This window comes from Streptomyces sp. NPDC046335 (genome assembly GCF_055587985.1).
On record NZ_JBVJFF010000002.1, the window covers coordinates 501,951 to 615,076 of the forward strand.

Annotated in this window: 96 protein-coding genes, 4 tRNA genes and 2 pseudogenes (2 of these 102 cut by a window edge); 46 read left to right on the forward strand and 56 right to left on the reverse strand. The window is 71.3% G+C overall.

Annotated features, from left to right (window positions below; genetic code table 11):
• Window positions 1–26, forward strand: the final stretch of a protein-coding gene (locus ACZ6JY_RS06080; protein WP_469192685.1) for an HAD family hydrolase. Its footprint begins 610 nt before the window's first position; the window shows 26 of its 636 coding nt (coding positions 611–636); the start codon falls outside the window, past its left edge; it ends in the stop codon at window positions 24–26.
• Between the two features lie 97 nt (window positions 27–123).
• On the opposite strand, the gene ACZ6JY_RS06085 is transcribed toward ACZ6JY_RS06080, so the two are convergent.
• From ACZ6JY_RS06085 to ACZ6JY_RS06100, 4 genes are all read right to left on the reverse strand, one after another.
• The gene (locus ACZ6JY_RS06085; protein ID WP_469192687.1) at window positions 124–606 is read right to left on the reverse strand and encodes an NUDIX domain-containing protein; all 483 of its coding nucleotides are present in this window, start codon (window positions 604–606) and stop codon (window positions 124–126) included.
• 59 nt (window positions 607–665) lie between these two features.
• Entirely contained in the window at window positions 666–1,571 is a 906-nt protein-coding gene (locus ACZ6JY_RS06090; RefSeq protein WP_469192689.1) for a LysR family transcriptional regulator, read from the reverse strand.
• Between the two features lie 271 nt (window positions 1,572–1,842).
• Window positions 1,843–2,982 carry a cystathionine gamma-lyase gene (locus ACZ6JY_RS06095; protein WP_469192691.1) on the reverse strand — a complete coding sequence of 380 codons (1,140 nt, stop codon included), beginning with the start codon at window positions 2,980–2,982 and terminating at the stop codon, window positions 1,843–1,845.
• 176 nt (window positions 2,983–3,158) lie between these two features.
• Complete coding sequence (locus ACZ6JY_RS06100; protein ID WP_447038592.1) at window positions 3,159–3,539, reverse strand: phage holin family protein; 381 nt, start codon at window positions 3,537–3,539, stop codon at window positions 3,159–3,161.
• A gap of 109 nt (window positions 3,540–3,648) precedes the next feature.
• Between ACZ6JY_RS06100 and ACZ6JY_RS06105 the strand changes: the two genes are divergently transcribed.
• From ACZ6JY_RS06105 to ACZ6JY_RS06120, 4 genes are all read left to right on the forward strand, one after another.
• The gene (locus ACZ6JY_RS06105) at window positions 3,649–3,966 is read left to right on the forward strand and encodes a cupin domain-containing protein (RefSeq protein WP_469192693.1); all 318 of its coding nucleotides are present in this window, start codon (window positions 3,649–3,651) and stop codon (window positions 3,964–3,966) included.
• Between the two features lie 211 nt (window positions 3,967–4,177).
• Complete coding sequence (locus ACZ6JY_RS06110; RefSeq protein ID WP_469192695.1) at window positions 4,178–4,405, forward strand: DUF5326 family protein; 228 nt, start codon at window positions 4,178–4,180, stop codon at window positions 4,403–4,405.
• Between the two features lie 398 nt (window positions 4,406–4,803).
• Entirely contained in the window at window positions 4,804–5,529 is a 726-nt protein-coding gene (locus ACZ6JY_RS06115) for an IclR family transcriptional regulator (protein WP_469193023.1), read from the forward strand.
• A gap of 104 nt (window positions 5,530–5,633) precedes the next feature.
• Window positions 5,634–6,071, forward strand: a complete 438-nt coding sequence (locus tag ACZ6JY_RS06120; RefSeq protein WP_469192697.1) for an SsgA family sporulation/cell division regulator — start codon at window positions 5,634–5,636, stop codon at window positions 6,069–6,071.
• A 244-nt stretch (window positions 6,072–6,315) separates the two neighbouring features.
• Here ACZ6JY_RS06120 and ACZ6JY_RS06125 read toward each other — a convergent pair whose 3' ends face one another.
• Window positions 6,316–7,707, reverse strand: a complete 1,392-nt coding sequence (locus ACZ6JY_RS06125; protein WP_469192699.1) for a YibE/F family protein — start codon at window positions 7,705–7,707, stop codon at window positions 6,316–6,318.
• 219 nt (window positions 7,708–7,926) lie between these two features.
• Between ACZ6JY_RS06125 and thiC the strand changes: the two genes are divergently transcribed.
• Window positions 7,927–9,744, forward strand: a complete 1,818-nt coding sequence (gene thiC, locus ACZ6JY_RS06130; RefSeq protein ID WP_469192701.1) for a phosphomethylpyrimidine synthase ThiC — start codon at window positions 7,927–7,929, stop codon at window positions 9,742–9,744.
• 132 nt (window positions 9,745–9,876) lie between these two features.
• Here thiC and ACZ6JY_RS06135 read toward each other — a convergent pair whose 3' ends face one another.
• The 3 genes from ACZ6JY_RS06135 to ACZ6JY_RS06145 all read right to left on the reverse strand — a co-directional run bounded on the left by ACZ6JY_RS06135 (window position 9,877) and on the right by ACZ6JY_RS06145 (window position 13,367).
• A complete protein-coding gene (locus ACZ6JY_RS06135) occupies window positions 9,877–10,764 on the reverse strand; it encodes a hypothetical protein (protein ID WP_469192703.1) in 888 nt (295 codons plus the stop codon).
• Between the two features lie 180 nt (window positions 10,765–10,944).
• Window positions 10,945–12,000, reverse strand: a complete 1,056-nt coding sequence (locus ACZ6JY_RS06140) for a metallophosphoesterase (protein ID WP_469192704.1) — start codon at window positions 11,998–12,000, stop codon at window positions 10,945–10,947.
• Window positions 12,001–12,245: 245 nt separating this feature from the next.
• Window positions 12,246–13,367 carry a LacI family DNA-binding transcriptional regulator gene (locus tag ACZ6JY_RS06145; RefSeq protein WP_469192706.1) on the reverse strand — a complete coding sequence of 374 codons (1,122 nt, stop codon included), beginning with the start codon at window positions 13,365–13,367 and terminating at the stop codon, window positions 12,246–12,248.
• 475 nt (window positions 13,368–13,842) lie between these two features.
• Here ACZ6JY_RS06145 and hisC point away from each other — a divergent pair, with 475 nt between their 5' ends.
• From hisC to ACZ6JY_RS06170, 5 genes are all read left to right on the forward strand, one after another.
• Window positions 13,843–14,925 carry a histidinol-phosphate transaminase gene (hisC, locus tag ACZ6JY_RS06150; RefSeq protein ID WP_469192708.1) on the forward strand — a complete coding sequence of 361 codons (1,083 nt, stop codon included), beginning with the start codon at window positions 13,843–13,845 and terminating at the stop codon, window positions 14,923–14,925.
• 303 nt (window positions 14,926–15,228) lie between these two features.
• Complete coding sequence (locus ACZ6JY_RS06155; RefSeq protein WP_469192710.1) at window positions 15,229–16,773, forward strand: cytochrome ubiquinol oxidase subunit I; 1,545 nt, start codon at window positions 15,229–15,231, stop codon at window positions 16,771–16,773.
• Between the two features lie 19 nt (window positions 16,774–16,792).
• Window positions 16,793–17,797 carry a cytochrome d ubiquinol oxidase subunit II gene (gene cydB / locus ACZ6JY_RS06160; RefSeq protein ID WP_469192712.1) on the forward strand — a complete coding sequence of 335 codons (1,005 nt, stop codon included), beginning with the start codon at window positions 16,793–16,795 and terminating at the stop codon, window positions 17,795–17,797.
• 69 nt (window positions 17,798–17,866) lie between these two features.
• On the forward strand, window positions 17,867–21,466 hold the full coding sequence (gene cydD / locus ACZ6JY_RS06165) for a thiol reductant ABC exporter subunit CydD (protein WP_469192714.1): 3,600 nt from the start codon (window positions 17,867–17,869) through the stop codon (window positions 21,464–21,466).
• A 68-nt stretch (window positions 21,467–21,534) separates the two neighbouring features.
• Window positions 21,535–23,271 carry a GAF domain-containing sensor histidine kinase gene (locus ACZ6JY_RS06170; protein WP_469192716.1) on the forward strand — a complete coding sequence of 579 codons (1,737 nt, stop codon included), beginning with the start codon at window positions 21,535–21,537 and terminating at the stop codon, window positions 23,269–23,271.
• 18 nt (window positions 23,272–23,289) lie between these two features.
• Here the strand turns inward: ACZ6JY_RS06170 and ACZ6JY_RS06175 are convergent, their stop codons facing one another.
• The 6 genes from ACZ6JY_RS06175 to ACZ6JY_RS06200 all read right to left on the reverse strand — a co-directional run bounded on the left by ACZ6JY_RS06175 (window position 23,290) and on the right by ACZ6JY_RS06200 (window position 29,561).
• Window positions 23,290–24,234, reverse strand: a complete 945-nt coding sequence (locus ACZ6JY_RS06175; RefSeq protein ID WP_469192718.1) for a Cof-type HAD-IIB family hydrolase — start codon at window positions 24,232–24,234, stop codon at window positions 23,290–23,292.
• Between the two features lie 61 nt (window positions 24,235–24,295).
• Complete coding sequence (locus ACZ6JY_RS06180) at window positions 24,296–25,219, reverse strand: LLM class flavin-dependent oxidoreductase (protein ID WP_469192720.1); 924 nt, start codon at window positions 25,217–25,219, stop codon at window positions 24,296–24,298.
• Between the two features lie 35 nt (window positions 25,220–25,254).
• The gene (locus ACZ6JY_RS06185; RefSeq protein ID WP_469192722.1) at window positions 25,255–25,713 is read right to left on the reverse strand and encodes a hypothetical protein; all 459 of its coding nucleotides are present in this window, start codon (window positions 25,711–25,713) and stop codon (window positions 25,255–25,257) included.
• A 199-nt stretch (window positions 25,714–25,912) separates the two neighbouring features.
• On the reverse strand, window positions 25,913–26,929 hold the full coding sequence (locus ACZ6JY_RS06190) for a MerR family transcriptional regulator (RefSeq protein WP_469192724.1): 1,017 nt from the start codon (window positions 26,927–26,929) through the stop codon (window positions 25,913–25,915).
• Complete coding sequence (locus ACZ6JY_RS06195) at window positions 26,926–28,713, reverse strand: SDR family oxidoreductase (protein ID WP_469192726.1); 1,788 nt, start codon at window positions 28,711–28,713, stop codon at window positions 26,926–26,928. The genes ACZ6JY_RS06190 and ACZ6JY_RS06195 overlap by 4 nt, the downstream gene beginning before the upstream one ends.
• Window positions 28,710–29,561 carry a M24 family metallopeptidase gene (locus tag ACZ6JY_RS06200; RefSeq protein WP_469192728.1) on the reverse strand — a complete coding sequence of 284 codons (852 nt, stop codon included), beginning with the start codon at window positions 29,559–29,561 and terminating at the stop codon, window positions 28,710–28,712. The genes ACZ6JY_RS06195 and ACZ6JY_RS06200 overlap by 4 nt, the downstream gene beginning before the upstream one ends.
• A gap of 290 nt (window positions 29,562–29,851) precedes the next feature.
• On the opposite strand from ACZ6JY_RS06200, the gene ACZ6JY_RS06205 reads away from it, so the two are divergent.
• From ACZ6JY_RS06205 to ACZ6JY_RS06220, 4 genes are read left to right on the forward strand one after another with little or no spacing between them, the layout of a single operon-like run.
• Entirely contained in the window at window positions 29,852–30,865 is a 1,014-nt protein-coding gene (locus ACZ6JY_RS06205; RefSeq protein WP_469193025.1) for an ABC transporter ATP-binding protein, read from the forward strand.
• Entirely contained in the window at window positions 30,855–31,736 is an 882-nt protein-coding gene (locus ACZ6JY_RS06210; protein WP_469192730.1) for an ABC transporter permease, read from the forward strand. Before ACZ6JY_RS06205 ends, ACZ6JY_RS06210 begins: the two co-directional genes overlap by 11 nt.
• Entirely contained in the window at window positions 31,736–32,647 is a 912-nt protein-coding gene (locus ACZ6JY_RS06215; RefSeq protein WP_469192732.1) for an ABC transporter ATP-binding protein, read from the forward strand. Before ACZ6JY_RS06210 ends, ACZ6JY_RS06215 begins: the two co-directional genes overlap by 1 nt.
• Window positions 32,648–32,658: 11 nt before the next feature.
• The gene (locus tag ACZ6JY_RS06220; protein WP_469192734.1) at window positions 32,659–33,378 is read left to right on the forward strand and encodes an ABC transporter permease subunit; all 720 of its coding nucleotides are present in this window, start codon (window positions 32,659–32,661) and stop codon (window positions 33,376–33,378) included.
• Window positions 33,379–33,413: 35 nt separating this feature from the next.
• Here ACZ6JY_RS06220 and ACZ6JY_RS06225 read toward each other — a convergent pair whose 3' ends face one another.
• The 9 genes from ACZ6JY_RS06225 to ACZ6JY_RS06265 form a co-directional block, all read right to left on the reverse strand.
• A complete protein-coding gene (locus ACZ6JY_RS06225; RefSeq protein WP_469192736.1) occupies window positions 33,414–34,241 on the reverse strand; it encodes an HAD family hydrolase in 828 nt (275 codons plus the stop codon).
• Window positions 34,238–35,515: a serine--tRNA ligase gene (serS, locus tag ACZ6JY_RS06230; RefSeq protein ID WP_469192738.1), complete on the reverse strand. Its 1,278-nt coding sequence runs from the start codon at window positions 35,513–35,515 to the stop codon at window positions 34,238–34,240. Before serS ends, ACZ6JY_RS06225 begins: the two co-directional genes overlap by 4 nt.
• 657 nt (window positions 35,516–36,172) lie before the next feature.
• Window positions 36,173–37,108, reverse strand: a complete 936-nt coding sequence (pheA, locus tag ACZ6JY_RS06235) for a prephenate dehydratase (protein ID WP_469192740.1) — start codon at window positions 37,106–37,108, stop codon at window positions 36,173–36,175.
• 118 nt (window positions 37,109–37,226) lie between these two features.
• Window positions 37,227–38,636 carry an iron uptake transporter deferrochelatase/peroxidase subunit gene (gene efeB, locus ACZ6JY_RS06240; RefSeq protein ID WP_469192742.1) on the reverse strand — a complete coding sequence of 470 codons (1,410 nt, stop codon included), beginning with the start codon at window positions 38,634–38,636 and terminating at the stop codon, window positions 37,227–37,229.
• Window positions 38,637–38,647: 11 nt separating this feature from the next.
• Entirely contained in the window at window positions 38,648–40,672 is a 2,025-nt protein-coding gene (locus tag ACZ6JY_RS06245; RefSeq protein WP_469192744.1) for a copper resistance CopC/CopD family protein, read from the reverse strand.
• Window positions 40,673–40,687: 15 nt separating this feature from the next.
• On the reverse strand, window positions 40,688–41,263 hold the full coding sequence (locus tag ACZ6JY_RS06250) for a copper chaperone PCu(A)C (protein WP_469192746.1): 576 nt from the start codon (window positions 41,261–41,263) through the stop codon (window positions 40,688–40,690).
• Window positions 41,260–41,970 (reverse strand): SCO family protein, encoded by a 711-nt coding sequence (locus ACZ6JY_RS06255; RefSeq protein ID WP_469192748.1) that lies wholly within the window; start codon window positions 41,968–41,970, stop codon window positions 41,260–41,262. The genes ACZ6JY_RS06250 and ACZ6JY_RS06255 overlap by 4 nt, the downstream gene beginning before the upstream one ends.
• Window positions 41,971–42,063: 93 nt before the next feature.
• Window positions 42,064–42,792, reverse strand: coding sequence for a YcnI family copper-binding membrane protein (locus tag ACZ6JY_RS06260; RefSeq protein ID WP_469192750.1), 729 nt, complete (start codon window positions 42,790–42,792; stop codon window positions 42,064–42,066).
• A gap of 220 nt (window positions 42,793–43,012) precedes the next feature.
• Complete coding sequence (locus tag ACZ6JY_RS06265) at window positions 43,013–43,924, reverse strand: hypothetical protein (RefSeq protein WP_469192752.1); 912 nt, start codon at window positions 43,922–43,924, stop codon at window positions 43,013–43,015.
• A 193-nt stretch (window positions 43,925–44,117) separates the two neighbouring features.
• On the opposite strand from ACZ6JY_RS06265, the gene ACZ6JY_RS06270 reads away from it, so the two are divergent.
• Window positions 44,118–44,582, forward strand: coding sequence for an ATP-binding protein (locus ACZ6JY_RS06270; protein ID WP_469192754.1), 465 nt, complete (start codon window positions 44,118–44,120; stop codon window positions 44,580–44,582).
• An 87-nt stretch (window positions 44,583–44,669) separates the two neighbouring features.
• On the opposite strand, the gene pdxR is transcribed toward ACZ6JY_RS06270, so the two are convergent.
• Window positions 44,670–46,115: a MocR-like pyridoxine biosynthesis transcription factor PdxR gene (gene pdxR / locus ACZ6JY_RS06275; protein ID WP_469192756.1), complete on the reverse strand. Its 1,446-nt coding sequence runs from the start codon at window positions 46,113–46,115 to the stop codon at window positions 44,670–44,672.
• Window positions 46,116–46,162: 47 nt separating this feature from the next.
• Between pdxR and ACZ6JY_RS06280 the strand changes: the two genes are divergently transcribed.
• Window positions 46,163–46,684, forward strand: coding sequence for a carboxymuconolactone decarboxylase family protein (locus ACZ6JY_RS06280; RefSeq protein WP_469192758.1), 522 nt, complete (start codon window positions 46,163–46,165; stop codon window positions 46,682–46,684).
• A 127-nt stretch (window positions 46,685–46,811) separates the two neighbouring features.
• Here ACZ6JY_RS06280 and ACZ6JY_RS06285 read toward each other — a convergent pair whose 3' ends face one another.
• Window positions 46,812–48,281 carry an aminopeptidase P family protein gene (locus ACZ6JY_RS06285; protein ID WP_469192760.1) on the reverse strand — a complete coding sequence of 490 codons (1,470 nt, stop codon included), beginning with the start codon at window positions 48,279–48,281 and terminating at the stop codon, window positions 46,812–46,814.
• 227 nt (window positions 48,282–48,508) lie between these two features.
• Window positions 48,509–50,035, reverse strand: a complete 1,527-nt coding sequence (locus tag ACZ6JY_RS06290; RefSeq protein WP_469192762.1) for a PP2C family protein-serine/threonine phosphatase — start codon at window positions 50,033–50,035, stop codon at window positions 48,509–48,511.
• Window positions 50,036–50,501: 466 nt separating this feature from the next.
• Between ACZ6JY_RS06290 and ACZ6JY_RS06295 the strand changes: the two genes are divergently transcribed.
• Together ACZ6JY_RS06295 and ACZ6JY_RS06300 are read left to right on the forward strand one after the other, a co-directional pair.
• Window positions 50,502–51,179 (forward strand): bifunctional DNA primase/polymerase, encoded by a 678-nt coding sequence (locus tag ACZ6JY_RS06295; protein ID WP_469192764.1) that lies wholly within the window; start codon window positions 50,502–50,504, stop codon window positions 51,177–51,179.
• Between the two features lie 55 nt (window positions 51,180–51,234).
• Entirely contained in the window at window positions 51,235–51,759 is a 525-nt protein-coding gene (locus ACZ6JY_RS06300) for a hypothetical protein (RefSeq protein WP_469192766.1), read from the forward strand.
• Window positions 51,760–51,952: 193 nt separating this feature from the next.
• Here ACZ6JY_RS06300 and ACZ6JY_RS06305 read toward each other — a convergent pair whose 3' ends face one another.
• The 3 genes and pseudogenes from ACZ6JY_RS06305 to ACZ6JY_RS06315 form a co-directional block, all read right to left on the reverse strand.
• The gene (locus ACZ6JY_RS06305) at window positions 51,953–52,921 is read right to left on the reverse strand and encodes a DUF5926 family protein (protein WP_469192768.1); all 969 of its coding nucleotides are present in this window, start codon (window positions 52,919–52,921) and stop codon (window positions 51,953–51,955) included.
• A gap of 69 nt (window positions 52,922–52,990) precedes the next feature.
• Window positions 52,991–53,609 (reverse strand): annotated as a pseudogene (locus tag ACZ6JY_RS06310) (ATP-binding protein).
• A 53-nt stretch (window positions 53,610–53,662) separates the two neighbouring features.
• Entirely contained in the window at window positions 53,663–54,520 is an 858-nt protein-coding gene (locus ACZ6JY_RS06315) for a glycerophosphodiester phosphodiesterase (protein WP_469192770.1), read from the reverse strand.
• 202 nt (window positions 54,521–54,722) lie between these two features.
• Between ACZ6JY_RS06315 and ACZ6JY_RS06320 the strand changes: the two genes are divergently transcribed.
• Window positions 54,723–56,225 (forward strand): S1C family serine protease, encoded by a 1,503-nt coding sequence (locus tag ACZ6JY_RS06320; RefSeq protein WP_469192771.1) that lies wholly within the window; start codon window positions 54,723–54,725, stop codon window positions 56,223–56,225.
• 66 nt (window positions 56,226–56,291) lie between these two features.
• Here ACZ6JY_RS06320 and ACZ6JY_RS06325 read toward each other — a convergent pair whose 3' ends face one another.
• Both ACZ6JY_RS06325 and ACZ6JY_RS06330 read right to left on the reverse strand, forming a co-directional pair.
• A complete protein-coding gene (locus ACZ6JY_RS06325) occupies window positions 56,292–57,689 on the reverse strand; it encodes an FAD-binding oxidoreductase (protein ID WP_469192773.1) in 1,398 nt (465 codons plus the stop codon).
• A 210-nt stretch (window positions 57,690–57,899) separates the two neighbouring features.
• Entirely contained in the window at window positions 57,900–58,265 is a 366-nt protein-coding gene (locus tag ACZ6JY_RS06330; RefSeq protein WP_469192775.1) for a cupin domain-containing protein, read from the reverse strand.
• A gap of 270 nt (window positions 58,266–58,535) precedes the next feature.
• Here ACZ6JY_RS06330 and ACZ6JY_RS06335 point away from each other — a divergent pair.
• Window positions 58,536–58,622: transfer RNA gene (locus tag ACZ6JY_RS06335), tRNA-Ser, on the forward strand.
• Between the two features lie 991 nt (window positions 58,623–59,613).
• Window positions 59,614–60,495 (forward strand): hypothetical protein, encoded by an 882-nt coding sequence (locus tag ACZ6JY_RS06340; protein ID WP_469192777.1) that lies wholly within the window; start codon window positions 59,614–59,616, stop codon window positions 60,493–60,495.
• A 102-nt stretch (window positions 60,496–60,597) separates the two neighbouring features.
• On the opposite strand, the gene ACZ6JY_RS06345 is transcribed toward ACZ6JY_RS06340, so the two are convergent.
• On the reverse strand, window positions 60,598–60,885 hold the full coding sequence (locus tag ACZ6JY_RS06345; RefSeq protein ID WP_469192779.1) for a WGxxGxxG family protein: 288 nt from the start codon (window positions 60,883–60,885) through the stop codon (window positions 60,598–60,600).
• A gap of 283 nt (window positions 60,886–61,168) precedes the next feature.
• A complete protein-coding gene (locus ACZ6JY_RS06350) occupies window positions 61,169–62,062 on the reverse strand; it encodes a bifunctional DNA primase/polymerase (RefSeq protein WP_469192781.1) in 894 nt (297 codons plus the stop codon).
• Window positions 62,063–62,648: 586 nt separating this feature from the next.
• Here ACZ6JY_RS06350 and ACZ6JY_RS06355 point away from each other — a divergent pair.
• The 9 genes from ACZ6JY_RS06355 to ACZ6JY_RS06395 all read left to right on the forward strand — a co-directional run bounded on the left by ACZ6JY_RS06355 (window position 62,649) and on the right by ACZ6JY_RS06395 (window position 71,952).
• Window positions 62,649–62,960 carry a hypothetical protein gene (locus ACZ6JY_RS06355; protein ID WP_469192782.1) on the forward strand — a complete coding sequence of 104 codons (312 nt, stop codon included), beginning with the start codon at window positions 62,649–62,651 and terminating at the stop codon, window positions 62,958–62,960.
• A gap of 219 nt (window positions 62,961–63,179) precedes the next feature.
• Window positions 63,180–64,421, forward strand: coding sequence for an acyl-CoA dehydrogenase family protein (locus ACZ6JY_RS06360; RefSeq protein ID WP_469192784.1), 1,242 nt, complete (start codon window positions 63,180–63,182; stop codon window positions 64,419–64,421).
• A gap of 53 nt (window positions 64,422–64,474) precedes the next feature.
• The gene (locus tag ACZ6JY_RS06365) at window positions 64,475–65,542 is read left to right on the forward strand and encodes a bifunctional MaoC family dehydratase N-terminal/OB-fold nucleic acid binding domain-containing protein (RefSeq protein WP_469192786.1); all 1,068 of its coding nucleotides are present in this window, start codon (window positions 64,475–64,477) and stop codon (window positions 65,540–65,542) included.
• A gap of 1 nt (window position 65,543) precedes the next feature.
• Window positions 65,544–66,650: an acyl-CoA dehydrogenase family protein gene (locus ACZ6JY_RS06370; protein WP_469192788.1), complete on the forward strand. Its 1,107-nt coding sequence runs from the start codon at window positions 65,544–65,546 to the stop codon at window positions 66,648–66,650.
• Between the two features lie 59 nt (window positions 66,651–66,709).
• Window positions 66,710–67,117 carry a MaoC/PaaZ C-terminal domain-containing protein gene (locus ACZ6JY_RS06375; RefSeq protein ID WP_469192790.1) on the forward strand — a complete coding sequence of 136 codons (408 nt, stop codon included), beginning with the start codon at window positions 66,710–66,712 and terminating at the stop codon, window positions 67,115–67,117.
• A complete protein-coding gene (locus ACZ6JY_RS06380; protein WP_469192793.1) occupies window positions 67,114–68,280 on the forward strand; it encodes a lipid-transfer protein in 1,167 nt (388 codons plus the stop codon). Before ACZ6JY_RS06375 ends, ACZ6JY_RS06380 begins: the two co-directional genes overlap by 4 nt.
• Before the next feature lie 67 nt (window positions 68,281–68,347).
• Window positions 68,348–69,397 carry a DUF1906 domain-containing protein gene (locus ACZ6JY_RS06385; protein ID WP_469192795.1) on the forward strand — a complete coding sequence of 350 codons (1,050 nt, stop codon included), beginning with the start codon at window positions 68,348–68,350 and terminating at the stop codon, window positions 69,395–69,397.
• A 183-nt stretch (window positions 69,398–69,580) separates the two neighbouring features.
• Complete coding sequence (locus tag ACZ6JY_RS06390) at window positions 69,581–70,162, forward strand: SigE family RNA polymerase sigma factor (protein ID WP_469192796.1); 582 nt, start codon at window positions 69,581–69,583, stop codon at window positions 70,160–70,162.
• A gap of 119 nt (window positions 70,163–70,281) precedes the next feature.
• The gene (locus ACZ6JY_RS06395) at window positions 70,282–71,952 is read left to right on the forward strand and encodes a long-chain fatty acid--CoA ligase (protein ID WP_469192798.1); all 1,671 of its coding nucleotides are present in this window, start codon (window positions 70,282–70,284) and stop codon (window positions 71,950–71,952) included.
• Here the strand turns inward: ACZ6JY_RS06395 and ACZ6JY_RS06400 are convergent.
• Window positions 71,939–73,285: an MFS transporter gene (locus tag ACZ6JY_RS06400; protein WP_469192800.1), complete on the reverse strand. Its 1,347-nt coding sequence runs from the start codon at window positions 73,283–73,285 to the stop codon at window positions 71,939–71,941. The two genes, ACZ6JY_RS06395 and ACZ6JY_RS06400, sit on opposite strands and share 14 nt — an antisense overlap.
• A gap of 159 nt (window positions 73,286–73,444) precedes the next feature.
• Here ACZ6JY_RS06400 and ACZ6JY_RS06405 point away from each other — a divergent pair, with 159 nt between their 5' ends.
• Entirely contained in the window at window positions 73,445–74,020 is a 576-nt protein-coding gene (locus tag ACZ6JY_RS06405) for a TetR/AcrR family transcriptional regulator (RefSeq protein WP_469192801.1), read from the forward strand.
• Window positions 74,021–74,132: 112 nt separating this feature from the next.
• Here the strand turns inward: ACZ6JY_RS06405 and ACZ6JY_RS06410 are convergent, their stop codons facing one another.
• Together ACZ6JY_RS06410 and ACZ6JY_RS06415 are read right to left on the reverse strand one after the other, a co-directional pair.
• A complete protein-coding gene (locus ACZ6JY_RS06410; protein ID WP_469192803.1) occupies window positions 74,133–79,109 on the reverse strand; it encodes a PAS domain-containing protein in 4,977 nt (1,658 codons plus the stop codon).
• A 230-nt stretch (window positions 79,110–79,339) separates the two neighbouring features.
• Complete coding sequence (locus ACZ6JY_RS06415; protein WP_469192805.1) at window positions 79,340–79,765, reverse strand: SSI family serine proteinase inhibitor; 426 nt, start codon at window positions 79,763–79,765, stop codon at window positions 79,340–79,342.
• 250 nt (window positions 79,766–80,015) lie between these two features.
• On the opposite strand from ACZ6JY_RS06415, the gene ACZ6JY_RS06420 reads away from it, so the two are divergent.
• Together ACZ6JY_RS06420 and ACZ6JY_RS06425 are read left to right on the forward strand one after the other, a co-directional pair.
• Window positions 80,016–80,106 (forward strand) — tRNA-Ser (locus ACZ6JY_RS06420).
• A gap of 260 nt (window positions 80,107–80,366) precedes the next feature.
• A tRNA-Arg gene (locus tag ACZ6JY_RS06425) sits at window positions 80,367–80,439 on the forward strand.
• 58 nt (window positions 80,440–80,497) lie between these two features.
• On the opposite strand, the pseudogene ACZ6JY_RS06430 reads toward ACZ6JY_RS06425, so the two are convergent.
• A pseudogene (locus ACZ6JY_RS06430) lies at window positions 80,498–80,662 on the reverse strand (NUDIX hydrolase); the annotation flags it as partial.
• Between the two features lie 156 nt (window positions 80,663–80,818).
• Here ACZ6JY_RS06430 and ACZ6JY_RS06435 point away from each other — a divergent pair.
• From ACZ6JY_RS06435 to ACZ6JY_RS06465, 7 genes are all read left to right on the forward strand, one after another.
• On the forward strand, window positions 80,819–81,661 hold the full coding sequence (locus tag ACZ6JY_RS06435; protein ID WP_469192807.1) for a DUF2797 domain-containing protein: 843 nt from the start codon (window positions 80,819–80,821) through the stop codon (window positions 81,659–81,661).
• A 748-nt stretch (window positions 81,662–82,409) separates the two neighbouring features.
• Window positions 82,410–83,165, forward strand: a complete 756-nt coding sequence (locus ACZ6JY_RS06440) for a response regulator transcription factor (protein WP_469192809.1) — start codon at window positions 82,410–82,412, stop codon at window positions 83,163–83,165.
• Window positions 83,166–83,200: 35 nt separating this feature from the next.
• Window positions 83,201–84,835, forward strand: coding sequence for a sensor histidine kinase (locus ACZ6JY_RS06445; RefSeq protein ID WP_469193027.1), 1,635 nt, complete (start codon window positions 83,201–83,203; stop codon window positions 84,833–84,835).
• 152 nt (window positions 84,836–84,987) lie between these two features.
• A complete protein-coding gene (locus ACZ6JY_RS06450) occupies window positions 84,988–86,442 on the forward strand; it encodes a bifunctional glycosyltransferase family 2/GtrA family protein (RefSeq protein ID WP_469192811.1) in 1,455 nt (484 codons plus the stop codon).
• On the forward strand, window positions 86,439–88,547 hold the full coding sequence (locus tag ACZ6JY_RS06455; protein ID WP_469192813.1) for an ArnT family glycosyltransferase: 2,109 nt from the start codon (window positions 86,439–86,441) through the stop codon (window positions 88,545–88,547). The genes ACZ6JY_RS06450 and ACZ6JY_RS06455 overlap by 4 nt, the downstream gene beginning before the upstream one ends.
• Before the next feature lie 740 nt (window positions 88,548–89,287).
• Window positions 89,288–90,790 carry an MFS transporter gene (locus ACZ6JY_RS06460; protein WP_469192815.1) on the forward strand — a complete coding sequence of 501 codons (1,503 nt, stop codon included), beginning with the start codon at window positions 89,288–89,290 and terminating at the stop codon, window positions 90,788–90,790.
• Window positions 90,791–90,832: 42 nt separating this feature from the next.
• Window positions 90,833–91,606, forward strand: coding sequence for a TetR/AcrR family transcriptional regulator (locus ACZ6JY_RS06465; RefSeq protein ID WP_469192817.1), 774 nt, complete (start codon window positions 90,833–90,835; stop codon window positions 91,604–91,606).
• Window positions 91,607–91,647: 41 nt separating this feature from the next.
• On the opposite strand, the gene ACZ6JY_RS06470 is transcribed toward ACZ6JY_RS06465, so the two are convergent.
• The 3 genes from ACZ6JY_RS06470 to ACZ6JY_RS06480 all read right to left on the reverse strand — a co-directional run bounded on the left by ACZ6JY_RS06470 (window position 91,648) and on the right by ACZ6JY_RS06480 (window position 95,770).
• On the reverse strand, window positions 91,648–92,466 hold the full coding sequence (locus ACZ6JY_RS06470; protein WP_469192819.1) for a YceI family protein: 819 nt from the start codon (window positions 92,464–92,466) through the stop codon (window positions 91,648–91,650).
• Between the two features lie 243 nt (window positions 92,467–92,709).
• The gene (locus ACZ6JY_RS06475) at window positions 92,710–95,163 is read right to left on the reverse strand and encodes an MFS transporter (RefSeq protein ID WP_469193029.1); all 2,454 of its coding nucleotides are present in this window, start codon (window positions 95,161–95,163) and stop codon (window positions 92,710–92,712) included.
• 97 nt (window positions 95,164–95,260) lie between these two features.
• The gene (locus ACZ6JY_RS06480) at window positions 95,261–95,770 is read right to left on the reverse strand and encodes a MarR family winged helix-turn-helix transcriptional regulator (RefSeq protein WP_469192821.1); all 510 of its coding nucleotides are present in this window, start codon (window positions 95,768–95,770) and stop codon (window positions 95,261–95,263) included.
• Window positions 95,771–95,942: 172 nt separating this feature from the next.
• Here ACZ6JY_RS06480 and ACZ6JY_RS06485 point away from each other — a divergent pair, with 172 nt between their 5' ends.
• A complete protein-coding gene (locus ACZ6JY_RS06485) occupies window positions 95,943–96,143 on the forward strand; it encodes a hypothetical protein (protein WP_469192823.1) in 201 nt (66 codons plus the stop codon).
• 718 nt (window positions 96,144–96,861) lie between these two features.
• Here the strand turns inward: ACZ6JY_RS06485 and ACZ6JY_RS06490 are convergent.
• The 9 genes from ACZ6JY_RS06490 to ACZ6JY_RS06530 all read right to left on the reverse strand — a co-directional run bounded on the left by ACZ6JY_RS06490 (window position 96,862) and on the right by ACZ6JY_RS06530 (window position 102,243).
• Window positions 96,862–97,581, reverse strand: a complete 720-nt coding sequence (locus ACZ6JY_RS06490; protein WP_469192825.1) for a hypothetical protein — start codon at window positions 97,579–97,581, stop codon at window positions 96,862–96,864.
• A gap of 72 nt (window positions 97,582–97,653) precedes the next feature.
• A complete protein-coding gene (locus ACZ6JY_RS06495) occupies window positions 97,654–98,517 on the reverse strand; it encodes an RNA polymerase sigma factor SigF (RefSeq protein WP_469192827.1) in 864 nt (287 codons plus the stop codon).
• A gap of 244 nt (window positions 98,518–98,761) precedes the next feature.
• Window positions 98,762–99,634, reverse strand: a complete 873-nt coding sequence (locus ACZ6JY_RS06500; protein ID WP_469192829.1) for an RNA polymerase sigma factor SigF — start codon at window positions 99,632–99,634, stop codon at window positions 98,762–98,764.
• Window positions 99,635–99,904: 270 nt separating this feature from the next.
• Window positions 99,905–100,198, reverse strand: a complete 294-nt coding sequence (locus ACZ6JY_RS06505; protein WP_190082869.1) for a Dabb family protein — start codon at window positions 100,196–100,198, stop codon at window positions 99,905–99,907.
• A gap of 47 nt (window positions 100,199–100,245) precedes the next feature.
• The gene (locus ACZ6JY_RS06510; RefSeq protein ID WP_469192831.1) at window positions 100,246–100,425 is read right to left on the reverse strand and encodes a hypothetical protein; all 180 of its coding nucleotides are present in this window, start codon (window positions 100,423–100,425) and stop codon (window positions 100,246–100,248) included.
• A 199-nt stretch (window positions 100,426–100,624) separates the two neighbouring features.
• Window positions 100,625–100,709, reverse strand: a tRNA-Ser gene (locus ACZ6JY_RS06515).
• 95 nt (window positions 100,710–100,804) lie between these two features.
• Window positions 100,805–101,248: a tRNA adenosine(34) deaminase TadA gene (gene tadA / locus ACZ6JY_RS06520; RefSeq protein WP_469193031.1), complete on the reverse strand. Its 444-nt coding sequence runs from the start codon at window positions 101,246–101,248 to the stop codon at window positions 100,805–100,807.
• 72 nt (window positions 101,249–101,320) lie between these two features.
• Window positions 101,321–101,869: a tRNA adenosine deaminase-associated protein gene (locus ACZ6JY_RS06525; protein WP_469192833.1), complete on the reverse strand. Its 549-nt coding sequence runs from the start codon at window positions 101,867–101,869 to the stop codon at window positions 101,321–101,323.
• 203 nt (window positions 101,870–102,072) lie between these two features.
• Window positions 102,073–102,243, reverse strand: coding sequence for a hypothetical protein (locus tag ACZ6JY_RS06530; RefSeq protein WP_469192835.1), 171 nt, complete (start codon window positions 102,241–102,243; stop codon window positions 102,073–102,075).
• A 99-nt stretch (window positions 102,244–102,342) separates the two neighbouring features.
• On the opposite strand from ACZ6JY_RS06530, the gene upp reads away from it, so the two are divergent.
• Window positions 102,343–102,978, forward strand: coding sequence for a uracil phosphoribosyltransferase (upp, locus tag ACZ6JY_RS06535; protein ID WP_469192837.1), 636 nt, complete (start codon window positions 102,343–102,345; stop codon window positions 102,976–102,978).
• Window positions 102,979–103,003: 25 nt separating this feature from the next.
• Here the strand turns inward: upp and ACZ6JY_RS06540 are convergent, their stop codons facing one another.
• Window positions 103,004–103,654 carry a LytR C-terminal domain-containing protein gene (locus ACZ6JY_RS06540; RefSeq protein ID WP_469192839.1) on the reverse strand — a complete coding sequence of 217 codons (651 nt, stop codon included), beginning with the start codon at window positions 103,652–103,654 and terminating at the stop codon, window positions 103,004–103,006.
• A 440-nt stretch (window positions 103,655–104,094) separates the two neighbouring features.
• Complete coding sequence (locus tag ACZ6JY_RS06545) at window positions 104,095–104,391, reverse strand: type II toxin-antitoxin system VapB family antitoxin (RefSeq protein ID WP_003955420.1); 297 nt, start codon at window positions 104,389–104,391, stop codon at window positions 104,095–104,097.
• 381 nt (window positions 104,392–104,772) lie between these two features.
• On the opposite strand from ACZ6JY_RS06545, the gene ACZ6JY_RS06550 reads away from it, so the two are divergent.
• Window positions 104,773–105,330 (forward strand): GNAT family N-acetyltransferase, encoded by a 558-nt coding sequence (locus ACZ6JY_RS06550; RefSeq protein ID WP_469192841.1) that lies wholly within the window; start codon window positions 104,773–104,775, stop codon window positions 105,328–105,330.
• On the opposite strand, the gene ACZ6JY_RS06555 is transcribed toward ACZ6JY_RS06550, so the two are convergent.
• Window positions 105,306–106,331: a LysR family transcriptional regulator gene (locus tag ACZ6JY_RS06555; RefSeq protein WP_469192843.1), complete on the reverse strand. Its 1,026-nt coding sequence runs from the start codon at window positions 106,329–106,331 to the stop codon at window positions 105,306–105,308. The two genes, ACZ6JY_RS06550 and ACZ6JY_RS06555, sit on opposite strands and share 25 nt — an antisense overlap.
• Window positions 106,332–106,459: 128 nt before the next feature.
• On the opposite strand from ACZ6JY_RS06555, the gene ACZ6JY_RS06560 reads away from it, so the two are divergent.
• A complete protein-coding gene (locus tag ACZ6JY_RS06560; RefSeq protein WP_469192845.1) occupies window positions 106,460–107,452 on the forward strand; it encodes a DMT family transporter in 993 nt (330 codons plus the stop codon).
• Window positions 107,453–107,615: 163 nt separating this feature from the next.
• Here ACZ6JY_RS06560 and ACZ6JY_RS06565 read toward each other — a convergent pair whose 3' ends face one another.
• From ACZ6JY_RS06565 to ACZ6JY_RS06580, 4 genes are all read right to left on the reverse strand, one after another.
• Window positions 107,616–108,356: a sensor domain-containing protein gene (locus tag ACZ6JY_RS06565; protein WP_469192847.1), complete on the reverse strand. Its 741-nt coding sequence runs from the start codon at window positions 108,354–108,356 to the stop codon at window positions 107,616–107,618.
• A gap of 163 nt (window positions 108,357–108,519) precedes the next feature.
• Window positions 108,520–109,977 (reverse strand): FG-GAP-like repeat-containing protein, encoded by a 1,458-nt coding sequence (locus ACZ6JY_RS06570; RefSeq protein ID WP_469192849.1) that lies wholly within the window; start codon window positions 109,975–109,977, stop codon window positions 108,520–108,522.
• Between the two features lie 308 nt (window positions 109,978–110,285).
• Window positions 110,286–110,987 carry a GAF and ANTAR domain-containing protein gene (locus ACZ6JY_RS06575; protein WP_469192852.1) on the reverse strand — a complete coding sequence of 234 codons (702 nt, stop codon included), beginning with the start codon at window positions 110,985–110,987 and terminating at the stop codon, window positions 110,286–110,288.
• 622 nt (window positions 110,988–111,609) lie between these two features.
• Window positions 111,610–112,392: a CGNR zinc finger domain-containing protein gene (locus ACZ6JY_RS06580; protein WP_469192853.1), complete on the reverse strand. Its 783-nt coding sequence runs from the start codon at window positions 112,390–112,392 to the stop codon at window positions 111,610–111,612.
• 137 nt (window positions 112,393–112,529) lie between these two features.
• On the opposite strand from ACZ6JY_RS06580, the gene ACZ6JY_RS06585 reads away from it, so the two are divergent.
• Window positions 112,530–113,126 carry the 5' portion of an alpha/beta fold hydrolase gene (locus ACZ6JY_RS06585; protein WP_469192855.1) on the forward strand. It continues 264 nt past the right edge of the window, so only the first 597 of its 861 coding nucleotides appear in the window; it begins with the start codon at window positions 112,530–112,532; the stop codon falls past the right edge of the window.

Here is a 113,126-nt window from a genome sequence, read left to right on the forward strand (position 1 = left end):
CATTGGTGAGGAGCGGCGGTATCTGAGAGGAGCGGCGGTATCTGAAGCGCCCGCGGGTGGAGGCGCCCCCACGCGAGTGGCGGACGATTGGCCCTATCGGCCAGAACGCCAGGCGGGCGAGAATCAGCCCAGGTCAGGGGCTTGTATCGCCCGTACGCCCTCGATGTTGCCGTCCAGGTAGTGCCGCAGGGACAGCGGTACGAGATGGACCGAGGCGATGCCGACCCGGGTGAAGGGCACGCGCACGATCTCGTACTCGCCGCACGGCTCCTCGATCTCCGGGCCGTGCCGCCGGCTGAGATCCATGGACTCCAGTCGGCAGACGAAGAAGTGCTGCACCTTCACGCCCGTGGACCCGCTGTCCTCACCGATGTGTTCCACGGTGTCGACGAAGCAGGGGACGACGTCCGTCACCTTGGCCCCGAGTTCCTCGTCCAGCTCTCGGTGCAGGGCGTCGACGACGGTGGTGTCCTCCGGCTCCACGCCACCGCCGGGGGTGAGCCAGTAGGGATCGACGCCGGGTTTGGTCCGCTTGATCAGGATCAGGTCGTCTCCGTCCAGCAGGACGGCACGTGCGGTGCGCTTGACCACAGGTCGGTCGGTCATGGGGGGAATGTGGCCCGGACTGTTCCACGTGAAACATCGCGGACCGGCTGAGGCGACCATCAAGCCCAGTCGGCCGCGGCCCGCAGCAGCCACTCATGCGCCCGCGCGATGTGCGGCATGGCCAGCGTGCCCGTCCGTACCGCCAGGAAGTACGTGCGCAGAGGCGGCACCGCGGGGTCGAGCAGGGCCACGACGTCCCCGCGTTCGAGGGCCTCGGCGCACAGATAGCGGGGCAGGACGGCCAGCCCGGCGCCGGAGGCCGCGCAGGCGAGGACCGCGCGCAGGTCCGGCACGATGACGGCGCCGGAGGCCGCGGGGCGGGCGCCGAAGACGGCGGCCCAGTAGCGCGAGACGAATGGCAGCGACTCGTGCACCTCGACCACCGGCAGGTTCTCCAGCGGCGGCGCCCCCGTGCGGCGCAGCTTGCCGGGACCGATGCGGGCGGCCCAGCGCTCCCCCGCGACCAGGACGTGCTCCTCGTCGCAGAGCGGCGTCGCGGTGAGCAGCCCGCCGCGCGGCTGTACCGTGCTGATGGCCAGCTCATGGTGCCCCGCGGCCAGCCCCTCCAGAGTCTCTTCGGCGGTGCCGAACGACGCACGCAGGGCGTACCCGTGGCCGTCCTGGCCGATCAGCGCGGTGAGCGCGGGCAGAGCGCGCTCCGCGGTGAACTCCGGCGGCCCCGCGAGATGGAGCGTGCGCACCGAGGAGTCCTCGTCGAGCCCTGTCTCGGCTATCTCCACGAGGGCGTCCAGATGCGGGGCGGCCTTGTGGGCGAGCTCGTCCCCGATGGTCGTGGGGGTCACCCCGCGAGCCTGGCGCAGGAAGAGAGGGCGGCCCAGCTGTCGCTCAAGCGTCCTTATCTGCGAGGTGACCGCGGGCTGCGAAAGGCCGAGGAGGGCTGCCGCGCGGGTGAAGGAACCGGCCCGGTGCACCGTCACGAAGGTGCGCAGCAGGGCCAGATCCATGACGATGTCCCCTCCCTCCGTGCCCTCTGGGCGCGCCCAACTATAAATATGTCGATAGGTCTCTGTCGCTACGGTGATTGGACACTGACACAGAGTCAACTAGCCTTGTCGACGCGGTTCTTCGCGCGTGGAACCGGAGCGGTCCGAGCCACGAGGGGGGAGGCTCGGACCGTTCAATGTGCGCATCCGACGAGCATCCGGCGCACAGTCGAATGCGGTCGAAGCGCAGCCGGTGCCCTGCCGGAGCGCGGGGCATGGTCCCTGGCGGCGCTCAGTCAGCCGTCTCGTCCAGCGCGCGCAGCACATCGGCCACCAGGTCGGCGGGGTCCTCCGCGCCCGCTGAGAAGCGGATGAAGCCCTCCGGGACATCGTCACCGCCCCACCGCCGACGCCGCTCCGCCGTGGAACGCACGCCTCCGAAGCTCGTCGCGTCGTCCACCAGACGCAGCGCGTCGAGAAAACGCTCGGCACGCGCGCGTGTGGGCAACGTGAACGAGACCACGCACCCGAAGCGACGCATCTGCCGGGAGGCGATCTTGTACGAGGGGTCCTCGGGCAGGCCGGGATAGCGCAGCCCGGAGACCTCGGTCCGCTCGCGCAGAGCCTCGGCGAGAGCCAGGGCGTTCGCGTTCTGCCGGTCGGCGCGGAGCTGGAGCGTGGCCAGTGAACGGTGTGCGAGCCAGGCCTCCATCGGCCCGGGGATGGCCCCGACGATCTTGCGCCAGCGCCGCACGGAAGCGGTGAGCTCCGCGTCACGGCAGGAGACGTACCCCAGCAGGAGGTCGCCGTGGCCGGTGAGCATCTTCGTGCCGCTCGCCACCGCGAAGTCGGCACCCAGTTCGAGCGGACGCTGGCCGAGCGGCGTGGCCAGGGTGTTGTCGACGGCCACGAGGGCGCCACGCGCGTGTGCCGCATCGGCGAGCCTGCGCACGTCACACACGTCGAGGCCGGGATTGGACGGCGTCTCGATCCAGAGCAGCTTCGCGCCCTCCAGGACGTCGAGCTGGGCGTCACCGCCGGTCGGCGCGGTCCGCACCTCGATCCCGTACGCCGTGAGCTGCTCACGGACCAGGGGCAGCACTTGATAGCCGTCGTCCGGCAGGACCACCACGTCGCCGGTGCGCAGCTGCGAGAACAGCACCGCCGAGATGGCTGCCATGCCGGAGGCGAAGGTGAGCGTCTCGACGTCCGTACCGGCGTCCGGCGCCTCGAGCTCGCCGATGGCGCGCTCCAGATGCGTCCAGGTGGGGTTCTCGTCGCGTGCGTAGGCGTACCCGCCCGTGGGGTCGCCGGGCAGGTGGAAGTGGGCCGCGAACACCGGCCCTGGCAGCGTCGGCTCGTGCTTGACCGGTTCGGGCAGCCCGGCCCGCACCGCCCGAGTGCCGTCACCCATGCCTGCCGAATCCGTCATGTCGCCCGCCTCTCACCGCTTGCCGTACAGCGTGGGGCAGGCCCTCGCCCGCCGCCCTCTCCATTCTCGGGCACCCGCCGGTCCCGCGGTTCATGGGGTGCGCGCGCCGAAGCGGCTCGCGGGGGCGGCGGGCAGGGCGCCCAAGGGAGACGGTCCTCCCGGCGGGATGGAGGTCTTCAGTCGTTGTCGTCGGGGAGTACGACATTCATGGCCCAGGACACGATGGAGATGATCAGGCCGCCCAGGACGGCGGTCCAGAAGCCCTCCACGTGGAAACTGACGTCGAGTTTGTCGGCGATCCACGAGGTGAGCAGCAGCATCAGGGCGTTGACCACGAGGGTGATCAGGCCGAGGGTCAGGATGAACAACGGGAAGGTGAGGACCTTCACCACCGGCTTGACCAGGAAGTTCACCAGGCCGAAGAGCAGGGCCACGACAACCAGCGTGCCGATCTTCTTGCCCGTGCTGTCACCGGTCAGGGTGATCTTGTCCAGCAGCCACACGGCGACGGCCAGGGCCGCGGCGTTGGCGATCGTCTTGACTACGAAATTCTTCATGTGTCTGATCGTGGCAGACGTGGATCACGAGAGGCAGGTTCGCGGTCGGCGGAGAGTGTCTGCGGCAGAGTGTCTGTGGGCAAACATCAGCGAGGGGCGTAAGACGGCGATGAAGGCATTCCGACTGGACGAGCTGGAGGCGGAGCGCGCGGCGAACGACGGCGCGTATCTGCAGTTTCTGCGGGAGCGGAACATGTCGGTCGGTCTCTACGCGCTCGATGCGGGGGACTCCGATCCGCAGCAGCCGCACGGACAGGACGAGGTGTACATGGTCGTCAGCGGCCGTGCCTCGATCACGGTGGGCATGGAGACCACGCCGGTGGCGCGCGGCAGCGTCGTCTACGTCCCGGCCGGGGTGGCCCACAAGTTCCACCACATCAGCGAGGACCTGCGCGTTCTGGTCGTCTTCTCGCCGCCCGAGAGCTGACGGACTCACGGGCTCACGGGCTCACGGGCTCACGGGCTCGCGGACTGAGTCAGGGCTTCGGCCTCGGGGTTCCCTAGGGGTCGGATCAGGGGCAGACAAGGGCTCCGAGGCCCCCACGGAGCCCTTCGGCGCCATAGCATCGAATGCAAGAAGCCGGGGACCTGCGGAGATTCAGGAACCAGCGCCGATGCGATGAGCGCAGAGAGAGGTAATGACGATGGCAGCGAAAGAGGTCTTTGCGGGACTGCCGTGGTGGGTGAAGTGGGTGGCTGTGCCCGTCATCGCGCTGGTCGTGTTCGGCAGCGTGATAGCGAGCGTCGTCGGCTTCGTGATCAGCTTGCTCTTCAAGGCGCTGCTCTTCGTCGCCCTGGTCGGCGGACTCATCTACGTCGTACGGAAGTTCATATCCGGCTCCTCCTCGTCCCGCTCCGACTGGTGACCGTGCCGCTCTCCGACCGATGACCATGGCCTCATGGCCTCATGGCCTCATGGCCGGTACCGATGACCGGTGGCTGCCTGCCCGCTCGACGCCGGGCTCACCGCTTCCGCCGACCCGCGACTTCCCGCCGGAGATTCCCTCGGCCGGGGGATTTTCCGCAATGAGCGGCCGTAGAGCGTTGGTCAAGGGCTAGAGTCCGAATCCGCCGCTGGGCCGACCCTCGCGTAAGGGCGCACTGCTCCCTCCCGCGGGTCTCCGGGCGCGGGCGGCCCCCCTCGCGTCTTCGGGAGTGAACCTTGGTCGCGGCCGATGCCGGTACCTCACCGGGTGGAGCCACTCCACCGGGCGGAGCCACGCCACCGGACCACGCCACGACCGCGCCGACCCTCATCGGCTCCGTGCAGCGGGCGATGCGGTTGCTGGAAGCCGCAGCCTCACACCCGGACGGGGCCCCGGCCAAGCAGTTGGCCCGGGAGGCGGGGCTCGCACTGCCCACGGCCTATCACCTGTTGCGCACGCTGACCTACGAAGGCTATCTGCGCCGAAGGAAGGGGCTGCTCGTGCTCGGCGAGGCCGCCGAGCGGCTCGCAGCCGGCGGGGCGCGGCAGAAACGGCGCGGAACGATCGACGAGATCCTGGCGCACTGGCACGAAGTCATCGGGGCGCCCGTGTACTTCGCCGTCTACCGCGAGGGCGAGATCGAGCTCGTGAGCGTCGCGGACAGCCCGGGCAACCCGGCCGTCGAGGAATGGGCGGACTTCCGCGAGACAGGCCACGCCCATGCGATCGGCCAGTGCCTGCTGAGTCAACTGGACACCGAGGCAAGGAGGGACCACCTGGACCGCTATCCCGTGCAGTCGATCACGCGCTACTCGGTGCGGGACGACCACACGTTCCTGCGGAGGCTCGACGCGCTGGACCGGATGCGTCCGGTCGTGGAGCGTCAGGAGTACGCACTCGGCACCGTCTGCGCCGCGATTCCGATCACTGTGGGTGACACAGCGGCGGCGATGGCCATTTCCGTCCCTTCCCATCAGGCCGACCGGCTGCTACCGGCGGCACGGGCTCTTCAGCTCGAGATCGGAAAGCTACTAGGGACACTCGCCTTCTCTATCAGCATCTGAAAACTCACTCCTTGTGACATGGCATGCACTTTGAGCAAGATGCCCAGGGTGTCAGGGAGTCGGTTCCTGGCCGCTTCGAGGGCTATGGGACGGGGTAGGGCGCGATGGACGACTCGGTACAGGCAGAGGTCATGATGAGCTTCCTCGTTTCCGAGGAACTGTCGTTCCGCATTCCGGTGGAGCTGAGGTACGAGAGCGATGATCCGTACGCCGTGCGGTTGACGTTCCATCTGCCGGGGGACGCGCCGGTGACCTGGGCCTTCGGGCGAGAGTTGCTGGTCGACGGCGTGGGTCGGCCGTGCGGGGTGGGGGACGTGCGCATCGAGCCCACCGACCCCAATGTGCTCGACGAGGCGCTGATCAAGCTTCAGGTGGGGCCGGAGCAGGCGCTGTTCCGTGTGGGTATCCCGCCGCTCCTGGCGTTCCTCGACCGGACGGACCGGCTGGTGCCGCTCGGGCAGGAGCGGGCGCTCGCCGACTTCGACGCACACCTCGACGAGACGCTCGACCGCATCCTCGCCGAGGAGCAGAACGCGGGTTGATCTTGGTCCTGAGGGGGACAGAGGCAATGGCAGATTGCTGCATTTCGCGGCGGCACCGGAAGCCTCCGGGGAGTGCGGCACCGGAAGCTTCCGGTGAGGGGCGGAGCGACAAGTCGCCCTCCCCGTCCCCCCCGCTGCCTCTCTCCGGCCCCCGGCTGCCTCTCTCCGCCCCTCGCCCAGCCTCGCCCCGTTCTCTCCCCGCCTGGTCCTGCCTCTCGCCGTCTCTCCTCGTCCTGCCGGTGTCTCACGCCTTCCGGCGGCGTCCCTTCCCTCCACGGGAGGAGCGGGGGGCCGGAGCACCCGTCGCCGCGGGGGCCGGGCCGGACGTGCGGTCGGCGGAGACGACCAGGGCGGCCAGCGCGGTCGTCACGGGGACCGAGGCGACCAGGCCGATCGAGCCGATCAGGGTGCGCACGATCTCCTCGGCGACCAGCTCGCTGTTGGCGACCGTGCCCACGCTGGACTGGGCGATGGAGAACAGCAGCAGCAGGGGGAGCGCGGCGCCCGCGTAGGCGAGGACGAGGGTGTTGACGACCGAGGCGATGTGGTCGCGGCCGATGCGGATGCCCGCGCGGTAGAGGCCGCGCCAGCCCATCGTCGGGTTGGCCTGATGCAGTTCCCAGACCGCCGAGGTCTGGGTGACCGTCACGTCGTCCAGGACGCCGAGGGAGCCGATGATGACGCCCGCGAGCAGCAGGCCACTCATGTCGATGGACGGATACAGGCCATGGATGAGGCCTGTGTTGTCGTCCGTGTTGCCGGTCAGCGCGGCCCAGCCGATGAAGAGCGAGCCGAGCAGACCGATCAGGAGGAGGGAGATGAGCGTGCCGAGTACGGCGACGGAGGTACGGGCCGTGAGCCCATGGCAGAGATAGAGCGCGATCAGCATGATGGCGCTCGCCCCGATCACCGCCACGACCAGCGGGTTCGAGCCTTGCAGGATGGCGGGCAGGATGAAGAAGGTGAGTACGAGGAAGCTGATGGCGAGCGCCACCAGAGCCATGACGCCGCGCAGCCGCCCCACCACGACGACGGCCAGCGCGAAGATACCGGCGAGCAGTGCCATCGGAATTCTGCGGTTCACGTCGGCGACCGAGTACTGCAGGCCTTCCGGGGCCTTGGGCTCGTAGGCGACCACCACCTCTTGACCCTGCTTCAGTTGCCGGGGCGAGTCCGGCTGGATGACCTCGGTGAACGTGCGGCCCTTGTCCTTGCCGCTGCTCACCTCGATCGTCGCCTTCTTGCAGGTGCCGGACGCCCGTGACTGGGCGGACTGGCCCTCGGCCGTGGAGGTGTCGCCGTTCGGCGGGGTCTGCGAGGGGTTGAGATCCTTGCAGGGGAGCTCCTGCACCTCTGTGACTGATGCCGACTGCGTCTGCCGGTCGAAGCCCACGCCGGTGCGCTCGTGCGAGGGCGTGCCTCCCGGCCAGTACACCAGGAGCCCCACGACGACCGCGACGGCGAACGGGATCAGCACCCCGGCGATGACCTTGCGCAGATGCTTGGAGACGGGCGCGGCCGGACCGTGGCTGTGCGAGTGCCCATGGCTGTGCCCAGGGCCGTGGTCGCCCGGGGGCGGACCCGAGGCGGGAGGCTGTGAGGGCGGCGGCGGGGGCGGCGGCTGTGTGGTGGTCACGGCCCGATCATCGCAAGAACGGAGGGGGCCCTCTGTTCAGCGCGCCCGATATGACGCTAGCGTGGTGTCACCTTTGCAATCGCGGGAGCTCGGAGCACCGGGCTGAGAGGGCGCTGACCTCCGTACGAAGCGGCACGAAACGTGCACGAGCCGTACGGGATTCGCTGCGTCGACCGCCGAACCTGTTACCGGGTAATGCCGGCGTAGGGAGTAGGTCTCATGACCACATCGGACGCACGCACGCCTGCCTCGACGCAGAACCAGAGCGACGAGGCCGGGAAGTCCATCGGCTGGCACAAGGCGTATGTCGAGGGTTCACGCCCCGACCTGCGCGTGCCGGTCCGCCAGGTGCACCTGACCAACGGCAAGGCCGTCACCCTGTACGACACATCGGGGCCGTACACCGACGAGTCCATCGACACCGACGTCCGCAGGGGCCTCGCGCCTCTCCGCGAGAACTGGATCATCGCCCGCGGAGACACCGAGGAGTACACCGGACGCCCGCCCCGTCCCGAGGACGACGGCATCAAACACACCTCGCCGCGCGGCGGGCTCAAGAACCTCGACGCGGTCTTCCCCGGCCGTCCCCGCCAGCCGCGCCGCGGCCGGCAGGGCCAGGCGGTGACACAGCTCGCGTACGCCCGGCGCGGTGAGATCACGCCGGAGATGGAGTTCATCGGGATCCGCGAGAACCTCGACCCCGAGGTCGTGCGCGCCGAGGTCGCCGCGGGCCGCGCGGTGATCCCCGCCAACGTCAACCACCCGGAGATCGAGCCGATGATCATCGGCAAGAAGTTCCTGGTGAAGGTCAACGCCAACATCGGCAACTCCGCGGTCACCTCCTCCATCGAGGAGGAGGTGGACAAGATGACCTGGGCGACCAAGTGGGGCGCCGACACGGTCATGGACCTGTCCACCGGGCGCAACATCCACACCACACGCGAGTGGGTCCTGCGCAACTCCCCCGTGCCGATCGGCACCGTCCCCCTCTACCAGGCGCTGGAGAAGGTCGACGGCCAGGCCGAGGCGCTGACCTGGGAGATCTACAAGGACACGGTCATCGAGCAGGCCGAGCAGGGCGTGGACTACATGACGGTGCACGCGGGCGTGCGCCTTCCGTACGTACCGCTGACCGCCAACCGCAAGACCGGCATCGTCTCGCGCGGCGGCTCGATCATGGCCGCCTGGTGCCTCGCGCACCACAAGGAGAGCTTCCTCTACGAGCACTTCGAGGAGCTCTGCGAGATCCTCGCCTCGTACGACGTGACGTACTCGCTCGGCGACGGTCTGCGGCCCGGGTCGATCGCGGACGCCAACGACGAGGCGCAGTTCGCGGAGTTGCGGACCCTCGGGGAACTCAACACGATTGCCAAGCGTCACAACGTACAGACGATGATCGAGGGCCCCGGTCACGTCCCGATGCACAAGATCAAGGAGAACATCGACCTCCAGCAGGAGATCTGCGAGGAGGCGCCGTTCTACACCCTCGGCCCGCTGACCACCGACATCGCACCCGCCTACGACCACATCACCTCCGGCATCGGCGCCGCGATGATCGGCTGGTGGGGCACGGCCATGCTCTGCTACGTCACGCCCAAGGAGCACCTGGGCCTGCCCAACCGCGACGACGTGAAGACCGGCGTCATCACGTACAAGATCGCGGCGCACGCGGCGGACCTCGCCAAGGGGCACCCGGGCGCGCAGGACTGGGACGACGCGCTCTCGGACGCGCGCTTCGAGTTCCGCTGGGAGGACCAGTTCAACCTGGCGCTCGACCCGGTCACGGCGCGGGAGTTCCACGACGAGACGCTGCCCGCCGAGCCCGCGAAGACGGCGCACTTCTGCTCGATGTGCGGGCCGAAGTTCTGCTCCATGAAGATCTCGCAGGACATCCGGCGCCGGCATGGCGGTGCCGATGCCGGCGCCGGTGGCGGCGCTGGTGAGCCCGGCCAGGACGAGATCCAGGCGGGCATGGACCAGAAGTCCAAGGAGTTCGCCGCGGCGGGCAACCGGGTCTATCTGCCGATCGCCGACTGAGCACACCGGCGTAACCGGTGGGGCCGGTGCTCCCCATGGCAGCTTCGTACGCCTCGTGGCCTCGCCGCCCCCTCGTCGGCGGCGGGACCACGAAGCGGTGCTGTGGCCGAAGCGGTGCTGTGCGTCGGGCCGCTACTCCGGCTTGTGGTCGGGCCCGCCGAAGTCGGGGCTCGAGAAGTCGGGACTCGAGTAGCTCGGACGTGAACCGGCGGTCGAGCCGCCGTCCGGGCTGCTGAACCCCGGCCTGTGGTAGCCGAGTTGCGGCATGCGGTTGCTGCCCGCCCCGGGCCCCTGTGACGGCGCCCGGGGCGCGGGAGCCGCGCCCGGTTCCGCGAGGGCGTCCCGGAGGAACGGGACGAAGCCCCGCTCCAGGAGCGCCCGCCCCCAGACCTCCCTGGCCTGGGAGACCTCCAGATGCTGTTCGCCGTGGAGGTTCGCCTGGAGTGAGGTGGAGCCGTTGCGCAGGGCGGTCAGGAGCAGGCCTCCCGCGGCGACCAGGATGCCCCCCGCGGTGAGCGCGCCGAACAGCCAGCCCGCGGTGAGCAGGGTGTCCGCGAAGGCGGGCTCGGGTTCGAGCATCTTCAGGATGTAGCCGACGAGCAGGAAGATCGCGGCGGCCGCACCCGCGAGGACGGGCGCGAGAACCGCGACGACGGCGACCGCCCCGGCTCCTACCGCCGCCGGTTCGGCGATCTCGCCCATCGTGGTGGCGAGCCCGACGCCGCCGGAGCCCGACTCCGCGGCGCTGTGTCCACTCCCTTCGCGTATCGATGTGGAAGAGGGTCGAGGTTCGCGCAACTCCTCGCGAACCTTCACGTAGTGCGCGTACTCGGCTGCGGCCGCGGCAGTGATCAGGGCCGTCGCGTTCAGGGCCATGGTGCGCAGTTGTTCGGTGTTGAGCCGCTGGCCCACTGCGGCGAGTTCCGGACGGTCCGGTGCGGTGCGCAGCGCCTCGTCGAGGATCCGCTCGTACTCGGGGCGGTCCTCATTGAGCAGGTGTGGAGCGCTGTTCATGTGCATCCCCCGATGCTCCGTAGGGCTGAGACTCGCATGGCTACGAGCCGTTGGGCAGAAACGGAGGGGAGCCTGCTACGGATAAGCCGATGGTAGAGCCGTGACGGCGCGCGGTGACAGGGGGTTTCCGGAAATTGCCCCCCTGTCCACCGAGATCCTGTAGAGGGGGGCGCGCTCGCGGAACGCCTAGGCCGCCAGCGGCAGTTGGCGGACCAGCAGCTTTCCTGCCATGGTCACTCCACCGTCCATGGCGATGGCCAGGCCGTCGGCGTACACGTGCGGACCCTCGATGACGGGCCCGGCGCCGTCGGAATCGTCCTCGGAGCCGACGTCCCCCAGGAGGTACGGGATGGGGCTGTGGCCATGGACGACGCGTGTGCCGCCGTACATGTCGAGCAGTTCGCGCACGGCGGAGGGGCCCGACTCGTCGCGGAAGGCGAAGCGCTTGGTGAACTTCCGGAAAAGGTCCCAGCACTCGTCGGCGTCGTTGCGCGTCAGGGTCTCGCGGACCGTGTCGTTCACGGCCTCGATCGAGTCGCCGTAGTCCAAGTAGGCGGTCGTGTCGGAGTGCATGAGGAGATGTCCGTCCGCCTCCTCCATGGCGTCCAGGCGGGCCATCCACTGCAGATGGTGGTCCTCCAGGCGTTCCATGTCCGTCTTCTGGCCCCCGTTGAGCAGCCACGCGGCCTGGAAGGTGGCGGTGCCCGCGCCGGAGTTGACCGGGGTGTCGCCGAAGCGCTTGGCGCCGAGCAGGAGCAGTTCGTGGTTGCCGAGGAGGGCCTTGCAGTAGCCGCCGGCGGCTGCGGCCTCCGCGGAGAGGCGCATCACGAGGTCGATGACGCCGATGCCGTCGGGCCCCCGGTCGGTGAAGTCGCCGAGGAACCACAGGCGCGCGTTGCCCGCGGACCAGTTCCCCTCGGCGTCGACGAGGCCCTGCTCCTGGAGCGCGGCCATCAGCTCGCCGAGATACCCGTGCACGTCACCCACCACGAACAGGGGGCCGTGCTCCTCGCTCGCCCTCGGCTGCGGGGGCTCCGGCATGACCTGCACCTGCACGGTGTCCCCGCGGTTGATGACGGGCAGGTCGCGCTGCGTCGGCGTGTACCCGTCGACCTCCGGCTCGCCGGGTGCTCCGGGGCCCGCCTCGGCGGGTCCGGTCATCTCATGGACGTACGCCGGTACGCGGAAGTCGCGCAGCGTCGCCGTCCGCACATCGGGTCCCTGACCGGCCCCCTGAGTCATCGACCCCTCCACCACCATTGCGCCGCATCTGCACCGAGATCGGACTGCCTGGTCGCAGCGGCCCGCGGTGTCGTCCGCCCATCATAGGAATGCGGCTCCCGCTGTGTGGTGCACCAGGGGTGGTGAATCGGTCCTTGACCCGGGTTCACCGCTGTTTTCTCCCGAATTGGGCAGGGGTTTCCGTGTTGATGGCGGGCCGTTCATCTGCCCCTGCCCCGTAAAAATCTTCGGACAAGTCCTCGCGGTCAGCCCGAGCCCGACGAGCGCGGCGGGCTGACCGTCGTGCGCGGCGGGCGTCGCTCGGACGAGGTGCGCACGATCAACTCGGTCGGTATTACCTGCTCGACCGGGCCGCCCGAGTCCAAGCCCTCGATGGCGTCGATGAGGAGCTGTACGACGGCCGTCCCGATGCGCCGGGGCTTGAGCGAGAGCGTGGTGATCGGCGGCTCGGTGGTGGCGTACACCGTGGACTCGCTGCAGCAGACGAGCAGCAGGTCGTCGGGGACCCGCAGGCCGTACCGCCGGGCGGCGGCGAGGAGGTCGGTGCCGTTGGGATCGAAGAGGCCGTAGACGGCGTCGGGGCGGTCGGGTCTGGCGAGCAGCCGGTCTGCGGCGACCGCGCCCGCGCACGGGTCGTGGGCGGGGTAGGACTCGTAGACCGGGTCCTGGCCGATGCGTTCGCACCAGTTCAGATAGGCGGTCGTGGACAGATGTGTGTACGTATCCGTGGTGGTGCCCGTGAGCAGGCCGATCCGGCGGGCGCCGGCGGCCGCGAGGTGGTCGAGGATCTCCAGGACCGCCGCCTCGTGGTCGTTGTCGACCCAGGCGGTGACCGGCAGGGAGCCGGCCGGGCGGCCGTCGGAGACGACCGGGAGGCCCTGGCGGACCAGCTCGCTGACCACCGGATCGTGGTCGGAGGGGTCGACGACGACCGTGCCGTCGAGCGCGACGTTCGACCACACGTCCACGGGGCTGCGGCGGGAGGTGGCGGGGAGGATGACCAGGGCGTAGCCCCGGGCGAGGGCGGCGGAGGTGGCGGCTCTGGCCATCTCCGCGAAGTAGGCGAACTCGGTGAAGGTGAAAGGTTCATCCCCGTACGTGGTCACGGTCAGGCCGATGAGGCCCGACTTGCCGGTACGGAGGGTGCGGGCGGCGGCGGAGGGGCGGTAGCCCAGCCGTTCGGCGACCTCGCGGACGTGGCGTCGGGTGGCGTCCGGCAGACGGCCCTTGCCGTTGAGGGCATCGGAGACAGTCGTGATGGAGACGCCGGCGGCGGCGGCGACATCTCTGATGCCCGCGCGGCTCTGCCGGTTCCCCCGGCGGGCGGTCTCCGCTCGGCTCACCTGGTATTTACCTGCTGCTGTCATGGCGAGCTGATAGTAGGGCTCATAGGCATGGATAGCGCGGGTGCATATGCAGTCGTTGACAGGCACGTTTCTGCAAGGCTTTTGCCGCGCAATGGCCTTGGAAGGCAAGGCAGTTGGTCCGTTCCAGTGTGGCTGTCGCTGATCGTCTAGCTGGCCCTGATCGATGCGCCATGTCTCGGAGAGGTCTCAACTCACCTTCACGGGGGACGCGCGCCACGGAGCGAGCCACCGGCGCACGGGGGAGCACGGGCGCTCCCCTGCCGGGCGCACGGCGCAGAGCGGGCACACGGCCGCTTCTCTCGTATCGGCCGCCGCCGGGCAGCCGACGCCCGCACGAGCCGCGGGGCGGCCCCCGCAAGGCAGTCCGCACGGCCTCCCGTGAAGCGGATCCCGGTAGGCCATTCGCAGTGGCGTCGAATCCTCATAAGGTGAGCAGTATTCGAACTGTGTTGGCACTGGTACGAGGAGGACTGCGGTGAGCGAGACGAGCCCGAGGCTGCGCGCCGAGCTGGAGGGTGTTCCCACCTACAAGCCCGGCAAGCCCGCCGCCGCGGCGGACGGCCCGGCGGCCTACAAGCTGTCCTCCAACGAGAACCCCTACCCCCCGCTCCCCGGCGTCATGGAGAGCACGCTCGCCGCCGCCGCGTCCTTCAACCGCTACCCCGACATGGCCTGCACGGTCCTGATGAGCGAGCTGGCCGACCGGTTCGGGGTGCCCGCGTCGCACATCGCGACCGGCACCGGCTCCGTCGGCGTCGCCCAGCAACTCTTGCAGGCCACCGCGGGCCCGGGGGACGAGGTCATCTACGCCTGGCGGTCCTTCGAGGCGTACCCGATCATCACGCAGGTCAGCGGGGCGAAGTCGGTACGGGTGCCGCTGACGGAGGGCGAGGTGCACGACCTGGACGCGATGGCCGCCGCCATCACCGACCGCACCCGCCTCATCTTCGTCTGCAACCCCAACAACCCCACCGGCACCGTGGTCCGCAGGGCCGAGCTGGAGCGCTTCCTCGACCGGGTGCCGAGCGACGTCCTGGTGGTGCTCGACGAGGCGTACCGCGAGTTCATCCGCGACCCCGAGGTGCCGGACGGCATCGAGATCTACCGCGAGCGCCCCAACGTCTGCGTACTGCGTACGTTCTCCAAGGCGTACGGCCTCGCGGGGCTGCGCGTCGGCTTCGCGGTGGCCCATGAGCCGGTGGCCGCCGCGCTGCGCAAGACGGCGGTGCCGTTCGGCGTGAGCCAGCTCGCGCAGGACGCGGCCGTGGCGTCGCTGCGGGCCGAGGACGAGCTGATGGGCCGCGTCGGCGCGCTGGTCACCGAGCGGACGCGGGTGGTCGAGGCGCTGCGCGGCCAGGGCTGGACGGTTCCCGAGACGCAGGCGAACTTCGTCTGGCTGCGCCTGGGGGACCGTACGGCCGACTTCGCCGCCGCCTGTGAGAAGGCGGGCGTGGTGGTGCGGCCGTTCGCCGGCGAGGGGATGCGGGCCACGATCGGCGAGACCGAGGCCAACGACATCTTCCTGCGGGCGGCCGAGGGCTTCCGCAAGGAGCTCTAGCCCCGTTGACGTAGACCTGCCGCCGCCGCAGGTAAAGGCGTGAAGGCCCCGGCCACTCGTTCGCGAGATCCGGGGCTTTTCCGTGCCCCGCCCCCTGCCATGTGACCGAGGCCATGTGACGAGGCCAGGGACGTGGCCATGTGACGAGCGAGACAGGGACCCCCCTATGGGTGCGTGAATCCAGTACGACATAATGCTTGTGAATGTGAACGCGTTCACAAGCGCGCCCGGTTCTTCCGGAGATCGGTGGGACAAGCGGGTGCAAACTGCCGCTTCGACCACGGCGAGTAAGGAGATGACGCAGTGGACCTGGCTCTGGCGCCGGAAACATTGGCGCGATGGCAGTTCGGCATCACCACCGTCTACCACTTTCTGTTCGTCCCTCTGACGATCTCCCTCGCCGCCCTCACGGCGATCCTGGAGACCGCGTGGGTGCGCACGGGCAAGGAGCACTACCTCAGGGCGACCAAGTTCTGGGGAAAGCTGTTCCTGATCAACATCGCGATGGGCGTCGTCACCGGCATCGTCCAGGAGTTCCAGTTCGGCATGAACTGGTCCGACTACTCGCGCTTCGTCGGTGACGTCTTCGGGGCGCCGCTGGCCTTCGAGGCGCTGATCGCCTTCTTCTTCGAGTCGACCTTCATCGGCCTGTGGATCTTCGGCTGGGACAAGCTCCCCAAGAAGCTGCACTGCGCCACGATCTGGATCGTCTCCATCGGCACGATCCTGTCGGCGTACTTCATCATCGCCGCCAACGCCTTCATGCAGCACCCGGTCGGCTACCGGATCGTGGAGCGGGACGGCACCAAGCGCGCGGAGCTCACGGACTTCGCGAAGGTGCTCTTCCAGGAGACGGCGCTGGTCAACTTCTTCCACGTCATCTCGGCGGCCATCCTGGTCGGCGGCGCCTTCATGACCGGCATCGCCATCTTCCACCTGCGCAAGAAGCGGCACATCCGCACCATGCGCACGTCGCTGCGGCTCGGCCTGGTCGCGGCCTTCGCCGGCACGCTGCTCACCGTGGTCAGCGCCGACACCCTCGGCAAGGTCATGTACGAGCAGCAGCCGATGAAGATGTCGGCGGCCGAGGCGCTGTGGGAGTCGGAGAAGCCGGCGCCCTTCTCGCTCTTCGCGTACGGAGACGTCTCCAAGGGGCACAACGACGTCGCCATCGAGGTCCCCGGCGTCCTGTCCTTCCTCGCCAAGAACAACTTCAACGCCGAGATCCCCGGCATCAACGACCTCAACAAGGAGGCGCAGGAGAAGTTCGGGCCCGGCGACTACCGGCCCAACATCCCCACCGCCTACTGGTCCTACCGCTGGATGATCGGCTTCGGCGGGGTCTCGATGGCCCTGTGCACCGCGGGCCTCTGGCTGACGCGGAAGAGGTTCTGGCTGGCGCCCGAGCACCGCACCGGGGCGGACGAGGTGCCCAAGCTGATGCTCACCAAGAACACCGAGCTGGCCCCCAGGTTCGGCAAGTGGTGGTGGCGGCTCTCGCAGTGGACGCTGATCTTCCCCCTCATCGGCACGGCCTGGGGCTGGATCTTCACCGAGACGGGCCGCCAGCCCTGGGTGGTCTACGGCGTGCTGCGCACCAGGGACGCGGTGTCGCCCGGCGTCTCCCAGGGCGAGGTGCTCACCTCGCTGATCGGGTTCACGCTCATCTACGCCGTACTCGCCGTGATCGAGGTGAAGCTGCTGCTCAAGTACGTCAGGCAGGGGCCGCCCGAACTGACGGAGGCGGATCTGAACCCGCCCACAAAGATCACTGGACCCGGCTCCGGCAAGGGCCCGGACGCGGATTCCGACGCCGACGCCGACCGGCCCATGGCCTTCTCGTACTGAAGGAAGGAGCGACCAGGCCATGCAACTTCACGACATATGGTTCGTACTGATCGCCGTCCTGTGGATCGGCTACTTCTTCCTGGAGGGGTTCGACTTCGGGATCGGGGTCCTGACCAAGCTGCTCGCCAGGGACCGGGTGGAGAAGCGGGTCCTCATCAACACCATCGGCCCCGTCTGGGACGGCAACGAGGTGTGGCTGCTCACGGCGGCCGGCGCGACCTTCGCCGCCTTCCCCGAGTGGTACGCGACGCTCTTCTCCGGCTTCTACCTGCCGCTGCTGCTCATCCTGATCTGCCTGATCGTGCGCGGCGTGGCCTTCGAGTACCGCGCGAAGAGGCCCGAGGAGCGCTGGCAGACCAACTGGGAGCACGCGATCTTCTGGACCTCGCTGATCCCCGCAGTCATGTGGGGCATCGCTTTCGGGAACATCGTGCGCGGCGTGAAGATCGACGCCCACAAGGAGTACGTGGGTTCCTTCTTCGACCTGCTCAACCCGTACGCGATCCTGGGCGGCCTCGTCACGCTGACGCTGTTCACCTTCCACGGCGCGGTGTTCGCCTCGCTCAAGACCGTCGGCGACATCCGGGTGCGGGCCCGCAGGATGGCGCTGGGCCTCGGCCTTGTCACGGGGGTGCTCGCGGTCGGGTTCCTGCTCTGGACCCAGGCCGACAAGGGTGACGGCAAGAGCCTGATCGCGATGGTCGTGGCGGTCCTCGCGCTGCTCGGGGCCATCGGGGCCATCGCGGCCGGGCGCGAGGGCTGGTCGTTCGCACTCTCGGGCGTCACGATCGCGGCGGCCTTCGCGATGCTCTTCCTGACCCTCTTCCCCAACGTCATGCCGTCGTCGCTGAACGCGGAGTGGAGCCTCACGGTCACCAACGCCTCGTCGAGCCCGTACACGCTGCGGATCATGACCTGGTGCGCGCTCATCGCGACCCCCGTCGTGCTGCTCTACCAAGGCTGGACTTACTGGGTGTTCAGTAAGCGGATCGGGACGCAGCACATCGCTGATGCCGCGCACTGAGCCGCTTCACCGCGGAGATTCATCAGAAGGTCCCTGGCCCCTGGTCTTCCTGCCGGCCCCCCGGAGGGTGTGTTTCACGTGAAACCAATCGACCCGCGTCTGCTGCGGTACGCCCGTGCCACGCGCGTCTTCCTCGTCGCCGTCGTGGTTCTGGGCCTGGTCGGGGCGGGGCTGGTCATCGGCCAGGCGATGCTCATCGCCGAGATCGTGGTGGGCGCCTTCCAGAAGAGCTTGTCCGTCGCCGACCTGGGCACGCCGCTGCTGCTGCTCGCCCTGGTCGCGGCGGGCCGCGCTCTGGTCTCCTGGCTGACCGAGCTCGCGGCGCACCGGGCGAGTGCGGCGGTCAAGTCGGAACTGCGGGGGCGTCTCCTCGAAAGGGCGGCCGCGCTGGGTCCCGGCTGGCTGAGCGGTCAGCGCACCGGCTCGCTGGTCTCGCTCGCGACGCGGGGCGTGGACGCCCTGGACGACTACTTCTCGCGCTATCTGCCGCAGCTCGGGCTTGCGGTGGTGGTTCCGGTGGCGGTGCTCGCCCGCATCGTGACCGAGGACTGGGTGTCGGCGGCGATCATCGTCGTGACGCTCCCGCTGATCCCGGTCTTCATGATCCTCATCGGCTGGGCGACCCAGAACCGGATGGACCGTCAGTGGCGGCTGCTCTCGCGGCTCTCCGGTCACTTCCTGGACGTCGTCGCGGGCCTGCCCACCCTGAAGGTGTTCGGCCGCGCCAAGACCCAGGCCGAGTCGATCAGGAAGATAACCGGCGAGTACCGGCAGGCGACGATGCGGACCCTGCGCATCGCCTTCCTCTCCTCCTTCGCCCTGGAGCTCCTCGCCACGATCTCGGTCGCGCTGGTCGCGGTGACCATCGGTATGCGGCTCGTCCACGGCGAGATGGATTTGTACGTGGGTCTGGTCATCCTCGTCCTGGCGCCCGAGGCCTATCTGCCGCTGCGCCAGGTCGGGGCGCAGTACCACGCGGCGGCGGAGGGCCTGGCAGCCGCCGAGGAGATCTTCGAGGTGCTGGAGACGCCCGTTCCGGCCGCGGGGAGCGGGCCGGCTCCCTCGGGCGCGCTGAGCGTGGAGGACGTGACGGTGCGGTACCCGGGCCGGGGCGCCGACGCGGTCTCCGGGGTGTCCTTCACGGTGGGGGACGGAGAGACGGTGGCCCTCGTCGGGCCGAGCGGGGCGGGCAAGTCGACCCTCCTGAACGTGGTGCTCGGGTTCGTGGGAACCACCGAGGGGCGGGTCCGTGTCGGGGGCGTCGACCTGGCGGAGGTCTCGCCGGAGCTCTGGCGTGAGCGGATCGCGTGGGTGCCGCAGCGGCCGCACCTCTTCGCCGGGTCCATCGCGGAGAACGTACGGCTCGCGAAGCCCTCGGCGACGCCGGAACAGCTGCGGGACGCCCTGCGGGCCGCCGGTGCCCTGTCCTTCGTGGACGCGCTGCCCCTCGGGGCGGAGACGGTCCTCGGGGAGGACGGGGGCGGGCTCTCGGCGGGGCAGCGGCAACGGCTCGCGCTGGCGCGGGCGTTCCTCGCGGACCGCCCCGTGGTGCTCCTCGATGAGCCCACGGCGGCGCTCGACGGCGGGACCGAGGCGGAGGTCGTGGAGGCGGTTCGACGGCTGGTCGTGGGGCGGACGGTGCTGCTGGTCGTGCATCGGCCGGCGCTGCTGGCTGTCGCGGACCGGGTGGTGCGGTTGCCCGCGGCGGAAGTGCGGGCGGCGGGCGTGAGTGGGGCATCCGGACGGGGCGAGGGCACCGGCGGTGACGTGGTGGCGGATGACCGGGTCGCCCCCGCTCAGGACAGGGGTGAGGGCGAGGGCTTGGGCCTGGGCTTGGCCTCGGGGCAGGGGCAGGGCCAGGGGCAGGGGCAGGGCCAGGGCTCCGGCTCGGGCTCGGGCTCGGGCTCGGTGGAGTCTCGCGGGGTGCTCGCCCGGGTGAGGGTGGCCGCTCACGAGCGGCGGGCGCAGCTCGGGCTCGCGCTGCTGCTCGGGAGTCTCGCGCTCGGCAGTGCCGTGGGGCTCATGGCGACCTCGGGGTGGCTGATCTCGCGTGCCTCGGAGCAGCCGCCGGTGATGTACCTGATGATCGCCGTGACGGCGACCCGTGCCTTCGGCATCGGCCGTGCCGTCTTCCGCTACGCCGAGCGGCTCGTCTCGCACGACGCCGTGCTCCGCATGCTCGCCGACACCCGGGTCGCGGTCTACCGGCGCCTCGAACGGCTGGCCCCCGCCGGCCTGCGTACGGCCCGCCGAGGTGACCTCCTCTCCCGCCTGGTCGCCGACGTCGACGCCTTGCAGGACTACTGGCTGCGCTGGCTCCTGCCCGTGTCCGCCGCCGCGCTCGTGGGTACGGGGGCCGTCGGGTTCACCGCCTGGCTGCTGCCCGAGGCCGGTGCCGTGCTCGCCGCCGGGCTGCTCGTCGCGGGTGTCGGGGTGCCGCTGCTGAGCGGTGCCGTGGCCCGGCGCGCCGAGCGGAGGCTGGCGCCCGCACGCGGGGCGCTCGCCACGCGCGTGGCGGATCTGCTCACCGGAACCGCCGAGCTGACCGTCGCCGGTGCGCTGAATCGGCGTACGGCCAAGGCCAGGGAGGCCGACGCCGAGCTGACGCGTATCGCCTCCCGGCAGGCCGGGGCCACCGCGCTCGGCAACGGGCTCGGCGCGCTCGCCACCGGGCTCACGGTGGCCGCGGCCGCGCTCGTCGGTGTCCAGGCGGTGCAGGACGGGCGGCTCGGCGGTATCGCCCTGGCCGTCGTCGTGCTCACCCCGCTCGCCGCCTTCGAGGCGGTCATCGGCCTGCCCCTCGCCGTGCAGTACCGGCAGCGGGTCAGGAGGAGCGCGGAGCGCGTGTACGAGGTCCTCGACGCCGCCGAGCCGGTTCCGGAGCCCGCCGTCCCCGCCGAGGCGCCGGCGTCGCCCTTCCCGCTCCGGGTCGAGGCGCTGCACGCCCGCCACGCGGGGCAGGACGCCGACGCCTCCGCGCTCGCGGGCGTGAGCCTGACCCTGGAACGGGGCAGGCGGATCGCCGTCGTGGGCCCTTCGGGCTCGGGCAAGACGACGCTCGCGCAGGTGCTTCTGCGGTTCCTCGGCGCGTACGAGGGGACGTACTCGCTGGGCGGTACGGACGCGGCGACGCTGGACGGCGACACCGTGCGCCGCATGGTCGGGCTCTGCGCCCAGGACGCGCACATCTTCGACAGCTCGGTCCGCGAGAACCTGCTGCTCGCCAAGAAGGACGCCACGGACGCTGAGCTGTGGGCCGCTCTCGCGCGGGCGCGGCTCGACGGCTGGGCCGACTCGCTGCCCCGGGGGCTCGACACGCTGGTCGGCGAGCACGGCGCCCGGCTCTCCGGGGGCCAGCGGCAGCGGCTCGCGCTGGCCCGTGCGCTGCTCGCGGACTTCCCCGTACTCGTTCTCGACGAGCCGGCCGAGCACCTCGACCTGCCGACCGCGGACGCCCTCACCGCCGACCTGCTGGCCGCGACGGAGGGACGTACGACGCTGCTCATCACGCACCGGCTCGCCGGGCTCGACGCGGTGGACGAGGTGATCGTCCTCGACGGGGGCCGGGTGGCACAGCGCGGCACGTACGCGGAACTGGCGGCGGTGGAGGGCCCGCTGCGGCGGATGCTGGACGTGGAACTGGCGGCGGATCTGCTGGCGGTGGGGTGAAGCGTGTGCTGGGGTGGTTGGGCGGCTTCGACTTTCCCCTGTAAATAGGACTTACTAGGCTCAAAGGCATGTCCGTACCTTCGGCCTCCGCCGGTTCACCGCCCCCCGGCGGCACATCCCGCCCGGGACAGGCGGAGGCGCGGGCGGCGCGCGGCCTCCAGGGGCTCTCGCCCGAGCTGACCTCGCGGGTGCCGCAGCTCCTCGAAGCCATGCGGTCGGTCGGCACCGGGCTGGAGCTGCACGTCACCCTGGACCGCATCTGCGAGACCGCCGCCGAGCTCGCGGACGCCCGCTACGCGGCGATCGGCGTGGTCGCCGAGGACGGCCAAGGGCTCTCCGACTTCGTCCACCACGGCATCGGCGAGGAGACCGCCGAACGCATCGGACGCCTGCCCGACGGTCACAAGGGCCTGCTCGGCGCGCTGATCCACCAGCCGAGGACCCTGCGTCTCTCCGACCTCTCCGCCGACCCCCGCTCCTGCGGTTTCCCGGCCCATCACCCGCCGATGCGGACCTTCCTCGGGGTCCCCATCCACGTACAGGGGGAGATCTACGGCAATCTCTACCTGACGGAGAAGCGGAACGGGGCCGAGTTCAACGACGACGACGTGCACATCGTGCGCGTCCTCGCCGCGGAGGCGGGCATCGCCATCGGGAACGCCCGTCTGTACGAGGCCGCCAAGCAGCGCGAACGCTGGATCGACGGCTCGGTCGCGGTGACCACGGCCCTGCTCTCCGGCAGCGACGTGGAGGAGGCGCTCGCCGTCGTGGCCGAACAGGCCAGGCACCTCGCCGACTCGGACGCCGGGATCGTGCTGCTGCCCGACAGGGAGGGCGGAATGGAGGTCGTCGCGGTCTCCTCGGAGGAGCCCACGGGGGCGCTCGGCATGATCGTCCCCCCGGAGAGCCGCATCGTCGCCCAGCTCCTCGACGGAGAGCCCGTGTTCATCGACGACGCGGCGGGCGACCCGCGCGTCATGACGGAACTGGCCCGCCGCTACGGCCCCGTCATGCTCCTTCCGCTGCAGAGCGACGGCCGTGTCCTCGGCACCCTCGTCACGCCACGCGCGCGTGGGGAACGCCCTTTCAGCGAGGCCGAGCGGACGCTCGGCACACAGTTCGCCTCACAGGCCGCGCTCGCGCTGATAATGGCCGACGCCCAGCGCGACCGGGAGCGCCTCGCGGTCTACGAGGACCGCGACCGGATCGCCAGGGACCTGCACGATCTCGTCATCCAGCGGCTCTTCGCCACCGGCATGATGCTGGAGAGCGCCCAGCGCAGGTCGGTCGTGCCGGAGGTGCAGGTCGGCGTCGGCAAGGCCGTCGACGAACTGGACGTGACCATTCAGGAGATCCGGACGGCGATCTTCGCGCTGCATCAGGGCCCGGCCGAGGCGCCGTCGGGGCTGCGCACCCGTGTGCTGCGGGAGATCAACATGGCCGCCGTCCCGCTCGGCTTCAAGCCCTCGCACCACTTCGAGGGGCCCGTCGACACCATGGTCGGCGAACTGACCGGCAAGAACCTCATCGCGGCCCTGCGCGAGGCCCTCTCCAACGCGTTCCGCCATGCGCGGGCCGCCCGTATCGACGTCGTCGTCGACGCGACGGTGATCCTGCCGGACGGGCGGCAGGGCGTACGTCTGACCGTCGCGGACGACGGCGTGGGCATCGCCGAGGGCGGCCGGCGCAGCGGCCTGCGGAACCTCAAACGGCGGGCCGAGTCCCTGGGCGGCGACAGCTGGTACGGCCCGGGCACCGGCGAGGACGGCGGCGGCACGACGGTGGTCTGGCAGGCTCCGTACTAGGGCCTCACCAGGGCCTCACTAAGTCCTCGGCTCTGCACGCTCGGCCAGGATCTGTTCGATGACCACGGCCACGCCGTCGTCGTTGTTGGCGACCGTGCGGCCGGAGGCGGCGGCGATGACGTCCGGGTGGGCGTTGCCCATCGCGTACGACGTACCCGCCCAGGTCAGCATCTCTATGTCGTTGGGCATGTCCCCGAACGCGACGACCTCGGCGGGCGAGATGCCGTGCTCGGCGCAGTACAGCGCCAGCGTGCTGGCCTTGGAGACACCGGGGCCACTGATCTCCAGGAGCGCGCTGGGGCTGGAACGGGTCACCGTGGCCCGGTCCCCGACGGCCGCCCTCGCCACCACCAGGAAGTCGTCGGGCGCGAGCTCCGGGTGGTAGGCGAGGATCTTGAGTACGGGCTGCTCGGCCACCGCGGGGTCCGCGGGGGCCTCCGCGAGGAGCTTCTCGGCGGGCGCGACGCTCTCGCCGGGTTCCATGTGCAGCGGCGGATACGTTTCCTCGTGGTGCAGTCCCCCGGTCCGCTCCACCGCGAAGGACGTACCCGGCGACGCGGCACGCACCCTGCGGACGACGTCGAGTGCGCATGCCCGCTCCAGCTCGCGGATCTTGACGAAGCTGTGGGTGCCGGGGCCGCCGTGCAGATCGACCACCGCCGCGCCGTTTCCGCAGATGGCGAGGCCGTGACCGTGGACGTGGGCGCTGACGACGTCCATCCAGCGGGCCGGGCGGCCGGTCACGAAGAAGACCTCGATCCCGGCGGCCTCGGCCGCGGCGAGCGCGGCGACCGTACGGTCGGAGACCGTCTTGTCGTCACGCAGAAGCGTGCCGTCCAGATCCGTGGCGATCAGCCGCGGGCTCGGACGCGGGCTCGGACACGGCTCGGTCCTGCCGGTTCCGTCCGTCGTGGCCGGGGCGTTCGGGGCGGGGGTCTCGGGCCCTGGGGTAGCTGGGGTCACGCCATCGATTGTCCCGCACAAACGTGCACGGGCGTGCGCTGGGGCGCACATCTGAGTGCCGTCAGGACTTGATCGTGCCCGTGTTCAACTGCCCCGGCGCCTCCAGGGCGATCCGCTCGAAGACCTTTTCGTCCGCCGCGAAGTAGGTGTCCGGCAGCGGCCAGTGCAGAACGATTTCGTTGAAGCCCAGGTCAGCGTGGTGACCGGCGAAGTCGACGAAGGCGTCGAAGGAGTCCAGGGGCCGGTCGGGCGTGAACCCGGTCAGCAGGATCTTGTCGACTTCGGCGACATCCCGGCCGATCTCGTCACAGGCCGCAGCGAGCTTCTCGGCCTGCCCGCGGATGGCTTGAAGTGACTGCTCCGGGGTGCCGGACTCGAAGAGCTTCGGGTCGCCGGTGGTGACCCACGCCTGTCCGTGGCGCGCGGCGAGCCGCAGCCCGCGCGGCCCGGTCGCGGCCACCGCGAAGGGCAGCCGTGGGCGCTGCACACAGCCGGGGATGCTCCGCACCTCGGTGGCGGAGTAGTGCTTCCCCTCGTACGAGACGACGTCCTCGGTCAGGAGCCGGTCGAGAAGGGGAAGGAACTCGCCGAAGTGGTCGGCCCGCTCACGGGGCGTCCAGGGCTCCTCGTCGCTCGCCCGCAGCGCCGTGGCGTCGAAGCCGTTGCCGCCCGCGCCGATGCCGAGGGTGATCCGGCCGTTCGACACGTCGTCGAGGGTGATCAGCTCCTTGGCGAGCGTCACCGGGTGCCGGAAGTTGGGCGAGGTGACGAGGGTGCCGAGGCGGAGCCGCTCGGTGGCGGCCGCGGCGGCGGTCAGCGTGGGTACCGCCCCGAACCAGGGCCCGTCACGGAAGGTCCGCCAGGAGAGGTGGTCATAGGTGTACGCGGTGTGGAACCCGAGCTCCTCCGCGCGCTGCCAGCGCTCCCTGCCGCCCTCGTGCCAGCGGCGGACGGGGAGGATCACGGTGCTCAGACGCAGGTTCATGTGCCCGAGCGTATGTCCGTCCGCCGGCCGTACGCTCAGCGGACCCGGGAGCTGAGCCAGGGCGTGAGCAGCACCATCGGGATGTACTCCTTGTGCGTCTTGTCGCCGGGCAGCGGCACGACCAGGCGGTAGCCGGGCGGGAAGCGCCTGGCCCGGACGTGGGCGAGGCCGCCGAAGACCGAGCGCACGAAGGCGGGCACCTGGTCGCGCGGGATGTCGTGGCACTCGACGTCCTCGACGGTGATCAGGGTGTCGGCGTCACCGTCGTCCTCGGGGTAGAGCCGCACCGAGACCCGGGGCGAGCCGCCGAACTCCGCGAACGCCTCGTGCGGCAGCGATCCGTCCGGGTCCGTCGTCACGCCGAGACCCGCGGCGGAGCGGCGCGTCGTCCGGTCGGCGCCGATGTCGTGCGTGACCTCGATCTCGCGGTTGTACTCGCGGGCGATCTCGCGCAGGGCGTTGACGGCCGCCTCGGTGCTGTGCAGGTGCTCCATGGTGACGATCATGCCTGGTCGGAGCGGGCGGTACGGCGTGCCTCGGGTGCTCGGCGGGGCCCGGGGCGGCGGTTTCCCGCACGCTTGATCTCCGTCCACCGACTTTTCATCCATGAATTTTTGCTCCAAGGTTTGATCCACAACCAAGTCCGGTTATCCACAGGTTATTTGGCGTTCCTGTGGATAACCGCCGTAACAATTACGGCTTTTGGGTAACTTGTCCTTCCTGGCCCTGTGTTGCCGCCATGGAGTCCAAGCGCCGCGCCTGAACCTCCCGTTCAGCGGCCGCACCGATGAACTCCGCCGCCCGTTCAACGCCAACCAATGCCTCGACGGCCCGCATTGTCGTAGCCGGCAAGCTGACGGAAACTGTCCCGCTTGGCCGCTGAACGGGCTGCCCGGGGTCCAGGTGCTGTCGGAGATGCCGGGTGGCGAACAGGCGCATGGCCCGGGCCAGTTCCGCGTCGACCGACTGCTGTGCGAGCGGCCGGAGGCGGCGAACGAGATCGGCGGCTTCGGTCGCGTCCGCCTCGGTCGGCGGACGGCTGCCGAGGTAGCGCGCGAAGACGTGCTCCGTCGTGAACTCCAGGAAACGGGAGGCTATGTGCTCGACCTGTCCCCGCAACTCCCGCAAATGGGCGGAAATCGCCGACAGTGGGACCCCGGAGGCATGCAACTCGACGGCCACCGCCAGCTCTTGCGGGCTCGGCACCAGGAACTCGTCCTCGCGCCCCGCCACCGGCTCCAGCACGCCCAGCGCGACCGCGTCCGCGACCGCCTCCTCGTCCGGTACGCCACCGAAGGCGGCGTACAGGTCGGCACGGGATATCCGGTCGGCCTTCTCGTCCGTCCAGGGCCCGTCGACCTCCACGGCCAGGCCGAGCACCCCGCCGAGGCCCCGACCCGTGTCCCAGGCCTCTAGAAGCTCCTTGATGGAGGCCAGGGTGTACCCGCGGTCCAGCAAACCGGCGATCTGCCGCAGCCGCGCCAGGTGGGCATCGCCGTACACGTTGGACCGGCCGCGGCGCTCCGGACGGGGGAGCAGGCCGCGGTCCTGGTAGGCACGGATCGTGCGGACCGTCGCCCCGCTGTGGTGGGCCAGGTCCTCTATGCGGTACTCGACCCGGTGCTGCACGGGTTCCGTGGAGTCCGTGGAGTCCGTGGAGTCCGTGGGTTCGGTGGATTCCGTGGGTTCCGGATGCTTCTCGGTGCTCATAGCGGCGGCTCCAGCCGGGCGATCACTCGCAGGGCCCTGGGGGCGAAGCGGGACAGGAGCCGGGCGCCCCGGGCCTCAGGGGTGACCGGCACCACCGCCTGGTTCTTGGCGACGGCGTGCAGGACCGCGTCGGCGACCTTCTCCGGCGGGTAGTTGCGCAGGCCGTAGAGCCGGGAGCTCCGCTTCTGGCGGCGCTTCTCCTCCTCGGCGTCGACACCGGTGAAGCGCGCGGTCGACGTGATGTTGGTGTTGACGATGCCGGGGCAGATCGCCGAGACCCCGATGTCCTGGCCCGCCAGCTCCGCGCGCAGGCACTCGCTGAGCATGAGGACCGCGGCCTTGGAGGTGCTGTAGGCGGGCAGCACCCTGGAGGGCTGGAACGCGGCCGCCGACGCGGTATTGACGATGTGGCCGCCCTGTCCGCGCTCCGCCATCTGCCTGCCGAAGAGCCGGCAGCCGTGGATGACGCCCCAGAGGTTGACGTCGAGGACCTTCTTCCAGTCCTCGGTGCTGGTGTCGAGGAAGGAGCCGGAGAGGCCGATGCCCGCGTTGTTCACCAGGACGTCGACGACGCCGTACTCCCCGGCGACCTTCTCGGCGAGCTTCTCCATGGCCTGCTCGTCGGAGACGTCGACCGTCTCGCCCCAGGCCTCGGGGGCGCCGACCAGCCGCGCCAGCTCCGCCGTACGGGCCGCGCTCTCCGCGTCCCGGTCGACGGCCACCACACGCGCCCCGGCCTCGGCGAACGCGAAGGCAGTGGCCCGCCCGATGCCGCTGCCCGCGCCCGTGACCAGGACGAGCCGGCCGCTGAACCGGTCGGCGTACTTCCCCGTGGCCATGCGGTCCCGCGAGGCCCCGCCGCCTTCCTGGGCCGTCACGAACTCGGAGATCCACGCCGACAGTTGGTCCGGGCGGGTGCGGGGGGCCCAGTGTTTGGCCGACAGAGTGCGGCGGATCAGTTGCGGGGCCCAGAGGCCCAGATCGTCGTAGAGCCGCTCGGAGAGGAACACGTCCCCCGAGGGCGTGATGAGCTGCACGGGCGCGTGGGCATAGGCATCGGCGCGCGGTCTGCGCAGCCTCGCGCGGACGTTGTCGCGGTAGAGCCAGGCTCCGTGCGCGGCGTCCTGGGGCAGCGACGGCGTCGGATAGTCGCCCGCCGGGACCTTCTCCACGCGCTCCAGGATCTTCGGCCACCGCTTGCCGAGGGGGCCGCGCCAGGCCAGCTCCGGCAGGACCGGCGTGTGCAGCATGTACACATACCAGGACTTGGCGCCCTGGCCGAGCAGTTGGCCCACCCTGCGCGGAGTCGGCCGGGACACGCGCTTCTTGATCCAGTGCCCGAAGTGGTCGAGCGAGGGGCCCGATATCGACGTGAAGGAGGCGATGCGGCCCTCCGTGCGCCGCACCGTGACGAACTCCCACGACTGCACCGAACCCCAGTCGTGCCCGACGACATGCACCGGCCCGTCCGGGCTGACCGCGTCGATCACCGCCATGAAGTCGTCGGTCAGCTTCTCCAGGGTGAAGCCGCCGCGCAGCGGCTTCGGCGCGGTCGACCTGCCGTGTCCGCGCACGTCGTACAGCACCACGTGGAAGTCGCCGCCGTCCGCGAGGCGCCCGGCGACCTCGGTCCAGACCTCCTTGGAGTCCGGATAACCATGGACGAGCACGACCGTGGGCCGCTCCGGGTCGCCCAGCTCCGCGACGCACAACTCCACGCCGCCCGTCCGCACCCGGCGCTCGCGCGCGCCCTTCAGTCCCTCGGTGCCTGCTCCGGTCGTCATGCGGCGGCCCTCTCCTCAGCCCAGCGCCGCACATGCGGCAGGTCGTCGTCCAGCCAGAACGCGCTCTCCTCGGGATCCTTCGAGTCGGTGACGACCAGGATCTCCTCGAACTTCGCGCCCGTACCCCGGAATCCGAGGTGCGGTTCGACCGCCCAGAGCCCCTGATGGGGCGGGTGGTCGGAGAATGTGTAGGGGGACCACAGCGGTGACCAGCCGTCCCGGTGGCCATGGATCACGTCGCTCGCGAGCCCCTTCAGCGACTGCGTGCCGAACCCGAAGAGGTGCGGCGACAGACGGCGCTCCTTGACCCGGCCCACCTTGTGCGCGATGACCCCGAAGGGATACGCGCGATGACGGTTGGCATAGCCCTGGCGGACCATGAGACGGTCCACGTCCTCGTAGATCTCGCGCAACGGGCGGCGCTCGCGCACCTCGCGCAGGATCAGCTCACGATGCGCCTCCAGGTCGGCGAGGAGCTTGTCGTGCACTGGGTTGAGCCCCAGGCAGCCGGAGTATCCGACGTCGGCCGTGAAGCCCTTGTGCACCGGGGCCATGTCGAGGATGAAGGGCATCCCCGGCTCCAGCGCGCGGTTCGTGGGGAAGAACTGAAGCGGTATCCGGAAGTTCGCAAACGCGGTGCGGTCCCCGAACCAGGCGAAGGGCAAATGGAACCAGTCCCGCACACCCCGCTCCCGCAGCCACACGCGCTGCATCCGAGCGGCCTCGCGCTCCGTCACCCCCGGTCGGAGCTGCGCCGCGACCGCCTCCGCGCATTCATACGCGAGGGCCTGCACGTCCTTGAACCCCCGCAGCTCGGCGGAGAGTCCGGTTGCGCCTCCTGCGGTCATGACACCGTCCGTCCCGTGTCGGGCCCCCGCGCACAGGACCCGTATGAGTCCATCGTCGTACGCGGTCGGCCCGTCGCCGTACGTGCTCGTAACTTGACACTGATGAATGTGACAATGCACGGCGGCTACGTCAAGAGTTCCGCCGAAGCCTCCGGGACAGGTCCGGAAGTTCCCCCAGGGGACGACTTCCGGACGACCCTTACGGGCCCCTAATACTCCAGAGTGAGGGCAGCACAAGACCGTGGTCTGACGACCTGTGTGGCCCGCGCCACTACCTTCGAATCGTGACTGTGATCGCGACCGAAAGCCTGAGCAAGCGGTTCCCGAGGGTGACCGCGCTTGACCGGCTCTCCATGGATATCGGGCCCGGTGTGACCGGACTCGTCGGGGCCAATGGAGCCGGCAAGTCCACACTGATCAAGATCCTGCTGGGTCTGTCCCCCGCCACGGAGGGCCGCGCCGCCGTGCTCGGCCTCGACGTCGCCACCAGCGGCGGCCAGATCCGCGAGCGCGTCGGGTACATGCCCGAGCACGACTGTCTGCCGCCCGACGTCTCGGCCACCGAGTTCGTCGTCCACATGGCGCGCATGTCCGGACTCCCGCCCACCGCGGCCCGCGAGCGCACCGCGGACACCCTGCGGCACGTCGGGCTCTATGAAGAGAGGTATCGCCCCATAGGCGGCTATTCGACGGGCATGAAACAGCGCGTCAAGCTCGCCCAAGCACTCGTGCACGACCCCCAGCTGGTCTTCCTCGACGAGCCGACCAACGGCCTCGACCCGGCCGGGCGCGACGAGATGCTCGATCTGATCCGCCGCGTCCACACCGACTTCGGCATCTCGGTCCTCGTCACCTCGCACCTCCTGGGCGAGCTGGAGCGCACCTGTGACCACGTCGTCGTCGTCGACGGCGGCAAGCTGCTGCGGTCCAGCTCCACCACCGACTTCACCCAGACCACCACGACGCTGGCCGTCGAGGTCACCGACTCCGACGAACGCCCCGACGGCACGACAGCGCTGCGCGAAGCCTTGCGCGGGCGCGGCATGGAGACCGAGACCGGCGGCGAACTGCCCGGCGCCGGCCATACGATCCTCCTCACCGCCGACGGCGAGGAGACGTACGACCTCGTGCGTGACCTCGTCGCCGACCTCGGCCTCGGCCTGGTCCGGATGGAACAGCGCAGGCACCACATCGCGGAGGTCTTCAAGGACCAGGACGCCGCACGGCCGGAGCCCGTCTCCGAGCCCGTGGGGGCCACGACCGCGGCCGCACAGCAGACAGGAGGCGGGCGCGATGAGCGTTGAGTCCACCCAGATCCACAACATCGGCTACCGCGACTACGACGGACCGCGGCTCGGCCGTGCGTATGCCCGCCGCTCGCTCTTCTCGCAGAGCCTGCGCGGCGCGTACGGACTCGGGCGCTCAGCCAAGTCCAAGGTTCTGCCCATGATCCTCTTCGCGGTGATGTGCCTGCCGGCCGCGATCATGGTGGCCGTCGCCGTGGCGACCAAGGCCAAGGACCTCCCCGTCGACTACACGCGCTACGCGATCGTGTTGCAGGCCGTCATCAGCCTCTTCCTCGCCGCCCAGGCACCGCAGACGGTCTCCCGCGACCTGCGCTTCAAGACAGTGCCGCTGTACTTCTCAAGGCCCATCGAGCGCGGTGACTACGTCCTCGCGAAGTTCGCCGCCATGACCTCCGCCCTCTTCGTCCTCACCGCCGCGCCGCTGCTCGTGCTCTACATAGGGGCGCTGCTGGCCAAGCTCGACTTCCTGGACCAGACGGAGGGCTTCGGCCAGGGCCTGGTCTCCGTGGCGCTGCTCTCGCTCCTCTTCTCCGGCATAGCCCTTGTCATCTCGGCGGTCACACCCCGCCGCGGCTTCGGCATCGCGGCCGTCATCGCCGTCCTGACGATCACCTATGGAGCGGTCTCCACGGTCCAGGCCATCGCCTACGAGCAGGGCAGCACGGACGCCATCGCCTGGCTCGGGCTGTTCTCGCCCATCACGCTCATCGACGGCGTGCAGACGGCGTTCCTCGGCGCGACCTCCGCCTTCCCCGGCGGGGACGGACCATCGTCCGGTGTCGGCGTCGTCTATGTACTCGTCGTGCTCGGCCTCATCGCCGGCTGCTACGGCGCGCTGATGCGCCGCTACCGAAAGGTCGGCCTCTAATGACCACCATCAGCATCGACCACACGTCCCGCTGGTTCGGCAACGTGGTGGCGGTCAACGACATCACCATGAACGTCGGTCCGGGAGTCACGGGGCTCCTCGGCCCGAACGGCGCGGGCAAGTCGACCCTCATCAATATGATGGGCGGCTTTCTCGCCCCCTCCACGGGCAGCGTCACGCTCGACGCCAGGCCGATCTGGCGCAACGAAGAGATATACAAGGACATCGGCATCGTCCCCGAGCGCGAGGCGATGTACGACTTCCTCACCGGCCGCGAGTTCGTCGTCGCCAACGCCGAGCTGCACGGCCTGGACGAGCGGGCCGCCAAGAAGGCGCTCGCGACCGTCGACATGGAGTACGCGCAGGACCGGAAGATCTCCACGTACAGCAAGGGCATGCGCCAGCGCGTGAAGATGGCCTCCGCCTTGGTCCACGACCCCTCCGTGCTGCTGCTCGACGAGCCGTTCAACGGCATGGACCCCCGTCAGCGCATGCAGCTCATGGAGCTCCTGCGGACCATGGGCGACCGGGGCCGCACCGTCCTGTTCTCCTCGCACATCCTGGAAGAGGTCGAGCAACTGGCCTCGCACATCGAGGTGATCGTCGCCGGACGGCACGCGGCGAGCGGTGACTTCCGCAGGATCCGCCGCCTGATGACCGACCGGCCCCACCGCTATCTGATCCGCTCCAGCGACGACCGGGCCCTGGCCGCCGCGCTGATCTCCGACCCGTCGACGGCCGGGATCGAAGTCGATCTCAAGGAGGGCGCGTTGCGCATCCAGGCGGTCGACTTCGGCCGGTTCACCACGCTGCTGCCTCGCGTCGCCCGCGAGCACGGCATCCGGCTCCTCACGGTCTCGCCATCGGACGAGTCCCTTGAGTCGGTCTTCTCCTACCTCGTCGCGGCCTGAAAGGGAGCCTCATGTACGACCCCACTGTCGCCCGGCTCACCTACCGGGCCCTGCTCGGCCGCCGCCGGGCACTGATCCTCCTGGCCCTGCCCGTCCTGCTGGTCGTCATCGCCGGCGCGGTGCGCGGCTTCAGCGGCGCCGACGACCAAGTGGCCGTCGACGTCCTGGGCGGCTTCGCGCTCGCCACCATGGTGCCGATCATCGGCGTCATCGCGGGCACCGGCGCCATCGGCCCCGAGATCGACGACGGCTCCGTCGTCTATCTGCTCTCCAAGCCGGTCAAGCGGCCCACGATCATCTTCACCAAGCTGATCGTCGCCGTCGCCGTGACCATGGCCTTCTCCGCGATACCCACCTTCATCGCGGGCATGATCCTCAACGGCAACGGCCAGCAGATCGCCGTGGCCTACACGATCGCGGCGCTGGTCGCCTCGATCACGTACGCCGCGATCTTCCTGCTCCTCGGCACGGTCACCCGGCACGCGGTGGTCTTCGGGCTCGTCTACGCCCTGGTCTGGGAGACCTTGTTCGGGTCGCTGGTGGCCGGTGCGCGCACGCTCAGCGTGCAGCAGTGGTCCCTCGCGGTCGCCGAGAAGGTCGGCAAGGGCGACCTGATCACGTCCGACGTGGGCCTGCCGGCGGCGACGGCTCTCCTGGTGATCGTCACGGTCGCGGCCACCTGGTACGCGGGCCAGAAGCTCAGGGCACTGACACTGGCCGGGGAGGAGTAGGAGACGGGGCCGGGGCCGGACGGGGCCGTCGGCCCCTATCGGCCGAGCAGCCGTTCGAGGACGACCGCGATGCCGTCCGCCTCGTTGGACGTCGTCAGCTCGTCGGCCACTGCCTTGAGTTCTTCGTGGGAGTTGGCCATGGCCACGCCGTGGGCCGCCCAGGCGAACATCGGGATGTCGTTCGGCATGTCGCCGAAGGCGATCGTGTCCACGGCCTTCGCGCCCAGGCGGCGGGCCGCGAGGGAGAGGCCGGTGGCCTTGGTGAGGCCGAGCGGGAGCAGTTCGACGATGCCCTCGCCGGCCATCGTCACGCCGACCAGATCCCCGGCCACCTGGTGCGCCACGGCCGCGAGGGCGTCGTCACCGAGGCCGGGGTGCTGGATGTACACCTTGTTCAGCGGGGCCGACCACAGGTCGGACGGGTCCGTCAGGGAGATGACGGGGAGGGGGCCCTCCTGGACCGCGTATCCCGGACCGGCCAGGACCTCGCCGTCGATGCCGTCGCGGCTCGCGGCGAGGGCCAGCGGGCCGATCTCCGCCTCGATCTTCGCCAGCGCCAGGCCCGCGAGCTGCCGGTCGAGCGTGACCGAGGTGAGCAGCCGGTGCTCACCCGCGTGGTAGACCTGCGCGCCCTGCCCGCACACCGCTATGCCGTCGTAACCGAGGTCGTCGAGGATGTGCCGCGTCCACGGGACCGCACGGCCGGTGACGACGATGTGCGCCGCGCCCGCCGCGGTGGCCGCGGTGAGGGCGTCGCGAGTGCGGTCCGACACCGTGTCGTCGGACCGCAGCAGCGTCCCGTCGAGGTCGGTGGCGACCAGCTTGTACGGGAAGGACGGCGTGACCGGAGCTGGCTGGCTCACTTGGCGACGGGCTCCAGGATCTCTCGGCCCCCGAGGTACGGACGCAGGACCTCGGGCACCACCACGGAGCCGTCGGCCTGCTGGTGGTTCTCCAGGAGCGCCACGATCGTGCGCGGGACGGCGCAGAGCGTGCCGTTCAGCGTCGAGAGCGGCTGGACCTTCTTGCCGTCGCGGTACCGGATGGAGAGGCGGCGGGCCTGGAAGCCGTCGCAGTTCGACGCGGAGGTCAGCTCGCGGTACTTGCCCTGGGTGGGGATCCACGCCTCGCAGTCGAACTTGCGCGAGGCCGAGGCGCCGAGGTCACCCGTCGCCACGTCGATCACCTGGAAGGGCAGGCCGAGACCGGTCAGCCACTGCTTCTCCCACTCCAGGAGGCGCTTGTGCTCGTTCTCGGCGTCGGCCGGGTCGACGTACGAGAACATCTCGACCTTGTCGAACTGGTGCACGCGGAAGATGCCGCGGGTGTCCTTGCCGTACGTACCCGCCTCACGGCGGAAGCAGGGCGAGAAGCCCGCGTACCGCAGGGGCAGCTTGTCGGCGTCGATGATCTCGTCCATGTGGTAACCGGCGAGCGCGACCTCGGAGGTGCCGACCAGGTAGTAGTCGTCCTTCTCCAGGTGGTAGACGTTCTCGGCGGCCTGGCCGAGGAAGCCCGTGCCCTCCATGGCGCGCGGGCGGACCAGGGCGGGCGTCAGCATCGGGATGAACCCGGCCTCCGTCGCCTGCGCGATCGCCGCGTTCACCAGGGCCAGTTCGAGCAGCGCGCCGATACCCGTCAGGTAGTAGAAGCGCGAGCCGGAGACCTTCGCGCCGCGCTCGACGTCGATGGCGCCCAGCGCCTCGCCGAGCTCCAGGTGGTCCTTGGGCCGGAAGCCCTCGGCCGCGAAGTCACGCGGGGTGCCGATCGTGTCGAGGACGACGAAGTCCTCCTCGCCGCCGACCGGGACGTCCGTGTGGACGATGTTGCCGAGCTGTCCGAGGAGGCGCTTGGTCTCCTCGTCGGCCTCGTCCTGCGCGGCGTCGGCGGCCTTGACGGCGGCGGAGAGCTCGCCCGCCTTCTTCAGGAGCTCCTGCTTCTCCTCCGGCGACGCCTTGGGGATCAGCTTGCCGAGCGCCTTCTGCTCGGAGCGCAGCTCGTCGAAGCGGACGCCGGACGACCTGCGCCGCTCATCGGCGGAGAGCAGGGCGTCGACGAGCGCGACGTCCTCTCCACGGGCGCGCTGGGAGGCGCGAACACGGTCGGGGTCCTCACGGAGCAGGCGAAGGTCAATCACCCCTCAAGGCTACCGTTGTGCGGTTCGGGCCCACGACTCCATATTCCCGTCCGTGCGTTATAGCCGTTTTGTCGGTTGTCGACACCAGCGCCGGTAGCGGGTTCGCCGCTTTTCCGGATGGGCGGGAGCGGCCGAAAAAGCTCTTCGTCGCGTGCCCTCGTACGTTCGTCGGCGCATGGTCAATAAAAGGGGCGCCCTCCCTGAAATGGGGCAGAACGCTTACGTCGCCTTGACCTGACGGCCGTGTGGGAAGCGGGACTTGGGGGCTCCGCCCACCCCGGTTGTCCACAGGAATGGGCGCCTCAGGAAAGTTATCCACAGGGTGTGCGAAAGATCTGTGGATGCCGGAAGAGGGCATTCCGAAAGCCGCAAGTGCGACGAAGGAATCCCTTCCCAAACCACCCTCTCAACCACTTTCGAGTGGAAAAGGTTCGCTCCAAAGAGTTGATCAATGGAAAAGGGTGGACGAGGGGTGACGTGCGGGACGGTGGTGGGACTTGGGTCCTGTGGACCGATTTGTCGACCATGTCACACCTCGCTGTCGACTTGTCCCCAGGTCGAGATGCGAGCCTGTGGATAACTTCTGTGGACAACGTAAATCTGCAGGTAGGAATGGCGTCCGGGGCGGTATCCGGGGCGCCCGTCGGCCGCTGGTGGCTAGAAACGGCCGTCCTGGCAGCGCGCCAACCAGTCGGACGCCGCCGCGAACTCCACGTCCGACGTCCCGGGCCGCAGTTCACGTACGTCCGCCGACGTCATCCCGGCCCGCGGGTACGAGCCGAGGAAGCGCACCTGGGGGCAGATGCGCTTGAGGCCCATCAGCGCCTCGCCGACGCGGCGGTCGGTGATGTGTCCCTCGGCGTCCACCGAGAAGCAGTAGTTGCCGATGCCCTGGCCGGTCGGGCGGGACTCGATGCGCATCAGGTTGACGCCCCGTACGGCGAACTCCTGGAGCAGTTCGAGCAGGGCGCCGGGGTGGTCGTCGCCCAGCCAGATGACGACCGAGGTCTTGTCGGCGCCGGTCGGAGCGGCCGGACGGGCGGGGCGGCCGGTCAGGACGAAGCGGGTGGCGGCGTTCGCCGCGTCGTGGATCTCGCTGACCAGCGGTTCGAGGCCGTACGTCGCCGCGGCGAACTCCCCGGCGAAGGCGGCGTCGAAGCGGCCCTCCTGGACGAGACGCGCACCGTCCGCGTTCGAGGCCGCCGACTCCCACAGGGCGTCCGGCAGATGGGCCGCGAGCCAGTTGCGCACCTGCGGCTGGGCCACCGGGTGGCCGGTCACCGTCTTGATGTCCTTGAGTACGGTGCCGGGGCGTACGAGGAGCGCGAAGGTGATCGGCAGGACCACCTCGCGGTAGATCATCAACGGCTCGCCCTTGGCGAGTTCGTCGACGGTGGTCGTGACGCCGCCCTCGACCGAGTTCTCGATCGGCACGAGCGCCGCCGCCGCCTCGCCGTTGCGGACCGCGTCCAGCGCGGCGGGCACGGACACCATCGGGACGAGCTCCCGGGTGGCCGCTTCGGGCAGCGTGCGGAGAGCGGCCTCGGTGAAGGTGCCTTCGGGGCCGAGATAGGTGTAGCGCGTCGCCGACATACCGTCACCCTAATGCGCCGTACGTGGCACGGCTCACGCGTCTCACGCACCGACCCCCGCCCCGGCGTGACCACGCCGCACACCCGTACCGAACCGGGTTCGCCCCGGAAGGCAGGGGTCACGCCTCCAGCAGCCGTTGCCCCACGTACTCGCCCTTGGCCGCCCCGCCCGGCACCGCGTAGAGGCCGCTCGCCTCGTGGCGGATGAACTCCGAGAGGGCGTCGCCCCGGTCGAGCTTGCGCTGCACCGGGACGAAGCCGCGCATGGGGTCCGCCTGCCAGCAGACGAAGAGCAGGCCCGCGTCCGGTTCGCCGTGGGAGTCGAAGCCGTCGTGGTACGAGAACGGGCGGCGCAGCATGGCGGCGCCCCCGTTCTGATCCGGCCGGGTGATGCGGGCGTGCGCGTTGACGGGGATGACGACCTTGCCGTCGGGCCCCGTCTTCTCCAGCTTCGGCTCGGTCGTCTCCGTGCCGCCGGTCAGCGGCGCCCCGTCCGACTTGCGCCGCCCGATCACCGCTTCCTGCGCCTTCAGGCCGAGCTTCTCCCAGTCGTCGAGCAGCATCCGGATACGGCGTACGACGACGTAGGAGCCGCCCGCCATCCAGGCGGGGTCACCGTCGGCGGGCACGAAGATCCGCTCGTCGAAGTCCTTCTCCGAGGGCTTCGGATTGTTCGTGCCGTCGATCTGGCCCATGAGGTTGCGGGTCGTCATCGGGTGCGCGGTGGCCCCCGGCGAGCGGTTGAAGCCGTTCATCTGCCAGCGCACGCGCGCCGCACCGGAGGCCTCCCGCTGGAGCGCCCGCAGGGCGTGGAACGCCACCAGCGGGTCGTTCGCGCCGACCTGCACCCACAGGTCGCCGTTGCCGCGTGCCTTGTCCAGGTGGTCCGAGGAGAAGTCCGGGAGCGGTTCCAGGGCGGCCGGGCGCTGCTTCTCGAGCCCCGTACGGGCGAAGAAGGAGGCACCGAAGCCGAAGGTGACGGAGAGCGAGGACGGGCCCGCGTCCCGCGCCACCGCCGTGTCGTCGTCGACCGGTTCGCCGGCCATCAGCCGCTCGGCCGCGTTCGACCAGCGGCGCAGCAGCGCCGCCGCCTCCTTGCGGCCCGCGCCCGCCTTCAGGTCGAAGGCGACGAGGTGGCCGCGGGACTGCATGGGCGTGGTGATGCCGGGCTGATGTTTCCCGTGAAACATCACCTGCTCCGCGCCGATCGAGACCAGCTCCGTCCCCGATCCGGCCGAGCCGGACGAGGAGGACGGTCCTGACGGGGAGCCCGCCGCGTATCCGGCGATGCCGCCGCCGGTCGCGCCGATGGCGAGGCCGGTGGCGCCCATCGCGAGGCCGGTCGCGCCGGCCGTGCCGAGCAGTCGGCGCCTGGAGAGCGGGCGGGGACCTGCGGCGCCGTCAGCGGCCGCGGCCCCGCCAGTGCCGCCGGCACTCCCTGCCCCGCCAGTCCCTGTGGCTCCGCCAGTACCCGTGGCCCGGCCAGTACGCGTAGCCCCGCTGGTTCCCGTGGACCCGTTGTCCGCCATGGTGTTTCCGTTCAGCCGATCTGCGCGTTCTTGTCGACCGTGACCTGGTCGATGTCGGAGGTCCGTACCGTCACCTTGATCTCCCAGTCGCCCGCCATCGGGATCTGTACCCCGCTCGCGGTCCAGTGTCCGGTGGCGATGCGGTCAGGGGCCACGGGCAGCGGGCCCACGTCCTTCTCCTTGAGGGTCAGGGAGACCTTCACCTCGGGGATGTCGAAGGCGCTGCCGTTGGGCCGCTTCACATACACGTGGAGGTCGTTGCTGCCGGTGCGGCCCGGGTCGAGGTCGAGCTGCACCGTGCCCTTGCCGTCCTTGGCGCCCGTGTCGAAGGGCATCTTGACGACGAGCGGGCCCGAGCGCTGGGCCGCGGCGGCAGACGTGGCCTGGGCGGCCTCCTCCTCGGTGCGGCCGGGCTCGGTGGTCGTCAGGATCGTCGTGACGGCCAGCAGGACGACGGCGACGCCCGCCTCGGTGAGCACCGAGCGGCGCAGGCCGGAGCGGTGCGGATCGGCGTCGCGCACGCGCTTCTCGCGGGCGGTGGCCATGGCCGCCCGCTGGCGCGCGAGCTGGGCGGAGCGCTCGGCGGAGCCGTCCGCGCTCGCGGCACCCGCGGGGACCGTGACCGGCTGCTTCCGCCTCTGCTTCTGCTTCTGCTGCTCGGGGAGCTCCGCGGACTCCTCGCCGGGAGTTCCCTCTCCCGCCGCTTCCTCGCCCGTCGTCTCCTCGGCCGCCTTGGCACTCTTCCGCTCCGCGCGCCGCTCCACGACCGTGGCCGTCGGCGCGACGCCGCCCGTTCCGGCGACGATGCGCCCCGTCCAGCGCCGCGAGATCGCCGCGACGCCCACCAGGACGACGACCAGGCCGATCTTGACGAGGAGGAGCTGCCCGTACCGCGTGTCGGTCAGCGCCGACCACGAACCGACCTGCCGCCACGACTGGTAGAGCCCGGTCGCGGCCAGCACGACGACGCTCGTGAACGCCACGCGCGAGAATCGCCGCACGGCCGTCGCCTCCACCGAAGAGGTGCGGTACAGCGCCACGACCAGGGCCGCGAGCCCGCCGAGCCAGGCGGCGACGGCCAGCAGGTGCAGTACGTCGACGGGCATCGCGATGCCCGCCTGGATGCCGGTCGAGGCGTGCTCGGCCATGGCCCAGGTCGCCGCGATCCCGATGGCGACGACCGTGCCGCCGATGGCGAGCCCGAAGGTGAGGTCCTTCTTCTCCCTGGGGTCCTCGCGCTTCTCGTACGCCCCGAAGAGCACCGCGATGAACAGCGCGGCGGCGGCGAGCAGCAGCAGCCGGGAGACCAGGGCCGCGCCGGTCTTGGTGTTCAGGACGTCGCCGAGCTTGCCCATGTCGAAGACGTCGGCGAGCTTTCCGGAGCCGGTGTAGGGGGCGCGCAGCAGGAGCAGCGCCAGCGTGGAGGCGGTGAGGGTGACCCAGCCGTACGTCACGAGCCGCTGCACGGGCCGTACGCCCGCGCCGCGCGGCCAGCAGCCGAGCACGAAGGCGGCGCCGCCGACGACCAGGATGAACCCGGCGTAGGAGAAGTAGCGCGCGATGTCGTAGAGCACGCCGACGAGGCCGCCGCCCGCCTCCTGGTCGGGCAGGGCCGCCTTGGTGTCCGAGGGCGCGCCGATGGAGAACGTGAAGGCGCCGGCGACGGGGTGGCTGTCGGCGGACACCACTTGGTAGGCGACGGTGAAGGTGCCGTCGGGCAGGCCCGGGCGCAGCTTCACGCCGTAGGTGTTGGCGCCCAGGTCGGTGGTCTTCCCCGTGTCGACGCGCTTGCCGGCCGGGTCGAGCACCCGCACCGAGCCGTCCGACATGGCGACCTTCTCCGAGAAGGTGAGCTTCACCTGGGCGGGAGCCTTGTCGACCACCGCTCCCTGCTTCGGGTCGCTGCCGGTCAGCGCGGCGTGCGCGGAGGCCGGCGCGGCACCGGCGAGGAAGGCACCGGTCGCGGCGATGAGCACGAGTACGAGCCGCCACAGGGCGGCGGTGCTCCTGGAGCGGGGAGCGATGGTCTCTGTCAACAGTCCGTCCGTCCGTCAGTGCGACGCGTGCGTCACGTGCGACGTGTGTGACATGTGGGTGTTCCCGGTGCCGTCGGTGCCGTCAGTGCCGTCGGGGCTGTACGTGGCCTCCTTGACCGGCACCTCGATCGTGATCGGGTCCGACGTCCGGAAGTGCAGCGTCATGGCCACCTTCTCGCCCTGCTTCGGCTTGCGCTTCAGCTTCTCGAGCATCAGGTGGTTGGCGCCGCTCGTGAACTTCAGCTCGCCGCCCGCCGGTACGCCGAAGGACTTCTCCTCCTCCATGACGCCGCCCTTGGTGCTGTGCAGCGTGACGGAGCCCGCGATGTCGCTGGTGGCGGAGGTGAGACTGTCGGCGGCGCCGCCCTTGTTGGTGACCGTGAGGAACCCGGCCGCCATGTCGGCCGCGGTCGGCTCGGGGATGTAGGCCCCGGAGACCTTGAGCTCGGGCTTCTTCGCGGTCTCGGCGGTACCCGAGCCGGAGTCCCCGCACCCCGCGAGGGCGAGCGTGCCGGCCAGCGCCAGGGCCCCGCCCACGAGCGCGCGGCGTCGTCCGGTCGTACGGAGTCGGCCGGTGGTGCGGTGGGTCACGGGGTCTCTCCCTTGAGGAGCTTGGGGAGGTCCTTGGTGTAGTCGGCGGCGGTGGCTTCCTCGCCGTAGAGGACGTAGCCGCCGTCGGTCTTCGGCGAGAAGGCGATGACCTGCGTGCCGTGCATCGAGACGACCTTGCCGTTCTTGTCCTTCTTGGACGGCTCGATGCTGATGCCGAGCTGGCGTGCGCCGGCCTGGATGGTGGCGAAGTCGCCGGTCAGGCCGGTGAAGTCGGCGTCCACGCCCTTCAGCCACTTGCCGAGCTCGGCGGAGGTGTCCCGCTCGGGGTCGGTCGTGACGAAGACGACCTTGAGCTTGTCCTGGTCGGCCTTGGGCAGGGCCTTCTTGGCGACCGCGATGTTGTTCATCGTCAGCGGGCAGACGTCGGGGCAGTGCGTGTAGCCGAAGTAGACCAGCGTGGGCTTGCCCTTGGTCTCCTCGCGCAGGTCGTACTTGGCGCCGTGCGTGTCCTTCAGGACGAGGTTCGGCTTCTCGAACTCCTTGTCCAGGACGGTCGCCACCTTGCCCGAGTCGGCCTCGGTGGAGACGTCGGCCACCGGCTTCTTGCCGCCGTCGTCGTCACCGCCGCCGCAGGCGGTCAGGGTGAACGCGGCCACGGCGAGCAGGGCGGTGGCCGTGAGCTTCTTGCCCGCGGCGATGGAACCGACAGTGCTCTTCGAACTGTTCTTCGAACTCTTGGTGCGCATACGAAAATGTCCCAGATGTGAGGGGGCCGGGGTGCACCGGGGGCGGTGTGGCGCCGTCGCGGCGCACCCCGAGGGATGGCTCAGGCCGGCGGCTCAGCCGGTGACGCGGCGGCGGCCCGCGAGCACGCCGAACGCGACGCCCGCGACGCCGACGGCGATGCCGACGATGCCGAGGACACGGGCGGTGGTGTCGCTGCTGTCCGAGGAGTCCGCGGCGCTCTCGGTCTTGGCGTCCTTGGCGTCAGCCTTGGTGTCGTCGGCCGCGCCACCGCCGTGGTCGTCGGAGGCGGCGGTCAGCGCGAGGGTGGGCGCGGGGTGCTCCGGCTCCTCCTGGCCCTTCTGCTGCGGCTCGATCCAGCGCACGACTTCCTTGTTGTCGTACGTCTGGACGGCCTTGAAGACCAGCTCGTCGGCGTCCTCGGGGAGCTGGCCCATGGAGACCGGGAACTTCTGGAAGGTGCCGGGCTTGATGCCGCCCTTGTCGTCGGCGGTCCAGGTGACCTTGGTGATGGCCTCGTCGATCTTCTCGCCGTGGATCTCCAGCGGCTTGTCGAGCTTGGACTTGGTGGTCTTCACGCTCCAGCCGGGGACGGGCTCCGTCATCACGGAGGCGAGCGGGTGGTCGGCGGGGAACGTGACCTCGAGCTTGTTGGTCGAGGCGTCGTCCATCTCGTTCGGCACCTTGAAGTTGACGGTGGCGTAGCCGCCCTTGGCGGCCGCGCCCTCCGGCGAGACGCTCACGTGTGCGAACGCGGGGGCGGAGAGGACGAGAACGGCGGAGGCGGCGACGGTGCCGGCGGCGGCGATGCGGGACATCTTCATGAGGAACACTCCACTTTCGAGAGCGGTGACGGGTACGCGCTCAGCCGTACGTGGCGAGCGGTATCCAGCACTCAGGACTCAGTACTCAGCAGTCAGGACTCAGCAGTCAGGACTCAGTACGAGGGGGTACGAGGGGGAAGCGCGCGGCCGGTTGATGTGCACGCGCGCGTGCGTGCCGCCGGTGGCGACCCCTCCGTACCGATGGGTGGAGTGCGTCGCGTCAGGCGGCGAGTTCGACGTCGGAGGCGCCGGCCGGAGGTCCGCGCCTGATCAACGTGTCCTTGAGCGCGACCGTGCACGGCTTCGGCGGTGCCAGTAGGGCGGTCCGCGGAACCGGCGGCCCGGCCGTCTCGGGCGCTCCGGGCAGACCGGCCCGCAGGGCGCGTACGAGGGTCAGGGCCGAGCGCAGGGAACGTACGAGCGCCCCTTCCGCGACCTCGTGGGCCCCGTGCGCGAGCCGGACGAGCCGGAGCAGCGCGAGGTCGCCGCGCCGCAGCAGCCAGCCGGCGGCGAGGGCCGCGAGGAGGTGGGCGACGAGCATGGGCAGGGACGGCAGGAGCGCCTCGGTGCCCATGGAGCCCATAGAGCCCATCGAGCCCGTCGGGCCCATCTGGCCCGTCTGCATGGAGTCGAGCGCGCTGTCCGCGGCCGAGGCGGCGGACCCGCCGTGCTGATGCATGGCGGAGTGTTCCGCTCCGCCACTGCCGCCGCCGCTGCCGCCCGTGCCGAGCCCCGCCGTGTTGAGGATGCGGTGGGCCTGCGCCGGAGTGATCGTGGCCGCGCCCGCGCCGCAGACCAGGCGCGCGGCCCGCTCCACCAGGGTGGCGTCACCGGCACCCTGGACGGCGGCCGTGCCGTGCTGGCCGAGCCCGAACAGGGCGTGCAGCCCGAGCTGTCCCACCGCGAGCAGCGCGGCGATGCCGGGCAGCGAACGCGCCCGCCCTGCGAGCGGCAGCGCCACCGCGAGTACGGCGGCGAAACCCGCGGCGAGCGTCCACAGCGGGACGGCGACGCAGGAGGCGAGCACATGGCCCCCGGCGGACAGCACGACACAGACCGCGGCGAACATCGCGGCCCTGAGCAGCCGGAGATCAACTCCGTCACGCGGCTGGCGCTGGTGGGGGGCAGTCATGGCGGGGTCATCATCGCACTGGGCCCTTCCTCCGCACACGGCAGGTCCGGAAGGTCCTGTTCCGTCCAGCTACAGGAACGGGGGCGGGCCGCGCGTCCGCCGTATGGGCGGCATCACGTGTGCGCGGTGCTTATTCGTGGTCACTCGCGGCAATACGTATCGGTATGTCGAGCCGCAGCCAGGAGGCTGGAGCATGAGCATCTGGTGGTCTCTCCATTTGCGGCGCGAGGCTGCGAGCGTTCCGCTCGCCCGCCGCCTGTTGATCGGCACGATGGAGACCGCGGGCGTGGACCCCGACGTCTCCTTCGACCTGTCGCTCGCCCTCACCGAGGCGTGTGCCAATGCCGTGGAGCACGGGGGCGCCGCCGCGTCCGGGGGCAGGGCCGGCGCGTACCGCGTCACGGCCTATCTGGACGGCGAGAAGTGCCGCATCGAGGTGGCCGACTCGGGCCCCGGTTTCCCGAAGGCGCCACGCGGCCGTACGGCGGCGCGGCAGACGGCCGCGGCCGCGCACACCGACGAGCACGGCCGGGGCCTGTACCTGATCAGGGAGCTCGCCGACCACGTCCACTGCGGAAACAGACCCGGCAGAGGAGCGGTGATCAGCTTCGACAAGATCCTCAAGTGGCGCGAGGACGCGCCTCTCGCGACGGCCTGACCCGACTGTGTAAGACCTCCAAGGGCCTCACTCCGCCTCACTCAGCGTCATTCCGCCCCACTCCGCCCCACTCCGCCTCACTCCGCCTCACTCCGCCCCCGGCGGCAACGCCCGCGCCAGCGCATCGACCGCCGCCCCGTACGCGTGTTCGGCAGGCGTCGAGTACCCCACCACCAGGCCGTCGGCCACCGGCATCGTGGCCCCCGGATGGCGGAACTCCGCGAGGCCGTCGAGCGCGACCCCCTGCCAGGCCGCCGCCTTCACCGCGGAGGCCTCGGTCCCCGGCGGCAGCCGCAGCACCGCGTGCAGGCCCGCGGCGATACCGGTGGCGGTGATGTGCGGGGCCCGCTCGGCGAGAGCGGCGATGAGCTGGTCGCGGCGGCGGCGGTAGCGCTGCCGCATCCGGCGGATGTGCCGGTCGTACTGCCCGGAGGCGATGAACTCGGCGAGCGTGAGCTGGTCGAGGACGCTCGCCCACGCCTCCCGCTCCCCCTTGGCGGCGAGCACGCCATCGACGAGCCGCTCCGGAAGCACCATCCAGCCGAGGCGCACCGCGGGCGACAGGCTCTTGCTGACCGAGCCGAGGTAGACGACCCGTTCGGGATCGAGGCCCTGCACGGCGCCGACGGGCTCGCGGTCGTAGCGGAACTCCCCGTCGTAGTCGTCCTCCAGGAGCAGTCCGCCGCCGGCGCGGGCCCAGTCGACGACCGCGGCACGCCTCGCCGGATGCAGCGGGCCGCCGGTGGGGAACTGGTGTGCGGGGGTGAGCAGCACTCCGCGGACCCGTCCGCCGCGCCCCGGCAACTCCTCGGTACGGGCACCCTGTTCGTCGAGGTCCAGCGGAACGGTCCGTACGCCCGCGCTCTCCAGGATCTCCCGGTGGAACCCGAGCCCGTACGACTCCACGGCGAAGGGGCCGCGCAGCACCGCGCCGCCCGCGCCGTGCGAGCCCGCGAAGAGCAGCCGCAGCCCGTGCGCGAAGCCGGAGCAGACGACGATGCGCCCGGGGTCGGCGCGCACGCCGCGAGCCCTTGCCAGATAGTCGGCGAGCGCCCGCCGCAGCTCGATCCGGCCGCGGGGGTCGCCTGGCCCGAAGGCCTCGTTGGGGGCGGCGGCGAGGGCCCGCCGGGTGGCCGTGAGCCAGGCGGGGCGCGGGAAGGACGCGGGGTCCGGCCTGCCCTGGCGCAGATCGTGCACGGGGGCCGCGGGCCTGGCCGGGGCGGGCTTCGGCACCCGGGTGCGCTCGGGCGGCGCCGCCCGTTCGGCCACGCGGGTCCCGGAGCCCTGGCGCGCGGTCAGCCAGCCCTCGGCGACCAGTTCGGCATAGGCGTCGGCGACCGTGTTCCTGGCGAGGCCGAGATCGGCGGCGAGCGAGCGGTAGGGCGGCAACCGGGTGCCGGGAGCCAGCCTGCCCTCGCGCACGGCGTCCCGCAGCGCCCGGATCAGCACGGCCCGGCGGCTGCCCGCTCCGGACAGCTCCAGGTGCAGGTCACTGCCGATGCGCTCCGCCAGATTGACCCATGATTCCCGCATGGGAATGCACCTTATCCGAGGTCTTTTCGGCCCCTAGATTCATGGTCATGACGAACAACGCGACCGCCCCGCAGCCCCAGACCGCCCCGCAGACCCAGACTCGGACCGTGGCCGCTCCTCGGCTCGACTTCGCCAAGGCCGCCCCCAAGGCGTTCAAGGCCCTCATAGGCTTCGACGCCGCCGCCAGGGACGGCCTCGATCCGGCCCTGGTCGAGCTGGTCCAGATCCGCGCCTCGCTCCTCAACGGCTGTGCCTACTGCCTCCACATGCACACCTCCGACGCCCGCAAGGCCGGCGAGGACGAGGCGCGGCTGCACATGATCGGCGTATGGCGCGAGGCGCGGAACTTCTTCACGGAGAAGGAGCAGGCGGCACTCGCGCTGACCGAGGCGGTCACGCTGGTCGCCCGGGGCGGGGTCCCCGACGACGTCTACGCGCGGGCCGCCCAGCACTTCGACGAGGCGGAGCTGGCCCGCCTGCTCGCCCTGATCTTCGCCATCAACACCTGGAACCGCATCGCCCTGAGCACCGCCAAGACCGCGGGCGACGACGAGCGCACCGCCCACTGAGGTCCGCGAGGTCCGCGAGGTCCGCGAGGTCCGCGAGGTCCACTGAGGTCCGCGAGGGCCGCACGTACGACGACGGCCGGACCCCGCGGAAACCGCGGGGTCCGGCCGTCACTGCCCGGGGGACCGCTCAGCCCTTGAGCTCCGCCATCCAGGACTCGACCTCGTCCGAGCGGCGCGGCAGCGCCTCCGAGAGGTTCCGGTTGCCGTCCTCCGTCACGAGGATGTCGTCCTCGATCCGGACGCCGATGCCGCGGTACTCCTCCGGCACGGTCAGGTCGTCGGCCTGGAAGTACAGGCCAGGCTCGACGGTCAGGCACATGCCCGGCTCCAGCGTGCCGTCGACGTAGGACTCCTGGCGCGCGGCGGCGCAGTCGTGGACGTCCATGCCGAGCATGTGGCCGGTGCCGTGCAGGGTCCAGCGGCGCTGGAGGCCCAGCTCCAGGACGCGCTCGACCGGGCCCTCGACGAGGCCCCACTCCACCAGCTTCTCGGCGAGCACGCGCTGCGACGCGTCGTGGAAGTCGCGGAACTTGCCGCCCGGCTTCACCGCCGCGATGCCGGCCTCCTGGGCCTCGTACACGGCGTCGTAGATCTTCTTCTGGAGCTCGCTGAAGCGGCCGTTGATCGGCAGCGTGCGCGTGACGTCCGCGGTGTAGTACGAGTGCGTCTCCACGCCGGCGTCGAGCAGGAGCAGCTCGCCGGAGCGGACGGCGCCGTCGTTGCGCACCCAGTGCAGGGTGGTGGCGTGCGGGCCGGCGGCGCAGATCGAGCCGTAGCCGATGTCGTTGCCCTCGACGCGGGCGCGCAGGAAGAACGTTCCTTCGATGTAGCGCTCGCTCGTCGCCTCGGCCTTGTCGAGGACCTTGACGACGTCCTCGAAGCCGCGCGCGGTGGAGTCGACGGCCTTCTGCAGCTCGCCGATCTCGAAGTCGTCCTTGACGAGGCGGGCCTCGGAGAGGAAGACCCGCAGCTCCTCGTCGCGCTCGGCGGTGACCTTGTCGGTCAGCGCGGCCTCGATGCCGGCGTCGTAGCCGCGTACGACACGGACGGGTCCTGTGGCCTCGCGCAGCGCGTCGGCCAGCTTCCGGACGTCGGAGGCGGGGATGCCGTACAGCTTCTCGGCCTCGGTGAGGGAGTGGCGGCGGCCGACCCAGAGCTCGCCCTGGCCGTTCAGCCAGAACTCGCCGTTCTCGCGGTCGGAGCGCGGCAGCAGGTAGATCGTCGCGTCGTGGCCGCCGGCGGTGGGCTCCAGGACCAGGACGCCGTCCTCGGTCTGGTTGCCGGTGAGGTAGGCGTACTCGACGGAGGCGCGGAAGGCGTACTCGGTGTCGTTCGAGCGGGTCTTGAGGTTGCCCGCGGGGATGACGAGACGCTCGCCCGGGAAGCGCGCGGAGAGCGCGGCACGGCGGGCAGCGGTGTTGTCGGCCTGGGCGATCGGCCGCAGGTCGTGCAGCTCGGTGTCGGCCCAGCCGGACTTCATGTTCTCGGCGAGCTCGTCGGAGACCCCCGGGTACAAGCCGTTCTTGCGCTGCTTGATCGGCTCTTCCTCGGTCTCCTCCGGGGTCTCCGGGATCTCCGCGTTGAGAGCGTCCGACACGATCTGCCTCCTATGTACGACACTGGGCCACCCTCCATCGTACGGCTGTACGGAAGGGGGCCCAGGGCCGTAAGGCCTCTTACCGCGCGTGCCCGGCGCCTCTACCGCGCGTGCCCGGCGCCTCTACCGCGCGTGCCCGGTGCCTCGCGCGAGAACGTGGTCCCACGCGTGCGTGCCCGGCGCCAGGCGCGAAACGTGGTCCACGCGCGCGTGCGCCACGAGCGGCCTCACTCGAAGCGGGCCGCGAGGAGCACCACGTCCTCCTCGCTGTCCTCGGCCCCGGGCCCTTCGGGCAGCACGGAGCGCAGGATGTGGTCGGCGATCGCCCCGGGGTCGTCGCGGATGCCCTTGGGCACGCACGCCGCCGCCGCGTGCAGCCGCGCGAAGGCCCGGTCCACCGCCTCTCCGGTGCGGTGCAGAAGGCCGTCGGTGTAGAGCAGCACCGTTTCTCCCGGCTCCGGCGAGAACTCCACGCTCGGCGCCTCCCAGCAGGCGAGCATGCCGAGCGGGGCGGAGAGGGTGGTCTCGACGAACTCCGTGCGCCGCTCCCCGATGATCAGCGGCGGGCTGTGCCCGGCACCGGCGAGCACGATCTTGCGCAGGGCCGGCTCGCAGTACGCGAAGAGCGCCGTGGCCGACCGCGCGGGCTCGGTCAGCCGCAGCAGCAGCTCCAGATCGGAGAGTACGGCGACGGGGTCCTCGCCCTCCATCACGGCGTACGCCCGCAGGGAGGCCCGCAGCCGCCCCATCGCGGCGACGGCGCTGGGCCCCGCCCCGGTGACCGACCCCACCGAGAGGCCGAGCGCGGCCTCGGGCAGCGGCAGCGCGTCGTGCCAGTCACCGCCGCCGCGCGGCCCGGTGCGGTGCCGCACGGCGAGCCGCACTCCGGCGATCCGGGGCAGCCGCGAGGGCATCAGCTCCTCGCGCAGGGTCGCGTTGGCCGCGCGGGCGCGGTGCAGTTCGACCAGGCGGGCCAGGTGGTCGGAGGCGTAGCGCGCGTAGAGCTTGGTGAGGTGGCGGCGGCGCTCGGCCGGTTCGGCGGGCTCGTCGTACAGCCAGACGGTGGCGCCGAGCAGCCCCCCGGCCTCGGTGGCGAGCGGCAGTGCGTAGCTCGCCGCACAGCCGAGGCGGGCGGCGACCTCGTGGTGCCGGGGGTCGAGGCCTTCCTCGGCGAGGAGGTCGGGCCTGACGAGCTCGGTCCCGCGGGCGGGCACGCCGGCCTTCGGGTCGTCCAGGAGGCGCCCGTGGCTCGTCGCGGCGCGCGGCACCGTCTCGATGTGCCCGAGGTCCGCGCGCGTGAGGCCGAGGCCGGTCGTGGAGTCGGGGCCGAGCCCGTCGGCGGGCTCCAGGGCGAGGAGGCCGCGCCGGGCGCCGACCAGGGCGGCGCCGGCGCGCAGCAGCTCGCGCACGGCGTCGTCCAGGGTGTCCGTACGGGACAGCCGCTCGGTGAGTTCGTGCAGCGTGGTGAGGTCGGAGACCCAGCCCGCGAGGCGGTCCTGGAGCACCGCGGCGGGGGCGCCGGGGGTGGGGGAGCCGGTCGGTGCGGACGCGGTCTGCGCGGGCGGCGCGACAGTGTGGGCGGGTGACGGAACTGTGGAGTCGATTCCGGCCACTTTCGGAAGATGCGGGGCGTTCATGGCTGACGGCTTTCCGGCCGGTGCGTATTGCTCAATAGCATCGCAAACCCCCATGTCGTTATGCGCCGCTAGCAATGTCTCCAGATGTACACGCACTGATGAGGAGATGTCCAGCATTGTCCTGCTGGGATTCCTGGTGTCCGTGGGAATTCTGGGGCCAAGAATTGATCTTGAAAACTTGGCCGAAAACAGCGCTGGGTAGGGCATATTACGATCGACTGAGGGCGTTCGGTAGAGCGTTGCATCGGTCGGGCTGGGTACGTACTCAGTGATGGCAAGGGGCAGTTGGAGACCTTCCGGAACCTCGCGGAGGACCCGGACGTCATAACTGACGACGACCGTGCCCCATCCTCCCGTGGGGGAGGCGGCCAGCAATATCGCGTGACGGCAAAACGCCAGGCGCCGCCACCCCACGCCACGTCAACGCTCGGTTCAGAGTGGTCCCCCATGCCGCAGGCTGGGGTCAGATGTGCCAGCTCGTGCGCTCAGCTCGTGTGTTCAGCGAAGTGATCCACCCATGGTGCGATGTGGCCCGCAGTCCTTCCGGCTCACACCGGCGTGCAACGGAAAGGAACGAGCGCTCATGCGCGAGATCCTCGGTAGGCGACGCAGGCTTCTGTCCTGGCGAATCGGAAGAAGGTCCGGCCGCGGTGCCGGACAGCTCGGCGCGGCCCTGACCTTCGCCACCGCCTGGCGGTGGCCCGTCCTGCCCGGAGTCGGCCTCGACCGGCGCGGCGGCGGCCGGTGCGCCTGCCCCGACCCCGAATGCGTGGTGCCGGGCGCACACCCCCTCGACCCCGGCCTCCTCGCCGCGAGCACCGATGAACGCATGGTGCGCTGGTGGTGGACGAACCGCCCCGCCGCGCCCGTCGTGCTCGCCACCGGAGGCCGCGCCCCGTGCGCCGTCAGCCTCCCTGTGGACGCCGGTGAGCGCGCCCTCGCCGCGCTCGACGAGGCGGGCATCAGGCTCGGCCCGGTGGTCGCCACCGAGAGCCGCGTCTTCCTCCTGGTCGCTCCCTACTCCCTGGCCCAGCTGGGCGAGCTGCTCCACGCACAGGACTATGTGCCGGGCTCCCTCCGCTTCCACGGCGAGGGCGGCTATCTGGCCCTGCCCCCCTCCGGGACGGGACAGGGCACGGTCCACTGGGAGCGTGCCCCGCTGCCCGGCTCGGCCGCCCCCTGGGTGCCCGACGTCGAGGCCGTCGTGGACGCCGTCGTCGACGCCCTCACTCGTACGGGTGTGAGCGCGCCCGAGATGTAGGGGAAATGGGCGCGCGGCGGTCGGGACGCGCGTCAACTGTCGTTATGTTCGGGCCATGCAACCCCGCCTCATCGTGCTCCTGGGCGCCGTGGCCGCCGCGGCTCTCCTGCCCCTCACCGGCGCCGCGGCGGGCCCGGTCGGCGACGGTGACGCGAAGTCGCCCCTCCCCTCCCCCGCCGAGGCTCCCGCCGGATCTCCGGCCGGTGCCCCCGTCGGAGCGCCCGCCGAAGATCCCGTCAGGGTCTCCCGGTGCGGCCCCGAACTCTCCTCCCCCGACGGCGTCGAGGCCCAGACCTGCGTCCTCACCGAGGGCGCGGAGACCTGGGCGCGCACCTACTACCGCAACGTCACCGGCGAGGAGCTGACTGCCGTACTCACGGCGATGGGCCCCCGCGCGCGCACCGTACAGATGCACTGCGCGGTCGGTGCGGGGGACGAGCCGGGCGTGTGCGAGACGCCGCGGGAGCGCTCGGCGGGCGAGCCGGCCGCCTACTCGGCGGTGGCGGAGTTCGCCGCGGGGGAGTCGGGAGCGCTGATGTTGCGCTCGGGCAGCAACTCCGCCGCACCTCAGGGCAGTTGAGCCCCGAACCGGTCCCGGGCATACAAAGGCCCGGTTGCTGGCGACGGGGGATGCACCAGCAACCGGGCTACCTGAACGGTAACAAGAGATCGGCTCCTGGCAAATTCGATCTCAGTTATCCGGACAGGGATTTACGTGTGGGTACGGGGAGTTGTGACAGGAGTCACGCATTCCGTACGAAATGACCCTGAGGTCAGCTCAGAGTGACCTGGCGGTTGGTGAGGCCGCCGCGCGCCCTGCGCTCGTCCGCGGTCAGCGGGGCGTCCGAGTCAAGCGCCGCCGCCAGCCGCTCGGCGAACTCCGCCGCGGGCTTCTCCACGTCGTCGGCGCCGACGCCGCTCGGCAGGTCCCACACCGGCACGGTCAGACCGTGCGCGCGGAAGGAACCGACCAGGCGGGTGCCCTCGCCGAGGCTCGACGTACCGGCCGCGTGCAGCCGGGCCAGCGCGTCAAGGAGCTTCTCCTCGGCGTGCGGCATGACCCAGCGCAGATGGTTCTTCTCGGGCGTCTCGCACCAGTACGCGGCGTCCACGCCGGTGAGCCGCACGGTCGGGATGGCGGCGGCGTTCGCCCGCTCCAGGGAGGCGGAGACCTCCGCCGTCGCGTTCTCCGCGTCCGGCACCCAGAACTCGAAGCCCGCGTGCACAGTCGGCTCGAACGGACCCCCGGGAGCGAGCAGGTCCTGAAGGCGCGGCCCCTCCGCGGGCGCCCTGCGGCCCTGCACCGGCGTACCCGGCTCGGCCTCGAGGGCGCGCGCGAGGGTGTCGGCCAGGTCGCGGCTGATGTCACCGGAGGAGGTGTCGTTCTGGAGGCCGAGGAGGACCGAGCCGTCCTCGCGGCGCAGCGCGGGCCACGCCATCGGCAGGACGGTGGCGAGGGCGACTGAGGGGACGCCGTCGGGCAGACCGTCCTTGAGGGTCAGCTCGACGGTGGCCGCGGGCACCAGCTCGCGCAGCGCGACCCAGTCGCACTCGCCGGGCAGGCCCTCGAAGGGGCGCTGCACCAGCTCCGTCACCGCGTGGGACGCCGCACGGCCGTGACAGGCCTTGTAGCGGCGGCCCGAGCCGCAGGGGCAGGGCTCGCGGGCGCCGACCACGGGGATCTCGTCCCCATTCAGCTGCGGCTGCTGCTTGCCCTTGGTCTGGGGGCGCTTCTTGGCCATCTGGGTGTCTCCCGGCTGCGGCTCTCGTGCTCTTTCGCGTACGGGCGCGAGCCTAGCCGCTGGGGCCCCTCAGTCCATGTCGTCGTAGGGGTCCGCGAAGGCGAGCTCCGAGAGCGCGGCCGCCGACGGGGCGGCGATGCGCGTCGCGAAGTCCTCGTGGCGGTGCCCCGAGTGGACGACGGCCCAGACCGTGACCTCGCCGTGCACGTCGTCGCGCACGCCCCAGGCGTCGGCGAGCGCCGTGATGATGTTGAGCCCGCGGCCGCCGTGCGCCGTGACCGAGGGTGTGGCCGGAACCGGGCGGGTCGGGCCGCCGCCGTCCGTCACCTCGACCGTGAGCCGGCCCGTCTTGTCGACGTGCCAGGCCGCCCGCACGTCACCGTCCCCGACCATTCCGCGGCCCAGCGGCCTGCCGTGCCGGCAGGCATTGCTGAGCAATTCCGACAGGATCAGTACGGCATCGTCGATGACCGACTCGGACACTCCGCCGACACGCAACTGATCACGCATCCGGTGCCTTGCTTCCCCCACGCCCGCAGGGCCATGGGGTACGGCCATGCTCGACGACGTGGGCACCTCCCGTGCCACCACCAACGCCACCCCCGAGACCTCCTTTGCCCCCACGCCACGGTGTGGATGCCCCAATGGCCTGGACCGGAAACCGGCCAGTACGTGTGCGGTGACGCACTCGTGACGATCGAATACGGACCGAACGCGCCGGTGCACTCCCTGTGAGGGGAATTACCGCAGTCCGAGACGATCGAGCTGGGTGAGTACCTGCTTGGGGCGATTGGTGATGATCGCGTCCACGCCGAGCTCGGCGCAGAGCTCGACGTCCTCGGGTTCGTTCACGGTCCATACGTGCACCTGGTGACCTGCCCGTTTCAGCTTCGCCACGTACCCGGGGTGGCTCCGCACGATCCGCAGGGAGGGGCCCGCGGCCCGTACGCCCTCGGGGAGGCGTCCGTCGCGGTGGCGGGGCGAGACGAACTGCATCAGGTAGACCGTCGGCAGCGTCGGGGCGGCGGCGCGCACGCGGAGCAGCGAACGCGCCGAGAAGCTCATGACCCGTACCGGCGACTGCTCGTCGGAGGACGGCGTGTCGAGGCCGAAGCGCTTGAGGAGCAGCAGGAGGCGCTCCTCCACCTGGCCCGCCCAGCGCGTGGGGTGCTTGGTCTCGATGGCGAGGCGCACCCGGCGGCCCGAGGCGTTGCTCTCGGTCACGAGTTCGAGGAGGCGCTCAAGGGTCAGGACGGAGGTGTCCTCCGTGCGGCGGCCCTCCAGGGCGGAGCCCTCCCAGTCGGGGCCCTCGCCCTCCACGGCCTCGTCGTGGTTCCGCTTCCAGGAGCCGAAGTCGAGGGCGGCGAGGTCGGCCAGCTCCAGGGCCGAGACGGCTCCTCTGCCGTTCGAGGTGCGGTTGACGCGGCGGTCGTGGACGCAGACGAGGTGGCCGTCCGCGGTGAGCCGCACATCGCATTCGAGGGCGTCCGCCCCGTCCTCGACCGCTTTCCTGTACGCGGCCAGCGTGTGCTCGGGGGCCTCCTCGGAGGCTCCGCGGTGGGCGACGACCTGGATCTGGTGCTGTCGTGCGAGGGTCACCGCGTCATGGTGCCATCACGGGGTACTTGAAGGCTCGCCGGAGGGTGGCGTCGCGGAGCGCCGGACACACAGGCTCGGCTTATGGTGCCCTGACGGCCCATGGGAAAAGCTGTCTGCAGACAGCTGCACAGTTGGCACAGCCAGGCCGTGAACGAACGCCGAGCCAGGACAGCTACGACAGCATGGACCGAGGAGTAGAGCTGTGAACACCGAGAACGAGGGCAACGCTGTACCTCAGGCCCCGTCCGCACCTCCTGTGCCGGTGGACGCTCCCGCTGTTTCCGCCGACTCCGCGGACGCGGCTTCCGGTGCGGGTGCTGGCGGTGCCGGTATGGCCGGTGGTGCTGGTGTGACTGGTGGTGCTGGTGTGGCCGGTGGTCCGGGAGCCGCCGGTGGTGCCGGTATGGCCGGCGGTCCGGGAGCCGCCGGGGGGCAGGCCGGTACCGGCGGTGCGGGGGGTGCCGGGGGCGAGGCGTGGCCGCCTCCGCAGCCGCCGGCCGTGCCTCCGTACGCCGGTGGTGGAGGTTCCGGTTCCGGCTGGGGCTCCTCGTACCACCCGCAGGAGCCGAAGCCGGGCAGGCGGCGCGGTGGTCTGGTCGCCGGGGTGCTGGCGGCCGCACTGGTCGCGGGCGGCGTCGGCGGTGGCGTCGGCTACTGGGCCGCGGAGCGCAACGACAACGACACCGGCTCGACGACGGTCGCCGCCGCGGACACCCCGGCCGACCTGAAGCGCGACCCCGGATCGGTCGCCAAGATCGCGAACGACGCGCTGCCGAGCGTCGTCACCATAGAGGCGCAGAGCGGCAGCGGCGAGGGCGGCACGGGCACCGGCTTCGTCTACGACAAGCAGGGCCACATCCTCACCAACAACCACGTGGTGGCGTCGGCCGCCGAGGGCGGCAAGCTCCAGGCGACGTTCTCGAACGGCAAGAAGTACGCCGCCGAGGTCATCGGCCGCGCCGAGGGCTACGACGTGGCGGTCATCAAGCTCAAGAACCGCCCCGACAATCTGAAGCCGCTGCCGCTCGGCAACTCCGACCGCGTGGCCGTCGGCGACTCGACGATCGCGATCGGCGCCCCCTTCGGCCTCTCCAACACCGTCACGACGGGCATCATCAGCGCCAAGAACCGCCCGGTCACCTCCAGCGACGGCGGGCAGAGCGGCAAGAGCTCCTACATGAGCGCCCTGCAGACCGACGCCTCGATCAACCCCGGCAACTCCGGCGGCCCGCTCCTGGACGGCCGCGGCGCGGTCATCGGCATCAACTCCGCGATCAAGCCCGCCGAGAGCGGCGGCGGCCTCGGCGGCACCGGCCAGTCGGGCTCCATCGGCCTCGGCTTCGCGATCCCGGTCAACCAGGCGAAGAACGTCGCGCAGCAGCTCATCAAGACCGGCCAGCCCGTCTACCCCGTGATCGGCGCCTCGGTCTCCCTCCAGCAGGAGGGCGCGAGCGGCGCGACCATCTCCCAGGAGGGCGCGAGCGGCTCCGAGGCGGTCACCCCGAACGGCCCGGCGGACAAGGCGGGCCTCAAGCCCGGCGACGTCATCACGAAGCTGGACGGCACGGTCATCGACAGCGGCCCGACCCTGATCGGCCAGATCTGGACCCACAAGCCGGGCGACACGGTCAAGATCACGTACGAGCGCGACGGCAAGGAGCACACGGTCGACGTCACCCTGGGCCAGCGCAAGGGCGACAGCTGAACCGCCCCCCGACCGCGCGCCCGCGCCGCCCCGGCCCATCGGCCGGGGCGGCGCGCGTCGCGGGGATCATGCGGCGGACGGCGGGATGTTCTGGTTGGCGCTGAAGAAGTTGTCCGGGTCGTAGGCGTGTTTGACCGAGGCCAGCCGGTCGTAGTTGCCGCGGTAGGTGGACCGGACCCGTTCGGGGCTCTCCGCTTCCCCGAGGAAGTTGACGTACGAACCGCCCATGGAGAGCGGGTGCAGGTCGGTCCAGTAGTCGACGCACCACTGCCGGATCAGATCGGCGTTCGCCGGATCGGGATCGATGCCGCCGATGACGCCGGACCACACCGCATCCCGGTAGGCCCACGCCGTTTCGTCGGGGCCGACCCGGTGGGCCGCCCCGTCCACCGGGTACAGGTGCATGGTCGACAAGCCGGTGGGGAGGCCCTGCCCGTACCTCTCGTGCACCGCGATGGCGTCGTCGGAAATGCTGTCGAAGAAGTCGCCGCGCCAGTACCACTGGAGCCCTTTGGGGATCAGCTCGTCGAACATGGTCTGCAAGGCGGGGTAGGGCATGGGTGTCGTGAAGTGGAAGGCCGGCGGCGCCGGGTCGTTGACCACGGACAGCACCTCCTCCAAGCGGTCGGCCTCCAGGTCGCCCGTGTAACACCAGATCACGGCGCACATCTTCTGCCCGTGGATCGGCTCAGGGAAGGGCGGGCCGGGCGGTACGACCAGGACCGCGAAGAAGCCGGTGAGATCCTCCGGAGCGGCGGGCAGGAACTGCCGGTACCACCGCAACACGTCTCTCGTGCGGTCGACCGGCCATACGGTCACCGCGACCCCGACCGTGTCCACCGGATGCAGCCGGTAGGTGAACGACGTGACCACGCCGAAGTTGCCGCCGCCGCCCCGCAGCGCCCAGAAGAGATCCGGGTGTTCCTCCTCAGAGGCGATGACGAGGCTGCCGTCGGCCAGGACGACGTCCGCCGCGATCAGGCTGTCGATCGTCAGCCCGTACTTGCGGGTCAGGTGGCCGTGCCCGCCGCCCAGCGTGAGACCGCCCACCCCGGTGGTCGACATGATTCCGGCCGGCACGCCGAGACCGAAGGCGTGTGTCTCCTGGTCCAGTTCGCCGAGCTGACTGCCTCCGCCCACCTGCGCGGTCCCGGCCTCGGGGTCGACGCGTACCCAGTGCATCGGGGACAGGTCGAGGGTGAGCCCGTCGTCGATCAGGCACAGCCCCGGCCCGCTGTGACCGCCACCGCGAACCGCGAGGGGGACACCTGCCTCCTGGGCGAAGGCGAGGGTCGCCCGTACGTCCGCCGCGCCCATGCACTGGGCGACGGCGGCCGGACGACGGTCGATCATGGCGTTGTAGATGCTGCGGGTCTGGTCGTAGTCGGCATCCCGCGGCGTGACCACGCGTCCCCGCAGGGCCGCGCGCAGGCTGTCGAGAGCAGTTGCGTCTATGCCGCTCATGGTCCAACACCTCTTGGAAAGTCTGGGGAGCCCGCTGGTCGGCCCACTGCTCAGCCCGATGGTCACGGGCGGACGAAGGTGCCATGCCAGTCACCCCATGTGCGGGTGCGCCACCCCATGTGTGCCACTCCATGTGCGCCACCTCATGTGCGCCACCTTCATGTGCGCCACCTCATGTGCGCCACCTTCATGTGCGCCACACCATGTGCGTCATCCCATGTGGGACTTGACGTGGTCGATGACCTCGTCGAACTCCTTGGACGGCGAGAAGTCCACGTACTCGCAGTCCTCGACCGCTTCCGGTGCGTGGCCGGGCGCCCAGTAGAAGGCCTGTCCGGCCTCGTAGATCTCGTCGCCGGTCTTCGTCCGCATCTTCAGCCGGCCCTTGAGCACGTAACCCCAGTGAGGGCACTGGCACAGGTCATCGGGCTGCCCCACAAGGGCGGGCGCCAGGTTCGTGCCTTGGGGAAGCCGCACGAACGCGGCGGTCATGTCTCCCCCGACCTCCTGTGTGCGCAGCTCGACACCATCGCCTTCGATCGCCACGGGAGCGTCGCTCCGCCTCGTCGCTGTCATGGCTCCTCCGCGATCGACGTTCGTCGAGGAATGCGGAGCGGATAGCCGAATCCGCCACGTTCCCAGTGTGACGCCGGTCACTGAGGCGCGCGACCGGAGAGGTCCGGGTGGAGCGCCTTTCCAGCGCCGGTGTGGGCTGCGCGGGGCACTGATCGGAGCGGTGCGCCGGGGAGTTGAACGGAGCCAGTGGGCCCCGTGTGGACCACGAACCCCGCGAGACCCCCTGGACCGGTACGCTGTACCCGCTCCGTCCCTGGTGGGCGGTGCATAGGTGGGTTGCCCGAGCGGCCTAAGGGAACGGTCTTGAAAACCGTCGTGGCAGCGATGTCACCGTGGGTTCAAATCCCACACCCACCGCAGTAGGTCAGCGTATGGGCTGGTCAGGAGGGTGTCTCTCGTTGAGAGGCACCCTTTTCTTGCGACATCATGCACCCGTTCGCGCCTCTGCCGGGAGTCAGTGGACGATCTTGAGGGGCGCCGGTAAGCAGCCGAACGTAGCGACCCCGTGCTTCAACCTTCGTAGTTCGGGTTCAACAGGTCCGCCCAACCTGCGCACGGTGGGATTCTCTGATTGCACATCGTGACTAGCAGGCGCCAGGGGCACACATGCGGAGATCTCAGGTGGCGGCGGTCGGCGCTGCACTCGTCTTGACGACGATCACGGGTCTGGGCATCACTTCATGCAACTTCTCGGGGGAGCCGCCTGGCGGAGCCTCAACAGGCGTCGCCTCAGTGCAGGGGACCGATGCACCCGGAGGAGCAACTCCTGGGCAAGGCGGTCAAAGCGGCAGTGCTGGCGGTCGGCACGAACCAGGCGAGCCGGGCGCAAGTAGAGGCGAAGCGGGTAGCCAGTCAGGCGGGCAGGAGGGCGACCGCTCCGGTGGGCAGGAAGATGACGGTGACGATACGTCTCTCGGGCCAACTGCTGACCAGCACGACAATGGTGGGAATGGTGATCGCGGCATCCCGCCCCTGGACCCGGAGCCAAGGGACCCCGGCTCCTTCGACACCACCGACCCTGGTCTCGTGGGAGATCCGCCGTCGACTCAGCCTCCCGACCCTTGCTGGATGACGTCATCGCCCGCCGCCACGTGTTCGGCCCCGCCGGACAGTCAGCGTCGCAACAGCCCCGAGAGCTAGCAGAGTGGGCGCCCTCCGTAACCGGCGGCTCGCCGGCTCTCCTGCCTCGTCGCGTGAGCCGAACCGATCGCCGCGGTACCGCCGCACTGGTCGCTCCACGGTGGCCGGCGTTCGCGTCCGCTCCACTCGCGCCAGGTCTCAGTCAGAGCCCGCTTCAGCAGGAGACAGCGGCCCCAACCTGGAACTCTTCAACTCCGCTGTGGGGACCGTGGCGTTCATCGGCGTACTGATGTTATACACGGGTTACATCTATACCAACGCATACTTCGGATACTTCCATCTCGACAACTTTGCCATGGGGTTCAGTCCCGACGAGCTGGTGATCCGAAGCCTCCGGCTCGCCACTATGCCTGTCCTTGAGATTCTGACTGTGGCGCTACTACTGCCGGCCGTTCCGCGACTTCTGCGTTATCTACGGGTTCCCGAACGGTATTTGGGCAAGGTGGCGGAGCTGGGGCGCATAGTGGCGAAGTCTCACTATGTGTTCCTTGCCGGCGGAGCACTGTTAATGGTGCTGTGGTCCCGGATCCAGCCGTTCGCGTGGGTTGCGCCACTACTGGTGGCAACCGGAGTGCTATTGGGACGCCTTCGCTCGGCGAATCCTTCAGGGCAACCGCTCGAACCGGTCTGGAGGTTCGCGTCATCCCTCGTGATCGCCGGCCTCTGCCTGGTCTGGGCAGTGGCCCTGGTGGCCGGGGACTTAGGTCGCAAGGACGCTCGTCAAGACTCCCAACACTTGGTCCGGCGAGTCAGCGTGATTCTACTGAGTGCTGAAAAGTTGAGCTTTGCCCCGCCAGGTCCTCGCGTCGCAGACCTGGGGAAGGGCACACACTTCCGATATCGGTACACCAATCTTCGACTGTTGATCGAGCGTGATCACCGGTACTACCTGCTGCCTGTCGGATGGAGGCGGGAGAACTCGACGTATGTCATTAAGGACAGCGACGATGTACGCATTGAAATCAGGTCGGGAACCTCTTCCTCCGTGAGAGGTCAGAGGGGGCAGAAGACCGAGATGATCGTCCTAAGCGGCGAGGTCGGGAGCGTCAGCCGCTCGGTGTTCCCCACGGCTTGGGAGAACGGCCCCTGACCGGGTGGATCGGTCGGGGGCCGTTCTCTTTGGCCCGGGGGGTGAGCCGTTGGTGGCAGACGCTGGTGTCAGCCAGGAAGGCGGGCCTGACGAGCGTCTGTGTCACAGACGGTCGTTGGGGTGGGCGCCGCCTCCTGTGCCGCGATGGCCCGTGTCGGGCGTCTTCCGGCGGCGCGGGATGAGACCGAGCAGACCCAGCAGACCGGCGAGGCCCCATAGGCCCCATCCTCCGTTGTCATCGTCCTTGTTGTCGTCATCCGGCGCCTGGACCGGGGCAGCCTGCGCCACGCTTGCCTGGGCCACCACCGGCGTCTGCGCTTCCGCGGTGGCGACAGCGGGGCCCGCGAGGAGAGCGGCGGTCAGGAGAGCACCGATAGTCGTGCGACGCATAGTTCCTCCTTGCATGACCCACGGACGGGGTCTTGCACCCCATGTCGCGTGACGCCGCCGGGCCGCGCAACTCAGGAGGGCCCGAAAGTCCCTTCTGAAGTGCGGCTGAGCCTATTTACCGGGGGTGTGCGGGGCATCGGGGGTATTAGGGCAAACGGGTGATCCTCCCCCGGGCGCATCGGGCGCATCGGGCGCATCGGGCGCATCGGGCGCATCGGGCGCATCGGGTGCGTCGGGTGCGTCGGGTGCGTCGGGTGCGTCCGCCGTTCTCCGCGCGCCCGCTCTACGCGTGCCCCGTCAGCCGTGCCGCCGACGCGATCGTCGCTTGGGCCTCGTGTTCCGTGAGGCCCACGCGGAGTGCGGCGGCCACGAGGTGGGGGGCCAGGGCCTCGCCGAAGTCGTTCTCGTAGGCGCGGCAGGCTGCCCAGAAGAGGCGGGTGTTGCGCTGGCCCTCGTGTGCCGCCAGTACGAACTGGACCAGGCCTTGGCCTTGTTGCGCGCCGCCGGGCCCGTTCGGGCGGGGCCTGGCGCGGTGCGGCGGGCGAGGCGGTGGGGTGAGCAGGCGCAGCAGAGCCGGCGGGCAGGGCGCGGGCGGCAGGTGGGCCGTGCCAGGGGCGGTGCCGTAGACGCCGTGCTCGGTGTGGGAGCCGGGGCCCACGAGGTAGCCGCCGGCGCCTCGGATGTCGATGCCGGGGGCCAGCCGCCCCGCCGAGTTGGGCACCACGGTGCCCGGCGGCCCGGCCAGCCAGATGTGGCGGCCACCGCTCGGCGTGGTGACGACGACGGTCTCGGGGATCGTGAAGAGGTGCCGCAGCGCGATCTCACGCAGGGCCGCCGAGGCGTCGGTGCCGGACTTGGTGTCCAGGTCGATGCCGATCAGATGGTGCGGGGGCAGCCCGCAGGCGATGCCGTAGCCGGTGGCCCGCGGGGCGGCGGCGAAGAGCTCGCGGATGCGCCGCGGGTCGCTCGACGCGTCGTACACCCCGTGGCCGGGGCGGCCGCACTCGCCGTGACAGGGGCGGGGGCCGGCCACCGGCTCGGACGGGGACAGGGGGTGCGGAGAGCGCACCGCCGGCAGTTTCGTACGGGACAGCGGGATCACCGCGAGCCCGCGCTCGGCGGCGGACAGGGCGTGCGCGAGCGCGAGGGCGGCGGCATGGCGGTCGGTGATGGCCATGAGATTAGTTTCGTACGCGTGTTCGAAGAAGGGAAGGGGTCGTCGTCCGGGACGGGTCCGGGGGGCCGTTCCGCGCGCCAGATCAAGCCCCTCCTGCGCGTGGCCGCCGTAACGCTTCGCCCCTTGGGGGGCCTGGAGCAGGTGGAATGGCGCCCGCGCGTGAGCGGGGGTTTTGGGACAGCCCCGCGCCCCGAAGTGCGCATCGGGTGTTTATCGACAAGTCCTCACGCTTGAGGGGGATTCCGCTCTTCCGGGGTGGTTCGACGGGGATTCGGTGGGCGACTCTGATCCCGCGACGTCGTGCAGCACTTCAAGGTGGTCGACCGGCTCTCCAGGGCGGTCGGCCGGTACTTCAGGTGGTCGACCGGCATTCCAGGGCGGTCGGCCGGTACTTCAGGTGGTCGACCGGCATTCCAGGGCGGTCGGCCGGTACTTCAGGTGGTCGACCGGCATTCCAGGCGGTCGGCCGGTACTTCAGGTGGTCGGCCGGCACGTCAGGCGGTCGGCCGACCGTTTTGGCCAAGCCGTACTTCTCGGTACCTCCGGCTCTTCGCCGGTGCGTACTCCTGTTCCGGAGGAATAAGACATGGCAAGCATCCGTACCGTCCGCGTCATCGCCGCCGTCGCGGCACTGCCCCTGGCCGCCGCCCTCTTCACGGGCGTCGCGACGGCCGACAACGGCGCCATCGCGGGCAACGGGTCGAACGCCGGTGTGGCGACCGTCAACGGCAGTGGCGTCGGGGACGACAACCACGGCAACTCGTCCACCACGCAGCAGCAGGCCGTTGGCAACGGCGCCTCGAACCAGAACAACAACGCCCAGGTGAACGGCTCGGCATGGACCCCGATCTACCAGTCCAACGAGAACATCGCCGTCAACTTCACCGAGCTCTGGTGAGCCGGGGCTCCGCGGAGCCGCTCGGGACGGCTCCGCGGGGTGGGCGCGACCGGCGCCCAGGGGTGTGAGGGGTAGTGGGTCCTGTGCGGCGACGCTTCGGCGTCGCCGCACAGCCGTGTGTGGGGGCGCGACGTCTTGACACCGACGAGCTACCTGACGGACAGTCAGAAACCGTCAGGAGTCAGAAGCGGTCCGGCACCCGATGGAAAGGCCGGCAGCGTGCACCTCGCCCCCACCGAACGCCAACGGCAGCTCCGTGCCGAACTGCGTGCGTACTTCCGCGACGTCATGCCTGGACATGGCGGCGTGCCCGCGCGTGGTGTCCCGAATGGACCTGACGTCGCGCCCGACGGCGCACCCGGAGGTACGCCCGAAGGCCCTCCCGGTGGCGCGGACGCGGCCGGGCAGCGGGCTCTGCTGCGGCGCATCGGCGCGGACGGCATGCTCGGGCTCGGCTGGCCCGTCGAGTACGGCGGCCAGGGGCGGGGCGCCGACGAACAGTTCGTCTTCTTCGACGAGGCGCACCGCGCCGGCGCACCGGTGTCCATGGTGACCCTGAACACCGTCGGCCCCACCCTCATGAAGTACGGCACCGAGGCGCAGAAGGCCGCGTTCCTGCCGCGCATCCTCAGCGGCGAGCTCGTCTTCGCCATCGGATACAGCGAGCCCTCGGCGGGCACCGACCTGGCCTCGCTGCGGACCAGGGCCGTCAGGGACGGGGACGACTGGCTGATCGACGGCCAGAAGATCTTCACCTCCAACGCCCAGAACGCCGACTGGATCTGGCTCGCCTGCCGCACCGGCCCCGGCGCCCCGAAGCACCAGGGCATCTCGATCATCCTCGTACCGACGGACGCGCCCGGGTTCTCCTGGACGCCGATCGAGACCGTGGGAGGCCTGACGACGACGGCGACCTACTACGACGGCGTACGGGTGCCCGCCGCGAACCTCGTCAGCGAGGAGAACGGCGGCTGGAGCCTCATCACCAACCAGCTCAACCACGAGCGGGTGGCGCTGGCCGCGCTCGGCATGCAGGCCGAGGACTTCTTCGCGGCGGCGCTGGAGGCCGCGCGCACCCCCGATCCGGTGACGGGCGAGCGCCGGACCGACGCGCCGTGGGTGCGGTCGAGGCTGGCCGAGGCGCACGCCCGGCTCGCCGCGACCCGCCTGCTCAACTGGCGTCTCGTGGGAGACGTGGGGGTGGACCGGTTGACGCCCGGGGACGCGAGCGGCGTGAAGTTCGCGGGGACCGAGTCGGCGGTCGAGGTGTACCGGATGTGCCAGGAGATCACGGGTGAGGCCGGACTCGTACGGGCCGGTTCACCGGGGCAGGCCGGGGACGGCGAGCTGGAGCGGCTGAACAGGGCCGCGCAGATCAACACGTTCGGGGGCGGGGTGAGCGAGGTCCAGCGCGAGATCGTTGCGACGATGCGGCTCGGGATGCGGAGGGGGAGCCGATGAGGGGTGGGGAGCAGGTGAGGGGTGGGGAGCAGGTGGTGGGAGGTGTGCGGGGGGTGGAGGGGACGCGGGGCGTCCGGGCCGCGGAGGCCGTGGGCAAGGGGCTCTCGTACGCGGAGCTGAAGGCGTTCGAGGGGCGGGCCGCCGCAGTGGCGGGGCGCGGCAAGGACCCGGTCAACGCGTCCATGATCAGGCACTGGTGCGAGGCCATGGGCGACGCCAACCCGGCGTACGCGGGCCCGGATCAGGTGGCGCCCCCGACGATGCTTCAGGCGTGGACGATGGGCGGGCTCTCGGGGCACGAGGGGCGTTCGGACGCGTACGACACGTTGTTCGCCCTGCTCGACGGGGCGGGCTACACCTCGGTCGTCGCCACCGACTGCGAGCAGGAGTACGTACGGGCGCTGCGGCCCGGTGACCTGATCACCTTCGACGCGGTGATCGAGTCGGTGTCCGAGCGCAAGACCACCAAGCTCGGCACGGGCCACTTCGTCACCACGCGGATGGACGTCAGGGCGGACGGCGAACTCGCCGGTACGCACCGCTTCCGCATCCTCAAGTACGCCCCCGCCGCGCGCCGGGAGCCGGTGGGCGAGCGACCCGGGCCGGTGGGCGAGGGGTCCGGTCCGGTGGGCGAGCGATCGGGGCCGGTGGCCAGGCGGCCTCGGCCGGTGGTCAATCGGGACAACGCCGGGTTCTGGGAGGGGGTCGCCGCCCACCGTCTGCTGATCCAGCGCTGCGGCGAGTGCGGTGTGCTGCGTTTCCCCTGGCTGCCGGGGTGCAACGCCTGCGGCTGCGCCGAGTGGGACACCGTCACGGCGAGCGGCGAGGGCACGGTCTACTCGTACGTCGTGATGCACCATCCGCCCTTCCCGGCCTTCGATCCCCCCTACGCGGTGGGGCTCGTCGAACTGGCGGAAGGCGTGCGGATCATCAGCAATGTCGTCGGGGTGCCGTACGACGAGGTGCGGATCGGGATGCCGGTGCGGCTGGAGTTCCAGCGGGTGGACGAGGAGCTCGAACTGCCGGTGTTCCGCGCTTCGGGCGACGGCGGCGCCTCGGGCGACAGCGGCGCTTCGGGCGGCAACGGGGCCTCCGGCGCCGGCGTGGGAGGCGGGGGCTGACATGGATTTCACGCCCACGGAGGAGCAGGCCGCCGCCCGTGCGCTCGCCGCGGAGATCTTCGGGGACCTGGCCACGCCGGAGCGGCTCGCGGCGGCGGGCACGGGTTCGGACGCCGAGCTGTGGAAGGCGCTCTGCGCGGCGGGGCTGCCGGACGCGGTGGAGGACATCGGGCTGCTCGGTCTCGTCCTGCTCCTCGAGGAGCAGGGCCGGGTGACCGCCCAGGTGCCGTTCGCGGCGAGCTGTGTCTACGGGCTCCTCGCCGTGGCCGCGCACGGCACGCGGGAGCAGCGGGACCGGCTGCTGCCCGCGCTGCGGCAGGGGACGGCGGTGGCCACGGGCGCCTTTCCGGCGCGGGGCGGGGTGGAGGCTTCGGCGGACGTGGCCGACGCGACGGCGGCTGCGGACGGGGCGCGGGGCGGGGCGCGGCGCGGGGTGCTGCACGGCACGGTCCCGTGGGTGCCCTGGCTGAGGGACGCCACGCACGTCCTGGTCGCCGCCGCCGATCGCGGCCTGTGGCTGGTACCCGTGGCCGGAGCCGGGGTGGAGCCCGTCGAGCTGACCGCGCCCTGGGCGGCGGGGCGGCTGGTTCTCAGGGGGGCGCCCGGGGAGCGGATCGGGGGCGTCACGGCGTACGACGACGTACTGGCGAGCGCGCGCACGGCTTTCGCCGGGCTACAGGCCGGGGTGTGCGCGGGATCGCTGGCCCGAGCGGTGGCGCACACCAACATGCGGGAGCAGTTCGGCCGTCCGCTCGCCGCCAAGCAGGGCGTCCAACTCCGGGCGGCCGACGCGTACATGGACACCGAGGCGATCCGGGTCACCGCGTACGAGGCGGCCTGGCGCCGTGACGCGGGCCTGCCGTACGGGACGCACGCGCTGACGGCGGCCTGGTGGGCGTCGGAGGCGGGCAAGCGGGTCGTGCACACGGGGCAGCATCTGCACGGCGGCACGGGCGCCGACCTGGGCCATCCCGTGCACCGGCACTTCCTGTGGGGACGGCAACTGGACGCGTACCTGGGGTGCGGCAGCGAAGTCCTTGAGGAACTGGGGGCGTTGCTGGCCGAGGGAGCGGCGAGTACGGCCGCCGCTAGGGAGGAACCGGTATGAAGCCCGGTGGTGTGGCCGATATGGGCCCCGGTGGTGGAGCCGCCGGCGGGAAGGATCGTATGAGGCCAGGCGAGACGCTACCGCCACTGACGGTGCCGATCACGCGCACCCTGATCGTCGCCGGGGCCATCGCCTCCCGCGACTACCAGGACGTGCACCACGACGCGGAGCTCGCGCGGGCGAAGGGATCGCCCGACATCTTCATGAACATCCTGACGACCAACGGTCTCGTCGGCCGCTACATCACCGACCACTTCGGCCCCACGGCGATCCTGCGCAAGGTGGCGATACGGCTCGGCGCGCCCAACCACCCCGGCGACACCATGGTCCTGACCGGCGTCGTCGAGCGGGTCGAGGCGTCACGCGAGGGCGAGACGGCCACTGTCAGGGTTGTCGGGGCCAACGGAATCGGCAGGCACGTCACCGGCACCGTGACCGTGACCGTCCCGGCGGGAGGCGCCGCATGAGTCTCCGTACGCGCGACAGCCTCGGCGGCAGGGCGGCGATCGCCGGCATCGGGGCGACGGAGTTCTCCAAGGACTCCGGACGCAGTGAGCTGAAGCTGGCCGTGGAGGCCGTGCGGGCGGCGCTCGACGACGCGGGGCTCGCCCCCGCCGACGTCGACGGCATGGTCACCTTCACCATGGACACCAGCCCGGAGATCACGGTGGCCCAGGCGGCGGGCATCGGCGAGCTGTCCTTCTTCTCCCGCGTCCACTACGGCGGCGGCGCGGCCTGCGCCACCGTGCAGCAGGCGGCGCTCGCGGTGGCGTCGGGCCTGGCCGAAGTCGTGGTCTGCTATCGGGCGTTCAACGAGCGCTCGGGGCGGAGGTTCGGCTCCGGGGTGCAGCGGCGCGAGGCGTCCGCCGAGGGGGCCGCGCTCGGCTGGGCGCTGCCGTTCGGCCTGCTGACCCCCGCCTCCTGGGTGGCGATGGCGGCCCAGCGCTATCTCCACGCGTACGGGCTCACACCGGACGCCTTCGGCCCCGTGGCGGTGACGGACCGGAAGTACGCGGCGACCAACCCGGCGGCGTACTTCCACGGGAAGCCGATCACCCTCGCGGACCACGCCGCCTCCCGCTGGATCGTCGAACCCCTGCGTCTCCTGGACTGCTGCCAGGAGACGGACGGCGGCCAGGCGATCGTCGTGACCAGCGTCGAACGGGCCCGCGATCTGCCGCACCCCCCTGCCGTGATCACGGCGGCGGCCCAGGGCGCGGGCCGGGCGCAGGAGCAGATGACCAGCTTCTACCGTGACGACCTGACCGGGCTCCCGGAGATGAGCGTCGTGGCGACGCAGCTCTGGCGGACGTCGGGGCTCGGCCCGGCCGACATCGACGTCGGCATCCTCTACGACCACTTCACGCCGTTCGTGCTGACGCAGCTGGAGGAGTTCGGGTTCTGCGGACCCGGGGAGGCGGCGGGGTTCGTCGCCGAGGAGCGGCTGCCGCTCAACACCCACGGCGGCCAGCTCGGCGAGGCGTACCTCCACGGGATGAACGGCATAGCCGAGGCCGTCCGGCAGGTGCGCGGCACATCCGTGAACCAGATTCAAGGTGCCGCGCGCACGCTGGTCACGGCCGGCACGGGTGTCCCCACATCGGGGCTGATATTGGGGTCGGACGGCTGAACGCGCGCGTGTCCTCGGGCCGCGGCGGGGCCCGAGCCGTTCACTACGGCGTATGCGTCTCCGAAAAATGATCATTGGACTTGTCCTGGTCCTTGCCGCACTCTCCCTCGACATGACCGCGTCCCCGCCGCGCGCCTCGGCCGCCCCCACCGACAGCGACGCGACGGCCTCGGCGTCCGACACGACGGCCTCGGCGTCCGACACCACGGCTTCCGCCACGGCGCCCGGCAAGGCGCCTGCCACGGCTGCCGCCGAGGCGCCCACCACGGAGCCTCCCGCGGCGCCCACCACGGCTGCCACTACGGCGCCCACCACGGCGCCCGCCAAGACGCCGGCCACGGAGCCGGCCAAGGAGCCCGTCAAGGAACCCGACAAGGCACCCGTGAAGGCGCCGGCCAAGGTGTCCACCTTCCGTGGCTACGCGTTCGACACCTGCATCGCCCCCACCGCCGACACCATGCGCCGCTGGAAGAGCTCCAAGTACCGCGCCATCGGCGTCTACTACGCGGGCCGCGGCCGTGCCTGCAAGAACCAGCCGAACCTGAGCCGGAGCTGGATGCGCGCGGTGCACGCCAACGGGTGGCGGGTCCTTCCGGTGTACGTGGGCTCGCAGTCGCCCTGCGTCGGCGCCAAGAACAAGAAGGGGGTGCCCATCGGCCGGTACCCGACGACCCAGGGGAAGAACGAGGGCCGCGACGCGGTCCGCAGGGCCAAGGCCTACGGCATCCAGGCGGGCAGCGCGCTCTACCTGGACATGGAGGCGTACGCGTACAAGCAGAAGGCGTGCGGCCGCACCACGCTCGCCTTCATCCAGGCGTGGAACCGCGCGGTGCGCGCGAGCGGCTACCTGCCCGGCTTCTACAGCAGCGCCGACTCCGGCGTACGGCACATGGACGTGGCCCGGCGGGCGGGCAAGAGGGACCTCCCGTCGGTGATGTGGTTCGCGCGCTGGCGCACCACGCCGCGCCTGTACGGGGAGCCGGCCCTCGGCGACAACGCCTGGCGGCCCGCGCGCCGCATCCACCAGTACGCGGGGAACGTCAAGGAGCGGCACGGCGGGCGCACGCTGTTGATCGACCGCAACCTGGTGCACGCCCCCGTGGCGCGCTTCCGGTAGCCGCCCGCACCCGCCCCGGTGCCCGCGCGCCGGGGCGGCTCTCAGGGGTGAACCCTCAGGGATGTGCTCGCCTCCTCCACCTGTAGGAGGTGGGGCAGGCCCCACTCGTACAACCTGAGGCGGACATGGCTTCGGGACCTGGGGCCGATCCGCTGAAGTAGGGGGCGCTTCTAGCGTGGAGCCATGACCGCATCCATGGTGTCCGTGTGCACCAGCGCATCGAAGGCCGCGACGCGGGGGACGGGTCCGGCACGGGCCACGGGGTCCTTCGCCTACCCGTCGTTCGCGTCCTACGTACGGGCACGCCAGCCCGTACTGCTGCGCACCGCCCGCTCGCTGACCGCGAACCCGAGCGATGCCGAGGACCTGCTCCAGACCGCCCTGACCAAGACGTATGTCGCGTGGGACCGCATCGAGGACCATCGCGCGCTCGACGGTTACGTGCGCCGCGCCCTGCTGAACACGCGCACCTCGCAGTGGCGCAAGCGCAAGGTCGACGAGTTCGCGTGCGACGAGCTGCCGGAGCCCGATGTGACGCCGGCCGGGGACCCGGCCGAGCAGCAGGTGCTCCGCGACGCGATGTGGCACGCGATCATGAAGCTGCCGACGCGGCAGCGGGCGATGGTGGTACTCAGGTACTACGAGGACCTCAGCGAGGCCCAGACCGCCGAGGTGCTCGGCGTCTCCATCGGCACGGTGAAGAGCGCGGTGTCGCGCGCCCTCGGCAAACTCCGCGACGACCCGGAGCTGACCCCGGTCCGCTGACCCGGAGCTGACCCCGGTCCGCTGGCCCGGCACGCCCGATGATCGATCATTCCCTGGAGTAGTGACATACCGAGCGGTATGCGCGCAGAATCAGCGCAGCCCCTACTGCCGCGTAGGCAATGTCGCCCCAGGAGGACGCCGTGCTGAGCACGATGCAGGACGTACCGCTGACCGTCACCCGCATCCTCCGTCACGGGTCGACCGTGCACGGGACGTCCCAGGTCATCACCTGGACCGGCGACGGCGCCCCGCAGCGCCGCAGCTTCCGCGAGATAGGCGAACGCACCGCACAGCTCGCCCACGCCCTGCGCGAGGACCTCGGCGTCACGGACGACGAGCGTGTGGCGACGTTCATGTGGAACAACGCCGAGCACGTCGAGGCCTACTACGCCGTGCCCTGCATGGGCGCCGTCCTGCACACCCTCAATCTGCGGCTGCCCGCGGACCAGCTCACGTGGATCGTCGACCACGCCGCGGACCGCGTCATCATCGTCAACGGTTCCCTCCTCGGCCTCCTCGCGCCGCTTCTCCCCCAGATGCCGGGCGTCGAGCACATCGTGGTCTCCGGACCCGGTGACCGCGCCCTCCTGGCGGGCGCGCGGGCCCAGGTCCACGAGTACGAGGAGCTGCTCGCCGGGAAGCCCACCGTCTATGACTGGCCCGAGCTGGACGAACGCGCGGCCGCCGCCATGTGCTACACCTCCGGCACCACCGGTGACCCCAAGGGCGTCGTCTACTCCCACCGCTCCATCTACCTCCACTCCATGCAGGTCAACATGGCCCAGTCCATGGGCCTGTCCGACTCGGACACCTCCCTGGTCGTCGTCCCGCAGTTCCACGTCAACGCCTGGGGGCTGCCGCACGCCACCCTCATGACCGGCGTCAACATGCTGATGCCGGACCGCTTCCTCCAGCCCGCCCCGCTCGCCGAGATGATCGAGGCCGAGCGGCCCACTCACGCCGCCGCCGTCCCCACCATCTGGCAGGGCCTGCTCGCCGAGCTCACCGCGAAGCCGCGCGACGTCAGCTCCCTCGGCCAGGTCACCATCGGCGGATCGGCCTGTCCGCCGTCCCTGATGGAGGCCTTCGACCGCCTCGGCATGCGGGTCTGTCACGCCTGGGGCATGACGGAGACGTCACCGCTCGGCACGATCGCCCGGCCGCCGGCCCACGCGATCGGCACCGACGAGGAGTTCGGCTACCGGCTCACCCAGGGCCGCTTCCCCGCGTCCGTCGAAGCCCGCCTGGTCGGCCCCGGCGGCGAACACCTCCCCTGGGACGGCGAGTCGGCCGGTGAGCTGGAGGTGCGCGGCCCCTGGATCGCGGGCGCCTACTACGGCGGCGCGGGCGGCGAGAGCCTCAGGCCGGACGACAAGTTCAGCGAGGACGGCTGGCTGAAGACCGGTGACGTCGGCGTGATCAGCTCCGACGGCTTCCTCACCCTCACCGACCGGGCGAAGGACGTCATCAAGTCGGGCGGCGAGTGGATCTCGTCGGTCGAGCTGGAGAACGCCCTGATGGCCCACCCCGACGTCGCGGAGGCCGCCGTGGTGGCCGTCCCCGACGACAAGTGGGGTGAACGCCCGCTCGCCACGGTCGTCCTGAACGAGGACGCCACCGCTGACTACGCCACTCTCCGAGACTTCCTCGCCGGCACCGTCGCCAAGTGGCAGCTCCCCGAGCGCTGGGCCACCATCGCCGCCGTCCCCAAGACCAGCGTCGGCAAGTTCGACAAGAAGGTCCTGCGCAGGCAGTACGCCGACGGGGAACTGGACGTCACGCAGCTCTGACCCCACGGGGCCCACGGGCCCCGCGGCCCGGTATCGCGGTCGTCGCCCAGCCGAGCACCAGCCAAAGGGCGGCGACCGCGCACACACCTGTCCAGCCGAAGTGGGTGAACGCCCCGGCCGCGAACGCGGAGGCCAGGGCGCCGCCCGCGAAACCGGCCACCACGTAGGCAGTATTGGCGACCGCCGGGGTGGAGGTGGTCGTCAGCGCCAGGGTCTGGTTGGCGATGTGGCTGGAGACCAGCGCCATGTGGATCACGACCGCCGCCGCGCACAGCGCCCAGAGGACCCCGCCGCCGCCCAGCCAGAACAGGGGCACCGACACCGCCGCGAGCCCGTACCCGTACGCCACGATCTTCGCCGCGCCGAAGCGGTCGACCAGGCCGCCCGCGAGCGGGGCCACGATGCTCGCCGCGAGGCCGAAGAGCCCGAACAGGCCCGCCGTGGCGGTCGTCAGCCCATACCCGTCCGCGCCCTTGTCGGTGAGGAGCAGGGCGAGCGAGGTCCACAGCGCGCTCCACGCCCCGTACATCCCGCCCTGTCGTATGCAGGCTCGGCGCAGCTCGGCCGAGCCGCGCACCACGCCCGGCAGTTGGGCCAGGCCCGCGAAGAGCGGCCCCGACCGGCGGCGGCCCTCGGCGGGCAGCACGGCGGCCGTGGCGAGGCCCAGCAGAGCCGTCAGCACGGCGGCGCCCACGAAGACGTAACGCCACCCGAAGGCCTGGCCGGCGAGTCCGCCGAGCACGCGCGCCGCGACGACGCCCGTGAAGAGGCCCGCTATGAGCGCCGCGACATGGCTGGCCCGCCGGTGCGCGGGCGCCCGCTCGGCGACCAGCGGCACGAGCAGCTGCGGCACGACCGTCGCGGCGGACGCCACCAGGACGGCCGCCGCCAGAGCGGTGGCCCCCGATGCCGCCGCGCCCAGCGAGAGCGCCCCGGCGGTGACCACCGCGAGCACGGCGACGAGTCTGCGGCGGTTCACGCTCGCGCCCAGCGGCGCGAAGAAGAGCAGCCCCGCGGTATACCCGAACTGGGCGACCGAGGCGACCCACGCGATGGCCGACGGGGTGGACCCGAAGTCACGGGCGATCAGGGGGAGCAGCGGCGCCGCGATGTAGATGTTGGCGGCGGTCACCGCCGTGCAGACGGCGATGAGACCGAGGAAGAGGCCGTGCGGGACGGGGAGCGGGACGTGACCGTCCGGCTGCCGGCCGTCCGGCTTCGGCCGGGGAGCCGCCGTATGTGAGTCCTGCGGTTGCGGGGCCGCCGTACGCGAGCCCGGCTGTCTTGAGGCCGCCGTATGCGAGTCCGTGTTGGGTGGTGTTGCGGAAGGCATGAGCGGCGGACTCCTTCACGACCGTCGTACAAGAACTGGCGCGGTGGCCGCCACGAAGGCAACCAACTGGTTGGTTGGAATGAGTCTGCGCCCGGCGTGGGCGTCCTGTCAAGCAACCAACCAGTTGGTTACCCGAAGGGGGTGGCCTACTCTGGACCCATGGCAGTCAGAGACCCCGAGGCCACCAAGGCGCGGATCTTCGATGCGGCGGTCGCGGAGTTCGCCCGGTACGGCATCGCGGGCGCCCGTATCGACCGCATCGCGAGCGAGGCGAAGGCCAATAAACAGCTCATCTATGCCTATTTCGGCAACAAGGCCGAGCTGTTCACCCAGGTCCTGGAGAAGCGGATGCTGGAGATGGCCGTCGCCAACCCCGTCGACCCGGACGACTTGGACGGCTGGATGGACCGGCTCATGGACTACCACGCCACCCGGCCCGAACTGCTGCGGCTGCTCTTCTGGGAGGGCATCGAGTACGGCACCGGCGACCTCCCCGACGAGGAGGAGCGCCGCGACCACTACGACCGCAAGGTCTCCGTGCTGCGCGAAGCCCAGGAGCGCGGCGTCATCAGCGACGACATCCCCGCGCCGCACCTGCTCTTCATGGTGATCGCGCTGGCCGGCTGGTCCACGGCCGTGCCGCAGATGCGGCGCATCCTCGTCGGCGACGAACAGGCCGACAGAGACCTGCTGCGCGCCTCCATCAAGGCTGCCGTGCGGCGGATCACCGCCTGACGCGCGCCCTGACGCGTGCGCTGGCGTGCACTGACGTGCGCTCCGACACGCGTTCTGACGCGCGCGCTCGCGTGCACCCTGACGCGCGCCGAACAGCCCGGGGCCCGGCGGCTCAGTTCGTACCGATCTTCGCCAGCAGGTCCACGATGCGGCTCTGCACCTCGGTGCTCGTCGAACGCTCCGCGAGGAAGAGCACCGTCTCACCGGCGGCGAGCCGCGGCAGCTCCGTCTCGTCGACGGCGGCGGTGTAGACGACCAGCGGAGTGCGGTTCAACCGCCCGTTCGCCCGCAGCCAGTCGATGATCCCGGCCCTGCGGCGGCGCACCTGGTGCAGGTCCATCACTACGAGGTTCGGCCGCATCTGCGCCGCCAGCGTCACCGCGTCCGCGTCGCTCTCGGCCCGCGCCACCTGCATGCCGCGCCGCTCCAGCGTGGCGGTCAGGGCGAGCGCGATCTCCTCGTGCTCCTCGATGAGCAGGACCCGCGGCGGGTGCTGCTCACTGTCGCGGGGCGCGAGGGCCTTCAGGAGTACGGCGGGATCGGCGCCGTACGCCGCCTCCCGCGTCGCCTGGCCGAGGCCGGCCGTCACGAGCACGGGCACCTCGGCGGCGACCGCGGCCTGGCGCAGCGACTGGAGGGCCGTGCGGGTGATCGGGCCGGTCAGCGGGTCCACGAACAGGGCCGCGGGGAACGCCGCGATCTGCGCGTCGACCTCCTCGCGCGAGTGCACGATCACGGGACGGTAGCCCCGGTCGCTGAGCGCCTGCTGGGTGGTGACGTCGGGCGCGGGCCACACCAGGAGGCGGCGCGGGTTGTCCAGCGGCTCGGGCGGCAGTTCGTCGTCCATCGGCTGGGGCTGGGGCCGGTTGGAGACCTCGACCGCGCCGCCGGGACCGTCCAGCGGCTCCGGGCCCTCGTCGGCGTCCTGGTCCGGTGCGCCGATCGCGTACGAACGTCCGGCGCCCTCCGACGGGGTGGCGATACGGGACTGGGGCAGCGCCGGGCCGGAAGTGTGGGGCTGCGTGTGCGGGCGCGCCGAAGCCTCCGGGCGCTCGTCGGCGGCGGGGTCCGGCGGCGTGCCCAGCCTGCGCCGACGCCCGGAACCGCTCGAAGGCTGCTGCGGGGCAGGTCCTTGCGGCTGCTCAGGGCCTGCCTCGGGCGGCAGCGGAGGCTGCGGTGCCTGCGGTGCTTGCGGTGCTTGCGGTGCCTGCGGTGCCTGTGGGATACGAGGGTTGCGCGTCGGGCGGCGGTCCTGGGCGGGCACGGCCGCCTCGTCCTGCGGACCGCGTTGCTGCTCGGCGATCTGCCGGCCGAACGGCACGCCCTGCCCGAGCGTGCGCACGCTGAACGCGCGCCCCTGCGTCGAGTTGGGGTCAACCGGCGCGGACTCCGCGGGCAGCGGCTGAGCGGCGCGCGCCTGCGTACCGCGCTCCGGCGGCAGAGCGGTGCCCTGGGGGGCGGACGCCGGAACGCCGTGCGCCGGGGTGCCCGTGGGGTGCGGAACGCCGGGCGTCGGCGTGGCCATGGGGTAGGGGGTGCCTTGCGCCGGGGTGCCCTGTGCCTGGGTGCCTTGCGCCGGGGTGCTTTGCGCCTGAGTGCCCGTGGAGCGCGGGTCGCCCTGCGTCGGGACACCGGCCGCCGGGGTGGCGCCCTCCGGCCATGGCTGCGGGTCGGGGAGCGGGCCGGGGGCCGCGGGGGCTCCCGGGGTGCCCGGGGCTGACGGTGCGCCCGGGGCTGACGGTGCCGCAGGTCCCGCCGTGGCCGCCGGGTTGCCCGTGGCCGCCGGGCCCTGAGGAGCGGCCTGCCGCGGAGGAACCGCCGTCCCCGAAGCACCGCCCTGAGCCGCCCTCGGGTCCGAGGGGGCCTGCCGGGAGTGCCGGCGCCCCGTAGGAACCTGCGAGGGATGCGGCTGCGGCGGCGTGTGGTCGTCACCCGGTACGTGCCCCGCGGCGGTGTGCTGCCCGGTGCCCTCACCCCGGACGCCCGGATACCGCTGCGGACCCGGCGCCCCGGCGCCCGCGAACCCTCCGGGCAGCGGAGCCTCGCCGACCGCGGCACGGCCGGCCGCCGCCTGGTTCAGCACGGCCTGGCCGAGACCGCTCGGGTCGGCGCCACCCTGGGCAGCGCCCCCCTGGGCACGCTGATCAGCCCCGCCCTGAGCACCCGTGCCATACGGCTCGGTGCCATACGGATCGGTGCCGTGCGGCTCGGTGTCCGGGCGGAGAGTTCCCTGGCTCACGGCGACAGCGCCTTGGTTCACCACGGCATGGCCGACGCCGGTCTGACCGGCTCCGGGCCGGCCCACGCCCGCGTGGCCCGCGATTCCCTGTCCGCCGATTCCCTGGCTGCCGACTTCCTGTCCGCCGACTTCTTGTCCGGCGAGATCCTGGCCGCTGGGCTCCTGGCCGCCGGGCTCCTGGCCCGGCGCGCGGTCGGCTGTGGCGGGCGGCAGGGCGAAGACACGCCCGCTGTTCGTCTCCTCGGCCGCCGCACGCTCCTTGGCCGCGGCCAGCGCACGCCGTGCCCGACGCCCCGTGGGCCGCGCGGCATCGCCGTGCGCGGCCTCCACCGCGGCGAGTTCGGTGCCGGGAGCGCCGGACGCCTCCGAAGGCCCCGAGGCGAGCGCGGGCAGCGCGTGCTGCTCACCGCCACGCCGTGCGCGACGCCCCGTACCGCCCGCGGGTACGGGAACGCCCTGCGGCGGCACCGCCTGCCCCAGCGCGGCGGACCCGGCGGCATGCTCGGCCGCAGTCACCACGGAGCCGACGGAACCGCCGGAGCCGCCAGTTCCGATGGAGCCCGCCGAGCCAGAAGCCCCCGTGGCCCCTGCGCCCCCCGCAGCGCCCGCAGCGCCTTGGGAAATCTCGGCGGCACTGGGCCGCCCACGTCGCCGCCCGGTCCCGCCCGAAGCGCCACCACCGGGCTCACCACTGGGCTCACCACCGGACGCACCGCTGGGCACGCTCGTGACACCACCCGTGACATCGGCAGCCCCGCCGGACGTCTCCGAAGCCCGCGCCTGCGCACCGATTCCGCCCGGCCTGGCCACCGGCCTGGTTCCCGGCCCGGCCCCCGGAGCGGTCGTCACCGAACCGCCGAGGGTGTCCGGCGAGGCCTCCGCGGCACGCCGTCCCCTGCGTCGCCCCGTACCGGTCGGCGCGGCGGGCGCACCGGCCGCAGGGCCACTGGAGGCCGCTTCCGGGACGCCGCTCTCCAGGAAGGAGTCCACCGAGGGACGCCGAGCCCGCCGACGCCCGCCGCCCGTAGCCTGCTCGGGCACGGAAACAGGCAGGGCGACAGCACCGCCGGCCGCCGCTCCGGGAGCCCCGGCCACGGAAATCGATGTCTCCGTAGAGCCCGCTCCCGAAACACCACTCTCCGTAGAGCCCGCCCCGGAAACAGCCCTCTCCGTAGAGCCCGCCCCGATCGGCACTTCAAGTACGTACGCGCTGCCGCTCATGCCCGGCACCTCGTGCGTCTGCAACACACCGCCGTGCGCCCGCACGATGCCCCGCACGATCGGCTCGTGCACCGGATCGCCACCGGCGTACGGCCCTCGCACCTCGATGCGGACGACCTCGCCCCGCTGCGCGGCGGCCACGACGATGGTCGAGTCGACGTAGCCACCGGCCGCGCCGGAGGCGGCACCCGCGCGCGTGTTGCCGGTGGCGTCGATTCCGGCCACGTCCGCGACGAGATGGGCCACGGCCGTGGCGAGCCGCCCCGCGTCGACCGAGATCTCGATCGGCGGCGCGTGCACCGCGAACTGCGCGCGCCCGGGCCCGATCAGCTCGACCGCGCCCTCCACACCGGTGGCGATGACCGCGTCGAGCATGACGGGCGTACGGGAAAGCCGCTCGTCCCCCGCGTCGAGGCGCTGGAAGCCGAGGACGTTGTCGACGAGCGTGGTCATCCGGGCGTACCCGGCGGAGAGGTGGTGCAGGACCTGGTTGGCCTCGGGCCAGAGCTGGCCCGCGTCGTCCGAGGCGAGGGCGGCGAGCTCCTGGCGCAGCTCGTCCAGGGGCCCGCGCAGCGACGAGCCGAGGACGGCGAGCAGTTGCTCGTGCCGCGCGGCGAGCGCGTCGTACCGCGCCTTCTCGCGCTCGGCCAGCTCCTCGAAGCGGTCCTTCTCGCGCTCGGCGAGCGCCGCGTACCGCTCCTGTTCGGCGGCGAGCTCCTCGGCCCGCTGCTCCTCGGCGGCCTTGATCTCGGCGGCGCGCTCCTCGGCGGCGGCACGCAGCTCCTCCGCGTGCCGGGCGAGGGCGGCCTCGTGCTTCTCGGCCAGCTCGTCGTAGGGCCTGCGGTCGGTGAACGTCATCACCGCGCCGACCAGTTGGTCCCCGTCACGCACCGGCGACGTCGTCAGGTCGACCGGCACCTGGGCGCCGCTCTTGGACCACAGGACCTGTCCGCGCACCCGGTGCTTGCGTCCGGAGCGGAGCGTGTCGGCGAGCGGGGACTCGTCGTAGGGGAAGGGCTCGCCGTCGGCCCGCGAGTGCAGGACCAGCGGGTGCAGTTCCTGCCCGCCGAGGTCGCTCGCCCGGAAGCCCAGTATCTGCGCGGCGGCCGGGTTGACCAGGACGACGCGCCCCTCGGTGTCCGTGCCGACGACGCCCTCGGCCGCGGCGCGCAGGATCATCTCGGTCTGCCGCTGCGAACGCGCCAGCTCGGCCTCGGTGTCCACGGTGCCCGAAAGGTCCCGTACGACGAGCATCAGCAGCTCGTCGCCGGTGTATCCGTACTGGTCGTACGCGTCCCTGCCGTCCTCCAGCGGGGAGCTGGTCACCTCGACGGGGAACTCGGTGCCGTCCGTGCGGCGCGCGGTCATCCGGGTGGGCTTGGTCCTGCCGCGGTCGTCGATGGTGTCAGGGCGCCGCATGGACCCGGGGATGAGCCGGGAGTCGAACTCCGGCAGCAGATCGAGCAGTCCGCGGCCCACCAGGGCCGTGCCCGGCGTCTCGAACGCCTCGAGGGCGATCGCGTTGGCGTTCACCACGGTGCCGTTGGCGTTGACGAGCACCAGGGCGTCCGGGAGCGCGTCGAGTATGGCTGCGAGGCGAGCAGCGCCTCGGGATGGCCTGCTGCTCACGACGACGCTTCCTCCCTGGTTACCGCTGCTTGCCGACTCGCTCAGACCATCTTGCCCCTCGGTCCGTGGCGTGTCACGGGAGGGAGTCTACGGGGAGTGGTTGCGGGCGCGACGCCGGATGAGAGGGAGGTCGCACGCAGAAGATGTGAGTTTTCCGTACCGCCAGGTCACGGAGGGGCCGAGGGCCGCCCTCGCACGACGGGCGGCCGACGCGCCGGTACGTCACGAGGTCACGCCCGCGCGGAGGTGTCGGGGAGCACGGGGACGAGGTGGTTCCAGCGGGAGATCTCGCAGCCGTCGCTGCGGTCGTACGTCGCGTCGACGGGCCGCCCCTGCCAGGTCCCCGTCACGCGCGCGGTGGCGGGCCCGCCGTACTGCATGGTGCACATCGCGCCGCGCGGCGTCCTGGCGAAGGGGTCCTTGCCGTAGACCGTGACCTCGTCGAGGCGCGCGCACGCCTTCTCGGCATTCGGGTGCGTGCCGCCCGTGCGATGACAGTCGAGTACGTACGTACCGTCGTCGCTCCCCGAGTCGGCGACGGTGATGGTGAGCCGGTCGGTCGGGGCTACGGGGTGCTCGGCAGCCTGCGCGGCGGGCGGCACGGCGGACAGCGCGGCGGCGGAGGCGGCGGCGGTGAGGAGGAGACGGCGCAGCATGGGGACTCCACAGGGGTCGGCGGAACGTGCACGGGTGGCTCTACCGCTTCTAACGCCGTCCGTCGCGGGACGTCACGGACGGGATTCCGGACGGGGTTGCGTACGAGGTCGCGGACGGGGTCGCGGACGGGGGGAAGCGCTTTGCCCTGCGGGGCGCGCTCCTAGTACCGTGGAGGCCGCGATTGGTGACACGCCGCCTGGCTGTGTCATCATCTGCACGCACCCCCGCGCTCGCGGCGGTGTGCAAGCTGGAGGCGTCGCCTAGTCCGGTCTATGGCGCCGCACTGCTAATGCGGTTTGGGACTTAAATCCCATCGAGGGTTCAAATCCCTCCGCCTCCGCTGCAAGCCCGAAGCCCCGGTCGTCCGCGACCGGGGCTTCGGTCGTTCCCGGGACCGCGGGCGTGGCCGGACGACTGGCTGCTGGGGGGAGCCGCTGGGAGACCTACTGGGGAGACCTACTGGGGAGACCTGCTGGGGGTGTCTGCCCAGCTCAGGGCGGCCTCAGGGCGGCTGCGGGAATCGGATTTCGCCTCACGGCGCAGGTCATGTAATGTTGTTCTCGCAACGCCGACGGGGCAGAAAAAACCCCGGAAGCACAAGCACTCGTAGCTTAACGGATAGAGCATCTGACTACGGATCAGAAGGTTGCAGGTTCGAATCCTGCCGAGTGCACACAGGTCAAAGGCCCCGCCGGTTCGCCGGACGGGGCCTTTGGCGTTCGTGGGTGACATCAACCGTCGTCCGGACTTCGTACGTAGAGCAGTCCCATCAGGGAGCCGCTGCTGACGATGTCGCGGCGGTCGGTCATGGGTCGCACGTCGGTCAGTGGGATCCCCTTGATCCGGTTCGACTCATTCTTCTCGGTCGGTGGTCCCTCGTACGTTGCTCCGTCGGCTGAGCTGGTCCGCATATAACTGGTCCGGGTGGCCGGAGGAGCGGTATGCGCTGTGGTGGGCGTGGCCCGTGTGGCGGATGTGGCGGGTGTACTGCCCGGTGGAAGGGGTGCGCGGCGGTGGAGTGGCGTTGTGTGGGGCTCGGGTGGCCGGAGGGGATGCCCGTGCTGCGGTGGGCGGGGGGCCGGACCAGTTCGCTCGCGTACGGGCAGGCGGTCGGGTTCCGGGCCGTGGGTGAGCGGCGGTGCGTGGGGGCGCGGGGGAACGCCTGTCCGCTGCGGGCCGTGGTGCCAGGCCGGGCCACGCAGGCGCGGTGCCCGGAGTGCGCGCGGCTCGACCGGGCCTTCTCCGTGGCCGCGGACGGGGTACCCGACGATCCGCGTACGTACCGGGTGTACCTGGCGTGGTTCGGGCCGGGGCTGGTCAAGGTCGGCATCACCGCGGAGGAACGGGGTTCCGTACGGCTGCTCGAACAGGGTGCCGTGGCGTTCTGCTGGCTCGGGCGCGGGCCGCTTATGGCGGCTCGGCGGACGGAGGAGTTGCTGCGGGCGGCACTGGGGGTGCCGGACCGGGTGCCGTACGCGCGCAAGCGGGCGGTACGGGCGGCGTTGCCCGACTGGGGCGAGCGGGACCGGGAGTTGGAGGAGCTGTACGGGCGGGCCGTGGCCCTCGACGGCTGGGCCGAGGCGTTGCGACGGCTGGACTTCGAGGCGGTCGACCACGCCCCGGCATTCGGCCTCGCGGCTCTTGAGGGCGAAGCCACCGGAGTGGTACGGGAGCTGGTCGCCGACGGGAGCGTCGGGGGGCGGCTCGTGGCGGCCGCCGGGCCGGATCTCCACCTGGAGGTGGCGGGCGTACCCGGGCTCCTGGTCGTTGATACGCGGGTGCTCGTGGGGTGGACGCTGGTGAGGGCGGATGCGGGGGGTGGCGTGAGCGTGCCGGTGCGGGAGATCGGGGGCGAGGAGGCGGGGCGCGGTGCGGAGCAGGAGGGGCTCTTCTGACGGGGCCGCTCCGCTCTGCTTGTTCCGCTGCGGGTGGTCTTTGGCTGGGGGGGGCTGCGCTGAGCTGGCCTGGCTTGGGGTGAGCTGGGCTGGGGTGAGCTGGGCTGGGCCGGTGCGGGTGGTCTTTGGCGGGTGGGCGCCTGGGCTGGCCCTCGGCAGGGTCGGTGCGGTGCGGTGCCGTGCGTCCACGGTCGGTCTCCTGCCTCCGCCAGACTTGGCCTTCGGCTGGCCTCCGGCTCGCCATGGTCGCCTTCCAGCCGCGTCGCGGTGGTTCTGCGGACTTCGTCAGAGTCGGCCTTCGGTCCGCGTCGCGGTTGGTCTCCGGCCTGCGCCGGAGCCGGTCTGCGGTCCGCCCACGGTCGGTCCTCGGTCTCCGTCAGAGTCGGCCTTCGGCCTGCCCGCAGCCGGTCTCCGGTCGTTGCCCAGGGCCGGGCTCCGGCGTGGGAGTGAGCGGGCGGCGGCTTCGACGCGCAACGCGCAGCGGGCGACGGTGGCCTCGACGGCGAGGGAGGCGGGCGTGGCTTCGACGCGCAGCGGGCGGCCGGGGTGTCGACGCCGAGTGAGTCGGCCCCGTGGCCTCGACGCGGGATGAGTCGGCGTGGCTTCGGCGGTGAGGGAGGCAGCCGTGGCTTCGACGGCGAGGGAGGCGGGCGTGGCTTCCACCGCGCGTGAGGCGGCCTTGGCTTTCTCAGGGATTTCATAGGTTCACGCAAGGGAGCTCTCACGGTCGCCGCCCAAAGTTTGGGGTATGACCACGATCTCGCCCCAGGCGCACGCGCACTCCGCACTGCTCAGGCCGGACGGGAGCCCCGTCCGCGTACTCGTGGTGGACGACGAGGTGTCGCTCACCGAGCTGTTGTCCATGGCCCTGCGCTACGAGGGCTGGCAGATCCGCAGCGCGGGCGACGGGGCGGGTGCGGTGCGGGTCGCGCGTGCCTTCCGGCCCGATGCCGTGGTGCTCGACATGATGCTGCCCGACATGGACGGCCTCTCCCTCCTCGGCAGACTGCGCCGCGAGATGCCGGACGTGCCCGTGCTGTTCCTGACCGCGAAGGACGCGGTGGAGGACCGCATCGCCGGGCTCACGGCCGGCGGCGACGACTACGTCACCAAGCCCTTCAGCCTGGAAGAGGTGGTGGCTCGGCTGCGCGGGCTCATCCGGCGGGCCGGGGCCGCCGACAAGCGCAGTGAGTCGACGCTGGTCGTGGGCGACCTGACCCTCGACGAGGACAGCCATGAGGTGACGCGGGGCGGGGACTCCATCCACCTCACCGCCACCGAGTTCGAGCTGCTGCGCTACCTCATGCGCAACCCGCGGCGCGTGCTCAGCAAGGCGCAGATCCTCGACCGGGTGTGGAACTACGACTTCGGGGGCCAGGCCAACGTCGTCGAGCTCTACATCTCGTATCTGCGCAGGAAGATCGACGCGGGCCGGGAGCCGATGATCCACACGCGGCGTGGCGCCGGGTATCTGATCAAGTCCGCCGTGCCCGTGCCTTCGTGAGACGGGCACGGACTCCGAGACGGGCACGGACTCTGATACGGGCACGCACTCTGATACGGACACGGCCCCGGCAGCGCACCCGCACCCGCACCCTGCGCACGCGGCTCGTGCTCTCCGCCGTCGCGCTGATCGCCGTCGTCTGCGCGGTGATCGGGACCGTCACGACCATCGCCCTGAAGTCGCACCTGTACGAGCAGCTCGACAGCGCTCTCGCCCAGGTGGCCGACCGCGCCGCCGGGCCCTCCGCGCAGCCCGGCGGCGACCTCCCCGGCAAGCACGCGGACGGCCCCCCGACGTCACGCGACCCGCTGGAGTTCGTCTCGCGCGGCCCGCAGGAGATCGGCACGATCGGCGCCGAGGTACACGGCGGTTCCCTCGGCCGCGCGCTGGTCAGCACCGAGGCGGAGAGCGTCGGCGAACTGCCCGACGCGACGCGCCTCGACACGGACCAGGTCGACGCGCTCGCCTCCGTACCGAGGGACGGCGACGAGCACAACGTCGACATTCCGGGCCTCGGCGAGTACCGCGTCACGTACGCGTCCGGCGTCATCGGCGACTTCGTCGTCGGCGTTCCGACCGCCAAGGTGGCCAACACCCTCAGCACGCTGATTGTCGTCGAGGTCAGCGTCACCGCCGCGGGCCTCGCCGCCGCCTCGCTCGCGGGCGCCGCCATGGTCGGGGTGGCCCTCCGCCCGCTGCGCAGGATCGCCGCCACCGCCACCCGCGTATCCGAACTGCCCCTGCACAGCGGCGAGGTGGACCTGCGCGAGCGCGTCCCGTACGCCGATCCGCACACCGAGGTCGGCCAGGTCGGCGCCGCGCTCAACCGCATGCTCGACCACGTCCACTCCGCGCTCGACGCCCGTCAGCGCAGCGAGACACGGGTACGCCAGTTCGTCGCGGACGCCAGCCATGAGCTGCGTACGCCGCTCGCCTCCATCCGCGGCTACGCCGAGCTGACCCGTCGCGGCCGGGAGTCCGCCGGGCCCGACACGCGGCACGCCCTCGGGCGGATCGAGTCCGAGGCCGAGCGGATGACCGGGCTCGTCGAGGACCTGCTTCTGCTCGCGCGGCTCGACGCCGAGCAGCAGGAGGGCGCGGGGCTCGCGGGCGGCGGGGGCGTGCGCGCGTCGGCGTACCGGAGCGGTGACCTCACCCCGCTCGTCGTCGACGCCGTCAGCGACGCCCGTGCCGCGGGACCCGGCCACCTCTGGCGGCTCGAACTTCCGGGCCCCGACGAGCCCGCCCTGGTCCGCGCCGACACCGACCGGCTGCACCAGGCCCTGGCCAACCTCCTCGCCAACGCCCGTACGCACACCCCGCCGGGCACGGAGGTCACCGTCCGGGTGCGCGCGGCCGGGCCCCGCGTCCGCCTCGAAGTGCGGGACGACGGCCCCGGCATCCCCGCCGAGCTGCTGCCCTCCGTCTTCGAACGGTTCGCCCGCGGCGACGCCTCCCGCTCCCGGCAGGCCGGTTCCACGGGCCTCGGCCTGGCCCTCGTACGCGCCATCGTGACCGCGCACGGCGGCACGGTCACCGTGGAGAGCGTGCCGGGGCGGACGGCCTTCACCGTCGAGCTCCCCGCCGAAGCCCCAGGGCCGCCCCCTCGGGCCACCCCACAGCCCACTTTGCAGCTCGCCTCACAGCCCACCTCGCAGTCCACTGCGTAACTCGCCTAGCAGCCCACTTCGCAGCTCGCCTCACAGCCCACTTCGTAGCTCGCCTCGCAACCCGCCTTACAGCTCACTTCACAGCCCACCTCACAGCCGGACCACAGCCTCACCACACACCCCTGACAGACCACTTGGCGACCGTCGGTGGCATGCGAACCGACCCTTCACCGGACGCGCCCGCCCCGGCGGCCACGCGAGCCGTTCCCGCTCGGGCGCAGGGCGCCCTGCCGGCCCGGGAGCACCTCCCCGCCGCGTGGCGCGAGGTCCCCGTCCTCGATGTCGTGATCCCCGTCTACAACGAGGAGAAGGACCTCGGACCGTGCGTCCGGCGGCTCCGCGACCACCTCGTCCGCACCTTCCCCTACCCCTTCCGCATCACGGTCGCCGACAACGCCTCCACGGACCGCACCCCGGCGGTCGCCGCCGGGCTCGCCGGCTCCGTGGCGGAGGTGCGCCACGTCCGGCTGGACCAGAAGGGGCGCGGCCGGGCGCTGCGGGCCGTCTGGTCGGCCTCGGACGCGCCGGTCCTCGCGTACATGGACGTGGACCTCTCCACCGACCTCAACGCGCTGCTGCCGCTCGTCGCCCCGCTCATCTCGGGCCACTCGGACCTGGCGATAGGTTCGCGCCTCGCGCGCAGCTCACGGGTGGTGCGCGGCCCGAAGCGGGAGTTCATCTCGCGGGCCTACAACCTCATCCTGCGCGGCTCCCTGCACGCCCGGTTCTCCGACGCCCAGTGCGGGTTCAAGGCGATCCGCGGTGACGTGGCGCGGGTGCTGCTGCCGCTGGTCGAGGACACCGGGTGGTTCTTCGACACCGAGATGCTGGTGCTCGCCGAGCGCGCCGGGCTGCGCATCCACGAGGTGCCGGTCGACTGGGTCGACGACCCGGACTCCACGGTGCACCTGGTCAAGACGGCCACGGACGACCTCAAGGGCGTGTGGCGGGTGGGCCGTGCGCTCGCGGTCGGCGCGCTGCCGCTCGACCGGCTCGCCCGCCCCTTCGGGGACGACCCCAGGGACCGGGAACTCGCCGGCGTCCCGCGCGGCCTCGCCCGCCAGCTCGTCGGCTTCTGCGTGGTCGGCGCCCTGTCGACCCTCTTCTACCTCCTGCTGTACAGCGGCTTCCGTACGTTCACGGGGTCCCAGGCGGCCAACGCGCTCGCCCTGCTGGTGTCGGCCGTGGCCAACACAGAGGCCAACCGGAGGCTCACCTTCGGCGTACGCGGCAGAGACCGCGCGGTCCGCCACCAGGCGCAGGGTCTCGTCGTCTTCGCGATCGGCCTGGCCCTGACCAGCGGCTCGCTCGCGGCGCTCGGCGCGGCCTCCGGCGACCCGGCGCACTCCACGGAACTGGCGGTCCTCATCGCGGCGAACCTCGCGGCGACGGTCCTGCGGTTCCTGCTGCTGCGGGCCTGGGTCTTCCCGGACCAGCGGCCGGCGGAGCCCACGTACGACACCGACGACACCGACGACACCGACGACACCGACCACACCTACTGCACGTACGACACGTACGGCACCACGACGCCGGCCACGGCCCCGGCCGATACCCCGGCCGAGACCCCCGCCGACACCCCGGCCGAGACGAGGAACGCCCGATGACCACCACGACCCCCGCCGCCGTGCCGCACGCGGCGCCGCACGGGCCCCGGGCGTCACTGCCCGCCCGCCTCTGGCGCGGGCGCCCCGACGACCCCCGCTGGGCGCGCCCCGCGCTGCTCGGCCTGCTCCTCGCCACGGCGGCCCTCTACCTCTTCAACCTCAGCGCGTCGGGCTACGCCAACTCCTTCTACTCCGCGGCCGTCCAGGCGGGCAGCCAGAGCTGGAAGGCCATGTTCTTCGGCTCGCTCGACGCGGGCAACGCGATCACCGTCGACAAGCCCCCGGCCTCGCTCTGGCCGATGGCGCTGTCCGTACGGCTCTTCGGGCTCAACTCCTGGGCGGTCCTTGCCCCGCAGGTGCTGATGGGGGTCGCGACGGTCGGCGTGCTCTACGCGGCCGTGCGGCGGCGGTTCAGCCCGGCGGCCGGTCTGATCGCGGGCGCGGTCCTGGCGCTCACGCCCGTGGCCGCGCTGATGTTCCGCTTCAACAACCCCGACGCGCTGCTCGCCCTCCTGATGACCGTCACGGTGTACTGCGTGCTGCGCGCCCTGGAGCACGGACGCACCAAGTGGCTGGTGTGGGCGGGCGTCGCGGTGGGCGTCGCCTTCCTGACGAAGACGCTCCAGGCGTTCCTGATCCTGCCGCCGCTGGCCGTCCTGTACGCGGTGTGCGCGCCGGTACGGCCGCGCAGGCGCTTCGGGCAGCTCGCCCTCTCCGCGGTCGCGATGGTCGTGTCCGGCGGCTGGTGGGTCGCGGTCGTCCAGCTGTGGCCCGCGTCCTCGCGCCCGTACATCGGCGGTTCGCAGAACAACTCCTTCCTGGAGCTGACCTTCGGCTACAACGGGCTCGGCCGCATCATCAACGGCGAGGAGACCGGCAGCGTCGGCGGTGGCGGCGGTCCCGGTGGCGGTGGCGGTGGTGGTCAGTGGGGTGAGACCGGCTTCGGGCGGATGTTCAACTCCGAGGTCGGCAGCCAGATCTCGTGGCTGCTGCCCGCCGCGCTGGTCCTCCTGGCGGCCGGTCTCGTGCTCACCCGCAAGGCGCGCCGCACGGACACCGCGAGGGCGGCGTTCGTGGCGTGGGGTGCTTCGCTCCTGATGACCGCGGCGGTCTTCAGTTTCATGGCGGGGATCTTCCATCAGTACTACACGGTGGCGCTCGCGCCCTACATCGCGGCGCTCATCGGCATGGGGGCCACGGTCCTGTGGGAGGAGCGGGCCTCGTGGCCGGCGTGCGCGGCGCTCGGCGTGACGGTCGCGGCCACGGCGGTCTGGGCGTACGTCCTGCTCGGCCGGGTCCCCGACCACCTGCCGTGGCTGCGCTGGGCGGTGCTGTCCGTCGGCCTCGTGGGCGCGGTGGGCCTGCTGCTCGCCGGGCGGTTCGGCCGCCGCCTCGCCCTCACCACGGTCGGCGTGAGCCTCGCGGCGTCCCTGGCGGGCCCGGTGGCGTACACCCTGTCGACGGTGGACAGCGCGCACACCGGCTCGATCGTCACGGCGGGCCCGGCGTCGGCCGGGCGGATGGGACCGGGCGGCGGCCCCGGTGGTGGCGGCCCCGGCGGCGACGGCGGCATGCGCATGCCGGGCCAGGGCGGCGGCCAGGGCGGTCCGAACGGCGGCGGTACGGGTCAGCCGCCGACCGGCGGCCCCGGTGGCCCCGGGGGCAACGGGCAGGCGCAGCAGGGCCGGCCAGGCGGATTCCCCGGTGGCGGCTCGCGCGAGGGCGGCGGGGGCGGCGGCATGGGCGGTCTGCTCGACGGCGCCCAGGTCTCCGCCAAGGCGAAGAAGCTCCTGGAGAAGGACGCGGGGCGGTACACCTGGGCCGCGGCGGCCATCGGCTCCCAGAACGCGGCGAGCTACCAACTCGCCACCGGCGAGCCCGTGATGGCCATCGGCGGCTTCAACGGAAGCGACCCGTCCCCGACGCTCGCGCAGTTCAAGCAGTACGTGGCGGACGGCGAGGTCCACTACTTCGTCGCGGGCGGCGGCGGCATGGGCGGCGGCAAGGGCACGTCCTCGGCGATCACCTCCTGGGTGGAGTCGACGTTCAAGAAGGTGACGGCGGGCAGCGCGACCTTCTACGACCTGACGCAGCCGAAGAAGTAGCGCGCGGCGGGGGACGGACGGGGGCGGAGGGCGACGGGGCGGAAGGACGGCGGAGGACGGACGGCAGAGGACGGACGGCAGAGGACGGACGGCAGAGGACGGACGGCAGAGGACGGACGGGGGAGGACGGACGGGAGCGGACGGACGGGGGAGGACGGACGGGAGCGGACGGACGGGGGAGGACGGACGGGAGCGGAAGAACGACGGAGGGCGGAAGGCGGACGGCAGAGGACGGACGGGGCGGAAGAACGGGGGCGGAAGAACGGCGGAGGACGCACGGGAGCCGACGGGCGGGGAGCGGACGGACAGGGAGCCGACGGCCGGCAGCCGACGGCCAGGCAGCCGACAACCGACAGCCGACGGCCAGGCAGCCGACAGGCAGCAGCGGCCAGACCAGAGCCGACGGACAGGCAGCAGCGGCCAGACCAGAGCCGACGGGCGGGGAGCGAACAGCCAGGCAGCCGACGGACAGGGAGTCGGCGGCCAGGCAGCCGACGGGCCGCAGCGGCCAGACCAGAGCCGGCGGGCGACCGGCGGCGGACGGCGGACGGTGGGCGACCGGCGACCGGCGACCGGCGACCGGCGGCGGACGGCGGACGGTGGGCGACCGGCGGCGGGCGGCCGGAAGTTAAACGCCTTGTACGGCGTATGGGAGTAGCTCTACGGTGTACGGGAAACGTCCCGTACACCGTAGAGCAGTCGTCATCCCCCTCGGCTGCCCCGTCCCCCGAAGGAGCCCCATGACGGCGACGACCGCCGAGACATCGGCCGCCCCGCCCCGGCACCCGCAGCGCTGGCTGATCCTCGGCGTCATCTGCCTCGCCCAGCTCACCGTGCTGCTCGACAACACCGTCCTGAGCGTCGCCATCCCCTCCCTCACCCGGGAGCTGGACGCGTCCACGTCCGACATCCAGTGGATGATCAACGCGTACTCGCTCGTGCAGTCCGGCCTGCTGCTCACCGCGGGCAGCTCCGCCGACCGCTACGGCCGCAAGAAGATGCTCATGGCGGGCCTCGCGCTCTTCGGCGTGGGATCGCTGGTCGCGGCGTTCGCGCAGTCGTCGGCGCAGCTCATCGCCGCCCGCGCGGGCATGGGCGTCGGCGGGGCGCTCCTGATGACCACGACGCTCGCCGTCGTCGTGCAGATCTTCGACGACTCCGAACGGGTGAAGGCGATCGGCCTCTGGTCGACCGTCAGCTCCCTCGGCTTCGCGGCGGGACCCCTGCTCGGCGGCTTCATGCTGAACCACTTCTGGTGGGGCTCGATCTTCCTGGTCAACATCCCCGTGGCACTGCTCGGCCTGGCCGCCGTCGCCAAGCTGGTGCCGGAGTCGAAGAACGTCCGGGGCGACCGCCCCGACCTCCTGGGCGCGCTGCTCTCCACGGTCGGCATGACCTCGGTGGTCTACGCGATCATCTCGGGGCCCGAGCACGGCTGGACGTCGGCGCAGGTCCTGGTGTCGGCGGTCTTCGGCGTACTGGTTCTCGGGGCCTTCGCGCTCTGGGAGCTGCGCATCCCGTATCCGATGCTGGACATGCACTTCTTCCGCAACCAGCGCTTCATCGGGGCGGTGGCGGGCGCGATCCTGGTCGCCTTCGGGCTCAGCGGCTCGCTCTTCCTGCTCACCCAGCACCTCCAGTTCGTCCTCGGGTACGAGCCCCTGGAGGCGGGGCTGCGGACGGCGCCGCTCGCGGTGACCATCGTGGCCCTCAACCTGTCGGGCGTCGGCGCGAAGCTGCACGCGAAGCTGGGCACGCCCGTGACGATCCTGGCCGGCATGAGCGCCCTCGCGGCCGGGCTCGCGGTGATCGCGCTCCTCGGCGGCGACGCCTACGACGGCATGCTGGCGGGGCTCGTGATCATGGGCGCGGGCATCGCGATCGCCATGCCCGCCATGGCCAACGCCATCATGAGCGCGATCCCCGTGGAGAAGGCGGGCGTGGGCGCGGGCGTCAACGGCACGCTCGCGGAGTTCGGCAACGGTCTGGGCGTCGCCGTGCTCGGCGCGGTCCTCAACTCCCGCTTCGCCTCGCTCGTGGCGGTCTCCGCGGCGTCCTTCCCGGCGGCCGTGGCCGCGGCGGAGTCCGAGGGGGAGCGGGAGCGGATCGCCGACGCGTTCTCCTCGGGCCTTGAGACCAGCCAGCTGGTGGGCGCGGTCGCGGTGTTCCTCGGCGGCGTCCTGGCGGCAGCGTTGCTGCGCAGGGCGGAGAAGGCGGACTCCGTGGGGACGAAGGCGGCATAGCATCCTGGTGGGGGCTCAGAGAACCGATCAGGAAGGTGCGCCATGGTCAACGCGGCCGGCCGCACGGGGAACACGGCGCGGACCAGCGTCTGGCTACAGGGCAAGGCATCCCGTGGCGGCACCCGCAAGGGCGATCAGCCGAGCGGGCTCGACCGTGAGCGGATCACCGGGGCCACGGTGCGGCTCCTGGACGCCGAGGGCTTCGCGAAGTTCTCCATGCGCAGACTCGCGACCGAGCTGAACGTCACGGCGATGTCCGTCTACTGGTACGTGGACACCAAGGACGACCTGCTGGAACTCGCCCTGGACGCGGTGTGCGGCGAGATGCGGATCCCCGACCCGCAGCAGGAACCCGACGCCTGGCGGGACCAGCTGCGGGCCCTCGCGGAGGAGTACCGGGCGCTGCTGGTCCGCCACGCGTGGGTGTCGCCGCTGGTCGGCCGCTTCCTCAACATCGGCCCGAACTGGCTGGCCTTCGCCGTCGCGATCCAGCGGACCGTACGCAACAGCGGGCTTCCCGCGTACGCGCAGAACGGCGCGATCTCGGCGGTCTTCCAGTTCGTGTACGGCTTCGGGACCATCGAGGGCCACTACATCGCGCGGTGCGCGGAGGCCGGGATGTCCCAGGACGAGTACTACCGGGAGGCCATCGGCACCGTCCACCATGAGCTGGCGGCGCACGAGGTCCTGGAGAGCGCGAGCGAGCTGATCGAGGCGCGGGGCGGTGACACCGTCCAGGAGATGTGGCACCGGGACTTCACGGTCGCCCTGGACCTCATGATCGCCGGGATCGAGGCGTTGCTCTCCCGGGGATAGCCGGTCGCCCGGCCGGCCCCGAGGAGAGGTGCGCCGGCGCGTCAGGCCTGGGGCAGGCCCTCGCCCTGGACGGCCTGGATGTCCAGCTCCACCCGCAGCGTCGTGCCGATCGCCGAGATGCCCGCCTGGACCACCTGGTTGTAGTTCATGGCGAAGTCCTCGCGGCGCAGCTCCGCCGTCGCACGGAACGCGGCGCGCGTGCCGCCCCACGGGTCAGCGCCGGTGCCGAGGTAGCTGAGCTCCAGGTCGACGGGGCGTACGACGCCGTGCATGCCCAGCTCACCCTGGACCGTCCAGCGGTCAGGGCCCGCGGGCGTCAGGCCGGTCGAGCGGTAGGTGATCTCCGGGTACCGCTCGACGTCCAGGAAGTCCGCCGACTTCAGGTGCCCGTCCCGCATCGCGTTGCCCGTGTCGATCGAGGCCGAGCGGATGACCGCCTCGACGCGCGACTTCTCCACGTCCTCGGCGATCTCGACCCGCCCGCCGAACTCCAGGAACCGCCCGTGCACGCTGGTGATCCCGAGGTGCTGCGCGACGGCGGCGACCGTCGAGTGCGCGGGGTCGACGGTCCACGGTCCGGGCGGCGGCAGCTCGGTGCCGCCCTGCCGGGCGAGGACGACGTTGCCCACGTCGGCCCGCCCACTGGCGGTGACGAGGGCGGTCGAGGCGACGGGCGCGTAGCCGACGGCGGTGACGATGACCGTGTAGGGGCCGGGCGGCAGCGCCGTCGCGTCCCGTACGAGTCCCTCTTCGTCCGTCGCGGCCCGCAGCACCTGCGCCCCGGTCATGTCGGTCACCGTGACGACGGCGTGGGGCACGGCCCACCCGTCACGCGTCCGGATCCGAGCGTTGAGTCCCATCCCGTTTTCACTCCTTGCCGGGCCTCCGTCAGCGGAGGCCATAAAAAGATCAAGAAAGATCAAGAAAGATCAAGTCTCGCGAGTTCGACCGCCGCGGATCGGTGAGGGCTCCTCGCGGAGAGCCCCCGGGCCGGTGGTGGCCGGCCGTCCCCTGCCGTGAATGCCACCACCGGCCCGGGGGCCCGTTCCGCAACCGGCCCGTGGCCACGCCTCCGCTCGGGGCGCGGCCGCGGGCCGGGGCCGTCACTCGCCCGGGTGGGCGAGTTCGATGTCGTGGCCGTCGACGCCGCTGCCGGTCACCGTCAGGCCGGTGGCCACCGGCGGGTAGCCGGTCGCGATGACCGTGTACTCGCCGCTGTCCAGGTCGGTGAAGCCGTAGGCCCCGTCCGACCCCGTGGTCGCGGTGGCGACGACGTTGCCCGCGGCGTCCACCAGGGTGACGCGGGCGTCGTTCAGCGCCGAGCCGCCCGCACGCACGGTGCCGAGCACCTGCGCGCCGGAGTTGAGCTCGACCTCGACCCGGGTGACACCGGCGCCGCCGATCTCGACGGGCAGGGCCATCGGCCGGTGACCCGCGGCGTTCACCGCGATGGTCACGGTGCCGGGCACCAGCTCGGCGAAGGCGAACTCGCCCTGCTCGCCGGAGAGCCCGGTGGCCAGGACGTCACCGCGCACGTCGGTCACGATGACCATGGCGCCGGAGACGGGCAGCTTGCTGTCCGCGTCCCGCACCAGACCACTGAGCCCGCTGGTGCCGCTGAGCAGGATGTCGTACGCGAGGGCGTCCTCGCCCACGACAACCGTCGAGGCCTGCGGCTGGAACCCGTCGGCGGACGCGATGAGCACGTACGAACCGGCGCCGGGGGCGTCGACCGCGTACGAACCGTCGCCCTGCGCGACCGACCGGCCGAGCTGCCGTCCCCCGAGGGAGATCAGCGTGACGGCGGCCTGCGGCACGGGCGCGCTCTCGGCGCCACGGACGTAGCCGTGGACCGGGATGCCGCCGGTGATCGGCGGGAGTTCACCGGAGCCCGGCTGGGCGGCGGACGCCACGGCGGCGAGCCGCTGGGTGCCCTCGGGGCCGGCCTCGGTGTGCGAGGCGACGGAGGCGAGGACGGGCTGCTCGGCGGTCGCCGTGGCCGGAGCCACCGCGTCGGCGGAGCCGGCCGTCTCACCGGCGGCCTGGGCGAGGGCGCCCGACGTACGCAGCGGGACCTCCTTGATGAAGATGGTGATCACGAAGGCGATCAGCGCCAGCGGCGCGGCGATCAGGAAGACGTCGGCGATGCCGTGCCCGTACGCGCTCTCCATCACCGTGCGGAACGGCTCGGGGATCTTGTCCAGGTCGGGGATGCCGCCGCCACCGGTACCGCCGTGGCCGAACTGGGCCGCGGCCTTCGGGCCGAGGTCGTTGACGCCGTCCTTGACGTAGTCGCTGATCCGCGTGGCCATGATCGCGCCGAGCGCCGAGACACCCATCGCACCGCCCAGGGAGCGGAAGAAGGTGACGGTGGAGCTGGCGGAGCCGAGGTCCTCGGGGGAGACCTGGTTCTGCGTGCAGAGGACCAGGTTCTGCATCATCATGCCGATGCCGAGACCCATCAGGGCCATGAAGATCGCGATGTGCCAGTACTCGGTGTCGTACCGGATGGTGCCGAGCAGGCCGAGGCCCGCCGTCACCAGGAAGCCACCGCTGACCAGCCAGGCCTTCCACTTGCCCGTCTTGGTGATGACCTGACCCGAGACGGTCGACGAGATGAACAGGCCGCCGATCATCGGGATCGTCATGACACCGGACATCGTCGGGGACTCGCCCCGCGCCAGCTGGAAGTACTGGCTGAAGAAGACCGTGCCCGCGAACATCGCGACACCCACGAAGAGCGAGGCGAGCGAGGCGAGCGTGATGGTGCGGTTGCGGAAGAGCCGCAGCGGGATGATCGGCTCGGCGGCCTTGGACTCGATGAGTACGAAGAGCAGGCCGAGGATGACCGAACCCGCGACCATGGCTCCGGTCTGCCAGGACATCCAGTCGTACTTGTCGCCCGCGAAGGTGACCCAGACGAGCAGCAGGCAGACGGCGGCGCTGATGAAGAACGCACCGGTCCAGTCGACCTTCACGTCGCGCTTGACGACGGGGAGCTTCAGCGTCTTCTGGAGAACGATCAGCGCGATGATCGCGAAGGGCACGCCGACGTAGAAGCACCAGCGCCAGCCGAGCCAGGAGGTGTCGGTGATGACACCGCCGAGCAGCGGGCCGCCGACGGTGGCGACCGCGAAGGTGGCGCCGAGGTAGCCGGAGTAACGCCCGCGCTCACGCGGGGAGATCATCGCGGCCATGACGATCTGCGCCAGGGCGGAGAGACCGCCGACGCCGATGCCCTGCACGACACGGCAGGCGATCAGCATGCCGGAGCTCTGCGAGAGACCGGCGACGATGGAACCGCCGACGTAGATGATCAGGGCTATCTGGACCAGGGCCTTCTTGCTGAAGAGGTCCGAGAGCTTGCCCCACAGGGGGGTGGTCGCCGTCATCGCGAGCAGCGAGGCGGTGACGACCCAGGTGTAGGCGGACTGGCCGCCTCCGAGGTCGCCGATGATTTCGGGCAGGGCGTTGGAGACGATCGTCGACGACAGGATCGCGACGAACATGCCGAGCAGCAGCCCGGACAGCGCTTCCATGATCTGCCGGTGCGTCATCGGAGCGTTCTCGCCGGGGTGACCGTGAGCTGCTCCGTGCTTGGCATGGCTGCCCCGCACACCGGCTGGTGTGGTTGTTGCCATGGACTTCCTTTTCTTACGCGGGTGTACGGGTGGTCTCTGACGTGATCCGCACGTCATGGGTCTGCACGTCGTGGGGAAGCCGGGCCGAAGCCGCACGGCAGTCCCCGAAGCTGTCGCGCAGTCGCGCGAGCAACGTGCTGAGCTGGACGACTTCGTCGTCGGTCCAGTCGTTCAAGTAGTGGGTGAGCGTCCGGATGGAGAGCTCGGTGAGCTCGTCGACCTTGGCCTTGCCCTCGGGCGTGAGCCGCAGGATCCGGGAGCGCTTGTCGGCGGGGTCGGGATCGCGGTGGATCCACTCCTTGTCCGCGACGTGGGCGACGTGTCGGCTGGTCACCGACGTGTCGACGGCGAGCAGCTCCGCGAGCCTGCTCATCCGCATCGCGCCGTGGCGGTCCAGCAGGATGAGTACGGCGGCGGAACCGCCCGGACAGTCGTGGGGCAGGCCCCGTCCGAGACCACGCTTCACGGCACCGATGGCGCTGAGCTGGCGGGCCAGCTCCTCGTACTGACGCTGCGCGGCCACGGCACCTCCTTTTTTGTTGCTTAGGGCAACGATAGAAGCAGTTGGTTGCCGCAGGCAAACTAAAACCGGACCAACGCCTTAAAGTCTCGGCAAAGGTCTGTGGGCCGGAATGTAAAGCCCCTGGCCAGTGGGGGTTGGGCCGGGGGCCGTGCATTCGCTAGGGTCCTGCCTCATGGCACACAACCCCCAGGGTCACCAGGGCAACCCCGATCCCGCCGGCAGCACGCAGATGTTCCGGGCGTTCGTCGACGAGGCTCCGCCGGGGACCCGACAGCAGGTCGCGGCCTCTTCCGGGCCGCGGATCGGCCTCATCCTCGGCGTGGTCCTGGCGGTCGTCGTCGTGGCGGGGGTGGCTTGGCTGGCCCTGGCGTGAGCTGGCCGGGGGCCTTTTGCCGCTGAGCGGCGGCTTTGGCCGGGGGGCTTTGACCGCGGGGCGGGGGCTGGCCGGGGGCCTTTGACTGCGGGGCGGGGGTTCTGGCTGGGCCTCTTGCCGCGGGGCGGGGTTTGGCCGTCTGTTGTCTGTGCGGGCCGGTTGTGGCTGGTCGCGCAGTTCCTCGCGCCCCTGATGGGCTTGGCCTCTGTTCTCGGGTGCGGGCGGATTGTGGCTGGTCGCGCGGTTCCCCGCGCCCCTGATGGGCTTGGCCGTCAGTTTTGGCTGCGGGCCGGTCGTGGCTGGGTGCGCAGTTCCCCGCGCCCCTTTAGGGGGCCTGGCCTCCGCCGGTTCTTCGCGCTCCGCGCCTCAGTTCTTCGCGCCCCGCGCCACAAGCCCCGTGCCCTGCACCCAAGCCCCCCGCGTCCCGCGCCCCGCACCCCAGGCCCTCAGCGCCCCAGGTCCCTGCATTCCGCGCCTCAGGCGCCCTGCGCGCTCCAGGCGCCCACGCCCCGCGCCCCAGGTCTCCGCATCCCGCGCCTCAATCTCCGCACCCCGCGCGCTCCAGGTCCCCGCGCCCTGCGAACCCCAGTTCTCTGCGCCTCAGGTCCCCGGCGCCCCGCGCCACAGGCCCCGCGCCCCGCGCGCCCAGGCCCCCGCGCCCCGCGCCCCCCAGCTTTCCAGCCCCCCCCGGGGGGGGAGGGGAGGGGGGAGGCGGGACTCATGTCCAAGTCGTGTGGATGTCCTGGGTTTCTGTGTGCATGCCCAGGGGGACTCGCCATTCAGCTGTGCATATCAGCCATGTTTTCTTTGACTGTTCGCCCGGAGCTATCGGGGTCGGCAGGGGTCTCGTGGAGTGGGTTGTGGCCCAGTCGACGCCCAGGGCGCCGATGATGTGGGTGCCGAAGGTGATCTTGCCGGAGCGGACCGGGGAGCCTCCGGTGTTGTGGAAGGTGAGCGTCACCTTCTCGCACCAGCGCTTGGCCGTGGGCTCGCGGAGCGGTTCGCCGACCCGGAGCTCGGCGGGGCCGGGTGACGGCTTCGCCGGGGGGCCGGCCGTGCTGCCGCCCGGCGAGGGCGAGGCCGCCGGGGGCGGGGCGTTTGTGCCGCCGGGTGACTTCCCCTCCGAGTCACCGTCGGCGGCGGCTTTGGGGCCGGATGGCGGGCCCGTGGGGGCGCCTCGGCCGTTCTTCGCGGATCCGGCGGGCTCGGCGGGCCCGGCGGGACTGGAGCGTTGCTTGGTGCGGTCGCCGTCCAGGGGGATCAGGCGTACGTCGCCGGTCGGGGTCGCCGCCTCGCCGGGGGCCCGCTCCGGGGAGGCTCCGGCCGCCCCGGTGGCCACGTAGCCGTCGCCGCTCCCGCCGCCGCACGAGGCGAACAGACCGCCCAGGCACAGCACGGCAGCGGACGCTCCGAGCACGTTACGCACACCACGTCGCATCGCCGCAGTGTGGCTGACGGGCCGTCACTTAGGAACCCCGTCAGCAACACCGGCCACGCGCCGCGTACTTCGTCAGTCGGAGATGAGGCCGTCCCGGAGCTGGGCCAGCGTCCTCGTGAGGAGCCGCGATACGTGCATCTGCGAGATGCCGACCTCCTCGCCGATCTGCGACTGCGTCATGTTGGCGAAGAACCGCAGCATGATGATGCGGCGCTCGCGCGGCGGCAGCTTGGCGAGCAGCGGCTTGAGCGACTCGCGGTACTCCACGCCCTCCAATGCCGAGTCCTCGTACCCCAGGCGGTCCGCGAGGGAGCCCTCGCCGCCGTCGTCCTCGGGGGCGGCGGAGTCGAGGGAGGAGGCGGTGTAGGCGTTGCCCACCGCGAGCCCGTCGACCACGTCCTCCTCGGAGACTCCGAGCGCCGCCGCCAGTTCGGGCACGGTCGGCGAGCGGTCGAGCCGCTGGGCGAGCTCGTCGCTGGTCTTGGTCAGCGCGAGCCGCAGCTCCTGGAGGCGGCGCGGGACGCGCACCGACCAACTGGTGTCCCGGAAGAAGCGCTTGATCTCACCGACGACCGTCGGCATCGCGAACGTCGGGAATTCCACGCCGCGTTCGCAGTCGAAACGGTCGATCGCCTTGATCAGGCCGATCGTTCCGACCTGGACGATGTCCTCCATCGGTTCGTTGCGGCTGCGGAAGCGTGCCGCCGCGTACCGCACGAGAGGGAGGTTGAGCTCGATGAGCGTGTCGCGTACATAGCCGCGCTCCGGGCTGTCCTGGTCGAGCGCGGCGAGCCGCAGGAACAGGGAGCGGGACAGAGTCCGGGTGTCGATGGCTTCCGAAGCCGGTGAGCCGTGAAGCGCGTCGGGCGCGGATTCGCTCGGGCTCTTGGTGAGCGTGAGCGTGAGCACCTTCGAGCTGCCCTGGTCTGCGGACATGCCACCCCCTTGAGGTCGCGGACGGTCGCGATGGGCGCTCCCGTCGGAGGAACGCAGCCTCCACCTGAATACCGGAGGTGGGGCTACGGCAAACGCGGTTCCAGCAGAATGTCACATGTCGGCAACGCGCTGTAGTTACTTGTCGACAAAAAAGGGTGACATCCGTGCAGGAAAGAGGGGGTCTGGGGCTTTTCAGCGAAGAGCGCCGTCGGGAACAGCCCCGACGACACTCCACTCGATACGGTTACGCCTCGATCCGATTTGCGGACCGAAGTCGCGCGAAGCTTCTGGCCAGGAGCCGGGACACATGCATCTGGGAAACGCCCAATTCGGCACTGATCTGTGATTGCGTCAGATTGCTGTAGTAGCGCAGAAGCAGGATGCGCTGTTCGCGCTCGGGCAGTTGTACGAGGAGATGGCGTACGAGGTCGCGGTGCTCGACGCCGTCGAGCGCGGGGTCCTCGTAGCCGAGCCGGTCGAGCAGTCCCGGAAGCCCGTCGCCCTCCTGGGCCGCCTCAAGGGACGTCGCGTGGTACGAGCGCCCGGCCTCGATGCAGGCGAGCACCTCGTCCTCGGTGATGCGCAGCCGCTCGGCGATCTCCGCGGTCGTCGGGGAGCGCCCGAAGGCGGTGGTGAGGTCCTCGGTCGCCCCGGTGACCTGTACCCACAGCTCGTGCAGCCGGCGCGGGACGTGGACCGTGCGGACGTTGTCGCGGAAGTACCGCTTGATCTCGCCGACGACGGTGGGCATGGCGAAGGTGGGGAACTGCACCCCGCGCTCGGGGTCGAACCGGTCGATGGCGTTGATCAGCCCGATGGTCCCGACCTGGACGACGTCCTCCATCGGCTCGTTGCGGCTGCGGAAGCGCGCGGCGGCGTACCGCACGAGGGGCAGGTTGGCCTCGATGAGCGCGCCGCGCACGCGGCCGTGCTCCGCGGTGCCGGGTTCGAGGTCCTTGAGCCGGCCGAAGAGGACCTGGGTGAGGGCCCGGGTGTCCGCGCCGCGGGAGCTCCCGGTGCTCGGAGCGGTGCTCGGAGCGGTGCTCGGAGCGGTGTTCGGTGCAGTGTTCGGTGCGGTTCTCGCGGGTGGAGCTTCAGGCGCAGTACTGGCCGGCACGGTCAACGCCACCCCTTCTCAGTCAAGCCCGGTCGAGATCAGTCGGCCTTGGCCAGTACGTCGATCGACCTCGGTCAACTCATCCCTCAAAAGCGGTCATAGCATCACAAGACATGTGCACTGTGTGCAAGCACCCGATAACAACGTGTTGGGTAACGAAATGGCCCCACACCGGTGCGGTGCGGGGCCGTTCGGGGAGTCGCGAGGAGCCGCGGGTGAGCTGCCGAGGAACCGTGGAGGGCCGTGAGGAGCCGTGGGGCGGCGGACGGCTCAGAACTCGTAGTCGGCGATCACCCAGGTGGCGAACTCGCGCCAGAGCGCGACGCCCGCCTGGTGGGCCGGGTGCTCGATGTACCGCTTCAGGGCGTCGGTGTCCTCGACCGCGGAGTTGATCGCGAAGTCGTAGGCGATGGGGCGGTCGGTGATGTTCCAGTCGCATTCCCAGAACGTCAGTTCCGGGATCTGGTCGCCGAGTGCGCGGAAGGCCTTGACGCCCTCGACCACGCGCGGCTCGTCGCGCCGTACGCCGTCGTTGAGCTTGAAGAGGACCAGATGGCGGATCACGGGCACTCCTTGGAGAGGGCTTGAGGCCTGACGGCCCGGACAGCCGCTCAGTCCTTGCCTCCGTTGGCCACCCACGTCATGAAGTCGCCGACGCTCTGAGCAGCGCTCGAAACACCTTCGAAGCCTATCTGCACGTAGTCCGCGGCCTTGGCGGGGTCGGTGATGATCACGTAGAGCACGAAGACGACCACGACGAAGAGGCTGAGCTTCTTCCACTGCACTGCCACGATCTGGTCTCCCCTTACCCGTGCTCCGTGCGACCCCTGTGACGGCCGTGAGTCTAACCCGGACCGTACTCACCGGATCTTCGAGGAACAACGGCCCATGGGCCGAGGCCCTTTGCGGGCCTTCGACGGCCGCCGGGGAGGCCCGCCCGCACGTACGACGAAGGGCCCGTCCATTCGGACGGGCCCTTCGCACCACGAGCGGTAGCGGAGGGATTTGAACCCTCGGTGAGTTTCCCCACACTCGCTTTCGAGGCGAGCTCCTTCGGCCGCTCGGACACGCTACCGAGAGGAACTCTAGCCCAAGATGGGCCGTGGTCAGAAATCGGTTTGGGGCGAGATTTCGAACGGGCCGCTCCGCCCCTGGTTCTCCGCCCCCGGTTCACCGTCCCCGGCGGCCCTCCCGGAAGAAACCGGTGAGAAGTCCCGCGGCCTCCTCGGCGAGTACGCCGTGGACGACTTCGGGGCGGTGGTTGAGCCTGCGGTCGCGCACGACGTCCCAGAGGGAGCCGGCCGCGCCCGCCTTGTCGTCCCGCGCTCCGTAGACGACGCGGTCGACGCGGGACTGCACGATCGCGCCCGCGCACATCGTGCAGGGCTCCAGCGTCACGACGAGCGTGCAGCCGGTGAGGCGCCACTCGCCCAGTTCGGCGGCGGCCCGCCGGATCGCGAGCACCTCCGCGTGCGCGGTGGGGTCGCCGGTCGCCTCGCGTTCGTTGTGGCCCGTGGCGAGCACCGTCGTGCCGTCCGGGGACAGCACGACGGCACCCACGGGGACGTCGCCGCCCCCGACGGCAAGGCCGGCCTCGGCCAGCGCGAGCCGCATGGGGGCCCGCCAGCGGTCCCGTACGGGGTCGGCGGCGGTGCGGTGTTCGGTCGGATCGTTCACATGGGGAACCTAGCGGACCGTTTCGAGCACCTCCGCCGCCCCGAGGGTCTCGGCGATGTCGCTGAGGGCGTCACCCGCCTCCAGGAGGAGCAGCGCCTTCTCCGGCACCCCGAGGTCGGCGAGGATCTCCGTGTCGCCGAGCGGGCCCGCGGGCACCGCTTCACCGGTGTCGGCGGGCAATTCATCCTCCTCGTCGGCGGCGGAGTCCTCCGGCTCGCCGTCCTCCGTTCCGTCCAGGTCGAGGGCTTCCAGGTCGTCGGCCGCGTCCGGATCGCGGCCGAGCATCTCGTCGGTGAGCAGGATCTCCCCGTACGAGCTACGGGCGGCTGCGGCAGCGTCCGAGACGTAGATACGAGGGTCCTCCTCGCCGTCCACGCGGACGACGCCGAACCACGCGTCTTCCTGTTCGATGAAGACGAGCACTGTGTCGTCGTCGTGGTCGGCGATGGCTTCTCGGGCCAGATCGGCCAGGTCCGCCAAGGTCTCCACATCGTCGAGCTCTGTGTCGCTCGCTTCCCACCCGTCTTCGGTGCGCGCGAGCAGTGCGGCGAAGTACACCGTGACTCTCCCACTGGTCATAAGCGGTGCCGGTTGGCGGTTAGGAGTCCCCCCGGCGAGGTCGGGGAGCGGGGGTTGCGGTGCCGAGCCCCGCCCATTCGGAATCGTGGCAGAAACAGCGCCGTCAGGAGAGGTCTTCCGCCCGCTGTGTCCGCGTCGGGTTTTTTCCCCGACCCCCTCACACCCGGCGCGGGGCGGGCCGGTCACCAGCGGAATGTGCGCATGCGCATCTGCTGACGCATCCGTGCCGCCCGGGCGCGGCGCGGCTTCACGCGGGCGCGGAGCTCGATGGCCTCGTCGCGCTCGCGGAGGAACTGGGCACGGCGCTTGCGGCGCTCGACGTCGGTCTCGTCGTCCGCTTTGCGTTCCGCCATGGCTCACACCCGCCTCAGGTCGTACGTCCCCACCTTCCCCCGGTCGGCCGTATTGATGCCCGCGCCGGGCGGGGGCGGGCCCCGGTTACTGTTGATGTCATGCGGATCCACGTCGTCGACCACCCGCTGGTGGCGCACAAACTCACCACGCTGCGCGACAAGCGCACCGATTCCCCGACCTTCCGGCGCCTCGCCGACGAGCTGGTCACCCTGCTCGCGTACGAGGCCACCCGGGACGTGCGCACCGAGCAGGTCGACATCGAGACCCCGGTGATCGGGACGACGGGCGTGAAGCTGTCGTATCCGCGCCCGCTGGTGGTGCCGATCCTGCGCGCCGGTCTCGGCATGCTCGACGGCATGGTCCGGCTGCTGCCGACCGCCGAGGTCGGCTTCCTGGGCATGATCCGCAACGAGGAGACCCTGGAGGCCTCCACGTACGCGACGCGCATGCCGGAGGATCTCTCCGGGCGCCAGGTGTACGTGCTCGACCCGATGCTCGCCACGGGCGGCACGCTGGTCGCGGCGATCCGGGAGCTCATCAAGCGCGGCGCCGACGACGTGACCGCCGTGGTGCTGCTCGCCGCGCCCGAGGGCGTCGAGGTCATGGAGCGTGAGCTGGCGGGTACGCCGGTGACGGTCGTGACGGCCTCGGTCGACGAGCGGCTCAACGAGCAGGGCTACATCGTGCCGGGCCTCGGCGACGCCGGGGACCGCATGTACGGGACGGCGGAGTAGCGGCCGGAGGTCGCAGTTCCTGCTGTCAGCAGTTCCTGCCTGACGGATCGGACGTCGGCTCGGGTTTGGCGAGTGCCGCCAAGGCCTTGTCGGCGTCCTCTTTTTTGGCGAGGTCCTTGAACTCCGTGCCGATGATCAGATCGACCTCGCCGCCCTTGCGGGCGTCCGTCCTGCGTTCGGCGCCCGCGAGCTGCGTGCCGAGCACGGGGAGCGCGGTGTCCGTCGCCGCCGGGGCGCCGAGCAGCAGTCCGGTGCCCTTGACCTTCTTGTCGTAGGCCTTCGTCGCGTTGCCGACCTCGCCGATGGTGAAGCCGCGCTTCCGCAGTTCGTCGGCGGTCTTCTTGGCGAGGCCGCCGCGGGGCGTGGCGTTGAGGACGTTGACCTTGATCTGGCCGGGCTTGAGGAGTGCCTTCGCCTTCGCCTCCCTGGCCTGGGCGGCGGACGAGTCCTTCCCCCGGTCGCAGTCGGCGGCACCGCCCGCGGCGGAGGCCTTGGCGCCGCCGGAGAAGACGTGGATGAGCTGCAGCGTGCCCCAGCTGATCAGGGCCAGCGTCGCGGCGGACGCGACGACCGCGAGCACGATCCTGCGGTGCCCGCCGGTGCGGCGCATTCGAGGGTATTTGTCCCCCGTGATGCGGTATTCGCCGCCCATGCCGGGGGGAGTGAGCATGCTCATGGGCGCAGCGTAGTGCGGCGTGGCGGCGATGCCTACTAAATGATCATCCACGCGTGGCCAGGGCAACCCGAAAGGGTCAATGCGGGGCTGTGGGGGGTGTACTGGGGGTGCCTTGAGCGGCGGGGCGGTGGCCGGCGGGGCGGCCGAGGGGCGGGGCGGTGGCGTCTGGCCGGTGGGGCGGCCGACCGGGGGCGTCTTGACCGGCGGGTCGGGCCGATGGGCGTGCCTTGACCGGCGGCGCTTTGACCGGCGGTGCCTTGGCCGGTGGGTCGGCCTGGTGGCGGTGCCTTGACTGGCGGTGCCTTGGCCGGCGGGTCGGCCTGGTGGCGGTGCTTGGGCTGGCAGCGCTTTGACCGGTGGGTCGAACTACCGGCGGTGCCTTGGGCGGCGGTGCCTTGACGGTGGGGTGGCCGACCGGTGGTGTCTTGGGCGGTGGCGCGTCAGCCCAGTTCGAGTACGCGGGCGTGGAGGACCTGGCGCTGCTGGAGCGCGGCGCGGACCGCGCGGTGCAGCCCGTCCTCCAGGTAGAGGTCGCCCTGCCACTTCACCACGTGCGCGAAGAGGTCGCCGTAGAACGTGGAGTCCTCGGCGAGCAGCGTCTCGAGGTCGAGCTGCCCCTTGGTCGTCACGAGCTGATCGAGGCGGACCGGGCGCGGCGCGACGTCCGCCCACTGCCGGGTGCTTTCCCGGCCGTGGTCGGGGTACGGCCGGCCGTTTCCGATGCGCTTGAAGATCACACGGAAAGCCTACCGGGCAAGGCTCTCCGGGCGCAGCCATGGTGACCGAGTGCGACTCCGGGAAATGCCACCGGAAACCGGGTCAAACCAGGAAGTCTCAAACCGGAAGCGGGCGCCGAAGTGGGCTGGAGCCGACCGATTCCGTCCACACCGGCGAGCGGGAATCCCCCGAACGTGTCTGTGCCACTGGCAAGGGCGCCGGGCGGAACGAAGCGTTCCGACGGCGCGCGGGTGTCCCGCCTCGCCTCGCGAGGCCGCGGAACTTGTCGTTCGGCGCCAATTCGCCCGTCCCTCGGCCGCTGGGCGGTGCCCTGGAGGGCGAAATGTTCGCCGCCGTGGGGGCGTACCTCCGGGCCGTCCCCCCTGTGCTTCCATGCTCCGATGAGACGAGAGCATGCCGCCGGTGCGGCTGATGGTCACCCTGTCCTGCTCGTGCGGGAACGGGCCGGTGAGCGTGATCTGGAGGCGTGCGTCGGTGCGCTCGCGCAGGTGCACAAGGCCGACGGTTACCCCGTCAACTGGCCCGCCGACCCCGGCGCGTGGCTCGCCGGGACCGCCTCGTTCGGCGCCTGGGTGGCCGAGCTCGACGGGCGGGTCGTGGGGCACGTATCGCTGTCCCCCAGCGCGGAGGGGGACGTGGCGCCCGGGCTGTGGGGCGCGCGTGCGGACGTGGACGTGGCGGCGACGGCCGTGGTCAGCCGCCTCTTCGTCGCGCCGGACGCCCGCGGCCACGGGATAGGGGCGTTGCTGATGGGGCGCGTGACCAGGGAGGCCCGGGCCCGCGAGCTCCATCCCGTACTGGACGTGGTCTCCTCCGACGCCTCGGCCGCCGCGCTCTACGAACGCCTCGGCTGGCAGCTCCTCGACGTCGTCGAACAGGAGTGGCAGCCGGGGCAGCGAGTCACCCTGCGCTGCTATGCGGCGCCTTCGGAGGACTGACCATCGCGCCCTCGTGAGCCGCGAGCCGGCGCCTTCGGAAGGCTGGCCTCGGGAGTCAGTGCCTTCGGCGGGGTGGCCTCCGGAGGCGGCGGTGCCTCGCCCAGGGCTTGCGCGGCCGCCGTCCGCAGGGCGTCCAGGAGGACTCGTAGCGCAGGCGGCACCGGCGCTCCGCCGCGGATCGCCGCGTGGATCGACCTGACCGGCCGGGGGCCGCCGACATCCCGTACGACCACGTCGGGCCGGTGTCCGGCCGCGAGGCCGAGCTCCGGGATCAGGGTGACGCCGAGGCCGGCGGCGACCAGGCCCTGAGCCGTGGCGTAGTCGCCGCTCTCCACCACGAAGTCGGGGGTGAAGCCGGCCGCCGCGCAGGCGTCGAGCACCGGGTCCAGGCACGGGCCCGGCGTCTCGCCCGCGACCCAGGGCTCCGCGGCCAGCTCGGCGAGGTCGATCACCGGCCGCGCGGCGAGGCGGTGGCCGGACGGGAGCACCGCGCGGTAGCGGTCCTCCAGGAGGTGGACGAAACGGATGCCGTCCACCGCCGCCTCGTCCCGGCCCCTGACCAGCAGCGCCAGGTCGGCCCTCCGCGCCTTCACCTCGGGCACCGGGTCGTCGGAGTCGTACAGCTTCAGCTCCACCTGTACGCCGGGCTGGGCGCGCCGCAGCGCGGCGAGCGCCGGGGCGACCAGGGGCGCGCCCGCCGTGGCGAAGTACCGCATCGAGACGCGGCCCGTACGCCCAGCCCGCAGCTCGGCCAGGGCCGTCTCCGCCTCGGCGGCGTGGCGGCCGATGACCGTCGCGTACTCGGTGAGGGTCCGGCCCGCTTCCGTCGGGCGCACCCCGCGCCCCGTCCGCTCCAGGAGGGCGATGCCCGCCTCCTTCTCCAGGGCCGCCATCTGCTGGCTGACGGCCGACGGGGTGTAGCCGAGGTTGCGGGCCGCCGCGGTGACCGAGCCACTGGTGACCACCGCCCGCAGGATCTGCATGCGCCGCATGTCGAGCATGCGATCAGTATGGCAGCGACAATGCAGCGGAGCTTAACCCTGGATGCATTTCTTTTCGCTTGTCTTACAGGTCGTGGCGGAGGACCGTTTCCCAGGACCCCACCCGCCGCTCCCGACGGAGGCGAGCAATGCTCAGCGGCCCCCGCGCCACCCTCGTACGTATGGCCGTACTCGCCCTGCTCTGGGGCTCCGGCTTCCTCTGGATCAAGCTCGCCCTGGAGGGCGGCATCGGCCCGCTGCACCTCACGATCGTCCGCTGTGCGCTGGGCGCCGCCGTGCTGCTCGTCCTCGCCCGCTCGGCGGGGCAGCGGATGCCGCGGGACCGCCGGGTCTGGGGCCATCTCGTCGTGGCCGCCCTCTTCTGCAACGCCCTGCCGTTCTTCCTCTTCGGCCTCGGCGAGCAGACCGTCGGCTCGGGCGTGGCGGGCGTACTGAACGCGACGACGCCCCTGTGGTCCGTGGCCATCGGCCTGATGCTGCGCACCGAAGGCCGCCTCGGGCCGGTCCGCCTAGCCGGGCTGCTGCTCGGCTTCGCGGGGACCTTGCTGATCTTCGCGCCGTGGCAGCAGACGGGGCTCGCCAGTTGGGGGGCGCTCGCGCTGCTCGCCGCCGCGGTCAGCTACGCCGTCGCCTTCGCGTACATGGCCCGCCACCTCGTCGCCCGCGACTCCGCGCCGCTCGCGCTCTCCGCCGCCCAACTGCTGACCGCGACGGGGCTCACCACGCTCGCGCTGCCCGCGGCTCCCGGGGGCAGTTCCTCGCCGACGCTGACCGGCATCGTCGCGGTCGTCGTCCTGGGCACGCTCGGCACGGGCATCACCTTCCACCTCAACTCCCGGCTGATCGCCGACGAGGGGCCCACCACCGCTGCCACCGTCGGCTACCTGCTGCCGGTCGTCTCCGTCACGCTCGGCGCACTCGTACTGGACGAAGCCGTCGGACCGCGGGTCATCACGGGCATGGCGGTGGTCCTCGCGGGCGTGGCGCTGACCCGTGGCCCGGAGAGGTGGCGCCGACGGGTCCGGGCGGAGGGCGCGCCTGCCGAACGGGCCGCTGACCGGCCTGCTGACCGGGCCGCCGATTGCCTCGCCGCTGGGCCCGCCGATCGGGCCCGCTGTTGACCTGACCGCCGATCGGACCGCCGATCGGACCGTTGGCCGCCTCGCCGACCGGTCTGCCGGTTGGTCCGCTGACCGGTCCGGTGTCCAGCCCGCCGATCGGGTCCGCCAATGGGGCCTGTCGGCCGGACCGCGCCGGGTCGACGCGAACGTACCGCTGTCGGCCTCAGCCCAGCAGTGACCGCACTGCCGAGCGGTCGACGTTTGTCAGGGCGCGGACCAGCTTCGGGGTGAGGAAGACTATGGCGGCGCCGATGAGCGCCACGGCGGCGATCTGGGCGGGCGAGGTGATGTAGTACTGGTGCCGCTCACCGCCGGACGTGAAGTCGTAGATGCGGTAGCCCGGCCAGCCGACGTAACGGTGGAAGACCCAGGAGTACGTCGGGAAGAGCGCGAGCGCCCAGCCGATCGCGAAAACCGTCACCGTCAGGACGAAGCTGAACACGCGCCAGGGGAACATGACGGCCTGGAACAGCAGCGCCTTCCACCCCGAGGTGTCCGCGAGGCGCGCCCGCGTCCACGCCCACCAGCCCCGGCCCCCGGGCACTTCGAGCGGGGCCGGGCCTTCGACGGCAAGGCCGAGCGCCCTGCGCGCCCGGCCACGCTCGGCGGCCCCGAGCCCACGCGCGCCCGCGAGGACCACGGCCAGTACGGGCAGCCCGAGCACGGTGACCAGCAGCCCTGCCCCCAACGCGAATCCGGCGACGGCGAAGCTGAACCCCGCGATCGCCATGGGCAGCGAGACCAGCACATGGCCGATCTCCCGGAACGTACCGGCGGCGAACGGCGCCCGCCAGAACCCGACGGACCCCTCGGCGGCGAAGGGAACGGCCCTCGGTGGCGGAACGTCCGTGTGTGGACGATCGGCGTACGGGCGAGTGGTGTTCGGCAGGGTCTCGGTGCTCATGGCGGGGCCTCGGATCGTTGCGGTGGGGAGCGCGGGGACGTGTCTTTCCGGCGTCCCCAACGCTCGCGTATCCGCGCCGCCGACGGCATACGGTGACCAGGTGTCTCGGGGGTGGTGCCAGCCCCCCCATCCGGCCGGCCGAAGCCCCTGCCGGGCGGACGGCCTAGCCCCGCAGCACCGCGCCGAAGTAGGCCAGGCCCGAGGGGCCGCCGACCGTGCCGGCGTTGAACGACTTCGAGCCCGTCGCCGTGATCCCCGAAGCGGTGGACTTGAAGAGCCAGACGGCACCGGCGCCCTTGTTCTCGCTCTGCGCGGCGGCCACGAGTTCGGCGCGCCCGTTGCCGTCGACGTCCGTGAGCTGGACGGCGCCTCCGAAGTTGTCCAGCTTCTCCGCCGTGCCGGGCACGCCCGCGGTGCTCTGGGAGAAGGCCTTCGCGCCGGTGCCGGTGAGACCGCCCGCCGAGCCGCGCAGCACGACGACGGTGCCCGCCTTGGACGCGGAGCCGATGGTCTCCGACTGCGCGCCGACCGCGACGTCGGCGTACCCGTCGCCGTTGGTGTCACCCGCGGAGAGACTCCAGCCGAAGGCGTCACCCTTCTCGGCGGCACCGGGAACGCCCGAGGTGGCCTGGGTGACGCGCACGGGGGTGCGGGTGCTCAGGCCGGCCGCCGCGCCGTACGTCACGGTGACCGCGCCGCCCTTGCCGCCGTTGGGCTCGTCGGTCGACTTCTCCATGAAGTTGCCGGTGACGACGTCCCCGTAACCGTCCTTGTCCACGTCGGCGATCGTCGCGGCGTAACCGCCCGCGACCTTGCCCGCGGGCTTGGGCGTCGTACCGCCCTTGTAGAGCACGCTGCGGGTGCGGTAGCCGTCGCCGTGCTCCTCCTGGCCCATGATCAACAGGTCGGTGGCGGCGTCACCGTTCACGTCACCGGTGATGATCTTGTCCGTGTTGATGCCGGTCGCCGCGTACGTGTCGATGCCCGTGCGCTTCACGGCCTTGCCGGTCCGCGAGATCGGGCCCTTGAAGATGTTCAGCTCGGGCGAGGCGAGGTTGGCGGCGGCCAGGTCCGTCCTGCCGTCCCCGTCGAAGTCACCGGTGGCCACGGACCAGCCCAGCTCGTGGCGGTTCTCCGGCAGGGGCGAGGTGATGTCCGTCGCCTTCTTGAGGCCGCTCGCGCCGCCCCAGATCACGGTGAGGGCGCCGGACTCGTTGATGTCGTCGCCGATCTGCTCGGCGTGCACACCGACGACCAGGTCCGTGTAGCCGTCGTCGTCGAGGTCCCCGGTGGTCATCTGGTCGCCGAAGTACTCGCTGCTCTCGGGGGTGCCCGGGATGCCGGAGGTCGCCTGGCTGATCAGCGTGCGCTTGGCGGTGTCGAGGCCTCGTGCGGTGCCGTAGACGACGGCGACATAACCGGCGCCCGATTTCCCCGAGACCTTGGCGGTCGGGGCGGAGACGGCGAGGTCGCCGTAGCCGTCCCCGTTGAAGTCGGCGCGTATCCGGTCCTCACCGGCCGCGGGCGCGGCGCCGGCCGGCGCGGAACCGGCGGCGAGCAGCGAACCGGTCAGGGCGGCCGTGGCGGCGCAGGCCAGGGCCGTACGGAACTTCTTGGGCATGCGGGTCTCCTGCGGCGGTGCGGGAAGCGTTTGTTTGGTCCTGCCGTGGTCCTGCCGTGGTCTGCCGCCCGGCCCGCCTGATGTCGGGCCGCGGGCACGGGCCGGGCAACAGGCCGGGTACGGGCCGGGCACGGGCCGGGACGCGGCAATACGGCACGTCGGCGATCAAGAGACTCGCGATGGGGCGTGAGGGTTGTACGAGGCGTAGGCCGCCGGCGGAGGTTCTGGAGGCGTGGGCCGCCGGCCGAGGTTCTAGAGGCGTAGGTCGCCGGCGGAGGTTCTGGAGGCGTAGGCCGCCGGCCGAGGTTCTAGGAGGGCCGGTCGATGACCTCCTGGGCGATCTCGGGCAGCGGGCGCCCGGTCACGAAGGCGGAGGCCCGCAGGTGGGCGAGGGCCTCCTCGGGGGTGATGTCCAGGCGGTGGGCGAGGCTGCCGGTGGCCTGGTGCGTGGTCCCCCAGTGGGTGTCGATCTGCTCCGCGGGTTCCCAGAGCGGCAGCTCACCGTGGGCGAGCAACTGCCAGAAGGCGGGGAGCATGACCTTGGCGATGGTGCGCGTGGCCGTCTCGGCCTGCTCGGCCGTCTCCTCGTCCAGGACCAGCGGCTCGTGCCGGAGCAGCTCCACCGAGCCGAAGACCTTGTCGTCGAAGGCGAGCGGAAAGGCGTACACGGCCCCGACCTGGTTCAGCTCGCTCTGCATGGCAGCCTCGAACAGCGGCCAGCGCGGCAGCGGCCGGCTGAAGTCGCTGACGAGTACGGGTTCACCGCTGGTGACGGCCGTCACGCAGGGCCCCTCGGCCGCGAGGAACTGGAGCTCCTCCAGGCGGAGCGACAGCGTGCCCGAGGCGCACAGCAACTGGCGGTAGGGGGTGTCGGTCAGGAAGGACAGGCTGGCGCCGTCGACCGGCAGTCCCTCGCACAGCGCCTCGCACAGGCGCCGCGGCAGATTCTCGTCGTCGTCGTGGGCCGCGGCGGAGAGAACCAGGTCCGCCGCCGTGAACTGCTCTGTCATGGCGCTCCGATTCTTGCGCTCAACAGCGCTGATGCCGCGAACAGGTGGCCGCCCGGGTACCCCTGTTCCCGTACCGCACTCGCCAGGGACGTAGCGAAATAGGGGCATAGGGGCATACGGAAGATAGAGGGCATATCCGTCCGGGGTGATCGGCGGGTGATCGGCGGGTGCTCCGAGCGGCTGCCCGCTCCGGCCGAATCGCACCCTGGCGCGGCCCGGTGAACTGAGCTGTACTGCGGGGGAAGGCGGCACCGGAACGGGCGTTCACCTGCCCGTCTCGTCCATCCGCCCATGCCGCCTGCTGCCGCGCCCGGCGTCCGCCGCCGGGGTCGCGCGCACACCGAGCCCCCTGCCCCCGGGCCCGTGCCACCGCACTGAGCACCGCACCGAGCACCGCACTGACCAGCGCCTCGTCCTCCGGCCCCGTACATCGGCCGGGACGTACTCCCGCTCGTCCCGGACGGGCCGATGAGGACGTCAGATGCGAGGCCGGCACCGGAGGGGAGCCGCGCCGTCCTCGCCGATGGCCGCCGTCGGGACCGTGAGCCCGACGGCGGCCATCCCTCATGGCCTCGCGGACTTCTGGGCCGCCCGCCCGTACGAGTGCCGGCCCGCCGGGGCTCTACTCGGGCCGAGGCCGCGTGGTGTCCCGTGCCCGAGCCTGGTGCCGACGGGCCTTGAGGCGGTTCCCGCAGGTCTTCATCGAGCACCACCGGGCGGCGTTGGCGCGGCTGCGGTCCAGGAGGAAGAGGCGGCATTCGGGGTTCCCGCAGGGCCGCAGACGGCCGGGCATGCGCTCCTTGACGTCGGTCCACGCGAGCACGAGCTCTACGGCGAGCCTGCGCTCCGGCGGCACCTCGATGCGCCACTCGATGCCTGACGCGCTGGGCCGGGGGACTTTGTGGACGCCGGCGAGGATTTGACTCAGAGCGGTCTTTGCGACCTCGGTGGCCTCCGGGGCCTTGGCGGCCTCGGTGGTATCCAGGGCCTGTGCGGCTTCAGTGGTCTCCGGGGTCTGTGCGGCCTGTGCGGCCTCTGGGGTCTCGGCGGTCTCCGGGGCCTCGGTGGCCTCTGCGGCCTTGGCGGTCTCCGTGGCCTTGGCGGCCTCTACGGCTTTGGCGGCTGCCAAGGCCTCCGTGGCCTCTGCGGTCTCCGCAGCTTCGGCGGCCTCTAGGGTCTCCGCAGTCTCGGCGGTCTCAGCCGCCTCCGCCGAGCGGCCCGACTCCACCGCCTGGAGCGCGTCCCGGGCGGTGCGCAGCCACCGGCGCTCCTCGTTGCCGCCGGAACCCCCATGTTCCAGCGCCCACTTGTCCACCTCGTGGTCCTCACGCCACAGGTCCTGGCGTCGGCCATCCACCACAGGGGTGCTGTTCAGCGCCTGCATCAGGGCTTGGTCGTCGAGCATGGACCCCACTTCCCCGCCAACTCACTCACTTGACGCACTCACTCACTAACTCCATTAAGCCGCTTGACAGGTTACCCCGGCGTCGGTCTACTTGGCGCCGAAGAGGTAACCACCACAACGCTCCAAAGGGGTTAGTCATGGTTGAGGTCCGCCACCAGTACGCGACAGTGCGGGGACACCGCGTCTTCTACCGCGAGGCCGGCTCCGCCGAGGCCCCCACGCTCGTGCTCCTGCACGGATTCCCCTCCAGCTCCCGCATGTTTCGCCACCTCATCCCGGCGCTGGCCGACCGATTCCACGTCATCGCCCCGGACCACCTCGGCTTCGGCAACTCCGATGCCCCGCCCGTGGACGCGTTCACGTACACCTTCGACTCGCTGACCGACATCACCGAAGGCCTTCTGACCCAGCTCGGCGTCACCCGCTACGCCATATACGTCCAGGACTACGGCGCCCCCATCGGCTGGCGCCTGGCCCTCCGCACCCCGGACGCGGTCACCGCGGTGATCACGCAGAGCGGCAACGCCTACGAGGACGGCTTCGTACCGGAGTTCTGGAAGCCCGTGTGGGCATACGGCGAGAACCCCGGCGCCGAGACCGAACCGGCCGCCCGCGCCGCCCTCTCGCTCGACGCCATCCGCTGGCAGTACCTGCACGGAGTGGACCGTCCCGAGCTGGTCGACCCCGACACGTGGGCCGCCGACCACCGCGAGGTCAACCGGCCGGGCATGGAC

What these genes read in the sequence shown, in the direction of transcription:
- ACZ6JY_RS06210 (WP_469192730.1), top strand. Translation starts at nt 30,855, where the DNA reads ATGAGCGTTGAGTCCACCCAGATCCACAACATCGGCTACCGCGACTAC.
- ACZ6JY_RS06195 (WP_469192726.1), bottom strand. Translation starts at nt 28,713, where the DNA reads ATGACGACCGGAGCAGGCACCGAGGGACTGAAGGGCGCGCGCGAGCGC.
- ACZ6JY_RS06475 (WP_469193029.1), bottom strand. Translation starts at nt 95,163, where the DNA reads ATGACGCACCGGCAGATCATGGAAGCGCTGTCCGGGCTGCTGCTCGGC.
- ACZ6JY_RS06170 (WP_469192716.1), top strand. Translation starts at nt 21,535, where the DNA reads ATGTCCGTACCTTCGGCCTCCGCCGGTTCACCGCCCCCCGGCGGCACA.
- ACZ6JY_RS06370 (WP_469192788.1), top strand. Translation starts at nt 65,544, where the DNA reads ATGGATTTCACGCCCACGGAGGAGCAGGCCGCCGCCCGTGCGCTCGCC.
- ACZ6JY_RS06570 (WP_469192849.1), bottom strand. Translation starts at nt 109,977, where the DNA reads ATGCCCAAGAAGTTCCGTACGGCCCTGGCCTGCGCCGCCACGGCCGCC.
- ACZ6JY_RS06435 (WP_469192807.1), top strand. Translation starts at nt 80,819, where the DNA reads ATGCCCGTGCTGCGGTGGGCGGGGGGCCGGACCAGTTCGCTCGCGTAC.
- ACZ6JY_RS06265 (WP_469192752.1), bottom strand. Translation starts at nt 43,924, where the DNA reads ATGACTGCCCCCCACCAGCGCCAGCCGCGTGACGGAGTTGATCTCCGG.
- ACZ6JY_RS06560 (WP_469192845.1), top strand. Translation starts at nt 106,460, where the DNA reads ATGCTCAGCGGCCCCCGCGCCACCCTCGTACGTATGGCCGTACTCGCC.
- ACZ6JY_RS06355 (WP_469192782.1), top strand. Translation starts at nt 62,649, where the DNA reads ATGGCAAGCATCCGTACCGTCCGCGTCATCGCCGCCGTCGCGGCACTG.
- ACZ6JY_RS06140 (WP_469192704.1), bottom strand. Translation starts at nt 12,000, where the DNA reads ATGACTCAGGGGGCCGGTCAGGGACCCGATGTGCGGACGGCGACGCTG.
- ACZ6JY_RS06145 (WP_469192706.1), bottom strand. Translation starts at nt 13,367, where the DNA reads ATGACAGCAGCAGGTAAATACCAGGTGAGCCGAGCGGAGACCGCCCGC.
- ACZ6JY_RS06575 (WP_469192852.1), bottom strand. Translation starts at nt 110,987, where the DNA reads ATGACAGAGCAGTTCACGGCGGCGGACCTGGTTCTCTCCGCCGCGGCC.
- ACZ6JY_RS06325 (WP_469192773.1), bottom strand. Translation starts at nt 57,689, where the DNA reads ATGAGCGGCATAGACGCAACTGCTCTCGACAGCCTGCGCGCGGCCCTG.
- ACZ6JY_RS06105 (WP_469192693.1), top strand. Translation starts at nt 3,649, where the DNA reads ATGAAGGCATTCCGACTGGACGAGCTGGAGGCGGAGCGCGCGGCGAAC.
- ACZ6JY_RS06385 (WP_469192795.1), top strand. Translation starts at nt 68,348, where the DNA reads ATGATCATTGGACTTGTCCTGGTCCTTGCCGCACTCTCCCTCGACATG.
- ACZ6JY_RS06290 (WP_469192762.1), bottom strand. Translation starts at nt 50,035, where the DNA reads ATGCTGGACATCTCCTCATCAGTGCGTGTACATCTGGAGACATTGCTA.
- ACZ6JY_RS06185 (WP_469192722.1), bottom strand. Translation starts at nt 25,713, where the DNA reads ATGGAGCACCTGCACAGCACCGAGGCGGCCGTCAACGCCCTGCGCGAG.
- ACZ6JY_RS06390 (WP_469192796.1), top strand. Translation starts at nt 69,581, where the DNA reads ATGACCGCATCCATGGTGTCCGTGTGCACCAGCGCATCGAAGGCCGCG.
- ACZ6JY_RS06350 (WP_469192781.1), bottom strand. Translation starts at nt 62,062, where the DNA reads ATGGCCATCACCGACCGCCATGCCGCCGCCCTCGCGCTCGCGCACGCC.
- cydB (WP_469192712.1), top strand. Translation starts at nt 16,793, where the DNA reads ATGCAACTTCACGACATATGGTTCGTACTGATCGCCGTCCTGTGGATC.
- ACZ6JY_RS06095 (WP_469192691.1), bottom strand. Translation starts at nt 2,982, where the DNA reads ATGACGGATTCGGCAGGCATGGGTGACGGCACTCGGGCGGTGCGGGCC.
- ACZ6JY_RS06555 (WP_469192843.1), bottom strand. Translation starts at nt 106,331, where the DNA reads ATGCTCGACATGCGGCGCATGCAGATCCTGCGGGCGGTGGTCACCAGT.
- ACZ6JY_RS06485 (WP_469192823.1), top strand. Translation starts at nt 95,943, where the DNA reads ATGGCACACAACCCCCAGGGTCACCAGGGCAACCCCGATCCCGCCGGC.
- ACZ6JY_RS06330 (WP_469192775.1), bottom strand. Translation starts at nt 58,265, where the DNA reads ATGACAGCGACGAGGCGGAGCGACGCTCCCGTGGCGATCGAAGGCGAT.
- ACZ6JY_RS06180 (WP_469192720.1), bottom strand. Translation starts at nt 25,219, where the DNA reads ATGAACCTGCGTCTGAGCACCGTGATCCTCCCCGTCCGCCGCTGGCAC.
- ACZ6JY_RS06345 (WP_469192779.1), bottom strand. Translation starts at nt 60,885, where the DNA reads ATGCGTCGCACGACTATCGGTGCTCTCCTGACCGCCGCTCTCCTCGCG.
- ACZ6JY_RS06305 (WP_469192768.1), bottom strand. Translation starts at nt 52,921, where the DNA reads ATGGCCAAGAAGCGCCCCCAGACCAAGGGCAAGCAGCAGCCGCAGCTG.
- ACZ6JY_RS06415 (WP_469192805.1), bottom strand. Translation starts at nt 79,765, where the DNA reads ATGCTGCGCCGTCTCCTCCTCACCGCCGCCGCCTCCGCCGCCGCGCTG.
- ACZ6JY_RS06280 (WP_469192758.1), top strand. Translation starts at nt 46,163, where the DNA reads ATGACGAACAACGCGACCGCCCCGCAGCCCCAGACCGCCCCGCAGACC.
- pheA (WP_469192740.1), bottom strand. Translation starts at nt 37,108, where the DNA reads ATGTCGGCGACGCGCTACACCTATCTCGGCCCCGAAGGCACCTTCACC.
- ACZ6JY_RS06405 (WP_469192801.1), top strand. Translation starts at nt 73,445, where the DNA reads ATGGCAGTCAGAGACCCCGAGGCCACCAAGGCGCGGATCTTCGATGCG.
- ACZ6JY_RS06540 (WP_469192839.1), bottom strand. Translation starts at nt 103,654, where the DNA reads ATGAGCATGCTCACTCCCCCCGGCATGGGCGGCGAATACCGCATCACG.
- ACZ6JY_RS06565 (WP_469192847.1), bottom strand. Translation starts at nt 108,356, where the DNA reads ATGAGCACCGAGACCCTGCCGAACACCACTCGCCCGTACGCCGATCGT.
- ACZ6JY_RS06465 (WP_469192817.1), top strand. Translation starts at nt 90,833, where the DNA reads ATGGTCAACGCGGCCGGCCGCACGGGGAACACGGCGCGGACCAGCGTC.
- tadA (WP_469193031.1), bottom strand. Translation starts at nt 101,248, where the DNA reads ATGCGGCTCGCGCTGGCCGAGGCCGGCCTTGCCGTCGGGGGCGGCGAC.
- ACZ6JY_RS06395 (WP_469192798.1), top strand. Translation starts at nt 70,282, where the DNA reads ATGTCGCCCCAGGAGGACGCCGTGCTGAGCACGATGCAGGACGTACCG.
- ACZ6JY_RS06550 (WP_469192841.1), top strand. Translation starts at nt 104,773, where the DNA reads ATGAGACGAGAGCATGCCGCCGGTGCGGCTGATGGTCACCCTGTCCTG.
- ACZ6JY_RS06090 (WP_469192689.1), bottom strand. Translation starts at nt 1,571, where the DNA reads ATGGATCTGGCCCTGCTGCGCACCTTCGTGACGGTGCACCGGGCCGGT.
- ACZ6JY_RS06580 (WP_469192853.1), bottom strand. Translation starts at nt 112,392, where the DNA reads ATGCTCGACGACCAAGCCCTGATGCAGGCGCTGAACAGCACCCCTGTG.
- ACZ6JY_RS06460 (WP_469192815.1), top strand. Translation starts at nt 89,288, where the DNA reads ATGACGGCGACGACCGCCGAGACATCGGCCGCCCCGCCCCGGCACCCG.
- ACZ6JY_RS06400 (WP_469192800.1), bottom strand. Translation starts at nt 73,285, where the DNA reads ATGCCTTCCGCAACACCACCCAACACGGACTCGCATACGGCGGCCTCA.
- ACZ6JY_RS06440 (WP_469192809.1), top strand. Translation starts at nt 82,410, where the DNA reads ATGACCACGATCTCGCCCCAGGCGCACGCGCACTCCGCACTGCTCAGG.
- ACZ6JY_RS06300 (WP_469192766.1), top strand. Translation starts at nt 51,235, where the DNA reads ATGCAACCCCGCCTCATCGTGCTCCTGGGCGCCGTGGCCGCCGCGGCT.
- ACZ6JY_RS06255 (WP_469192748.1), bottom strand. Translation starts at nt 41,970, where the DNA reads ATGCGCACCAAGAGTTCGAAGAACAGTTCGAAGAGCACTGTCGGTTCC.
- ACZ6JY_RS06295 (WP_469192764.1), top strand. Translation starts at nt 50,502, where the DNA reads ATGCGCGAGATCCTCGGTAGGCGACGCAGGCTTCTGTCCTGGCGAATC.
- ACZ6JY_RS06380 (WP_469192793.1), top strand. Translation starts at nt 67,114, where the DNA reads ATGAGTCTCCGTACGCGCGACAGCCTCGGCGGCAGGGCGGCGATCGCC.
- ACZ6JY_RS06120 (WP_469192697.1), top strand. Translation starts at nt 5,634, where the DNA reads ATGGACGACTCGGTACAGGCAGAGGTCATGATGAGCTTCCTCGTTTCC.
- ACZ6JY_RS06490 (WP_469192825.1), bottom strand. Translation starts at nt 97,581, where the DNA reads ATGCGACGTGGTGTGCGTAACGTGCTCGGAGCGTCCGCTGCCGTGCTG.
- ACZ6JY_RS06135 (WP_469192703.1), bottom strand. Translation starts at nt 10,764, where the DNA reads ATGCACATGAACAGCGCTCCACACCTGCTCAATGAGGACCGCCCCGAG.
- efeB (WP_469192742.1), bottom strand. Translation starts at nt 38,636, where the DNA reads ATGGCGGACAACGGGTCCACGGGAACCAGCGGGGCTACGCGTACTGGC.
- ACZ6JY_RS06260 (WP_469192750.1), bottom strand. Translation starts at nt 42,792, where the DNA reads ATGAAGATGTCCCGCATCGCCGCCGCCGGCACCGTCGCCGCCTCCGCC.
- ACZ6JY_RS06530 (WP_469192835.1), bottom strand. Translation starts at nt 102,243, where the DNA reads ATGGCGGAACGCAAAGCGGACGACGAGACCGACGTCGAGCGCCGCAAG.
- ACZ6JY_RS06110 (WP_469192695.1), top strand. Translation starts at nt 4,178, where the DNA reads ATGACGATGGCAGCGAAAGAGGTCTTTGCGGGACTGCCGTGGTGGGTG.
- thiC (WP_469192701.1), top strand. Translation starts at nt 7,927, where the DNA reads ATGACCACATCGGACGCACGCACGCCTGCCTCGACGCAGAACCAGAGC.
- pdxR (WP_469192756.1), bottom strand. Translation starts at nt 46,115, where the DNA reads ATGCGGGAATCATGGGTCAATCTGGCGGAGCGCATCGGCAGTGACCTG.
- ACZ6JY_RS06190 (WP_469192724.1), bottom strand. Translation starts at nt 26,929, where the DNA reads ATGAGCACCGAGAAGCATCCGGAACCCACGGAATCCACCGAACCCACG.
- ACZ6JY_RS06450 (WP_469192811.1), top strand. Translation starts at nt 84,988, where the DNA reads ATGCGAACCGACCCTTCACCGGACGCGCCCGCCCCGGCGGCCACGCGA.
- ACZ6JY_RS06200 (WP_469192728.1), bottom strand. Translation starts at nt 29,561, where the DNA reads ATGACCGCAGGAGGCGCAACCGGACTCTCCGCCGAGCTGCGGGGGTTC.
- ACZ6JY_RS06455 (WP_469192813.1), top strand. Translation starts at nt 86,439, where the DNA reads ATGACCACCACGACCCCCGCCGCCGTGCCGCACGCGGCGCCGCACGGG.
- ACZ6JY_RS06495 (WP_469192827.1), bottom strand. Translation starts at nt 98,517, where the DNA reads ATGTCCGCAGACCAGGGCAGCTCGAAGGTGCTCACGCTCACGCTCACC.
- ACZ6JY_RS06215 (WP_469192732.1), top strand. Translation starts at nt 31,736, where the DNA reads ATGACCACCATCAGCATCGACCACACGTCCCGCTGGTTCGGCAACGTG.
- ACZ6JY_RS06375 (WP_469192790.1), top strand. Translation starts at nt 66,710, where the DNA reads ATGAGGCCAGGCGAGACGCTACCGCCACTGACGGTGCCGATCACGCGC.
- ACZ6JY_RS06220 (WP_469192734.1), top strand. Translation starts at nt 32,659, where the DNA reads ATGTACGACCCCACTGTCGCCCGGCTCACCTACCGGGCCCTGCTCGGC.
- upp (WP_469192837.1), top strand. Translation starts at nt 102,343, where the DNA reads ATGCGGATCCACGTCGTCGACCACCCGCTGGTGGCGCACAAACTCACC.
- ACZ6JY_RS06270 (WP_469192754.1), top strand. Translation starts at nt 44,118, where the DNA reads ATGAGCATCTGGTGGTCTCTCCATTTGCGGCGCGAGGCTGCGAGCGTT.
- ACZ6JY_RS06100 (WP_447038592.1), bottom strand. Translation starts at nt 3,539, where the DNA reads ATGAAGAATTTCGTAGTCAAGACGATCGCCAACGCCGCGGCCCTGGCC.
- ACZ6JY_RS06085 (WP_469192687.1), bottom strand. Translation starts at nt 606, where the DNA reads ATGACCGACCGACCTGTGGTCAAGCGCACCGCACGTGCCGTCCTGCTG.
- ACZ6JY_RS06470 (WP_469192819.1), bottom strand. Translation starts at nt 92,466, where the DNA reads ATGGGACTCAACGCTCGGATCCGGACGCGTGACGGGTGGGCCGTGCCC.